Here is a 111,138-nt window from a genome sequence, read left to right on the forward strand (position 1 = left end):
CATGAGCAGGCCGTTCGCGAAGGCCTCCTGGCAGACCTGGCCCGCGTGCGCCGGGTCCTCGAAGGCCATGCCGCGCGCGAGGCCGCGCCCGCGCGTGGAGACGCCGAGTTCGGCGTGGCTGGCGGCGATGTCGGTCAGCTCGGCGTCGAGCCAGGCGGCGTCGCGGTCGACGCCGGCGGTGAACTCGTCGTCGCGCCAGAACGTCTCGAGCGCGGCGGTGGCCGTGACGAACGCGGGCGCGAACCCGCGGAAGGTCCCGTTGTGCTCCCCCGGCTCCCACACGTCCAGGTGCGGCTTCATGAGGGTGAGCGCGAACGGCAGGCCCATGCCGGACAGGGACTTCGAGAGGGTCACGATGTCCGGGTAGATCCCGGACCGCTCGAACGAGAAGAACGGTCCCGTTCGGCCGCAGCCCATCTGGATGTCGTCGACGATGAACAGCATGTCGTGCTCGCGGCACAGGTCCTGGAGCCCGCGCAGCCAGGCGTCGGAGGCGACGTTGATGCCGCCCTCGCCCTGCACGGTCTCCACGATCACGGCCGCGGGCTGGTCGAGCCCGGACCCGGAGTCCTCCAGGAGGCTGCGCAGCCACAGGAAGTCGGGGGTCTGGCCGTCCATGTAGTTGTCGTAAGGCATGGTCGCGGCGTTGTTGAGCGGTACGCCCGCGCCGCCGCGCTTCATCGAGTTCCCGGTGACCGCGAGGGCTCCGAGGGTCATGCCGTGGAAGCCGTTCGTGAAGGACACGACGGTCTCGCGGCCGGTGTACTTGCGCACCAGCTTGAGCGCGGCCTCGACGGCGTTGTTCCCCGCGGGGCCGGGGAACTGGACCTTGTAGTCGAGGTTCCTGGGGGCGAGCACGACGTCGCGGAACGTCTCCAGGAAGGTGCGCTTGGCGCTGGAATAGGCGTCGAGGGTGTGGACGACGTTGTCCTCGGCGAGGTAGCCCAGGAGGGCTTCCTTGAGAACGGGGTGGTTGTGCCCGTAGTTGAGCGAGCCCGCACCGGCGAAGAAGTCGATGTACGACCTTCCCCGCTCGTCGTCGATGCGGCTGCCCTTGGCGGTGGTGAACACCGTGGGCCAGTTGCGGCAGTAGGAGCGGACTTCTGATTCGACCTGTTCGAAAACCTGCATGATCTCTCTGGGTCGGCCTGGTTGAGCTGTCCTCCGCTTCCCGGCGCCCGCTGCTTGGGTTCGGACGCCGGGCGCATACCCGGGCCGGCACATGTCGGTGCCCGGGTAGGGCCGGGCTCAGTCCGGCAGCGCGCCTTCGAGCGTCCGCGCCGGGCCTGCGAACGGCCCGATGCGGTGGAGCACTTCCGGCTCGTGGCCGGAGCCGAGCTCTTGCTCAGAGAACAGCACGTCGCGCGTCAGGTCCGCACCGTTCGCCTGGGCGAACGACTCGAACAGGCGCATCGACGCTTTGTTGTCCGGAGTCACCGTCGTCTCGACGTAGCGGACTCCGTTGGAGCGCATGCGAAGGACCGCGTGGTCCAGCATGCGCCGCGCCAGTCCCCGGCGGCGGAAGCCGGGCGCGACCGCGACCTGCCAGACGAAGTACACGTCCGGCGCGTCGGGCCTGCGGTAGCCGGTGATGAATCCCGCGATCACGCCGAGCGGATCGCGGGCGACGACGCTGGTGGCCGCGAAGTCGCGGCACCACAGCACGTATCCGTACCTGCTGTTGACGTCGAGGTTCCCCGTCTCGCGGGCGAGGTTCCAGAGTTCGGCCCCTTCGGTCGGGGTCGGCGAGCCGAAGCTCAGGTCCCCGTCGGGATCGATGTAGTCCTTGACCTGGGTGGCCGGGCCTTTGGGGCCTATGTCACTTGCGTCACCGGATGGCATGCGATCGACCGTAGCAAAGAAAGCCACGATTGTTAAGTCCACGGGAACGATATTGTGAAGTACCGAATAAATGATCTAGCGTTCGATGTCCTCCGCGACGTGCCCGAGCGGGTCGAGGCGCTCGAGCCCCGCCCGTTCGGTGATCGCCTTGCGAAGCGCCAGTTCAGGGTCCACTCCCGCGGCCCGCGCCGCAGCGACGGCGGCGAGCAGGAAGTCCCCCACCTCGTCGGCTTCGAGCTTGATGTCGGCCGGGAACTCGGGCAGTTCCAACGGCTCGCCCTGGTCGTGGAACCGCTCGATGACCTTGGCGGCCAACGACAATGAAGGCAGCTGCCGTGAGACGCCGTCGGCCGGGTGGTCCCGGTGCGGCTTCTCGGCGGCCTTCGCCTCGTTCCAGTGCTGGTAGAGGTCGTCCGGGTCGGCGTCGCCCCACACGTGCGGGTGGCGGCGGATGATCTTCTCGACCAGGTCGCCCGCCACATCGTCGATGTCGAAGTCCTCGGCGAGCGAGGCGTGCAGGAGCGGCTGGAACAGCAGGTCGCCGAGTTCCTCGCGCAGCTCGTCCGGGTCGCCGCCGCTGATCGCGTCCAGGACCTCGTACGACTCCTCGAGCAGGTACGGGCCGAGCGTCTCGTGCGTCTGCTCCTTGTGCCACGGGCAGCCGTCCTCCTCGGCGTGCAGCCGCGCCACGGCCTCGACCAGGTCGAGCAGGCGCGCGCCGGGCGGATCCCAAGAGCCGTAGACGACTTCGAGCTCGACCTCCCCGCCCGCCACGTACTCGGCGAGCGCTTCGCGCAGCTCCTCGTCGCCCTCCTCGCCGACGATCCACACCCCGCCGGTCTCGATGAACTCGGCGGCGTCCTCCACGAGCTCGACGTCGATCCCCGCGTCGCGCACGGCCTCGACGGTCGGGCTCTCGAAGAACGCGGCCACCGCCTCGGCGTCCTGCAGGGCGTCCCACGCCTCGACGGTGAGCAGCCCGGCGGGAATGCGCGGGGAGGTCAGAAGCCAGGTGATCTCGCTCAACGCTGCGGCACCTCGACCTTGAACACGCCGATCAGCGGGCTGATGTCGATCGCGCCGTAGCGCGGGTTCACGGACACGTCGTACTCGGCGATGTACCCGTTCAGGTCGTCGGCGAGCCCGGCCTGCTGCTCGCCCCAGGCGCGCACGACCTCCTCGATCACCGTCGGGTCGGACTGCGCGGCCATGGTGAACTCCGTGAACTCCTCCTGGGTGAGCCCTTCGGAGGTCGCCCATTCCTCGACCACGCGCTGCAGCAGGTTCTGGTCGGGCATCACGGTCGCCATGAGCACGTCGTCTTCAGTCTCGGTCAGCTCTCGGGGCTCGGCCGCCTCGGTGAGCTCGTCGTAATACTTCCCGGCCTCGATGAGCTGGGCCTCGAGCTCGTTCGCCGCGCCATGCGTGTCCGGGGCCTCCAGCCCGATGGCCCGGCCGAGCTCGGCCACGAGCACGATGGCAGCGGCCTGGGTCCGGCTGTCCCCGTAGCTGATGTCGGCGAGGGTCGCCCCCTGCTCGAGGTACGCGTCGATCTCGCCGTCCACATAACCGTCGAGTGTGGCCTCCGTGACGCGCTGGTCGCCGACGAACATCGCGGCCCCCTGCTGACTGCCGCAGGCCCCCAAGGCCAACAGCCCGATCGACGCCACCGCGACAAGCCTGAGTTTGCGCACTGCAATTCCCTTCCACTCGACTGCCCCTGTGACCTTAGCCTCACCAAAGATTCCTCCACAATCCCCCCACCCCGCCCGATCCAGGAGACCTGTCCGAATTCCGACATGAGGGTTCACGAGATGAGTTGGTTTCGCTACTTTTCGCAGTCATGTCGAGAAAGAAGCAATCGTTCCTCGTGAAGAACTGGGGCTACCTGCTCCTAGTGCTCGCGATCGTCTTCTGGGCGAGCCGAGACATCGGTCCCGGGCTGGCGCTCATCGCGTTCTTGTTGACGGGAGTCTGGACGCTGACCTTGGCCCCACTCTGGTGCGGTGCGGAAACCCGCTCCGGCGACAGCTGCCGCAAGAACTCCTACGGCCTCCTGATGGGGTGCAGTCTCCGCCAGCACCGCTGGCAGAAGCTGCAGGACCTGTTCAACGTCAAGCGGATCCGCGAAGCGTTCGCCGGATGGTTCACCGGACCGCAGAACCGCATCGCCGTCTGTGGGCTCGCCTTGTCCGTGCTCGGAACCTTCGTCACTCCGACGCAGTTCCTCATGGCCTTGAAGTAGGAAGAGGACGGGCCGACCGGTCCCCACCAGATCGGTCGGCCCTGCAAGGGGCGCTCGCGACGGCTCGGGCCTGGGGCCGGGCCGGGGCGCTCCTCTTTTTCAGTGGTGCTTCTTGACGACCTTGCGGGTCTCGGCGACGATCCAGGGGCACCAGCGGTCGCGGTTCCAAGCCCCGTGCCAGTACGGCGATTCGCCGACGCCCTCCTCGAAGGTCGCGGCCGGATTCGGGCCGCCGCCGTTGTCGTGGCAGTCGACGCGGATCACGTTCGGGTCCTTGGCGGTCTGGTACACCGTGAAAGTGGCGGGGCCGCGCTGGAACTTGCCGAGGTACTTGTCTCCGGTCTCAGCCATTGCACACCCGCACATTCCCGGACGCCGGCGGCCGGCCGTTGTAGAAGACCATGAACGCCTGGTCCTTGCACCAGGACTTCCATTCGGCGCCGGCCGAGCGCCAGCCGTCTCCCCATGTGGCCCTGAGGTTCCAGGACGCCAGGCCCGAGACGATCACCACGATGTCCGCCGGGTCCCCGCCCGAGTACACCTGGAACGAGTCGGGCACATCGGCACTCGACGCGCGGACCGTGAATTGGCGTTGCCCGTCACTGAATCGACCCCGAGTCAGCGGGTCCTGCGCGCCCTGCCGCGCACTCAGTTCTTCTCGCATCACTCGATCTCCTCCCATCCGCATCAGCGGTGTTGAGTCGAGAGTAGGGAGCAAGGAGGATTGTCTCAAGGCGAAAGGCCAGGTAGGACTGTTGGCAATCCGACAGTGAAATACATTGGGACACAAGCATGTGGCAGTATGGTCTGCCAAACTGCCATTCGGAACGCGCGACTGCTTGAGGTTGCACAATCCGTTGTGGTTGCGATACTGAGTTGATGTCGACGGCATCTGAACTTCGCAGGCAGGTCGGTCGCGAGCTTGCGGCGCAACGGGAACTCGCGGGAATCAAGGTCACCGACAAGGAAGCGGCCGCGATCGTGGGATCGACCCGGACGCTCAAACGGATTGAGGCGGGCATCAAGGTGCGGGTGACCTTCGTGGTCATCGGCCGGCTCGCCGAGTACTACGGGGCGCCGAGGCAGACGCGATTCGAGCTGGAACGCATCTGGCGGTTCGTTGACGATGAGATCTGGGCTCAGCCGAGCCACGCGGTCGAGAACTCGGGGTGGGACGTCTACCTGGAGTTCGAGCGCCTGTCGGTCGGCCTGGACAAGTTCGAGACCATGCACGTGCCGGGTCTGGCACAAACAAGGGCTTACATGCAAAGAAGATTCGAGCGCGGCGACATCGCCCGCGAAGGGCACCGTGAGTTGATCGAGGACCGATTGGCTCGACAGGACGACTTCATGAACCGGCTCGAATCGACCCGAAGGCGGTTCCTCTTGTACGAGGGGGTCCTCCACGGAGGCTGCGACCAGGAGCAACTGGAGAAGATGATCGAGCTCGACGAGCACCCGAACGTGACGATCAAGTACCTGCCCCTGGCAGACGGGCCATATCTGAAGTTGGATGTGCCCTTCTCCGTACTATCCTTCAGGAACATCGAGGAGCCCAGCATCGTGTATCTGGAGAGCCCCTACGAGCACCGGTTCTATGAGAACAGCGACGCCGTAGGCACTTACCACCGGATTTTCGAGGGAGGGCTCCGACAGGCCAAGTCTCTGAAGGAGTTCAACCGATGAGCCAAGATGGGTGGCGAAAGTCGAGTCGGAGCCAGGGCGAGAACGGCAACTGCGTTGAGCTGCGAGTTACCCCGTGGCGCAAGTCGAGCCGAAGCCAAGGCACCGCGAATAGCGATTGCGTCGAGGCTCGCTCGGCCGGCACCGGCTTCCAGGTCCGTGACAGCAAGCTTGGCGACGACTCCCCGATCTTCGACCTGAAGACCGCCGATTTCACCGCGCTGCTCCAGCGAGCCGACCGGTAGCCCGACAGACAACCCCGAACGGCCCAGCCAGATCGGCGGGGCCGTTCGCTCGTCTACAGCATGGCGTCAGTGACCACGATCGACCGATACGGGTCGATGTCGGCCTCGTCGATCCGCCACTCCGAGATCTGGTGCCCGTCCTCGGTGACCGTCTCCCGCTCCTCGGCGAGCGTGCTCGGATCGTCGAGAGTCCAGCCGGCAGGGAGCTCATCGACGAAGAACAGCCCGTCCTGGAGGTAGAAGAACCCGTCGCCCGGGTTGTAGATCGTCCAGCCTCGGAAGAAGTTCGCGGACGCAGGGTCCTGCACGTTGGTCAGCAGCACCCCGACCGCGCCGCCGCTCGACACCTTGGCGAGCTGCGCCCGCCAGCTTTCGGTGTACTGCTGGAGGTCCCAGTGGTCCAGGGAGGCCTGGAAGTACTCGACATCGCCGTTCGGGAAGGCAAGGCTTCCGGCGAAGTACTGGTTCGCGTCCGCTGCGTGCGTAGAAGCGGTGACGGTGAACATTGGCTGCCTGGCTCCCTAGTCCTTGAGGCGGTTCAGATCGGAATCGTACGTGCCGATGCGGCGGCCCTTCCGGTCGAACATCTTCCAGCCGTCCGAGGTGTTGTGCCCGTCGATGTCGCGGGAGATGTACGTCTTGGTCTTCGGGTTGTAGTAGACCGTCTGGCCGTGGCTGTCGAACTCCGCCTTCTGCGCCGGGATCCGCCGGGTGTACCCGAGCTCCGCGGCCCGTTCCGTGTCGGACTTGGGCGTCGTGGAGTCGTCGTCCTTCGGATCGTCCGAGTCCTTGGGGTCCTTCGGGTCGTCGGCGCCCTTCGGACGGGCTTTGTCGCTCTCGGCGTCCTGCTTGTTCTGATCCATCTGGCCGCCCACCGGCGGCTTCGGTGGTCTCCGGTTCTTGTTCTTCCGCGCATGGAGACCGGTGAGCGCCAGGAGCACCGCGAACATGATCGCAGCTCGGAAGGCTCCAGGGGTGCGTCGCTGCATGAGCGGCCTTTCAGACGTCGAGGAGAGCACGGAGGGATTGGATCGAGGTGATCAGGCCCATGAGCCAGCCGAAGATCCTGCCGACCCACTTGACCACTGCTGCGGCGAGCTGAGCCGCAACGATCGGCGCGGCCGCGCCGGCGGTGAACACGACCTCCGCGAGCCAGACCACCACCTTCGCTATGCAGTCGGCGACGAATCCGCGGACGAACTCGCGCACCATCGACACGAGATTCCCCGCGCCCCGCACCGCTTCGCCCATGCCGAGCGCGGTCGCGCCGAAGGCCCCCACGAGGTCGACGTTGAAGTCGGCCATATCGCGGTAGGCCTCGGCGGCGTCGTCCTGCCACGTCGGGATCTCCGAGTCGACTGCGGCTTCGAACTCCTCGCCGATGGCGAACAGCTCGTTGGCGATGTTGTCCCAGGTCATCGCTACCGTTTCGATGGTCTCCGGGTCGCCGGCGAGCCAGTCGAGGGCTTCCTTCAACGGCTCGACCTGCTCGATCGCCCATTCGATGCCCATGGACAGCAGCGTGCTGAACGGGTCGATGAGCGTGGACCCGACGTTCAGGGCCGCGCCGAGGCCGGCGATGGACCCGTCGATCCAGCTGCCCTCCTTGATCGCGTCGCGGATGCCGGTGTAATCCTCGTAGAAGCCGAATCCGGTTCCGGCGTCACGGTAGCCGGCCTGGCCTTCCTTGATCTGGTCCGAGGTGGCGATGAGGTCGTTCATATGCGGGTCACTCCAAGGGGTTCGAGTGTCAGATCTCGGATTCGAGTCGGGTGAAGTCGTCGGCCGACTGGGTGTCCGCGTCCTCGTATGCGGCTGCGCACTCCTCGATGGCCTGTGCGAGGAGGACGAAGTTCTCGGCCATCGAGGCCATGCCCGAGTCCTGGTCCTGGTGCCGCTGCTCCATAAGCGGCGGCAGCATCGCGCAGAGCTTGCCGTAGGCATCGTCTGACATCGCGATGTGCGAGCTGGCCTCCTTGATCGCGGCGAATCGCTCATTGAGCGCGCGCAGGTGCGAGGCGTGGGACCGCAGCTCCTCGGGATCGACTTCCTTGGCGGCCACGGCTACCGGTCCTCTTGGGCGCTGGTCTTGAAGCCCGCCATGAGGGCTCGTCCGGTCGGAGAGTCGTCGCCGACCGTCTCGCGCACGACGGCCGCCGCCGCTTCGGCCAGTTGGCGCTTCGCGTTCTGGTACGCCTGGAGCATCGCCCTCGCTGTGTATTCGGCAGGCTGGCGGGTGATGCGGTCCTTCGCCTGGACGTCGAGCAGATCGCCGCTGTGGCTGATCGTCACAGTGATCATGCCGTTGTCGTCGGACGCCGTGACTCGGAGCGCCTGGAGGCCTTCTGCGGCGGCCTGGGTGTCGGCGGCGCGCTGCTCTGCTCGGGCCTTCCATGCCTCCAGGCGTTCCCTGGCGCCTTCGACGTCGAGGAGGGGGTTGTCCATGATCGAGCTCCGTTCCGGTTGGGGCCGTTGAGGGGTACAGGTCAACGGCCGTCGCCCGATGAGCACTATAGGTGACGCCCGCTCTAGGGCTTGGCGCTACGAGTTCGCGGGACCCCGTTGGTGGTGGCCGGTTCATACACTGTGGGTGTTTCTTCGTCAGTGCCCGGCAAGAGAGCGGACATCCCCATCATGAAGCTCAGAGCAGCGCTGTGCTGTCTGGCCGCCTCAGGACTGTTCCTGAGCGCGTGCAGCAAAGACGACGCGACCATCGATGAACCGACCAAGGAGGCCGTGACCTCTGAAGCGGCCGAAGAGGAAGTGAGCGCCGAGGCGTTCGACCCGCCGATGCAGTTCGACACCGGGGCGGGTGTACCGCTGCCCGAGGAGGCCGGCGCGGGGAACATCAACATGGCCGGGAGCGCCGTCAAGCCGCTCCCGGTGGTCCTGTCGGGGACCAAGGCGTTCATCGCCGTGGCGAACGAGCTGCAGATCGTGGACACCAGCACCGCCGAGGTGCTGCCCGCGATCGCCCCGCAGTCCGGCACGCCCATGGACCCGGCGCTGACCGTGTTCGCGGGCGACAACCCGATCCAGGCCCCGATCGTCGTTGACGTGGGCGGCAAGGAGCTCGTGGTGGTGCCGTTCCTGACCACCGGCGAGGCCGCGGGCACTGCCGTTGCGCGCCAGAGCCTCGAAGTGATCGCGGTGGACCCGGCGTCCGGTGAGCAGGCGTTCAGCGTGGTGCACGAACTGCCGCTCGCGGAGGACGGCTCCACGTACGAGAACGCCGTCGCCAAGGGCGCGACCGATGGCGTGGTCGTGGTCGACCTCGACATCTACACCGGTTACACGGTCGCCGTTGATCTGAACAAGCAGTCCGTGGCTTGGGAAGCGGTCTTCTCGACCTCGGCGGTCGCGGGTGACACCGTGGTCGGCAACCCCGGCGAGCGGGAGCTGAACCGGCATTTCGGCGGTCTGTCGATCGTGGACGGCTCCGTGAAGTGGGACGACCCGGACTTCGGTTACGAGACCGTGGGTCCGGCCGGGTCGAAGTACGTCTACGGCTTCGGCGGCTGGGACCACATCGACGGTGGACTGTACTTGGTGGAGGCCGCGACCGGGAAGGTCACGAGCCTCAAGGCCGAGGAGCAGGATTCGGGCTCCTGCCGGTTCGACGGGCAGACCACGCTGGTCTGCAACGACACCTGGGGCTGGCTCGGAGCGGTGAACACCGAGACCGGGCAGTTCGTGTGGGAGCAGGAACCTTCGGCCGAGCGCGCGAGCGTGGGGATCACCGCCGTGTTCCACGGCGCGATCTACGGCAGCACGGAGAACGGTCCGGTGGTGCTCGACGCGCTCACCGGTGCCGACGCCGAGACGGCTCCGGGCGTCGCCCCGTGGGTCGTGAACGAGTACGCGGCGCTCGCGGCGGACCCGAACGGCGGCGTTTCCGCATACCCCGCCATTGCGTGACAGGGGGTCCGTGCTGCGGCCCGGACCCTTTCGGGCGCTCTGTCTCCGTTAGCCCGGTCGGTTTTCGACGACCGTGGCGAGGCGGGACAGGGCGCCTTTTACTTTCGCCAGTGAGAGTCCCTGGGCGCGTTGGTGTTTGAAGACCTCGGGAGCGAGCGGAGCGAGGAGGGTGTCAGCGAGCGCTTCGGGCGCGGGGATCCGGGCTTCGCGGAGGAGCGAGAGGACGTGGGCGCGCCAGAAGCCGTAGGCACCGATCTCGAAGCGGCGGCCGCCGATCTCGGTGGCGAGGGCGAGGTCGCCGTGGGCTTCGAGGAGGTCGGCCATGGCGGTGTAGAAGGCGGCGAGGCGTTCGGCGGGCGGGGCGCCGGGGCCGAGGGGCGGGGGGCCGGCGAGGAGGCCGCGCTGGAGGGCGGCCTCGTGTTCGTCGAGGAGGGCGACGGCGATGGAGGCGACGTCGGGGTAGCGGCGGTAGAGGGTGCCGCGGCCGACGCCGGCGGCTTTCGCGATGTCGTCCATGGTGACCGCGCGCGGGTCCTTGGCGGCGAAGACCTCGGCGGCGGCGGCGAGGACCTTGGCCCGGTTGCGGGCGGCGTCGGCGCGCTCTTCCTTCATGGTGGCGATTCTAACAGTAACTGGACACGGTGACCGGTTATGGGCGATCCTTAAATGGACATCGTGTCCGCTTATTCGAGGAGGGCTCATGCTCCTGCATCTCGACGCCAGCGCCCGTCGCAACTCGTTCAGTCGCGAGATCGGCGACACCTTCGCCGCCGCGTGGCGGGCGGCCCGTCCCGCCGCCGCGTACGTGCACCGGGATCTCGCGGCCGATCCGCCGCCGCCGATCGGCGAGGCCTGGACCGAGCTGTGCGATTACGTGCTGGAGCACCAGATCACCGATCCCGCGCGGTACGCGGAGGCGGTGCGCACCCCGGAGCACGCGGAGGCCTGGGCCGTGGTGGAGCCGCTGCTGGCCGAGCTGGTGGCGGCCGAGACGGTGCTGATCGCGGCGCCGATGTACAACTTCTCGGTCCCGGCGGCGTTGAAGGCGTGGATCGACCAGGTGACGTTCCCGCGGATGTCATTGGCGGGCAAGAAGTTCGTGGTCGCGTATGCGCGCGGCGGGGCGTACGGGCCGGGCAAGCCGCGCGAGCCGTTCGACCATCACGAGCGGTATCTCAGGGATTTCTTCGCGGGGCATTTCGCGGTGGAGGACGCGGTGTTCGTGGGCTCGGAGATGGTGAACGCGCTGGTCGATCCGGCTTTGGCCGGGCGGCGGGACGAGCACGAGCGGTCGCGGGCGGCCGCGTTGGAGGCGGCGCGGTCGATCGGGGGCGGGCGGTGAGCTGGTGGTGGCTGCTCGCGGCGGGGGTAGTGGAGATCGCCTGGGCGATGAGCATCAAGCCGACCGAGGGGTTCACGCGGTTGTGGCCGACGGTGCTGTCGGTGGCGCTGATGGGGCTCGCGGCGTTCCTGCTGTCGGTCGCGGTGAGGGACTTGCCGACCGGGACCGCGTATGCGGTGTTCACGGGGATCGGCACGGTGGGCGCGGTGGTGCTGGGGATCGTCGTCAACCGGGACCCGGTGACCGCGGGGCGCATCGCGGCGCTCGTGCTGATCTCAAGCGGGGTGGTGCTGGCGCGGGTCGCGAGTCCCGAGTAGGTCAGTCGGCGTCGGCCTGGTTGGGATCGTGGGCGACCCGGGTGCGGCGGCGGCGCCGGGGGCGCGGTCGGGGGCGGCGGAGGCCTTGGATCTGGTCGATCTCGTACCGCACGTACCAGGGTTCCCAGCCGCCTTGGCGGAACCATTGGCGGGCGCTGCGGGCGGCGAGGCCGCCGAGCACGCAGAGGGCGATGACGATCCACAGTGGCAAGACGATCAGGGCGAAGACCTCGCCGTAGGTGCGCACGACGCCGGTGATGCCCACGATGACGTTGATCGGGACGATGAGGAGCGCGAAGGCCCTGGCCCACTGGCGGCCCATCCCGAGGGCGAGCACGGCCCACACGTACGGGACGGTGTAGACCACGAGGGCGGGGACCACGACGCCGAGCGGGTAGCTCGTGCCGACGTCGATGGCCGCTTCGATGTCGGAGAGGAGCGGCACGTCCTCGGTCTCGCCTTTGAACCAGTTGAAGAGCCGCGGGCCGATGCCGACGCTCACGCTGACGACCATGAAGAACTGGAAGACCATCATGACCTGGGCGAGGTCGACCGAGTGCGGCTTGTCGTAGAGGGCTTCCGGGTCGGTGGGTGTGCTCATCACGGGCTCCAAGGGGTGCCGGGGCCTCGGCCCGCTTCGAGGTGGCGCCGAAGTGCCAACTGGCCGTTGCCCTTCCAATGATAGGGGTTCTGCGGCCCGGGCGATACGGGTGAAGACCGGCCGCTCGGCGGAGCCCGGGGCGCGAGGGTCCGTTAGGGTCGGTGACCAGTGGACACCTTGCGACCTTCCGATCTCGCCCGCGAGCACGGGCTCTCGACCCAGGCGGTGCGCAACTACGAGCGCGACGGGTTCATTCCGGCGGCGCGGCGGACCGGGAGCGGGTACCGGGTCTACACGGAGGAGCACGCGGCGGCGCTGCGGGCGTTCCTGGCGCTGATCCGGGCGTACGGCCACGCGGCGGCGGGCCGGATCATGAACGCGCTCAATGCAGGTGAGCGGGAAGCGGCTTTGGAGCTGATCGACCGCGGGCACCTGCGGCTGCTGCGGGACCGGGAGACGCTGGAAGCGGTGCGTGGCGCGATCGGGCACCTCACGGCCGAGCCCGCGCCGGCGCGGTTCACCGGTCCCCCGCTCACCGTGGGCGAGCTGGCGCGGCGGCTCGACGTCACGGCGGCGACGATCCGGAACTGGGAGCAGGCCGGGATCCTCACGCCCGAAAGGGAACCGGGCACCGGGTACCGGATGTTCCAGGACGAGGACGTGCGCGACGCCGAGCTCGCGCACCTGCTGCGGCGCGGCGACTACCCGCTGGAGCGCATCGCGACGGTGGTGCGGCAGGTGCGGACCGCGGGCGGCACGGAGGAGCTGGCGCTCGCGCTCGAGGGCTGGGGCCGCAGGCTGACCGAGCGCGGGATGGCGATGCTGGAGGCGGCGGCGCTGGTGAGCCGGTACCTCCAGGTCAAGGGCTGAACGCCGATCCGGGAATTGACAAGCCTTGATATCGCACTTACCATTGCAGCGTCCATCTCCGAAAGTTTCATGGAAACTCCGAAACTTTCGGGCGATCGTTTCCCCTCCTCCGCAACGGAAGTCGCTGAACCATGGAACACCACCCCCGCGCGCGGCGCAGCCGCCTACGCGCCATCGCCGCCGGAGCCGGAGCGCTGGTCCTTCCCGCCGCGCTCGCCTTCGGCCAGCCCGCAGCCGCCCAAGACGAGGGCACCGTCGTCTACAGCGCGAACTTCGACGACGGCAGCGTCGGCGACTGGACCCCGCGCGGCCCGGTCACCCTCGCCGTCCAAGACGGCGCGCTCCTGACCACCGGCCGCACCGCCGACTGGAACGGGCCCGCCCTCGACCTCACCGGGATCATCGCCCCCGGCGGCACCTACGAGATCTCGCTCGACGTACGCCTCGCCGACGGCAGCGCCGGAAACCAGGTCAGCGCCACCGTCCAGCGCGAAGCCGGCGGCACCACCTCTTACGACAGCGTCGTCTACCAGGCCGCCGCGAGCACCGCGTGGACCACGCTCACCGGCCAGTACTCGATCGGCTCGGCCGCCGACGCCCTCACGTTCTACGTGGAGTCGCCGACCCCCGAAGCCTCGTACCTCATCGACGACGTGCAGATCACCGAGCTCACCCCGCCCGGTGTCGACCCGAACATCCCGTCGCTCAAGGACGTCGTCGCCGCCGACTTCCGCTTCGGCGCGGCCGTCGACCCCCGCGACCTCTCCGGCCCCAACGCCGAGCTGCTGAACAAGCACTTCAACCAGATCACCGCCGAGAACCACATGAAGGTCGAGGCGATCCAGCCGACCGAGGGCACCTTCACCTTCAACGCGGCCGACGAACTCCTGTCGTACGCCGAGGCCAACGGCATGGAGACCTACGGCCACACCATCCTCTGGCACAGCCAGACCCCCGACTGGTGGTTCACCTACCCGGCCGGGCACCCCAAGGCCGGCGAGCCGCTGGGCAGCACCGCTGAAGACCAGCAGATCATGCTCGACCGCCTCGAAGCGCACGCCGCCGCCCTCGCCGGGCACTTCGGCGACCGCATCTGGGCCTGGGACGTCGTCAACGAGGTCATCAGCGACAACGCCGCCGAGGTCTACCGCAACAGCCGCTGGTACCAGATCTTCCAAGGCCCCGAGTACATCTCGCACGCCTTCCGCATCGCCCGCGAGCAGTTCGACGCCGTCGGCGCGACCGAGGTGAAGCTCTTCATCAACGACTACGGCACCGACAACCCCGCCAAGCGCGACAACCTCTACAACCTCGTCTCCGGCATGCTCGCGAACGGCGTCCCGGTCGACGGCGTGGGCCACCAGACCCACATCAGCCTCAACACCCCGCTCACCAACATCGAGACGAGCATCGACAAGTTCGCCGGACTCGGCGTCCTCCAAGCGGTCACCGAACTCGACGTCGCCATCGGCGCCCCCGTCGAAGGCGTGGAGTTCCCCGAACTCCAGGCCCGCATCGTCGAGCAGGGCCACTACTACCGCGACCTGTTCGCCATGCTCCGCACCAAGGACCTCGAGTCCGTCACCGTCTGGGGCCTGCACGACGGCCGCTCCTGGCTGCGCGGCTTCAACGGCACCCGCCCGCTCGAGTCCCCGCTGCCCTTCGACGACAACCTCCAGGCCAAGTGGGCGTACTGGGGCATCGTCGACCCGACCCGCCTCCCCGAGATCCCCGAGGAGCCCGAACCCGAGTACGCCCGCGTCCAAGTGCCGTTCGCCAAGAACGCCCCCGTCATCGACGGCGTGAAGGACAAGGCCTGGAAGAAGGCCGCCACGGTCGCCACGGGCGTCACCGTCGCGGGCAGCGCCGAGGGCGCCAAGGCCGACGTCAAGCTCATGTGGGACGACGACGCGATCTACGCCCTCTTCGAGGTCACCGACCCGACCCTTGACGAGACCAGCGCCAACCCCTGGGAGGAGGACTCCGTCGAGGTGTTCCTCAACCCCGGCAACACCAAGGAGGGCGGCTACGGCGAGGCCGACGGCCAGTACCGCGTCAGCTTCAACAACGTGGTCACCCTGGGCGGCAACGGACCGAGCGCGGGCGCGATCACCAGCGCCGCCAAGGTCACGAGCACCGGCTACACCGTCGAGATCGCGATCGCGCTGGCCGACGGCGAGGGCGTGATCGGGGCCGAGCACGGCCTCGAACTCCAGGTCAACGACGCCACCGACGGTGTCCGCACCTCTGCGCACACCTGGTACGACCCGACCGGCCAGTCCTGGAGCACCAACGAGATGTGGGGCATCGCCGAGCTGGTCAAGAAGGTCAAGCCCGCCACCGAACCCCTGCCCGAACCGGTCTAATCGCCCGGTGAGCGCATAGAGGGCGGGACCGCGTTCGCGGTCCCGCCCTTCTTGCGCATTCGGCGCGGTGTCGTACCGGCGTGCCACCATTGAGGCATGTGTCGCAGTGTGAAAACCCTGTTCAACTTCGATCCGCCCGCCACGAGCGAAGAGGTCCACGCCGCCGCGCTGCAGTACGTGCGCAAGATCAGCGGCTCGACCCATCCCTCGCACGCCAACCAGGAGGCCTTCGACGCGGCCGTCGCCGCGATCGCCGCCGCCACCCAGGAACTGCTGGACAACCTGGTGACGACCGCGCCGCCCAAGGACCGCGAGGTCGAGGCCGCCAAGGCCAAGGCCCGCGCGGCCCAGCGCTTCGGCGCCGCCGAGGACTGAGACCGGTCGGCTCGAAGGCGGCTCAGAGCCGGTCGAGCGCGGCGCGGAGGAAGGCGTCCCGGCGCGCGTTCAATTCCTTCGCGCTCAAGTCGGTTCGACCCTGGTCGTGGACGGCCGGCACGAACTCCGCCATGTCTCCGGGCAGGTTGAGGGCGGCGACGGCGTCCCAGTAGGCGACGTCTTCGGCCTCGCCGCCGAAGCGCTCCTCCCAGCCCTCCAGCACCGGTCCGGCCGCGTCCGGTCCGAACGTCAGCGCCGCGTCCAGCCGGAGCGAGGACAGGTCGATCCCGTAGTGGCCCACTCCGGCCATGTCCCAGTCGAGCAGGCCCGTCAGGCGGTCGCCGTCCCACATCGTGTTGCCCTGCCAGAGGTCACCGTGGACCAGGACGGGCGCGCCGTCCGGGGCCGGCAGACCGTTGACCCGCTCGTCAGCGGCGTCCAGCAACGGCGTCGAGGACTCCCTGCCCTCGCGGCGGTCGCGGGCGAAATCGCTGGCCGAGATCGGACGGGTCCGCTGCGGCAGCACAGGTGAGGGCTCGGTCGTGACCGCGTTCAGAGCGGCCGCCGCAGCCCCGAGGCCGCGCAGTCGTTCCGGGGTGGCGACGAGCGGGATGCGGCTGCGGCCGCGCAGCGCGGTCTCCAGGACGGCCCGCGTCCCAGCGGCTTCGCCGTCGGCGTCGACCGCGAGGATGCGCGGCGCCGGCACGCCTGCCCGGTTGGCCAGAAGCAATGCGGCGACCTCGGTCGCCATCCCCTCACCGCCGTCAAGAGCGGCGGTCTTCAGCACAACCTCGGTGGTCCGGCCGTCGTGCTCGATCCGCAGCATCCAGGGGTTGCCGCCCTCCCGCAGCCCGGTAGCCGACACCACCCTCGCAGCGTCGCCGACCCTCCCTGCGGCCCAGCGAAGCGCATCGGCTTGGGGGCCTTCCTCAGTCGTCACTCCGGCAGCATACGTCCACAGCGCCCCCGAAATCGCCGAGAGGGCGACCGGCGTCGGATGCGCCGACAGGGACTAGGACCGTCCGAGGATTCCATCGCGAGGACACCGGTGGGAAGCTGAGACTCTCACATATGGGAGGTCGCTCATGCGGTTCCAGGGGTATCGGGTGGTCGTGACCGGCGCCGGTCGCGGGTTCGGGCGGAGCCTGGCGGTGGCGCTGGGCCGGGACGGCGCGGAGCTGTTCCTCGGCGCCCGCGACTTCCAAGCGGCCGAAGCGGTCGCAGAGGAGGTGCGTCACGTCGGCGGGCGCGCTCACGCCTTCGAATGCGACCTCGCCGACCCCGGGTCGGTGCGGGACTTCGCCGAGACCCTGGGCGAGGTCGCCGACCGGATCGACGTGCTCGTCAACAACGGCGCCCCGTACCTGGACACGGGCGGGTTCCTCGAGGCCGGCGACGCGCAGGTCGCCGCGACCATCGCGGCCGGAGCGACCGGGACCGTGCTGGTCACCAAGGCACTGCTTCCGCTGCTGCTGCGCAGCGACCGGCCCGACATCGTCACGATGATCTCCGGCTGCGGCGAGTACGGCAACCACCGGTCCGAGGCGCACGAGGCGTTCTACGCGGCGAAGTCCGCCCAGGCGGGGTTCACCGAGGTGCTGTCGAAGCGGCTGCGCCCCAAGGGCGTGCGCGTCATCTCGCTCTACCCGCCCGACTTCGACAACCCCGACCCGCTGAGCCCCGAATGGGACGCCGAGCGCGGCCCTGAGGACGCCCTCTCCGCGAGATCCGTGGTCGACTGCGTCAAGTTCGCGATCGGGCAGCCGCGCGACTGCTTCATCAAGTCGTTCTACTTCGAGCAGGCGTGAGGCGCGGGGGGTTCACGTGCGGTGCAGGTGCAGTGCGACCGCGCGGCTGATGTCGCTCGAGGTGACGATGCCGACGAGGCGGCCCGCGCTGAACACCAGGACGCGGCGGTCGGGGCTCGCCGCCAGGCGCGGGATCAGGCCCGTCACCGGCTCGTCCGGATCGGCGAGCGGGACCTCAGGGAGCGGGCAGGCGGCCTCCCGCAGCGCGGTGGAAGCGCGCCGGGCGTGCGGCACGGCGATCATCCGGTTGAAGGTGATGAGTCCTTCGACGCGTCCTAGATCGTCGACCAGCGGAAAAGCGGAGTGGCGGCGCGAGGCGGCGTACTCGCCGAGGAACGCCTCGACGCTCACGCCTCCGGAGGCGGTCTCGGGGTCCGGCGTCATCAACTCCCGCACCCGCACCCCCGCCAAGGCGGCCCCGGTGCGGGCTTGGCGCTCTTCGGCACCGGCCATGACCAGTATGAACAAGCCGAGCAGCAGCCACCACAGCCCGAATCCGAATCCGAACAGGAACTCCAGGCCGCCGAGGAGCACCAGGACCATGCCGAAGCCGCGCCCCATGCGCGCGGCCCAGACGGCCGCGCTCGCGCGGTCGCCGCGGATCGCCCAGAGCACCGCCTGGAGGACGCGCCCGCCGTCGAGCGGCGCCGCCGGCACGAGGTTGAAGGCCGCGAGCAGGACATTGATGACCGCCAAGTAGGAGGCGACCGCGACCCAGAGCTGACCGACGCCCACTGCCGCCAGCGCCCAGGCGACGAGGGCGAACACGACGGCGGAGGCGAGGCTGGCCGCGGGTCCGACGATGGCGATGGCGAACTCCGCGCGCGGGCGGGCCGCCTCGCCGCGGATGGTGGAGACGCCGCCGAGGAGCCAGAGTGTGATGCCCTCGACCTCGAGCCCTTGGCGTTTGGCGACCACCGCGTGGGCGATCTCGTGCGCGAAGAGCGAGGCCGCGAACAGCACTGCGGCGAGCAGGCCGGCCGCGACTCGGGCGGCGGCCGGCTGCTCGGGATAGGCGTGGGAGAAGCCGGAGGTGGCGACGGCGAACAGGAGCGCGACGGTGCCGAGCGCGCTCCAGTGCGCGCCGATCGCGACGCCGGTGACGGTGCCGAGTTTCAGGGTCGCCCCCATGTTCGGAACGTACCTCGGAATCGGCCCTCGCGAGCCGCTTCCGGACCGTCCGACCGGGCGCACGCGAGGGCCGGGGTCCGGCCCCGCCGTCCTCGCCCGAGCCGCCACCGGCATTCGGGCGGTTCCCCGCCGAAGAGGCGCGGCCCCTCGCCCAGGAAGACCGGGAAGCGCGTCAGCGCGAGGCGGCCGCCTCGGGGATGACGTCCTTGATGAGGTCGGCGCACCACTGGAGCAGCGCCAGGCCCTCGAGCGGCTTGCCGCCGATCTTCGAGGTCGTCGGGCGCGGGACGCTGATGAGGCCGGCCGGCTGCTTGTAGTGCGCATCCGGGTAGTGGCGGCTCAGGCGCAGCTGCTTCGAGTCCGGCAGCTCGATGGTGGAGAACCGGAGGTTCTTGCCCTGCAACGCGACGTCGGTCAGGCCGTGGTTGCGGGCGAGGAGCCGGAAGCGCGCCAGATGGAACAGCGTCTGCACCTGGTCGGGCGCGGGGCCGTACCGGTCCTCCATCTCCTCGCGCACCTCGTCCAGCTCGGCCTCGCTGTGGACCTCGGAGATCTTGCGGTACATCTCCAGGCGCAGCCGCTCGACCTCCACGTAGTCGAACGGGATGTTCGCGTCCAGCGGCAGCTCGACCTTGACCGGCGCGGGCGGCTCCTCGGCGCCGCCCTTGAACGACGCCACCGCCTCGCCGACCATGCGCAGGTACAGGTCGAAGCCGACATCGGCGATGTGCCCGGACTGCTCGGCGCCGAGCAGGTTGCCCGCGCCGCGGATCTCCAAGTCCTTCATGGCGACGTACATGCCCGCGCCGAGCTCGGAGTGCTGCGCGATCGTCGCGAGCCGCTCGTGAGCGGTCTCCGAGAGCGGCTGCTCCGGCGGGTACAGGAAGTACGCATAGGCGCGTTCGCGGCTGCGCCCGACCCGGCCGCGGATCTGGTGCAGCTGCGAGAGGCCGAGGAGGTCGGCGCGCTCGACGATGAGGGTGTTCGCGTTCGGGATGTCGATGCCCGACTCGATGATCGTGGTCGAGACGAGCACGTCGTACTCGCCCTCCCAGAAGCCCTGCATGATCTGCTCGAGCTGCGACTCCGTCATCTTGCCGTGGGCGACCGCGACGCGGGCCTCGGGGATGAGCTCGCGCAGGCGCTGCGCGGCCTTGTCGATCGACTCGACCCGGTTGTGCAGGTAGAACGCCTGGCCGTCGCGCAGCAGCTCGCGGCGGATCGCGGCGGCGACCTGCTTGCCCTCCCACGCGCCCACATACGTCAGGACGGGGTGCCGCTCCTCGGGCGGGGTCTGGATCTGCGACATCTCGCGGATGCCCGTCACCGCCATCTCGAGCGTGCGCGGGATCGGGGTCGCGGACATGGTGAGCACGTCCACGGCGGTGCGCAGCGCCTTCAGCTTCTCCTTGTGCTCCACGCCGAACCGCTGCTCTTCGTCCACGATGATGAGACCGAGGTCCTTGAAGCGGGTCTCGGCCTGGAGGAGCCGGTGCGTGCCCACGAGGATGTCGACCTCGCCGGCCGCGATGCCCTTCTGGATCTCGGCCGCCTCGCGCGCCGACTGGAACCGCGAGAGCTGCTTGATCTTCACCGGGAACTGGCCCATGCGCTCGACGAACGTGCCGTAGTGCTGGCTCGCCAGCAGCGTGGTCGGCACCAGGACCGCCACCTGCTTGCCGTCCTGCACCGCCTTGAACGCCGCGCGCACCGCGACCTCGGTCTTGCCGTAGCCCACGTCGCCCATGACGAGGCGGTCCATCGGGACGCGCGCCTCCATGTCCGCCTTGGTGTCCATGATGGCCGACATCTGGTCGGGGGTCTCGATGTACGGGAACGCGTCCTCGAGCTCGCGCTGCCACGGCGTGTCCGGGCTGAACGCGTGCCCTTGCGCCGCTTGGCGGGCCGCGTACAGCTGGATGAGCTCGGCGGCGATCTCGCGCACGGCCTTGCGGGCGCGGCGCTTCGTCTTCTGCCAGTCCGCGCCGCCGAGCTTGTGCACGGTGGGCTGCTCGCCGCCGACGTACCGGGTGAGCTGGTCGAGCGAGTCGGTGGGCACGAACAGCCGGTCGCCGGGCTGGCCGCGCTTCGAGGCGGCGTACTCGATCACCAGGTACTCGCGCTCGGCCCCGCCGATCGCGCGGCGCACCAGTTCCACGTACTTGCCGACGCCGTGCGCGTCGTGGACCACGAAGTCCCCGGGGGAGAGTTCGAGTGGGTTGACGACGCCGCGGCGCTTGGCGGCCTTGCCCTTCCGGGGCTTCTGGGCCGCGAGGGCCTTGCCGCCGGCGATGTCGGCGGCCGTGACGACCACGAGACCCGAAGCGGCGTCGGCGAACCCGAGCGCGAGCGTGCCGGTGCAGGCGACGACCTCGCCCGCGCGGAACGCCGCCGGGGCGGGCTCCAGGTGCGCGCCGATCCCCTCGGCCTTGAGCTGCTCGGCGGCGCGCTCGGCCCCGCCGAGGGCCGGGTAGACCACGGCGACGGCGCGGCCCTCGCGGGTCCAGGCCTGCATGTCGGCCACGAGCTGCGGCGTGTTGCCGTGGTAGCGCGGGGTCTCGGTGATGCCGAGGTCCACGGTGACCGCGTCGTCGGCCGAGACCTCTCCATAGTGGAGCGGTTCGCCGGTGATGGCCGCGAGCTCCGCGGCGATCGCGTCCTCCTCGGGGGCGACGGCGAACGGCGAGATCGTCCACCAGCGCTGGCCCTTGGCGAGCGCGGCGGTGCGGGCTTCGGCGAGGTCGTGGAAGGTGCCGGCACTCAACAGATTTACGGCGTCGCGAGCTCCGCCGTGGCGCAGGTCGACGGGCGCTTCGGCCCCGGCCGCGGCGGCGGCCCAGGAGGCTTCGAGGAACTCGTTCGAGGTGGCGACGAGGTCGAGCGCGCGGGTGCGGATGCGCTCGGGCTCGATCGCGACGACGAGCGCGTTCCGGGGCAGGACCTCCTGGAACAGCTGCAGCTCTTCGGGTCCGGCGAGCGCGGGCAGCAGGGACTCCATGCCTTCGACCGGGATGCCCTGGGCGAGTTTGGCGCACATCTCGGCGAGCCCGGGGTAGGCGTCGCCGAGGGCGGCGGCGCGGTCGCGGACCTCGTCGGTGAGGAGGAGTTCGCGGCAGGCGACGGCGCGCAGCTCGGGGGCTTCGTCGAGGGAGCGCTGGTCGGCGACGGAGAACTCGCGGATGGAGTCGACCTCGTCACCGAAGAACTCGAGGCGCAGCGGGTGCTGGGCGGTGGGCGGGAACACGTCGAGGATGCCGCCGCGCACGGCGAACTCGCCGCGCTTCTCGACCAGGTCGACGCGCTCGTACGCGAGGTCCACGAGGTGGGCGGCGAGGTCGGTGAGGTCGGTCTCGTCGCCGCGTCGCAGCTGCACGGGTTCACGTTCGCCGAGGCCTTTGAGCTGGGGCTGGAGGGCGCCGCGCACGGGGGTGACGATGACGCGGGGGAGGTTCCCGGCGTGGATGCGGTGGAGGAGTTCGAGGCGGGCGCCGACGGTGTCGGAGCGCGGGGAGAGGCGCTCGTGGGGCAGGGTCTCCCAGGCGGGGTAGAGGGCGATGTCCTCTTCGGCGATGAAGGAGGCGAGGGATTCGGCCAGCTCTTCGGCTTCGCGGGAGGTCGCGGTGACGGCGAGCACGGGCCCGCCGGCGTGGGCGGCGGCCTGGGCGAGGGCGAGGGGGCGCGCGCCGGGCACGGCGACGACGTCCACCGGGCGGTCGGACGAGGACGCGAGCTCGGCGATGCGGGCCAGCTTGGGCGCCTTGGCGGCGGCCGTGAGCAGGCTCGCGAGTTTCGGAACGGATCGGCCTTCGGACATGCGGACTCCTGCGAGGTTCCGGGCTTGGCTGTGCTCGAGGCACGACGATTGGCCGGAATCCAGGCCCGCATGGGGTCCGATTCCGGCAACCGGTCGAGTCTACCTCGCGCCGACAGCGCTAATTTACGGCTCGCAAGCGTCGCCGAGGGTGCTAATTTACGGCTCGCAAGCGTCGCCGAGGGCGGGCCGACCGAGATTATTCGGAGGCGCCCTGGCCCGTGCTCGTGTCGAAGAGCAGGTGCTGCACCTCGGGCACGTTGTAGAGCATGCCGATCACGACGAGGACGGTGAGCACGGGCAGGAGGATGCGGTTCTCCTCCTTGCCGCCCGCGCGGAGGGCGACCTTGTTGGGCAGGCCGATGTCGCGCCAGCGGCGGCCCTGGATCGGGATCGGGAAGAACAGGGGCGAGCCCATCTTCGTGATCATGTCCCCGAGGATGTGGATGAAGCAGCCGATGCCCATCGCGAGCCCCAGCACCCAGTAGTCGCGGCCCTCGGGCAGGAACCGGTACATGCCGTAGGAGGCGACGAGCGCGACGCCGGTGGTGACGAGCCAGCCCTTCTTCTCCACGGTCTCGGCGAGCAGGCCGCGCACCGCCAGACCGGTGAGCACGAACAGGATCGCGATCACCGCCGGCTTGCCGAACTGGTAGGCCAGGAACCCGGTGCCGGTGCCCACGAGTGCGGCGTGGACGGCGGTGTGGGTGAAGGTGCGGTGGCCGTTCTTCCGCTTCTTGTCCTTCTTCGATTTCGTGAGGAGGTAGAACCAGTAGCAGAGGCGTTCCACGATCTCGGCGACGAACAGGGAGACCACGCCGAACGACCGGGCCACAGTGGACCCGCCCTTGTTCTCGGTGACCTTGCCGGCGCAGTCGATGTCGGGATAGAGGGCGGCACCGGAGGCGACGATCGTGCCGACGATGAGCTCGGCGGAGGACTGGTCGATGCCGAACGCGATGTCGGCGACCGCCGAGCCCGCGAGCCACAGGGCGGCGCCGGACATGGCGTGGGTCGGGCCCATGACCATAGTGGGGACTCCTTCAAGGGCAGTGTGGGAGCAGTGGTGTTCGGAAGCAGAGCCTGCTTGCAAGCTGTGGAGACTATCCCACACGCGCACGACAACTGCGGTCCCAGGCGCGGCAGACCTCCAGCCCCGCAACATCATTCCCGTATCGGTACGATCACGACGCCTACCTGCGGGGGCGTCCCGCGCTATCGTCGAGGGGTGTTCGACTCCTCGCAGCTCGCGGCTTATCTCAAGCGCGTCGGGATCACCGCCCCGCGGCGCCCCACGCTCCACGCGCTGCGGCGCATCCACCGCGCGCACGTCGGCGCCATCCCGTACGAGAACCTCGACATCCAGCTCGGCCGGCCCATCCGGCTCGACACCGACTCGCTGTTCGCCAAGCTCGTCGACGGCGGCCGCGGCGGCTACTGCTACGAGCACAACGGCACGCTCGCCCACGCCCTGGAGGCCATGGGCTTCGACGTGCGCCGCGTCCTCGGCGGCGTCGCCCGCGAGACCGAGGGCGAGGGCAACTGGTGGAACCACATGCCGCTCGTGGTGCGCTTCCCGAACGGCGAGGAGTACCTGGCCGATGCGGGCATCGGCACCGGCTTCCGCGACCCGCTCCCGATCCGCAGCGGCAGCTACCGGGTCGGCCCCTTCAACTTCGGCGTCTGGAACCTCGGCGGCGACGAGTGGCGCTGCTCGATCGACCCCCGGGTCACCAATCTGACCTTCGACTTCACCCTCGCCGCCCGCGAAGTGGCCGAGTTCGAGGCGAAGTGCACCGAGCTCTCGACCTCCCCCGACTCGCCGTTCGTGAAGACCTTGACCGTGCAGAACCCCGGCGAGCACGACATCTGGGTCCTGCGCGCCCGGACCCTCACTGTCTACGACCCGAAGCTCCCCGACGGCAAGTCCGTCAAGGTGATCGAGGACCCGTCCGAGTTCGCCGCGCACCTGCGCGGCCGCTTCAACCTCACGCTCGCCCACGCCGAGGTCGAGGCACTGTGGGCGAAGGCGGTCGAGCAGCACGAACGCAAGCTCGCCGAGGACGCGGCCGCCGCGAGCAAGACCTCCGCTTGAGCTAGCCCGCGCTGCGCTGGCGGGCGGCCTCGTAGAGCGCCACCGAACCCGCGTTCGCCGCGTTCAGCGACGAGGCGGCCTTGGGCGACATGGGGATGCGCGCCGTGGCGTCGGCGAGTTCGAACCAGGACTTCGCCATGCCCGCGGTCTCGTTGCCGATCACGAGCAGGGTCGGGCCGCGGAGGTCGTGTTCGAACAGTGCCCGCTCGCCGGCCTCGTCGGTGCCGATGACGATCGGCGCGTGGTCCTGCTTGCGCGCCCACTCGACCACCTCGTGCGCGGAAGCGGCGCTCACCACCGGCATCGCGAACAGGCTCCCGGTGGAAGCGCGGACCGCCTTGGGGTCGTACGGGTCCGCGGCGTTGCGGCCGGTGATGACCACGGCGTCGGCTCCGAACGCGTCCGCCGAGCGGATCAGCGAGCCGACGTTGCCGGGACTCGTGGGCCGGTCGATGACGATGCCCAGCCAGTCGGGCCGGGTCGCGATGTCGGCGAGCTTCTGCTGCGGGATCTTGACCTGGGCGATGAGTTCGGGCGCCTGCTCGTCCTTCTCCCCCAGTTCGGCGAGGAGCACGCCGGACACGGCCGCCTGCTCGATGTGCGGACGCTCGAGGAGGCCGCGCGCCCAGTCGGAGAGCTTCGAGCGGTCGGCGTCGTAGAGCAGGGCCTCGATCGTCCAGCCGTGCTCGACCGCGAGCGAGATCGGCCGCACCCCCTGCACGAGGAACGACCCGGCCCGGTGGCGCTTGGTGCGGTTGCGCAGCAAGGTCTCCCACTGCTGGTACTTGGCGTTGCGCACACTGACCCGCAGGGTTCTCGACATGGTCTCCGGCTTTCAGGTGGTCGGGGAGGAACGTGTGGCAGAACCTACCATCAGCGGCCGTCCTCCTCCGCCGCCAAGCGCTCGAGGGTGTCCGACAGCTCCCGCAGCAGGCGGTGGACGGCGGCGGCGCGGTCGTCACCCAGCGCCTCGCAGAGTCGGTCCGCGTAAGCGGCGTGGGCGGGCCCGATGCGCCGCACCGCTTCCCGTCCCTGCACGGTCGCCGTGACGAGCTTGGCGCGCCGGTGGGCGGGATTGGGAAGGTACTCGACCATGCCGCTCTCGGCCAGGAGGTCGGCGATGCGCTGCACGGCCTGGCGGGTGATGCCCATCTCGCGCGCGATGCCCGCGACCGGCAGCGGCGTTCGCGTGACCGCCCCGAGGACCTGCCAGTGCGCCGCGGTCAGGCCGACCGGCCTGGCCAGTCCCTCCGCGACGTGGAGGAACTGGCCGTTGAGCTTGAACACCGTGACCGCCATGCCCGACAGCAGCTCCTGCCGGTCGCTCATGCCGCCTCGCCGACCAGTTCGAAGTACCCGGCCGGGTCGCCGAGGCCGTAGAGCTTGTACCAGGAGGCCAGCACCTCGGGCGTGTACAGGTCGAGGACGGCGAGCACTTCGCGGGCGAAGTCCACCGGCTTCGTGCCCGAGGCGGTGGTGAGCCCGCGGTCGGTGACCGCCGGGACGTCGCAGTAGAGGTCGGCGCCCTTGGACCCGAAGGCCTGCACGAATTCGGGCGCGTTGCTGGTGTGCCGCCGGTCGTCGAGCAGGCCTTCGGCGGCGAGCCCGCCGGTCGCCCCGCAGATGGCCGCGACCGGGACGCCGGCGTCGAGGAACCGCCGGGCCTGCTTGGCGAAGGCCGCGTTGCCGCCGGTGAGCCAGGTGTCCGCGCCGGGCAGGAGCAGCATCGCGCTGTCCTCGACGCGGAGTCCGTCCAGCGCGAGGTCGGGCGTGATCGCCATGCCGCCCTTGGTCCTGACGGGTGCGAGCGTCTCTCCGACGGTGCGGATCTCGTACCGGCCGGGCTCGCGCTGCCAGTCGGCGCCGTTGATGTGGGCCGTCGCGTAGCCGACCTCCCAGTCGGCCAGGGTGTCGTAGACGGCCATGTGCACGTACTGCGTCATCGCGGTGCTTCCCTTCGTTCGTTTGACAACAGCTTGTCATATTGACAATGTGTTGTCAAGTTTGAGGAGGGCGCAGACAAAAAACGGCCGCAGCGGCAAAGCCGCTGCGGCCGTTCCCGAGTCCGGATCAGCCCGTGTTGCGCAGGCCCGCGGCGATGCCGTTGACCGTGATCAGCAGGGCGCGCTTGAGCTGCGGGTCGACGTCGCCGTCGGCCCCGCCCTCGGATCGGTAGCGCTTGAGCAGCGAGATCTGCAGGTGGTGGAGCGGCGCGAGGTAGCGGTCGCGGACCTCGAGGGTGCGCGACAGCTGCGGGTTCGCGTCGAGCAGCTTCTCGCCGCCGGTGAGGGCCAGGACCTCGGCCACGGTCCGCGCGTGCTCGGCCTTGATCACGTCGAAGATCGGCTGCAGCTCGGCGGGGACCAGCGTCGAGACGTACTGGCCCGCGATCGACAGGTCGGTTTTCGCGAGGGTCATCTCCACATTGGAGACGAAGTTGCGGAAGAAGTGCCACTTCTCGTACATCTCGGCGATGTCGTCGCCCAGGCCCGCCTCGCGGGCGGCCGCGAGCCCTGAGCCCACGCCGTACCAGCCCGGCACGATCTGGCGCGACTGCGTCCAGCCGAACACCCACGGGATCGCGCGCAGGCCGCCGAGGCCCGCGTCCGTGTTCGGGCGCTTCGACGGGCGCGAACCGATGTTCAACGCGCCCAAGAGCTCCGTGGGGCTCACGGCCCAGAAGTAGTCGGCCAGGCCCGGCTGCCCGGTCAGCTCCCGGTACACCGACTTCGAGGCCTCCGAGGTCTGGTCCATCACGCCGAACCAGCGGCCCAGCACGTCCGGCTGGTGGCGCGGCTCGGTGTGCAGCAGCGTCGCCTTCAGCGACGCCGCCACCGTGAGCTCGAGGTTCTCGCGGGCCAGCGCCGGCAGCGTGTACTTGTCCGAGAGCACCTCGCCCTGCTCGGTGATCTTGATGGCCCCGTCGAGCGTGCCCGACGGCTGGGCCAGGATCGCCTCGTGGGTGGGGCCGCCGCCGCGGCCGATGGTGCCGCCGCGGCCGTGGAAGAGGCGCAGGCGCACGCCGTGCTTGTGGGCGACGTCGCGCAACTGCCGCTGGGCGCTCTGGATGTTCCACTGGCTGGCGGTGATGCCGGCGTCCTTGTTGGAGTCGGAGTAGCCGAGCATGACCTCCTGGACGTCGCCGCGGGCGGCGACGATCGCGCGGTAGGCGGGGAGGCTGAGGAGCCGGTCGAGGAGGGTGTCGGCCCCCGCGAGGTCTTCGACCTCCTCCATGAGCGGGACGAAGCCGATGTCGGCGCGGCCGCGGGCGACGTCGATGAGGCCGGCGTCGCGGGCCAGGATCGCGGGGGCGAGGACGTCGGCCGGGTCGTGGGTCATCGAGATGATGTAGGACTCGACGATGGCCTGGCCGAACTGGACCTGGGCGTCGCGGATCGCGTGGAAGACGTTGAAGGTCTTGCGGTTGCGCTCGGCGAGTTCTACGTTCGCGGGCGCGAGGGGGCGCTGCCCCGAGAGCTCCTTCTCCAGGAGCGCGTCGCGCTCGGCGGCGGTGAGGTCGGCGTACGGCTTGTCGAGTTCGCCTGTGGCGTCGTAGAGCTCGCCGAGGACGGCGTGGTGGGCCTCGGAGTGCTCGCGCACGTCCATGGTGGCGAGCTGGAGGCCGAAGGCCCCGACGGTGCGGATGACGCGGTCGAGGACGCCCTTGGCGGGGAGCTGGCCGCGCTGGCGGGCGAGGGAGTCGCGCATGACCTGGAGGTCGGCGAGGAGTTCGCGGCCGTCGGCGTAGTCGAAGCCGGCGCGGTGCGGGAGGCCTTCGGCGTGGCGGGCGCGGGTGTTGCCGAGCTTGGCCTCGATGGCGCGGGCCTTGAGCCGGTAGGGCTCTTCGGCGTAGATGCGCTTGTACCGCTCGGGGATGTTGTCGAGGACCTTGAAGTCGGCGGCGACCGAGTCGAGGAGTTCCTGCGAGGCGGGGCGCACGGTCTGGGAGACGGAGAGCTCGTTGATGAGCCCGGCGACCGCGCCTTCGGCGGCGGCGATGCCGTGCTCGTGCTGCATGAGGAGGACCTGCTTGGTCACTTCGGGGGTGACGAAGGGGTTGCCGTCGCGGTCGCCGCCGATCCAGGTGCCGAACTTGAGGGGCGCGGAGCCGGGGCGGGGGGAGCCGCCGAGGTCGGTGAGGGTGGCGTTGAGGTCGGTGAGGACCCGCGCGGCCGCGTCCCGGTAGAGGTCGGTGAGGTAGTAGATGGCGTTGCGGGCCTCGTCGGTGGGCTCGGGCTTCTCGACGCGGAGTTCGTCGGTCTGCCAGAGGAGGTCGATGATCTCGGCGAGGCGGGAGTTGACGGCGTCGACGTCGGCGGAGCCGAGGACGGCGCGCTCGGCGGTCTCGGCGTCGAGGAGGTCGGCGATGCCGCGGAGTTTCATGAGGATGGAGCGGCGCGCGGCCTCGGTGGGGTGGGCGGTGAAGACGGGGCGCACTTCGAGGCGTTCGGCGGCGGCCGCGATCTGGTCGGCCGGGACGTCCTCGGCGGTGATCTCGGCGCGGGCCTGGGCGAGCCAGCCGCCGTTCTCGGCGCGGGAGCGCCGCATGTCGCGGGCGCGGTGGACCTGCTCGGTGATGTTGGCGAGGTGGAAGTAGGTGGCGAACGCGCGGGCGAGGTCGACCTCTTCGTTCACGTCGAGCTTGGCGAGGCGGGAGGCGACGGCCTCGGGCTGGTGGCGCACCAGGCCGCGGACCTCTTCGACGAGCTCGAGCAGCTGGGGACCCTCTTGGCGGACGAGTGCCTGGCCGAGGAGGTTGCCGAGCCGGCGGATGTCGCGGCGGAGCTGCTTGTCGTCGGTTCCGCTGGAGGAGTCGAAGTAGTCCATGGAGGTCTCCACTGGTGGTCTGGGCAAACCCAAGGGGTTGGCCGCGCCGACGTCCTTGTCCGCGGTCCTGCACTAGTGCTCCTAGACGCTGCTGCAGGGTCTAGGTAAAGCGCTGTCAGCGTAACTTACCGGTAATGGCCGCGCCACTTTCTCAGTCCGCCATGCGGGACGATCCGGTTCATAAGCGCCTGGCGCGGGTGAGCAGAGTGACGGCCTCGTGGCTTACGCTGGTGCGACCGAATCCGATGCCGCCCCTGCCCGTAGCACTGCGAAGGGATCCCGACCGCCGATGTCTGACTGGGTACTGCCCGATGAGATCCTCGCCGAGGCGCCGAGCCACACCCCCTTGCCGCACGAACTCGCCGACCTTGAACTGCTGCTGTACGGCGCTTATGCGCCGCTGCGCGGGTTCATGGGCGACGCGGAGGCGCGGGCGGTGACGCGGACCGGGGTGCTCCCGGACGGGACGGCGTGGCCGGTCCCGGTGACGCTGGACGTGCCGATCGCGACCGCGCAGCTCCTCGACAACCCCGACCCGAAGCGGCGTGTGCTTCGCATCACTGACCCGGAGGGGGCGCCGGTCGCCGCGGTCGAGTGCCACAGCCTGGACGCGCTCGGGCCGGACATGGTGCGCGTGGGCGGGCCGGTGCGGCGCATCGCCGACGCCGCGCACGGGGTGTTCACGGGCCTGCGGGCGACGCCCGAGCAGGCGAAGACGACCTACACGAAGCCGCGGGTGCTCGCGCTCGTGGCGGACCAGCCGCTGCACCGCCCGCAGCTGGCGCAGCTGGCGCGCGCGGCGCACAACCTGGCCGCACACGTGCTCGTCATGATCCCCACCGGCGACGAGACCAACGGCGGCCGGGAGCTGCGGCTGCCCACGGCGGCGCTGGTGCGCTCGGTGCTGGCCGCGAAGGACCGGCTGCCGACGGCCACGGTGCTGACCGTGCCGCTGTCGAAGCGCGGCGACAAGCTCCGCGACGGCCTGCTGACCGCGAAGGTCGCGGCCGCGTACGGCGCGACCCACATCATGACCGGCCGGGACGGGCTCGGCGGCGGCGACGGCGTGCGGTCGATGGTCCCGCGCGAGCTGGCGTACGACACGCGCGACGGCCAGTGGCGGCCCATCGAGGACATCGAGCCGCCCTTCCGGCGCAACGCCTTGAGCGACGCCGAGATCGCCGACATGCTCGACCGCGGGTTCGGGCTCCCCGAATGGCACACGCCGCCGAGCGTCGCCGCCGAACTGCGCAAGGCGCGGCCGCCGCGCCGCCAGCGCGGTCTCGTCCTGTTCTTCACGGGCCTTTCGGGTTCGGGCAAGTCCACGATCTCGCGGGGCGTCTACGAGGCGCTGCTGGAGGACGGGACGCGCACGGTGTCGCTGTTCGACGGCGACGTGGTGCGCCGGCTGCTGTCGAGCGGGCTCGGGTTCTCGCGCGCGGACCGGTCGGTGAACATCCGCCGCATCGGGTTCGTGGCGGCCGAGGTGGCGCGACACGGCGGGATCGGCATGGCCGCCCCGATCGCGCCGTACGAGGCGGACCGGGCCGAGGCGCGGCGCATGGCCGAGGCGGCGGGCGCGGACTTCGTGCTCGTCCACGTCGCCACGCCGCTCGAGGTGTGCGAGGCGCGGGACCGCAAGGGGCTGTACGCGAAGGCGCGCTCGGGCCAGATCCCGGAGTTCACGGGCATCTCGGACCCGTACGAGGAGCCGCCCGCCGCGGAGCTGACGATCGACACGAGCGAGATCACCGTCGGGGAAGGCGTGGAGCAGGTGCTCGAGTACCTCTCCGAGGGCGGCTGGCTGGAGCCGACCGGGCTGCGGCTGGGTTAAAGACGGAAGCAGGCCCCGGGCTTCCGCCCGGGGCCTTTCCCATTGCCTAGAACAGGGTCGACCAGTAGTCCCAGAAGCCGGTGCCGACGATCATGATCACGGCGGCGTACAGGAGGGTCAGGCCGATCCAGTGGTAGCGGAGCAGGTCGTCGACGGCGTCGCGCCAGTCCTCGCCGACCGGGATCGCGCCGGTGCGCAGGTTGCGCACCGTGGTGAACCAGAAGATCGGCAGGACCACGGCCCACACCGCCATGCACCAGGGGCAGAGCACCCCGATCCGGTACACCGACTGGTAGATCAGCCACGACACGAACACGAGCCCGCCGAGCGTACCGACGTTGAACGCCAGCGCGATCCAGCGCGGCAGCGAGACCTTCGACAGCCACAGCGCGCCCATGAAGACCACGAACGGGAACGCGACGAGCCCGATCATCGGGTTCGGGAATCCGAACACCGAGGCCTGCCAGGTGTTCATCACGGTGCCGCACGACAGCACCGGGTTGAAGTCGCAGGAGATGGCGTGCCCGGGGTCGATGAGCGAGGCTATGCGCTCGTAGGTGAGGTCGAACGCGGCGGCCAGTCCGACCAGGCCGCCCAGGAGCAGGACGAGCCCGGTGACGGCGCGACCCCGGGCCTCGCGGCCGCTCTCGCCGAAAGCCTCGTCCATCCGCGCTTCCTCCGTACCGGCCGTCCGGACCGCCGTTGCCGCAATCGTGTTCACGCAAGGGTAACGACCGCGGCCCGCGCAGGTTGCGGACGATCGGCCGTCATGTGATGGTTCAGGCGCGCAGGGATTTGCCGCCGTCGACCACGAGCGTCTGCCCGGTGATGTACGAAGCCGAAGGCGCGCAGAAGAACACGGCCGCGGCCGCGACCTCCTCGGGGGTGCCGGGGCGGCCCATCGGGCCGTCGAGGCCCTTCTGGAGCTCGGGCACGGTCGAGGAGCCGGTGCGGATGAGGCCCGGCGCGATCGCGTTCACCGTGACGCCGTCCGCGACGACCTCGGTCGCGAGCGCCTTGGTGAGGCCGGTGACGCCGGCTTTCGCTGCGGCGTAGGCGGCCTCGGCCGGAACGGCGTTCACGACGCCGGTGGTGGCCGCGACGTTCACGATCCGGCCCCAGCCGCGCTCGGCCATCGACTGCACGAACGCGCGCGAGACCAGGAACGCCGTGTCGAGGTTGCGGGTCAGCTCCGTCTGCCAGTCCGCATAGGACAGCTGCGCGACCGGCTTCACCACGGCCGGATCGGTCTTCGAGGTCAGGCCCGCGTTGTTGACGAGGATGTCGACCTCCCCGATCGCCTCGGCGACCGCGTCGGCGAGACCGCCCACCTCCGCCTCGTCGGCGAGGTCGGCGACGAACCCGATCGCGCCGATCTCCTCGGCGCGTTCGTGAATCCGCTTGGTGGTGGAGACGATCGCGACCGCCGCGCCCGCCAGGCGCAGCCGCGTCGCGATGGCGAACCCGATGCCGTCCGCCGCGCCCGCCCCGGTGACCAGCGCGATCTTCCCGGCGAGCGAGTCGAGTTCCTGCAGCCGCCCGCGTGACGCCTGCGTCACCTGCCCCCCGCCCGTCGACGGGAGGTCGATCACGTCGGCGAGGCCGCCCCGGTCGACCGTGGCGTAGGCATCGTCGGTGTCGAAGGAGGAATCGAATGCGTCGGCGCTCGTGCGCGGTTCACTCATGCCCCGCAGTCTCTCACGGCACCGTTATCAAACAGATGACCGGCAGGCCGAACCATGCCGAACCGGCACGCTCGCGGAGGCTCCGCCATCAGGCCGTCCACAAGCCCCCACCCACCACGAGAGGGGAAGATACAGCCCACCCTCGCACCCGGGTCCGACAAGACACGGCCCCCGCCGCCCCCGTGTCACCCGAACGTGTCAGCGCCGCGGGCGGCCCGTGGCACCATCGAGGGATGGACCCGCACCCCGAGTCCGGCCTCGGTCCGGTGCTGACCGCGCTGGCGCGCAGCGCGGTCGCGACCTCGTTCGCGCGCAGGCCGCCCGGGACCGCCACCCTCATCGGCGCCGAACCGAAGGCTCCGGCACATGCCGCCGCGCTCGCGAAGCGCGAGGCGACCTTCGTGACCCTCGAACGGGACGGCCGCCTGCGCGGCTGCATCGGGACCTTGACGGCCTTGCGGCCCTTGGGCATCGACGTGGTGCGCAACGCTCGGCTCGCCGCCCGCGACCCGCGCCTGCCGCCCGTCGAGGAAGCCGAAGTCGAATCCCTTCAGGTCACCGTCACGGTCCTGTCCCCGTCCGAGCCGATCGCCGTGCGCGCCTTCACCTCCCTGCTCGACCACCTCCGGCCCGGCCAGGACGGCCTGACCCTCAAGGACAAAGGGGGCCGGCGCGCCACGTTCCTGCCGTCGGTGTGGGGGAGCCTGCCCGAACCCGACCGGTTCGTGGCCGCGCTGCTGCGCAAGGGCCGCTGGCCGCGCCACCTGTGGACGACCGAGCTGCGTTCGGCCGCCTGGCCCGATGGCCTTGCGGCCGAACGCTACGGCGCCCGCGAATTCTCCGGTTAGGGCAGCGTGACGAGGGTGCCCTCGGCGGTCTTCACGGCCGCGCCAGCGACCGAGACCGAGACGGCCGCACCGTTCTCGACCACGACCTCGCCGTGCAGCGTCGAGGGGCGCCCGATCTCGGCGCCCTGTGCGATCTCGTACGCGTGCACGCCGTCGCCGCTGATGAGCCCCTGGTCGACCAGGTGCACGCCGAGCGCCACGGCCGCCGAACCGGTCGCCGGGTCCTCGCCGACGCCGCGGTGGAAGAGGCGCGCGTGCACCGCGTTCGAGTCCTCGTCGAAGCTGAAGAGGTAGACCTTCTCCAGGTGCCCGGGCACATCGGCGGCCGCGGGCACGTCCTCGTCGGCGAGGCGCACGAAGTTGTGGTCGAGGCCGGCGCTGGCGTTCTTGGGGGTGCCGATGATCTTGGCGGGGTCGAGGCCGATCGCGGCGGCGGCCGTCACGGGGTCGAGTTCGAGGCCGACGCTGATCGCGGTGGAGGTGAGCTTCGCGGTGCCGCCGTCGACGGCGACGGTCATGAGCCCCGCGCCGCACTCCTGGACCATTGTGCCGCCGTCCGGCTCCACGCGGCCGGAGGCGACGGCGGCGATGGCCGCCCCGATCGTGGGGTGCCCGGCGAACGGCAGTTCCTCCGCAGGGGTGAAGATCCGCGCGAGATAGTCCGCGCCGGGGGCGGCGGCCGGGAGCACGAACACGGTCTCGGAGAAGTTGAACTCGAGGGCGATCGCCTGCATCTGCGCGGTGGTGAGGGCCTGGCCGTCGAAGACGACGGCGAGCTGGTTGCCCGCGTAGGCGCGGTCGGAGAACACGTCGTAGATCGCGAAAGGAAGCATGGGCCAGTTATAGCGCGGCACGCCGCAAGGAGCGGCCGGTGCGATCGCGGGCTCCGGGCGGTAAGGCGACGCTCACATTGCCGCAGCGAATCGCGTCGTTACGATTGAGTCATGTCTGACAACGCTGCCGTCGTCGAGGCCGTGCACGAAGCGCTCTCGCACGTCAACGACCCCGAGATCCGCCGCCCGATCACCGAGCTGGGCATGGTCGACACCGTCGAGGTCGACGGCGGTCGCCTGTCCCTCAAAATCCTCCTCACCGTCGCGGGCTGCCCGATGCGCGACACGCTCCAGCGCGACATCGCCGGCGCCGTCGACGGCGTCGAAGGCGTCACCGAACTCGAGCTCGAGTTCGGCGTCATGAGCGAGCAGCAGCGCGCCGACCTGCAGACGAAACTGCGCGGCGGCCGCGCGGGCACCGAGCCGGTGATCCCGTTCAACCTGCCCGAGTCGCGCACGCGCGTGTTCGCCATCGCCTCCGGCAAAGGCGGCGTCGGCAAGTCGTCGATGACCGTGAACCTCGCCGCTGCCCTGGCACAGAAGGGCCTCTCGGTCGGCATCGCCGACGCGGACATCTACGGGCACTCGATCCCGCGGATGCTCGGCGTCGAGGGCGCGCCCACGCAGGTCGAGGACATGATCATGCCGCCGCAGGCGCACGGGATGAAGGTCATCTCCATCGGGATGTTCACCCCCGGCAACACGGCCGTGGTGTGGCGCGGGCCCATGCTCCACCGCGCGCTCCAGCAGTTCCTCGCCGACGTGTACTGGGGCGAGCTCGACGTGCTCCTGCTCGACCTGCCGCCCGGGACGGGCGACATCGCGATCTCGGTCGCGCAGCTGCTCCCGACCGCGGAGCTCGTCGTCGTGACCACGCCGCAGCAGGCGGCGGCCGAGGTCGCCGAGCGGGCGGGCGCGATCGTCACGCAGACCCACCAGAAGCTCGCCGGTGTGGTGGAGAACATGTCGTGGATGGAGCTGCCCGACGGGTCGCACATCGAGCCGTTCGGCTCCGGCGGCGGCAAGACCGTCGCGGAGGCGCTGACCCGGGACGTGGGCGCGGACGTGCCGCTGCTCGGCCAGATCCCGCTCGACCCGAAGCTGCGCGAAGGCGGCGACGCCGGCGTGCCGCTGGTGATCTCCGACCCCGACTGCGAGGCGTCGCGGGCGATCCGCGCGATCGCCGACCAGCTGGCGGTGCGGAAGGTGTCGCTGGCGGGCAAGCAGCTGGGGCTGAGCCCGGTCTAGGCGCTGAGCCTGGATTCGGAAACGAGAGTCTTCCGGCGCTAGCCTTCAAAACGGGCATTCGCAGCGCCCCGACAACAAACCTGACACAGGGGTATGACACGGAGTTTTTGAGCGACGGCCCCCGGGTGTTGAGGGCCGCCGCTCTTATTTCCCCAGTTTCCGGATCAAAGCTTGCGGACGGTGACGGCGGTGCCGTAGGCGCACACTTCGGTTCCCATGTCGCGGGCATCGGAGACGTCGAAGCGCATCATCACGACCCCGTTGGCGCCCAGGGCCTTCGCCTGGTCGACCATGCGCGTGAGGGCTTCCTCGCGCGACGCGGCGAGGGCCTTGGTCAGCCCCTTCAGCTCGCCTCCGAGCAGCGACTTGACGCCCGAGCCGAAGTCGGAGATGAAGTTCCGGGACCGCACCGTGAGGCCGAATACCTCGCCGTGGGTGTCGAGCACCTCGTAGCCCGGCGCCTTCTCGGTCGTCACGACCACGAACCCCGACGTAGTGGGATTGGCGCCGCCGAACTCTCCAACTCTGTCCATGTGGACCAGGCTATGCAAGGAACCGGGGGCGCACCTCGCTCTTCGGGATGAACCTGGGAAAGGCGTGTAGCACTCGGGTACTACACCCTGGGAATACAAGAGGCCCCGGCCGGAGCCGGGGCCTTCGCGCTGACGGGTCTACTGGGCGCTGTGCAGGGCTGCGTTCAGCTCGCCCCAGGTGCCGGTGCGCGGGCGCACCTCGAGTTTGCCGGTCTGCGTGTTCGTCCAGAACTGCAGGTTGTCCTTGCCCGAGAGGGTCGCGGCCTTGACCACGTCGCCGTCCGGGGTGGTGACCTTCGACCCGGCGGTCACGTAGCAGCCGGCGGCCACGACGCAATTGTCGCCCAAGGAGATCCCGATGCCGGCGTTCGCGCCGAGGAGGCAGCGCTCGCCGATCGAGATGACCTCCTTGCCGCCGCCCGAGAGCGTCCCCATGATCGAGGAGCCGCCGCCGATGTCCGAGCCGTCGCCCACGAGCACGCCCGCGGAGATGCGGCCCTCGACCATCGAGTTGCCGAGGGTCCCGGCGTTGAAGTTCACGAAGCCCTCGTGCATGACCGTGGTGCCCTCGGCGAGGTGCGCGCCGAGGCGCACACGGGAGGCGTCGGCGATGCGCACGCCCGACGGCGTCACGTAGTCGGCCATCGGCGGGAACTTGTCGAGGGACTTGACCTCGAGCTGCTGGCCCTGGCCGCGCAGCTCGAGGCGGGCGGCGTTGACCGCGTCGGCCGGGACGGGGCCGAAGTTCGTCCACGCGTTGTTCGGCAGCAGGCCGAAGATGCCCTCGAGGTTGATCGAGTGCGGGATGACGAAGCGGTGCGAGAGCAGGTGCAGCCGCAGGTACACGTCAGCCGTGTCCTCCGGGGCCTCCGCGAGGGACTTGACGGTGATCGACACGCCCTTCGAGGTCGTGCCGGTCGGGTTGGCCCGCTCGAGGTCCGGCGTCCCGATCCCCGTGGGGGCCTCGCCGAGGCCGAGGCGGGTGAACCACACGTCGAGGACCGTGCCGTCAGCGGCGACCGTGGCCACCCCGACGCCCCATGCACCTTCAGTCAGGAAATCACTCATGCGAAAAGCCTATCGACGCGGCGAGTAAGGTCTGCGGATGTGACAGTTTTGAGTGAGGCAGTCCTCGCCGACCCGGTCGCGCTGACCAGGGCCCTGTGCGACATCCCGTCCGTGTCCTGGAACGAGGCGGAGATCTGCGACGAGGTCGAGGCGGCCCTCAAGCGCTTGGGACACTTGACGGTCGAGCGGGTCGGGAACACGCTCGTGGCCCGCACCGAACTGGGCCGGGGGCGGCGCGTCATGCTCGCGGGGCACCTCGACACGGTCCCGGTCAACGACAACTTCCCCACCCGCCTCGACGGCGACGTGCTGTGGGGCCTGGGCACCTCCGACATGAAGTCGGGCACGGCGCTCGCCCTGTGGATCGCGGCCACCGTGCCGAACCCGAAGTTCGACCTGAGCTTCGCGTTCTACGACCGCGAAGAGGTCGAGGCCGAGCACAACGGGCTCAACAAGCTCTCCCAGACCCGCCCCGAACTCCTCGCCGCCGACTTCGCGATCCTCCTCGAGCCCACGTACGGGCTCGTCGAGGCCGGCTGCCAGGGCACCATGCGGGTGCGGGTGAAGACCAGCGGGAAGCGGGCGCACTCGGCGCGGTCGTGGAAGGGCGAGAACGCGATCCACAAGATCGCGCCCGTCCTGGAGCGGCTGAACGCATACGAGGCGCGCGAGGTCGAGGTCGACGGCTGCACCTACCGGGAGGGCCTGAACGCGGTCTTCATCGGCGGCGGCGTCGCCGGGAACGTGATCCCCGACGAGGCCTGGGTCGACGTGAACTTCCGGTTCGCCCCCGACCGCGACGAGGCCGCCGCCGAAGCCCACGTCCGCGAGGTCTTCTCCGGATTCGACGTGCACGTCTCCGACACCGCCCCCTCCTGCCGCCCCGGGCTCGACAGGCCCGAGGCCGCCGAGTTCGTCGCCGCCGCCGGAGGCGAGTTCCGTGCGAAACTCGGCTGGACCGACGTGGCCCGCTTCGCGACACTGGGCATCCCCGCCGTGAACTACGGGCCGGGCGATCCCAACCTCGCCCACAAGCAGGACGAACGCGTCGAGATCCCGCGCATCCGCGCCTGCGCGGATGCCCTGCGAGCCTATGTGGAGGAATCATGACCGCCGACCGCCGAGTGACCGCCGACGAGAAGGTCCTCGACGACGCACACCGCGAGGAGTGGAAGCAGCGCGCCGCCTGGCGGGTCATGAAGTTCCAAGCCGAGTTCGTCGAAGGCTTCGAGGCGATGGAGGCCGCCGACCTCGGCGAAGCGATCTGCGTCTACGGCTCGGCCCGCACCCCGGTCGACTCCGAGGAGTACAAGCTCGGCGTCGACCTGGGGCGCAAGCTCGGCGAGGCCGGCTTCTCCGTCATCACCGGGGGCGGCCCCGGCGCGATGGAGGCCGCGAACCGCGGCGCCGTCGAGGCGGGCGTGAAATCGGTCGGGCTCGGCATCGAGCTGCCGTTCGAGCAGGGCATCAACGAGTTCGTGCACATCGAGCTCGAGTTCAAGTACTTCTTCGTCCGCAAGGTCATGTTCCTCAAGTACTCGTCCGGGTTCTGCGCGCTCCCGGGCGGCTTCGGGACCATGGACGAGCTGTTCGAGGCGTTGACGCTGGTGCAGACCGGGAAGGTCGGCAAGTTCCCGATCGCGCTCATCGGCTCGCGCTACTGGGGCGGGCTCTACGACTGGATCCGCGAATCGATGCTCAACGAGGGCAAGATCAGTCCGGCCGACGTGGACCTGCTCATGATGACCGACGACCTCGACGAGGCCGTCGACCACATGCGGCGCAGCCGCTAGCCGCCGTCACAGGCTGCGGTGCGGGGCCTTCGGCGGCTTGTCGCCCTTGATGGCGGCGACCATGTCGAGGACCTCCCGCGTCGCGGCCACATCATGGGCACGGAAGACGCGCGCGCCGTTCCACGCCGAGATCGCCGTCGCCGCGAGGGTCCCGTTCAGCCGCCGATCCACCGGCAGGTCCAGGGTCTCCCCGACGAAGTCCTTGCGGGACAAGGCCACCAACACCGGCCAGCCGGTCGCCGCGAGCTCGTCGAGGCGGCGGGTGAGGTCGAGCGAGTGGTACGTGGTCTTGCCGAAGTCGTGCGTCGGGTCGATGAGGATGCCGTCCGCGCGCACCCCGGCCGCCACCGCCGCCTCGGCTCGCGCCACGAGCTCGGCGCGGACCTCGGCGACCACGTCCTCGTAGACCGCCTTCGCGGCCACCGTGCGCGGCTCCAGGCCGCCGGTGTGCGAGACGACGAATCCCGCGCCGGTGTCCGCGGCGACCTCGATCACGCTCGGGTCCCAGCCCGCCCACGTGTCGTTGATGAGCTCCGCCCCGGCCGCGACCGCCTCCCGGGCCACCTCGCCGCGCCACGTGTCCACGGAGATGACCAGGTCGGGGTGCCTGTCGTGGACCGCCGCGATGAACGGCACCACACGCTCGATCTCCTCGGCCGCTGACACCTCGGGGCCGTCGCCGGCCTTCACTCCGCCGATGTCGACGATGTCGGCCCCGTGCGCGACCGCGTTGTCCACCGCGGCCACCGCCGCCTCGAACGCGAAGGTCGCCCCCGAGTCGTAGAAGGAGTCAGGCGTGCGGTTGACGATCGCCATCACCGCGTAGTCGCCCTCATCGAACACCCGTCGGCCCAGTTTCAACGCTCGCATCCGTCTATGCTGACAGCCGCCACGGCCACCCGCCACCAGAAGGAGCCACCCGATGCCCCGCTTCGACCGGTCGCACACCGACGACCTCGCCGCGTACATCAAAGCCAGCCCCACCCCGTACCACGCGTGCGCCGAGGCGGGCCGCAGGCTCGAGGCGGCCGGGTTCGAACGACTGGACGAGACCGGCGAATGGCAGCTGGAAGTGGGCGGCTACTACACCGTGCGCGACGGCTCGATCATCGCGTGGCGCGTGAACGACCCCGACATCGACGGCTTCCGAATCTTCGGCGCCCACACTGACACCCCCGCCTTCAAGGTCAAGCCCCGCCCCGACACCGGCAGCGCCGGCTGGAAGCAGATCGCCGTCGAGGTCTACGGCGGCGTGCCCCACCAGACCTGGCTCGACCGCGACCTCTCCGTCGCCGGGCGCCTCGTCATGCGCGACGGCCGCGAAGTCCTCGTCCACGTCGACCGCCCGCTCCTGCGGGTGCCGCGCCTCGCCATCCACCTCGACCGGGGCGTGAACGAGGGCCAGAAGCTCAACGCCCAATCGCAGCTCACCCCCATCTGGGGCCTCGGGCAGCCCCGCGACGGCGAGTTCCTCGAGTTCATCGCCGCCGAAGCCGGAGTGGACGCGAACGACGTCTTCGGCCACGACCTCTTCACCGTCGCGCTCGACGAACCCGCCTACCTCGGCAAGGACGAGGAGCTGTTCGCGGCCTGGCGGCTCGACAACCTCACCAGCACGCACGCCGGGATCGCGGCCCTCATCGCCGCCGAGGACACCGGCGCGAACGTCCCGGTCCTCGCCTCGTTCAATTACGAGGAGGTCGGCTCCATGACCTACTCGGGCGCGCAGAGCCCGTTCCTGGAAACCGTGCTCCGCCGGCTCCTGGCCGACGACTTCGAGGCTTACGCCCGCACGATCGCCGCCAGCGCCATGATGTCCTCCGACACCGGCAACGCGGTGCACCCGAACTACCCCGAGAAGCACGAGCCGGGCCACCGGCCGATCCCCGGCGGCGGTCCGATGATCAAGGTGAGCGCGAACCAGCGGTATGCGAGCGGCGCGGAGGAGCAGGCGCTGTTCCGGCGCTCGGCCGAGAAGGCCGGGATTCCGTGGCAGACGTACGTGAACCGCAACGACATCCCGGGCGGGACGACGATCGGCCCGATCTCGGGCACGCAGCTGGGCATCCTGACCGTGGACGTGGGCTTGCCGATCCTGTCGATGCACTCGGCGCGTGAGCTGTGCGGGGCCGAGGACCCGGGTCTGCTCGCGGATCTGGCGCTGGGGCTGTTCACCCACTAGAACACGCCTCCCCGGTATGGTGAGACCGTTGCTACACCCCGGGAGGCGCTTTGACTTGGCGGACCGAATTGGAGCGGGCGGCCGCGCGTCTGCGCGACGCCGCCGGCGCCGCCGACCAGGCCGAGGATCTGCTTCGGCAGGATGCTTCGCGTTTGGCCGCAACGGGAGTCGAGGCGCGGCGCGCAGAGCTCGCAGAGCGGCTGCGCGGGGTCGCCGCGACCGCGGCGACGGGCTGGCTCGGGGACGAGCTGGCCGCGATCGCGCCGGGCACGCCGTTGTGGACGGACGCGCCGTCCACTGAGGCGGTGCGGATCGGCACGGCCGAGATCGACGACGCGCCCGCGTTCCCGGCGCTCGCCGGGCTGCTCGGCAAGGGCCACTTGGTGTGCGACGGGGACGCCGCCGACCCGCGCGTGGCCGGCATGCTGCAGTCGCTGCTGCTGCGGAACGTCGCCGCGCACCCGAACCTCGAGTTGAGCCTGGTCGACGGCGTGACCCTCGGGCAGGTGTTCGCGCCCGCCACGGCGCTCGTGGACGCGGGGATCGCCGGTCCGGTGGCCACGGACCACCTCGCGCTCGCGCGGGTCCTCACGGCCGCGGAGAAGCGGCTCACGGAGCTGCGCGACATCGCCGCGCGGGGCCAGTCGATCGCGGACCGGCCGTTCCATCTGATCGTGATCGCGGGGCTGCCGCCCGAGGTGGGCAATTCGGTCCGGGAGCGGCTGGCGGCGCTCGCGCATGCGGGGCCTTCGGCGCGTTGCCATCTGGTGCTGTGCGGGTGGCGGCAGTTGCCGCATCGGGAGGCGCTGCCCGCGATCGAGCACGCGACGTACTTGTCCTGCAAGGAGAGCGGTGTGCGGTTGGGGAGCCTGCCGCTGCCGGTGCGGTTGGACGCGGCGCCGTCGCCGGCGCTGACTCGCGCGGTGTACGGGTCGCGGGCGCAGCAGCGCAAGGAGGCCGGGGAGCTCAGTGTGGGCGATCTGGTGCCGGAGGTGCTGTGGTCGGCTTCGAGCAGGGACGGCTTGTCGACGGTGATCGGCCGGGACCAGGCGGGGTCGTCGACGGGCGGGGATGTGGAGGTCGCGTTCGACGACGCGACGCCGCACTGGCTCATCGGCGGTCGCACCGGCGGCGGCAAGACGGTGTTCCTGCTGGACGTGCTGTACGGGCTCGCGACGCGGTACTCCCCCGCCGAGCTGGAGCTGTACCTGCTGGACTTCAAGGAGGGCGTCTCGTTCACCGAGTTCACGCCCTCGCATCTGGACCCGTCGTGGATTCCGCATGTGCGGGCGGTCGGGGTCGAGTCCGACCGCGAGTACGGGGTGGCGGTGCTGGGGGCGCTGCGGGCGGAGTTGTCGCGGCGCGCGGGGCTGATGAAGCGCGCGGGGGCGACGCGGCTGGCGCGGCTGCGGGAGCTGCGGCCGGATCTGCCGCTGCCGCGGATCGTGGCGGTGGTGGACGAGTTCCACGTGCTGTTCGCCGGGAACGACCGGCTCGCCGGTGAAGCGGTGGCGCACTTGGAGGAGTTGGCGCGCAAGGGCCGCTCGTACGGGGTGCACCTGGTGCTGGCGTCGCAGACGATCTCGGGGATCGAGGCGCTGTACTCGAAGAAGGACTCGATTTTCGGGCAGTTCCCGCTGCGGGTGGCGCTGCCGGGCGCGAAGCACCTGCTGGACGAGGGCAATGACGCGGCGGACGGGATCAGCGTCGGCCAGGCGGTGATCAACGACGCCGGAGGCATCAAGGGCCGCAACCGGACCTGCCGGTTCCCGGACGCGTCGAGCGCGGAGGAGCTGCTGACGGGGTTGCGGCGGCAGCTGTGGGAGCGGCGGGACTCGGACGTGGAGCCGGTGGTGTTCCGCGGGTTCGACGAGCAGCATCTGGAGGACGATCCGCGGTTCGCGGCGCTCGCGCCGACGCATGCGCCGGTGGCGCTGCTGGGGCGGGCGGTGGACGTGCACATGTCGTCGGTGGGCTACCAGTTCGACCGCAGCCCGGGGCGGCACCTGGCGGTGCTGGGCACGTCGGCGGTGGCCGCGGACATGGTCGCGGCGGCCGCGATTTCGCTTGGGCGCCAGCATGAGCCGGGGAGTGTCGCGTTCGAGGTCGTGGCGACGGCCGTGGGCGTCGAGGACACGGCGCGGCAGGTGCTGGCCGAGCTCGAGGCGGGCGGGCACGAGTGCCGGCAGCTCGCACCGGGGTCGATCCTGAGCGGGAAGCGCGGCGAGCCGACGTACCTGGTGTGGTTCGGCGCGGACGGCGCCGACGGGCAGCCCGCGGCGCTGCGGGACCTGCTGCTGCACGGCCCGGCCGAGGGCGTGCACGTGATCGGCTGGTGGCGGGGCGCGCGGCGGTTCCTGGACGACATCGGCGGCTCGGCGGGGCGCGAGCACTGCGCCGGGGTCGTGGCGCTCAACATCGCCGGGAACGACCTGGCGGCGATCACGGGCGGATACGAGCGCACCTGGGAGGCGCGCACGAACCGGTGCCTGGTGATCGACCGGCACGCGGGCACCGAGACGCTCGCGGTGCCGTACGTGCGGCCCGGCCGGCTCGACGGCCTGCCGGTCCAGGACATCCCCGGGAAGGTGGAGTCGCGATGAGCCTCAGCGCATACGAGGACCTGGTGCACGAGCTGGCGCGGCTCGACGCGGACACGACCGCGAGCACCGCGCAGGCGACGCGGGCGCTGGAGCGACGCCGCGAGGCCCTGCGGGAGGTGCGGTCGGGGATCGACGAGGAGATGGTCGACCTCGCGCAGCTGTGCGCGCGGTTGCGGCACAGTACGCCGGACTTCACGGCGCGGCAAGTCGACGACACTGCGGGCGAGTTGCCTGGGCGGCAAGGCGAGCCCGATGCGGACCTCGTGCTGGAGCGGGCGAAGACGGCGCTGCGGGAGGCCGAGGCGGCCCGGACGGCGACGACGCGGGCCGCGCAGCGGCCGACGCTGCTGCCGAAGTCCCACCATGTGGTGCGGGAACTGCTGGTGTACGGCTCGTGCATGGTCGCGTGCCTCGCAGTGCAGTTCGTGTACCTGGCCGCGTCGGGCGGCGGGGGCGAGTCCGCGCTGTGGGTCGCGTTCCTGCTGCCGGTGATCGCCACGCTCGTCGGATATGTGCTGGTGGGGATGGCCAACCGGCCGCGCCTGCCCATGCTGGACCGGACCGGCAAGCCCATCAAGGCGGTCGTCCCCCACAACCCGCGTCTGGGAGTGACCCTCGCGGTCTGCACAATGGCGCTGTTCGCCTATTTCGCGTTCTTCGCTTAGAACCGCTTGGAGGAGCCCCGTGGGTAGCTTGCTTATGGAGTTCGCGCTGCCGCTGGTCGTCGCCGCCATCGGCGTGTGGATCGCCTTCGCGATCGTCGTGTGGGCCACCGGCCGCGACTCGCTTCTGGACATCGCCCCGGCGGTGCCCCCGCTCGGCCTCGGCGAGGGCGAGCCGGTCACCGAGGCGGCGGTCGCCTCCGTCAGGTTCGACACCGGCATGCGCGGCTACCGCACCGACCAGGTGGACGCGGCGCTGAACCGGCTCGCGTGGGAGATCGGCCGCCGCGACGAGCTGCTCGCCGAGATGCGGACGCGGCTCGACGGGACCGCGGACACCGGGGAGCTGTTCTCCCCCGAGGAGGACGACGCGCTCCGGATCGCCAACGAGGGCACGACGGGCGACCTCGGCACTGACGCTCTCGACAGCGCCGTCCCCGAGGGTGCCGCCTCCGACAGTGAGGCAGGGCGCGAGGAGCCTGGGGAGACGGCGACGCGCAGCGAGGCGTGATGGGATATGCCCATGCGTTATTGGCTGCTGGCGTTGAACGAAGACGAGTACACCGAGCAACAGGCCTACGAGGTCGAAGCGGTCGAGCCCTCAGCGCGCGCCGAGGGCACCGCGGACGGCGACGAGGTGGCCCTGGCCGGGCCGGAGGGCGTGTTCGCGCTCGGCGAGGTGAAGGGCGCGGCGATCGTGTACCGCCGCCGCCTCGAAGCGCCCGCCAAGACGGTCGAGACCGAGCAGATCTACGGCTCCGCGAGCTCCGCCGAGGCCGACGCCGAGGAGGGCTGGACCGAGCTCAACCCGGAGGCGTGGGAGAACCTCGTCCGGGCCCTGCCGACCCCCGAGCGCCGCAGCGACTGGCTCGTGACCCTCTCGATGCCCATCGAGGCGGTCGACAAGGCCGAGGCCGTGCGCCAGTTCTGGTCGTACATCCGCTCGCTCGGCCCGAAGGAGCTGCCGACCTTCGTTTCGCCGTACGGAAGGGAACTTGAGGGCACTTCGTTCCTTTTGGGCGTCGAGCACGAGCAGGACCCTGAGGAGTAAGTGACTCAGGTCACACTCCGTTAAGAAAAATCACGCAAGTCGCAAAAGGCACTTTTCAGCTGATTTCTACGCAACTTTGTCACATACTCGGAGGGGCGAGTTGGCCGTCGGCCTGCTCATCAGGGAAACTTGATCTAGCAACGTCGAGTCGCAACCTGCGGCCTTGGATCGAGGGGAGACCAAAATGGCGGCCATGAAGCCGCGGACCGGTGACGGACCGCTTGAAGTCGCACAAGAGGGCCGGGGCATCATCCTGCGGATGCCACTCGAAGGCGGCGGTCGGCTGGTCGTGGAGATGAGCCCCGAGGAAGCCCAAACCCTGCAGAAGGAGCTCGAAGGAGCCCTCGAGTAATCGAGACTCCCAACCACCCCCGGCGACCGACCCCACCGCCAAACGGTCTGCGAGCCCGCCTCGAACGCTCTCGGGGCGGGCTCTTCCCGTGCGCTCCGCACGCCACCGCGCGGCATCCGGACGGACCATCCGTCATCGGGCGGAATGCCGGGGCAGGTGAACGAGCGGCATATCCGGCATAGACTTTCAGTCATGACTTCCGGCACCCAGCCGCCCCAGGCAGATCCGGGCAATCCGCACCACCCCGAGGCAAACGCGAGCCCGCCGCACGAGACCGCGCCGCGACCCGACATGCAGCCCCCGGTGCCGGCAGCACCGGCCGCGCCCGCCTCCGCGCAGGACTCGGCCGCGCCGCAAACCGCTTACCCGGCCGCGCAGGATCCGGCCGCTTCGCAAGCCGCCTACCCTCAGGACCCGGCGTCCGCGTACGGGACCGCGCCCGAGATGCAGCCGCCCGCGCCGAACCCGGAGTACCGCCCCGCGTACGCCGCCCCGCAGGCGAACCAGTCCGCGTGGTGGAACCCCGCCGCCGCGTCCGACCCGTGGCGCGACCCCGGCAGCCGCGCCGTCATCGAGACCCGGCCGGTCCCCCACTCGCCCGCACCCGAACCGCTCCCGGCCCGCACACCGCGCACCAGGCCCGCGCTGGGCCTCGTCATCGCCGTCTCCGCCGTCACCGCGCTCATCGCCGGCATCCTCGGCGCGGCCATCGGCATCTGGGCCACCCGCTCCGACTCCGGCGACGGCAGCTTCCTCGGCGCCGAACCGCAGGTCGAACGCGACGTCGACTCCGTCGCCGGCGTCGTCGAGCAGATCATGCCCTCCGTCGTCACGGTGCTCACCGCCGACGGCGGCAACGGCTCGGGCTTCATCGTCTCCGACGACGGCTACGTCCTCACCAACCACCACGTGGTCGTCGGCGGCGGCACCGAGGCCGCCGAGACCCTCCAGGTGCTCTTCAGCGACGGCAACGTCACCACCGCCGAAGTCATCGGCTCCGACCCCGACTCCGACGTCGCCGTGCTCCGCATCGAAGGCGACGAGCACCCCGCGATGGTCCTCGCCGACTCCGACCAGGTCGCCGTCGGCGACCCCGTGCTCGCCGTCGGCGCGCCCCTCGGGCTCTCCTCCACCGTCACCGAAGGCATCGTCTCCGCGATCGACCGGCCGGTCCTCACCGAGAACAACAACGGCGAGGTCGAGTCCGTGATGGCCGCGATCCAGACCGACGCCGCCATCAACCCCGGCAACTCCGGCGGGCCGCTCACCGACATCGCCGGCCAGGTCATCGGCATCAACACCGCCATCGCCTCCACCGCCGCCGAAGGCGAGGCCGGCAACATCGGCATCGGCTTCGCCATCCCGATCAACCAGGCCAAGCGCATCGCCGACGAGATCATCGCGACCGGCACCGCCAGCCACACCGTGCTCGGCGCCGAGCTCGGAGAATCCGATTTGGGGATCGGGGTGACCCTCAGCAAGGTCCTCGAAGGCTCCCCCGCCGCCGACGCCGGACTCAAGGACGGCGACGTCCTGACCAGCTTCAACGGCAACATGGTGGCCGAGAACACCGAACTGATCGCCCTCATCCGCAAGCTCGCGCCGGGCACCGTTGTGACCGTCGTCTACGAGCGGAATGGCGAGGAGCACAGTGCGCAGGTCACGCTGGAAGCGGCCACCGACTGACGTGGGAGTACTCTAGGCGGAGGTTTCTCAGGTATCAGCAGGTACAACAGTCGGGCAGTAGGAGGATCAGCGTGTTCGGAGGCTTTGGCGGAACCGAGTTCCTGGTCATCATCCTCATCGCCATCTTCCTGTGGGGTCCCGACAAGCTGCCCAAGGCGCTGGCGAACCTCCGCCGGTTCATCTCGAAGGCCCGCAACATGGCGTCGAACGCCGCCGCGGACCTCAGCCGCGAGATCGGCACCGACATCCGGCCCGAGGACCTGAACCCCAAGACCTTCGTCCGCAAGCACATCCTGACCGAAGAGGACCAGGAGATGCTGACGAGCCCCCTCAAGTCCACGATGCGCGACCTCCAGGACGGCACCAGGCCGCTCAAGGAGGGCCTGACGGACGCCACGCGCGACATCGAGAGCACCCGCCGCGAGGTCAACCGCGGCAGCCTCACCCGCAAGACCCACGGCACCAACGGTTCCGCGGTCAACGGGTCCGACGCCGCGGCCGAGCCGGCCGCCGAGCCCGCGCGCGACCGCGCCGCCAGCTTCGACGACGTGACCTGAGCCGGTAGCGCCTGTCGGTCCCCCGTGCGACACTGCGGGGATGATCGGCACATGGCACGGCCTCATCATCGACTGCCCCGACCCGCACGCGCTCTCCGCGTTCTACCGGCAGGTCCTGGGCATGGTCGAAGTCCAGAACGACGGCGACTGGGTGGTCATCGGCACCGCCCCCGACCAGCCCGGGATCGCCTTCCAGCAGGCCGAGGTGTACACGCCCTCGACCTGGCCCGACCCTTCGATCCCGCAGCAGATGCACCTCGACATCAAGGTCGGCTCGCTCGACGAGGGCGAGCAGCAGGTGCTCGAGCTCGGGGCGCGGCGGCTGGAGGGCGGCGGCGAGACCTTCCGGGTCTACGCCGACCCGGCCGGGCACCCGTTCTGCCTCGTCACCATGTGAACCGCTGAAACGACGAAGCGGCGCGGGCCGGAGCCCGCGCCGCCGCAAGTGCGTGTGCCTAGTAGGTCGTGGCCGCGCCCGTGCCGAACGTGGCGAGGATCGAGCCGACCGCGATGAGGATGATGACCGCGATCGCGCAGACGACGATGCCCAGCACGAGGCCGGTGATCGCCTGGCCCTTGCCGGCCGCCAGGCCCGCGTTGATCTTCTTGAGCGAGATGCCGCCGAGGATCGCGGCGATGATGCCGCAGACGATGGAGGCGAAGCTGCCGACGTAGGGGATGCACAGGCCCGCGACGGCGATGATGCCGAGCACCATCGAAGCGATCGCCTGCCCCTTGGGCAACTGCGGGCCGTAGCCCGGCGCGCCGTACGCCGGCGGGTAGCCCGGCGCCTGCGGCGGCAGCTGCGGCGCGGGGCCGTAGCCGGGCTGCTGGGGCGGGTAGCCGGGCTGCTGCGGCTGCGAGGGGTTCTGGGGCTGGGAACCGGGCTGGCTGCCGTACGGGTCGTACTGGAAGCCGCCCTGACCGGACTGGTCCGGAGGAGGCGGAGGATAAGTCATCGCTGTAACTCTCTGCTCGGGCGGAAACGGCGCGGGGACGTTCACGATAGCCGACAGTCGCCACGCGCGGGGACACGGCCGGATCGGGAAAGCCGCAAAAGCCGCAGGTCAGGCGTTTTACTTGGGCGCCTTGAGGAGTCGGCCGCGCAGGACGATGGCCGCGGGCTCGCGGGCGGCCGCGATGTCGGCCCGCGGGTCGCGCTCGTAGACGACGAGGTCGCCCAGATCCGTTGGGATGCCGAGCCATTCGCGGGCGCGCCAGGAGGAGGCCGCGACGACGTCCGCGGCCGGGATGCCGGCCTTCTCGTGCAGCAACTGCATCTCCTCGGCGGCGAGGCCGTGGTCGATGCCGCCGCCCGCGTCGGTGCCGAGGTAGACGGACACGCCCGCTTCCCAGGCGGCGCGCACGACCTCGGGGAAGCCCTGCTTGAGGCGGCGCATGTGGTCGGCGTAGCGGGGGAACTTGACGTCGGCGCCGGCGGCGATGTCGTCGAACGTCTCGATGTTGATCATGGTGGGCACCAAGGCGATCCCGCGCTCGGCCATGCGGTCGAGGAGGTCGGGCGCGAGCCCGGTGCCGTGCTCGACGGAGTCGACGCCCGCTTCGACGACGCAGGCGACGGCCTCCTCCGAGAAGGTGTGCACGGCGACTTTGGCGCCCTCGGCCTGGGCGGCATGGATTGCGGCCGTGAGGATCTCGGGCTCGAACGAGGGGGCGAGGTCGCCCTTGCCTCGGTCGATCCAGTCGCCGACGAGCTTGACCCAGCCGTCGCCTAGCTTCGCCTGGCGCGCGAGGGCGGCGACGGCCTCGTGCGGCTCGCATTCGAGGCCGATGCCGCGCAGGTAGCGGCGGGAGGCGGCGATGTGGTGCCCGGCCCGGATGAGGCGCGGGAGGTCCTCCTCGCCCACGAGTTCCGGGTACGGGTAGGGCGACCCGGCGTCGCGGATGGCGAGCACCCCGGTGTCGCGATCGGTGCGCGCCAGCTCGCGGGCTTCGTCGAGGCTCTCGATCGGGACGGGGCCGCGGCGGATCCCGATGTGGCAGTGGGCGTCCACGAGCCCGGGCAGCGCGAACCCGGCGGTGGCGACGGTGCGCGCGCCGGGCACGGGCTCGAACCCGAGCCGGTCGCCGTCGACGTACACGTCGCGCACGGTGTCGTCGGGCAGCCAGACGACCCGGAAGTGCAAAGGCTCGAGCGGCGCGGGCGAAAGCGGTGCAAGTGCGTTCATCGCCTCGCAGTATCGCCCGGACGGTTCCGCAGGTGCAACGGGGGCGCGCAGACCGGCGACGCCGTCCAATGCCCCGCATTCACCGTGTCCGAGAACACGCGAGGCCGGATCGCGCGTTGCGCGATCCGGCCTCAGCGGATGTTCGTCGGTCGCCTCACCGGCGCACCGGGAACGAGTGCTCCCGGTGCACTAGAACGGCTTCTACTTGTCCTTCTTCTGTTCCTTGAGGAACTTCTCGAAGTCGATGTTCGGCAGGTCCCCCGGGTTGAGCTGCGAGAGGTCGGGCATGCCCGGGGGCAGCTGCATGCCGGCGGGGAGCTGCGGCGTCGCGTTCTGCGCGGGGCGGCCGCCGCGGGCGACGGGCTTCTTCTTGCCCTTCTTGCCCTTGCGCTTGTTGTACGGCGACTTGGTGGCCTTCGTGCCGCCGCCGAGGCCCATCGCGCCGGTCATGCCGCGCATCATCTTCTGCGCTTCCTTGAACCGCGTCAGGAGCTGGTTGACCTCGGAGACGGTCACACCCGAGCCGTTCGCGATGCGCAGGCGGCGCGAGCCGTTGATGAGCGACGAGTCGCGGCGCTCGGCCGGGGTCATCGAGCGGATGATCGCCGAGGTGCGGTCGATCTGCTTGTCGTCGATGGAGTCGATCTGCTGGCGCATCTGGCCCATGCCCGGCATCATCTTGAGCACGTTGCCGATCGGGCCCATCTTGCGGATGGCCTGCATCTGCTCCAGGAAGTCCTCGAGCGTGAAGTCCTCGCCCTTGAGGAGCTTCTGGGTCATCTCCTCCTTCTGGTCCTCCTCGAACACGGCCTCGGCCTGCTCGATGAGGGTCAGCATGTCGCCCATGCCGAGGATGCGGGAGGCCATCCGGTCCGGGTGGAAGACGTCGAAGTCCTCGAGCTTCTCGCCGGTGGACGCGAACATGATCGGCTGCCCGGTCACGTGCCGCACCGAGAGCGCGGCACCGCCGCGGGCGTCGCCGTCGAGCTTCGAGAGGACCACGCCGGTGATGCCCACGCCGTCGCGGAAGGCCTCGGCGGTGTTGACCGCGTCCTGGCCGATCATGGCGTCGATGACGAACAGGACTTCGTCGGGGTTGACGGCGGCCCGGATGTCGCGGGCCTGCTGCATCATCTCCTCGTCGATGCCGAGGCGGCCGGCGGTGTCGACGATGACCACGTCGTGGCCCTTGCGGCGGGCCTCCTCGATCGAGTCGGTCGCGACCTTGACCGGGTCGCCGACGCCGGAGCCCGGCTCGGGCGCGTAGACGGCCACGCCGGCGCGCTCGGCGAGCACCTGGAGCTGCCCGACCGCGTTGGGGCGCTGGAGGTCGGCGGCGACGAGGAGCGGCGAGTGGTCGTCGCCCTTGAGCCACTTGGCGAGCTTCCCGGCCAGCGTGGTCTTGCCGGCGCCCTGGAGGCCCGCGAGCATGATGACCGTGGGGGCCTGCTTCGCGTAGTTCAGGCGCCGCGTCTCGCCGCCGAGGATGGCGATGAGCTCCTCGTTGACGATCTTGATGATCTGCTGGGCCGGGTTGAGGGCCTTGGAGACCTCGGCGCCCTTGCACCGCTCCTTGATCTCGTTGATGAAGGTCTTGACCACCGGGAGGGCGACGTCGGCTTCGAGCAGGGCGAGGCGGATCTCGCGGGCGGTGGCGTCGATGTCGGCATCGGTCAGGCGGCCTTTGCCGCGGATCGACTCGAAGATCCCGGACAGTCGATCTGACAGAGCGTCGAACACGGGCGAACCTCTCGATGGTGCAGTACGGATTTGCAGCTGGCCCCGTGGGGCGCGGCTCCAGCGGGCGCCGGGCGCGCTGGACTCCTACGAGCTTAACGGGGATGGCGGCGGGCCTGCCGCCCGGTGATGCCCGGATCGGGCGTGACCTGAACCCGGGAACGCGGAACGGCCGCCCCGGGGGGAGGCGGCCGTTCCCAATTGATTTATGGCTCGCACGCATCGCCAAGAGGGCGGTGACGTGAAGTCGGTTGTTACGCGTTGAGCTTCTCGACGGCCTCGGCGTTGGTCTCGGGCAGACCCGTGCCGGTGTTGCCGTTGAGGGGCAGGTCGTAGCCGGCCTCGCCGTGCTGGGCGGCGTCGATGCCCGCCAGCTCCTCTTCCTCGCTGATCCGCACCCCGACGGTGAACTTCAGGATGAAGGCGATGATGAGGGAGGCGATGAAGGAGAACGCGACCACGGCCAGGACCGCGGCGGCCTGCTTGCCCAGGAAGGAGGCGTCGCCGCCGTAGAGGAGGCCGTCCACGCCTTCGTCGTAGACCCCGGCGATCACGGTGACCTCGGAGACCGCGAACAGGCCCACGGAGATCGAGCCCCAGATGCCCGCGACCATGTGCAGGCCGACCACGTCGAGCGCGTCGTCGTAGCCGAGCTTGTGCTTCAGGCCGATGGCGAAGGGGCAGATGATGCCGGCGACGGCGCCGATGGCGATCGCGCCGACCGGGGCGACGTAACCGGCGGCCGGGGTGATGGCCACGAGGCCCGCGATGACGCCGGAGCAGGCGCCGAGCACGGAGGGCTTGATGCCGCGGATGCGGTCGACGATGAGCCAGGCGAGGATCGCGGCGGCGGTGGCGACCTGCGTGTTCAGCAGAGCCAGGCCGGCGGTGCCGTTGGAGGCGAAGGCGGAGCCGGCGTTGAAGCCGAACCAGCCGAACCACAGCAGGCCGGTGCCGATGACGACGAGCGGCAGGTTGTGCGGCGCGAAGTTGCCGTCCTTCCAGCCGATGCGGCGGCCGACGACCAGCGCGAGGGCGAGGCCCGCGGCACCGGCGTTGGCGTGGACCGCGGAACCGCCGGCGAAGTCGAGCACGCCCCAGTCCTCGATCCAGCCGCCGCCCCAGACCCAGAAGGCCACGGGAGCGTAGACCACGACCACCCAGACGGTGGCGAAGATGACCCAGGAGAAGAACTTCATGCGGTCGGCGACGGCGCCGGCGATGAGGGCGACCGTGATGATCGCGAACATCATGCCGAAGGCCGAGAGGGCGCCGTTCGAGACGCCCGCGGTGACGCCGGCGAGGTCGGTCAGGTAGTCGAGGCCGAACGAGCTGCTGAGGTCGCCGAAGAAGGAGTTGGTGACCGCGGAGCCGGTTTCGGGGTCGGTGTTGCCGATCGCGATCGACTCGCCGACGAGGACCCAGGCGATGGAGACGACGCCGATGGCGACGAGGCACTTCATCATCATGTTGAGGACGCTCGAGGCCCGGGTGAGACCGCCGTAGAACAGGGCCAGACCGGGGGTCATGAGCAGAACAAGGGCGGCGGAGGTCAAGATCCAGGCATTGCTGCCGGTGTCGAGCTCGGGCATGGCCGCCTCCTCTCTCCAGAGATAGGTAGTACGTACTGCGGGCTTCAGGGCTTTCCGGCGTGAGGGGAGCGACGGTGCTCGGCGTAGGCGTGTGTCACGCGCCGACCGACGAGCGGCCGGCGCGTGATGCTCCTACCTACCGGAGTGAAGCCAGCTTCACCAAGACGTGTTACGCGACCCGGGCCTGCGTGTTAAGAAGTTGTCGCCAAAGATTTCGAGTGTGTGAACTCGGCCTCACAAGCTTGCCGGAGGCCGCTACCGGAGGAACTGAAGCGGCGGTTGTGCCGTTTGGGGCGTTTGCGGGGGCCTTTGAAACCGTGACCTCGACATGACCACTCCGTTACAGAACTGTGTTGTACTGTTCTTGACGCATAACTCGAGTGATCGTTAACATCACTCGGCGTATCGTCGTATGGGACAACGGCCACACTGGTACCGGGACGGCCCGGACCCCTGGGACGGCCTGCGACGGACAAGAAAGAGAACCTGCAGCGATGGCGCAACCGAAGAAGGCAGCCAGTATCTGGGACGTGGCGCGGCTGGCCGGGGTCTCCCACCAGACCGTCTCCCGCGTCGTGAACGGCTCGCCGCGGGTCGCGGCGGCCACCCGGGACAAGGTCCTGGACGCCATCGCCGAACTGGGCTACCGGCCCAACCGGCTGGCCCGCAGCCTCGCGGGCGGCGCGGTCGAGTCCGTCACCGTCCTCGCAGCGGACACCTCCCTCTACGGACCGGAGGCCGCCCTGCGCGGCATCGAGAAGGCGGCCAGGTCGCTCGACTGGAGCGTCCAGATCTCCGTGCTCGACCCCGCCGACACCCACTCGGACGCCGACATCATCGCGCGCCTGCCGCGCGCCGGCGAACCGACGATCATCATGGCCCACGACGAGCCGGGCATGAGGGCCAAGCAGGTCCTGCTCGACACGCAGCCGCAGGCGATGGTCGCGATCGGCCCGTACACGGCCGAAGAGCTGGCCGCCTCGCCGTGGCTGGTGGGCATGGACGACGGCAAGGCGGCCGCCGAGGCCACCAAGTACCTTCTCGACCTGGGGCATGAGACGGTGCACCACCTGGCGATCCCGACCTCGACGGGGACGTTCGGCGGCGGCAAGGCGCACCGCGCCGAGGGCTGGTCCCGGACCCTGCGCGAGGCCGGACGCGAGGTGCCGGACCCGGTGCCCTCCGGGTGGACGTTCGCCGAGGCGTTCAAGGCGGTCCAGCCGCTCGTCGCCGACCCTTCGGTGACCGCGATCCTCTGCGGCAACGACCACCTCGCGCTCGCGACGCTGCGCGCCGCGCACCTCGCCGGGCGCAGCGTCCCCGGCGACCTCTCGATCGTCGGCTTCGACAACACGCCGTTCACCGCCTACACGACGCCCGCTCTGACCACCGTGAACCAGGACTTCGAGAGCGTGGGCCGCGGCGCGTTCGAGCTGCTGCGCCACCGCATCGACGGCTCGAACCCGCGGCCGAAGCCGAGCTGGCCCGAACCGGAGCTCATCGTCCGCGAGACCTCGGGCCCGCCCCGCCCCCGATCCTGACGCGAAAGGCCCGGCCATGGCCCTCACCCCCCTCCCCCAGGGGGCGGCCCGCCTCACCGCGGACTTCGCCGCCCCGACCGGTCCGGTGCTGCACGGCGCGGCCGGGTCGCTGTACGGCCTCTCGGAGGACGGCGTGCCCGGCGACGAGCTGCTGGACGCGCTCGACATCACCACGCTCGGGGTGAAGCCGGACGGCGGCGCGCAGCATCCCGGCGGCGACGCCTCGAGCGTGGTGAACGCCTTGCGCCGCAACGGGGACGGCCTCGCGTTCGTGTACCTGCAGGACCTGTTCGCGAAATGGCCGTACGAGGACGCGGGGATAGACGTCTACCACGAGCGGCTGTGCGCGGTCGTCCCGCCGATGCTCACGCCCGAGAACGCCGGGCGGCTGGTGTGGGTGCCGTTCAACGAGCCCGACTGGATCTGGTACTCGCTCAAGGAGAACGCGCCCGCCAAGTACGACCGGTTCCTCGCCGACTGGATCACCACCGTGCAGCTGCTGCGCGGGCTCGCGCCGGGCGTGCCGATCGCCGGCCCGAACGAGGCCTACTACCACCCCGAGTTCCTGCCGCACTTCCTCAGGCGCGCCAGGGACACCGGGACGCTCCCGGAGTGGATGACCTGGCACGAGCTCTCGCCGCGCTCTCTCGCCGAGTTCCGCGGCCACTACGCCGCCTACCGCGGCCTGGAGCGCTCGCTCGGGATCGCGCCGCGGCGCGTCAACATCGACGAGTACGGCAACAACCGCGACCTCTCGGTGCCCGGCCAGCTCGTGCAGTGGGCGGCGATGTTCGAGGAGGCGAAGGTCCACGCCGACATGGCGTACTGGACCGCCGCCGGCGGCTACTCGGGCGCGGCCCCGCAGCCGAACCTGCCCAACGGCGCGTGGTGGTTCCTCAAGGCGTACTCGGGGATGACCGGCCAGACCGTGCGCGTCGTCCCGCCCCATCCGAACACTGTGGACACACTGCAGGGGCTCGCGAGCCTCGACGCCGAGCGGGGCACCGCGCAGATCCTCGTCGGCGGCACCGTCGAGGACTTCACCGTCGCCGCCACCGGGCTCGACCCCGAGCTGTGGGGCGACCGCGTCACCGCCACCGTGCACCGCATCGACTGGACCGGCTACGAAGGCGCCTCCGGCCCGCCGCAACCCATCGCGCAGGTCGTCGCCGACCCCGCCGACCTCGAGATCCCCGTCTACGGCCCCGACCGCATGGCCGCCTACTGGATCACCCTCACCCCCGGCGAGGCCGCCGTGATCGGCCCCCCGCCGTGGAAGGGCCAGTGGGACGCCGAAGCCGCCGACATCACCTCCGGCGAGATCACCCGGCACGGCCACGCCGACGACGGCAACGCCTTCGCCGCCTCCGGCGAGCACGACGTGTGCGGCCTCAACAAGACCGACTCCGCCGTGGTCTTCCAGGTCGTCGTCCCCAAAGCCGGCGAATACGACCTCGCCGTCTTCTACTCCCACATGTACGGGCGCGGCGCCGAGGCCACCGAACCCCAACCGGCGCAGCAGGTCCTCACCGTCAACGGCGCCGAACGCCTCCTCGACTACCCCAGCACCATGAACTGGGGCCACCGCTCCATCGCCCGCGTCCCCCTCACCCTGCGGGCCGGCTCCAACACCGTCGAACTGTCCAAATCGGGCGCCATCGGCACCGCCAACGGCGAAGTCGCCCTCGACAAGCTCGAACTCACCGAACGCCGCGGCGGCCGCGTCTGCTACGACGCCGCCTTCGCCCGCCTCCACGGCGACGGCCTCGTCTTCGACCTCTACGCGGCCGAAGCCGGCTACCACCGCATCGAAGGCGCCGACACCGCGATCCTCGCCGGACCCCAGAACCAGGACGTCCTCGTCGACCTCGCCCGGCCCGTGTTCCTCCACGCCGGCATCAACCGCCTCCGCACCGAGGCGATCGACGGCTCCCTCCTCGTCGCCCCCGCGACCGGCCCCGAGCCGATCGAGGTCGACGCCGCCGAAGTCGCCCGCGCCGGCGGCTCCTGCCTCGTCGTCAACGACTTCGCCCACCGCGGCCACGTCATCGGCTGGAACGGCCGCGGCGCCACCGCTGCCATCGAGGTCGACACCGCCGAAGGCCCCCACGCGCTCCTCATCAGCTACGCCAACGACGAGCGCACCGACGGCCACGAGTACAACGTCGACATCGTCACCCGCCACTGCGCCGTCGCCGTCAACGGCAAAGAGGCCGGCCGCTACCCCATGCGCGGCACCTGGACCTGGAACGACTTCTGGACCTACCCGGTCATCGTCGACCTGCGCGAAGGCCGCAACACCATCGTCTTCGCCAACCCCGACGGCCCCACCGCCGAATTCGAGCGGTTCCGCATCGCCCCGATCAACCCCTAAGGGACGCAAAAGGACCCGCGCTGGGCGCGGGTCCTCCATACAGCGGTTACGCCGAAGCGAGCGCGTTCAAGGCCTCGAACTGGGCGTCCGTGAGCTCGAGCTCGCGCGCCCCCACGTTCTCCTCCAGGTGCGCGATCGAGCTCGTGCCCGGGATCGGCACGATGTTGTCCGAGCGGCGCAGCAGCCACGCCAGCGCGGTCTGCGCCGGGGTCGCGCCGATCTCGGCGGCGATCTTGCCGACCGGCCCGTCGGGGCCGGCGTGCTCGCCCGCGGCGATCGGGAACCACGGGATGAACGCGATGCCCTGCTCGGCGGTGTAGTCGAGCACGGCCTCGCTCTGGCGGTTGATGAGGTTGTAGAGGTTCTGGACGCTCGCGATCGGGGCGACCGCCTGGGCCTCCTTGAGCTGGTCCACGGTGACCTCGGAGAGGCCGATGTGGCGGATCTTGCCCTGGCGCTGCAGCTCGGCGACCGTCTCGATCTGCTCGGCGATCGGCAGGCCCAGGTCGAGGCGGTGGATCTGGTAGAGGTCGATGGTCTCGACGCCGAGGCGGCGCAGGCTGAGTTCGACCTGCTGGCGGATGTAGGCGGGGTTGCCGACCGCGACCCACTCCTCGGGCGAGGGGCGGGTGTTGCCGCCCTTGGTGGCGATGACGACGCCGTCCGCGTACGGGCGCAGGGCTTCGGCGATCAGCTTCTCGTTGTCGCCCAAGGCGTAGGCGTCGGCGGTGTCGATGAAGTTCACGCCGAGTTCGACGGCGCGGCGCAGGACCGCGACGGCGGCCGCGCGGTCCTTCGGCGGGGTGAAGATGCCGGGGTCGCCGGTCAGGCGCATGGCGCCGTAGCCGAGCCGGTTCACCTGGAGGTCGCCGCCGATCACGATGTCGCTCATGGGGAGTGCCTTTCAAGCCGTGCTTCAGGGTTGGCGGCCGGGAGTCGAGTCCGGCCCACGTTTCGGTGCAACCACTTGACCGGCCGCATTGTTCCGTGCGAGTGATGTCGCGTGCGCCACGTCGACACAGGGTTTCTCGGCGGCGGACCGGGTCGGGGCGGATGCGAGACTCTTCGCATGATCAAAGGTTTCAAGGATTTTCTGATGCGCGGCAACGTGGTGGAGCTCGCCGTCGCGGTGGTCATGGGTGCGGCGATGACGGCGCTGGTGGCCTCCTTCGGTGACGCGTTCCTCAACCCGCTCATCACGCTGGTCACGGGCGGGGCCGAGGTCGGCGGCGAGTTCACGGTGAACGGCGTGGTGTTCCCGTACGGGCTGTTCCTGAACGGCCTGCTGGTGTTCTTCCTGACGGCGCTGGCGGTGTACTTCGTGGTCGTGCTGCCGATGAACAAGCTGCGCGAGCGGTTCGCGCCGGTGGCCGAGGAGGTCGACGAGGTGCACGCCGAGGCGGAGATCGAAGTGCTGCGGGAGATCCGGGATCTGCTGCGGCAGCAGAACGGCAACCGGGCCTAGGCGTTCCGGGTCGGCCCGCCGGTGCGCTGCGCCGGCGGGCCGCGGCGTTTCCGGGGCCGGGAGGTCGGGTAACCGGCTGGTCCGGCCGCACTAGGGGTCTTGCCCGCGTCGTACCCCCGTGGGACGGTGAGTGCAGCCGATCCGACTGTGGAGGAAGCCGAATGCCTACCAAGATTCCGCTCGGGGCCCCGATCTGGGCCGATGCGAACACGCCCGATCTGGTTCGGGACCTGGACTTCTATACGCGCCTGTTCCGGTGGTCGACGTTCGGCACCGGGGAGGAGTTCGGGCACTACACGGAGTTGTGCCTGGGTTCGACGGTGTCGGTGGCGAGGGCGGTGGGCGGCCTGGCGCCGAACCCGCCTGGGGATCCTGACGCGTTGTCGGCGTGGGGGGTCGCGTTCCATGTGGCCGACTGCTTCCGGGCGGCGGCCGACGCGGAGAAGCTGGGCGCCCACGTCGTCAGCCATCCGGTGCGGGTGGGAGACGATCTTGTGTACGCGGCGTTCAAGGACCCTGACGGCGGGGCGTTCGGCCTGTTCGAGCCGATGAGCGACCATGTCGGGTTCACGGCGTACGGGGAGCCGGGCGCGGCGGTGTGGTTCGAGTACGTGTACGACGGGGCGCCGGTGGAGGCGATGCAGTTCTATTCGGAGCTGCTGAACTGGTCGGTGCGGGTGCCGGGCGAGGACGAGCCGTCGCATGACGCGCCGTATGTGGGGCTGTGGACGCACGAGCATCTGACGGAGCGTTCGGTGGAGTTCGGCGGGGCGCGGATGGCGCTGGGGCCGGAGGTGCGGATGAAGCCGCACTGGCTGGTGTGCTTCGGCACGGACTCGGTGGACTTGACGGCCGCGAAGGCGGTCGATTTGGGCGGACGGGTCGCGGTGGCGCCCGTCGACGATCCGGGCGGGCGCATGGCGGTGCTGGTGTCGCCGACGGGCGCGCACTTCACGATCATGTCGAGCAAGCAGATGGACTGAGCGCCGGGCGCTACTCCCAAGGGCGCGGGGACATGATGCCCGCGATGGTGCCGCTGGGGGCGGCGATGCCGGCGATGCGCAGGCCGGGCACGTCCATGGGCTGGCCCGCGATGGAGCCGCCGAGTTCGACGGCGCGTTCGCACACGTCGTCGGCGTCCTCGACGCCGAGCATGACGGTCCACTGGGCGGGGAGTCCGAGTTCGAAGCCTTCGGAGGCGTGGCAGCCGCCGAATTCGCGCTCGTCGCCGACGGCGCTCAAGGCCGCGTAGGGCTTGTCGTTCGCGTTGTCCTCCCACGGCGGTGTGGTGATCTTCCAGCCGAGGAGGTCGGTGTAGAACCGCATGGCTTCGGCGGGCACGCCGTCGAGCCGGTATTCGATCCAGCCGACGCTGTTGGGTTCGCCCCACACGCCGAAGCCGCTGCCGGCCTCGCGCATCTCGACGAGCCCGAATTCCGCGCCCTGCGGGTCTTTGAGCATGGAGAAGCGGAGCCGCCCGCCCATGTCCTCGGGTTCGATCATGACGTCCGCGCCGAGTGCGCGGGCGCGGGCGGTGACCGCGTCGCAGTCCTCGACGCTGAAGTGCACGTTCCACACATGGCTCGGCTGCGCGTCCGGCGGGCACGGCATGATGCCCATGACCGCGCGGCCGCCTTCGGTCCCGTCGGGGATACCGAAGGTCGTGTAGTGGCCGAACTCCTCCCCCGCGTCGACGGACTTCCATCCGAACAGGGACTCGTAGAAGGCGACGTCGGCGGCGAGGTCGGCGGTCAGGGAGTCGGACCAGACGGGCGCACCCACCGGGATCGAGGTCATGGCGCTGCTCCTTCGCATGCGGGATCGAACCCACTCACGTTCCCACGGCCCGCCGACGGCTCGCAGGAGTTTGGCGGTGGCGCGGCATCGAGACGGCGGCCATCACGGCGAGCGTGAGGGCGACCATCGCGGCGGCCGGGGCGAGGACGGCGAGGGGCGCGCGTTCGAGGTACGGGAGCGAGCGGGCGAGGCTCGCGCCCCATTCGGGGCTGTCGGGGGCGGCGCCGAGGCCGAGGAATCCGAGCGACGCGACGCCGAGGGCCATGCCGGGCAGGCGCAGACCGGCATGCGCCGCAAGGGGTCCGGCGACCAGGGGCAGGGTGTGCCTGCGGAGGATCCACCACCGGCCGGCACCGAGGGCGAGGCGCGCTTCGAGGTGCCCGGCGCCTCGGGCCTGGGCGACGAGTTCGGCGGCGTGCGCGGCGAGCGGCGGCCAGGAGACGGCCGCGACTGCGAGGACCGCCCCGAACTGGCCGCGGCCGAGGACCACGACGACGATCATCCCGGCGATCGCGATGGGGAACGAGTTGAACGCCTCGGCCAGCGGATGCGCCAGGCGCGGCGCGAACCCGAGGGCGAGCGCGAGCAGATAGGCGAGGCCGCACGCGAGGAGCGCGGCCCCGGCGGTCCAGAGCGCGCCATGCCCGAGGCGGGCGAGCACGTCCCGCCCGAGCTCGTCGGTGCCGAGCCAAGCCGCGGCGGAGGGCCCGTCGAGACGCGGACCGGTGGCGATCTCGCCGGAGCGCAAGGCGCCGTATACGACTGCGAGGAGGACGGGCAGTGCGGCGGCGGCGATCCACACGTAGTGGCGGCCGCGTCCGCCGGAGACGGGCGGGGCGACCGGGGCCGCCGCTTCGGCGGCAGGCCCGTCGAGCGCGCGGACGGCGAGACGGGCGATCAGTCCGGCCGCGAAACCGAAGGCGATGAGCAGGGCGGTGCAGGCCTGCAGCACCGGGAGGTCCTGCGCGTCGGCGGCGGCGAGGGCGGCGCGGCCGAGGCCCGGGACGGCGAAGATCGTCTCGACGGCGACGGCCGCGCCGGTGATCGAGACGGCGATGATCGCGAACTGCGGCAGCACGGGCGGCAGCGCCCGGCGCAGGAGGCCGCGCGCGATGCGCCTCCGCGGGTATCCGGCGGCGCGCCACTGGCGGACCCAGTCTTCGGCGGCGACGCGGCCGATGGCGTCGCGCCCGAGCCGGGCGAGGACCCCGCCGCCGGGCAGGCCCATCGCGAGGGCCGGAAGCACCAGATGGGCCGGGCCGCTGAATCCGTACGCCGGAAGCACGCCGGCCCAGGTCGCGAACACCGCCACGCCCAATGTCGCGATGAGGAAGTCGGGCAGTGCCGCGAACGACGCGACCGCGACACCGCTCGCTCCGATCGGCCGCCCCTGAGCGGCCCGCCGCAGCGCGGGCGCACAGGCAAGGGCCGCGACAGCGAACGTGACAACGAAGGCAGCGGTCATCACCGTCAACGAGGTCCCCAATGCCGGCAGCACCGTTTCGGCGACGGCTTCCCCGCTGGTCCAAGAGGTCCCGAGGTCGCCTCGCGCCAGTCCCGAGAGCCAGTCCCGCAGGATCGCGGCAGGCCCGGCGGCGAGCCCGAGTTCGGTCCGGATCGCATCGAGCGCGCCGCCGGTGGCTTCGCGGCCCGGGTAGCGGGCGCGGAGGACGGTGAGGGCGGGGTCGCGGTCGGCGAGCCACGGCAGCAGGCCGATGGCGGCGAGCACGGCGAGGAGGACCGCGGCCCGGGTCAGGGTTGCCCGCAGGAGCGCCACTGGCTACTCCATAGTGGTTGCGGCCGTGATGATCTCGCGTTCGCGCGGGTCGCTGGTGACGTTCGCGGCGCCGCCCGCGACACCGGTGACCAGGCGTTCGTGGGCGATCGGGATGACGGCGACGGTGGCGAGCACGACGGCCTCGGCGTCGAGGACGGCGCTCTGGCGCGCCGCCGCGGCGTCCTCGGGGGCCATGCCGGGCTCCGCTGCGGCGGCGATCGAGGCGACGGCGACGTCCACGGCGGGGTCGGCGAGGAGGGCGGCGTTGAAGCCGCCGTCGCTGGTGAAGTCGGAGTCGAGGTACGTGTAGGCGTCGCCGGAGTCCTGGACGACCGAGCGCGACATGAGGAACGCGTCGAAGTCCCCGGCGAGCATGTCGGGCTCGATGTCGTTGTATTCGCGCACTTCGGTTTCCACCTGGAATCCGGCGGCCTCGAGCTGGGCGGCGAGGACGGTGAGCGTTTCGGGGAGCTCGGCGCGGTTGGAGTAGGTGGCGAGGGTCAGGGCCTCGCCGTTCGGGGTGCCGGCCGCGGGGAGCGTGTAGCCGCGGTGGTCGGCGGCCCAGGCGAGGGCGGGGCCGAAGAGGCCTTCGGGCGCGTCGGCGCGGCCCTCGTAGATGTCGTCGACGATCGGCGCGGTGTCGATCGCGGCGGCGACGGCGGCCCGCAGCGCGGGGTCGGCGAGGGGGCCGTTCGCGGTGTTGAGGTAGAGGCTGACGGTGCGGCCGGTCGGGGCGTCCTGGAGCTGCGAGGGGTCGAGGTTCGCGATCTGCGCGTAGGGGACCGCCTCGATGACATGGGCTTCGCCGGAGCGCAGGGCGGCGACCCGGGTGGCGGCGTCGGGCACGTAGTCGGCGCGGAAGCCGGCCATCTTGGCGGGCTCGCCCCAGTAGTCGTCGTTGCGTTCGAGCACGACCCCGGTGGTCGTAGATTCGGTGATGGCGAACGGCCCGGTGGCGTGCCCGACCGGGTCGACGGGGTCGCTCGCGTAGGCGCCCATGGAGAGGATCGCGAGGTAAGGGCTCGAGAGTCGTTGCGGCAGCACCGGGTCGGGCAGATCAGTGGTGAGACGGAGGGTGTGTTCGCCGGTGTCGTCGACAGAGAGGCCGATGCCGTCGATGACGCGGGGCACGCTCGCGGACTGCGCGGCCGAGTTGAGGGCCACGGCGACGGTGAAGGCGTCGAGCGGCGAGCCGTCGTGGAAGACGACGTCTTCGCGAAGCGTCAGGTCCCACGCGGTGGGCTCGGTCTGGACCCAGTCGAGGGCGAGTCTCGGGACCGGGAGGCCGTTGTCGTCGAGGCCGAGCAGGGTTTCGGCGACGGCCCAGCGGGCCAGGAGGAACGCGTCCTCGGAATGCGGCGAGAGCCCGGCCGCGGAGGTGAGCGCGGTGGCGAAGACGAGAGTGCCGGATTCGCTTGCGCCAGAGGAGAAGCAGCCCGAAGTGGCGAGCGCGCCGCCGAGGCCGAGGGGTGCGGCTGCGGTGATGAGGGAGCGCCGGGAGAGCGGCATGGCGTGAGCCTCGTCTCTTATCGCTAGGGGTTTCCTATTGCAAATCGAATGCAATAATGGCACACATGTCAGATATCGCTGTGACGCGTGAAGCCCGAGGTGTAGACGGTTACGTTCTCCGGCAGGCCGAACCCGGGGACCTCCCCGGCGCGCGATCGGTGATGCTCGACACCGTCTACCGGGATTTCGGGCACGGCTACCTGCCGCAATGGCATTCCGACATCATCGACATCGACTCGTACTACCTTGCGCCCGAGGACAACACGCTCTTCGTCGCAGCCCAGGACGGCGTCGTGGCCGCCACCGCGGGAGTGCGCGGCCAGACCCCGGTCTCACCGCCGCACCCGCCCGAGGTGACCAACCGCTTCGAGGAGGGCCGCACCGCGACCCTCTACCGCGTCTACGTGCGCCCCGAGCACCGCCGCCGCGGCCTGGCCGCCGCCCTCGTCGACGCCTGCCTGGACTTCATCGCCGGCCGCGACCGCTACACCGCCGTCTACCTCCACACCGACGCCCGCACCCCCGGAGCCGTGGAATTCTGGTCCAAGCGCGGCACCATCCTCTTCGACGAGCGCATCGCCATCAACGAAATGCGCCCCGAAACCCCCGAGGCACCCTTCCAAACAGTCCACTTCGAACTGCAAATCCCCCGCTGACCCCATCCGCGAACCACCCTCACATGTCACACCCCATGAGACCGTGGTCTTTTTCGGTTGGTCGGAAGGCGGATGCGGGTGGGAAGGGGCACGCCCTACGCGCCCAGCGCGGCCGCGCCGCGCGCGGCGCGGCGAGGCGAGGCCGCAAGACGCCACGCGGCGGGTCCGGGAAACGCCGAGGGACCGCCCCGGCGGCAGGGCGGCCCCTCTTTCTCTGTGCGAATCCTGGGTCGGCCCCGGGCTAGCAGTCGCGCGCGGCGATCGCCAGGTCCGGGAAGTCGCTGAAGACCGCGTCCACGCCCAGGTCGTAGAACAGCTCGAACTCGGCCTCGTAATCGCCCCACGCGGCCGGGTCGGAGCCCTCGCGCAGATTCGCCGGGAGGAACGAGTTCTCGGCCCGGAACGTCCAGACGTGCACGTCCAGCCCCCGCTCGTGCGCGCGCTCGACGATGTCGGTCGGCTCCGAGATCGAGCCGTCCGCCCCGCGCGGGAAGATCCGGTTCTTGTTGAGGCTCACCGTGTCCAGCGTCTCGGCGTACTCGTCGAGCGTCGCGTCCGGGATCGCGCCCTGGCCGTCGATGTTCAGCCCGATCCGGTTGTCGACGCGCTCATCGATGTTGAGCAGGCTCTCGTACTCGAACGACTGGATCCACACCGGCGACCGCTTCTTGTCGAGCTTGCGCTCCTCGAGCAGGTCGGCCAGCGCGTCCTCGATGCTCATGCCCTTGTCCCCGTAGTAGGACGGGTGCTTCATCTCCGGGTAGGTGATGACCTTGCGGTCGAGGGTCGCCACATAGTCGAGGACTTCGTCGTACGTGACCAGCTCGAACTCGCCGTCGTGCTCGGCGCTGCCCGGGCGCAGGGCCGGCAGGCGCTCCTCGGCGCGGAGGGTCTTGAGCTCGGCGAGGGTGAAGTCGTCGGCGAAGAAGCCGGTGACGGGCTTGCCGTCGATGAGCTTGGTGGTCTTGCGGTCGGCGAACTCGGGGTGCGCGGCGACGTCGGTGGTCTCGTCGAGGACCGGCTCGTGGCGGGCGAGCAGTTCGCCGTCCTTGGTGAGCACGAGGTCGGGTTCGATGACGTCGGCGCCCATCTCGACGGCGAGCGCGTAGGCCTCGAGCGTGTGCTCGGGCAGGTAGCCGCTGGCGCCGCGGTGCGCGATGACGAGGGGTTCGTCGTGGTGGGGCTTGGCGGCGGCCGGGGCGGCGGCGAGGCCGGCGAGGGCTCCGGCGGCGGTCAGCACGGCCGCGCCGCGCAGGAGCACGCTCTTGAGGGACATGAAGGTCCTTTCGTGGGGACGGCGCGGCCTTTCGGCGCGGTTTCCATCGGGGATGGGCCTTCAGTCAAGCGGCCGCGGTCGTCACCCGTTCGGCGCGAACATGAACGGTGCCTGAACGATGTCAGAAATCCGGCGCGCGGCGGTGGCGGACACGCAAAGCGGCACGACGATGAACGGCCGTGCGGGAGGCCGTCGCCTCGGCGGTGGTGGCCACCCCGGCATGCACCACCCTGACCATCGGTACGGTCACCGAGGCGACGGCCTCCCGTTCGGTCCCCTCCCGGCCGGTCCGATCGCGGCAGGGATGCCGCGATCCGATGCCCGAGGTCGCGAGCCGCAGGTATCGGTTTCTAGATCGGCGCTCCGGAAGGGAAGCCGGGGAGGCTGGACCTCCCCGAAACGATCCATATATTGATAGGAACCGTTTTCTAAGACATCTTGGCCCATCCGCGCCCGCACGTCAAGCATCGAAGCGCTCGAATGTCCCCGGTTGCGCCGAGACGGGCGCCAGGTTGCGCGCAGATTGCCTGCGGCGGAACAACAGAAGTGGCCTCTTCCAGCACTTCCGCACGCCGCCCCGGTCCTGCACACTGGACATTTTCGCGCCCGCAACCGGAACGGAGCCCCCCATGGAGCCGACCTATTCGCTGATCGGCTGCTGCGTCAGCCGCGACGCCGCCGACCTCGGCCGCGACCCGCTGCCTCCGCCCGTGCACTTCGTCTCGCGCACCCGCATCCAGAGCCTCGTGTCGACGCCCAGCCCCATCGATCCCGACGACATCAAGCTCGACTCGGCCTTCCAGCGGCGCACGATCGTGGAGGACCACCAGAAGACGGCGCTCAACCCGCTCGCCGGCATCGACCACCCGATCGTCATCGACCTCATCGACGAGCGCTGGCAGCTCATCGACACCGGCTCCGGGCTGGTGACCTCGACGATCTACTTCCGCAACGCGGGCCTGGAAGAGCGGCCCGGCAACACGCTCGTGCCCAACGACACCGAGCTCGCCGACGACGGCCCGTTCGCCACGGCCACAAGGGAGTTCGTGAAGCGGCTCCCCGCCCGGCCGGTGCTCATCCACCGCGCTTTCTGGGCCGCCCTCGACACGGCGGGCAAGCCGGTCAGCGACCTGCGCCGGACCCGCCGGAACAACGCCTGGCTCGAGCGCGCCTACGATCTCCTCGAAGCGGCCCTCGACGACCGTGCCCTGCCGCCGGTCGAAGTCGACGCCTCGCTGCGTGTCGCCGACCCCGGCCACCGCTGGGGCATCGGCCCGTACCACTACGTCGACGAGTACTACACCGAGCTCGCCGGCCTGGTCCGCAAGGCGCTCGCCAACGCCCCCAGCCGAAGCTGAGTCAGCGCCCCCAGGCACGCCCGCGAGGTGCCGTTTCGCTCGGCAATCGCGCGCGGCGAAACTGCACCAGCGCCGTAGGAGGTGGCCGTCTCGCCTAACGACCGCGAGGCGAAGCTGAACCAGCGCCGCAGGCACGCCCGCCCAGGCTCCGTCTAACGCATCGGCGATGACCGCACGGCCATCGCATCGCCCTGCGGCGCTCCGCTACTCGGCGCCGGACCCCGGCCGGGGTCCGGCGCTCGTCAGCGCTTTTCCTAAACGGCCGTGAGCAGCTGCGAAGCGGCCAGGTCGCGGTACAGCTCGTCCTTCTCCACCAGCTCCGCGTGCGTGCCGACGGCCCGCACGAGCCCGGCGTCGAAGACCACGATCTGGTCGGCGCTGGTCACCGTCGAGAGCCGGTGGGCCACAACGAGAACGTTGGTGCGCTCCGCCGCGTCGAGCATCACCTGCTTGAGTGCGGCCTCGTTCGCGGCGTCGAGCTGCGAGGTGGCCTCGTCGAGCAGCAGCAGGCGCGGCTTGCGCAGCAGTGCCCGCGCGATCGCGACGCGCTGGCGCTCGCCGCCCGAGAGGGTGGTGCCCCGGTAGCCGATGCGCGAGTCGAGCCCGTCCGGCAGCTTGGCGACCAGTTCGGTGAGCCGCGCGACCTCCACGACCTCGTCCAGGTCCGCATCGCTCGCATCGGGCGAGGCCATCACGAGGTTCTCGCGGAGCGTGCCGTCCAGGACGGGCGCGTCCTGCTCGACGTAGCCGATCAGGCCGCGCAGTTCCTCGAGCGGCCAGTCCGCGACGTCGACGCCGTCGACCTTCACCGAGCCGGTGGTGGCCGGGTAGAACCGCTCGATCAGCGAGAACACCGTCGTCTTGCCGGCGCCCGAAGGGCCGACGAGCGCGGTCAGCCCGCGTCCGCTCGACGTGAACGAGACGCCGTGGTGGACGTACGGCAGGTCGTCGGCGTACCGGAAGGTGACGTCCTCGAATACCACCTGCGCGGGACCGGAGCTCACCGGGATGCGCACGGCCTCGGGCAGGTTGCCCTCGGAGGAGGAGTCCTCGGCGTCGAGATTCGCGACCTCCTCGACGCGGTGGATCGCGGCCAGGCCGGTCTGCAGCTGCGAGAGCGACGCGACGAGGCCGTTGATCGGCCCCATCAGGTAGAACAGCAGCAGCAGGAAGCCGATGAGGGTGCCGACCTCCATGGCCCCGGAGGCGACGCGCGCGCCGCCGACGCCCAGGACCATGAGGAACGCGATGTTCACCGGCAGGAACGCGACCACGCCCGCGAGCGCCTCCCAGAAGGACGCCTTCACGCCCGTGTCGCGGGCGACGGTGGCGGCGCCGTTGAGCCGCTCGATCTCGCGGGACTCCGCGCTGGAGGCCTTGACGGTGCGGAACGCGCTGAAGATCCGCTCCAGCAGGGACCCCATGTCGCCCAGGGCCTTCTGCGAGGCGACGGTCGCGTTCTGGATGCGCGGCATGATGAACAGCATCATGACGGTGACGAACACGACCATGGCCATGGTGGTGCCGAACAGGGCCAGGTCGAGCCAGGCCATGAGGGCGATGCCGCCGATGATCATGAAGGAGTCGGTGACGCCGCCGATCACGGTGGTGCTGGCGACGGTGCGCAGGAGGTTGGTGTCGGAGCTGAGCCGGGAGACGAGGTCGCCGGGTTTGAGGCGGTCGACTTCGGCGACTTCCAGGCGCACGAGCCGGTCGATGAGCTGCTTGCGCACGGTCAGGACGACGTCCTGCCCGGCGATCTGCATGAGGTACGGGCCGAGGGCGCCGAGCGCGCCGCCGACGAGGACGACCGCGCCGAGGTAGAGCAGCGGTCTGGTCAGCGATTCGTTCGCCGCGAGGGTGTCGATGACGTCCATGGCGATGAGCGGCTGGACGAGGCCGACGAGGCCTCCGGCGAAGGAGAGCGCGCCGCCGATGATGAGCAGGCGCAGGTGCTGGCGGGCGTAGGCCCACAATCGGGTGATCGGGGCCCGCGCGGGCGGCGCTTCGGCCGCGTCGGGGGCGGGTGTGGTGGTGTCGGTCATTTCCTGTTTCCTCCGCTGGGTGCTGCGGTCTCCATCGAAGTTACCTGCGGCCCCTGACACCGGCATCGGCCGAAGGTCACAAGCGTCCTACGACCATGGTCGTACGCCGGTCGGGTGACGGTGACCGTCCGCGACGAGAGCCGCTCCCCGACCGGCGCGACCGGTTCAGTCCTCGGCGAGGACGATGACTTTGTCGCCCGGCTGCAGCATGAACTGCACGCCCTTGTCCGGGTTGAGGTGCACGCCGTAGTCGGGGGCCTGCTTGGCGAGGGCGGCCACGCGGTAGCCGATGGCGGTCTCGCCGCGGCGGCGCGCGGACTCGGCGACGGTGTAGAAGTTGACCGGCACTCCCGGGCGCACGTAGTGCTCGGCGGGCTTGAGGTAGATCTCGGAGCCGTCCGGGCTGAACAGCTGCCCGAAGACCTGCGAGAGGTGCGGGTTCTCGGCCGTCTGGGTGAGCAGGAGGCTGATGAGCTTGTCGCTGACGATGAAGTCGTCGGCCTGCGTGACCTGGGCGAGCGTCCGGTTGCGGTCGTCGGCCATCTCCGAGACGACCTTGAAGCGGCTGTTGCTGCGCTGGGCCATGTCGCGCAGGTGCAGCAGGGTCACGAGGGTCTTGGAGTCGGCGAGCTGCGGGGCCACGTCGTCCGAGCACAGGGCGATGATGTGGTTGTACGAGCCGGGGTTGAGCGATTCGAGGAGGACCCGGTCGGTGGTGTCGTCCTCCTTGAAGTTGAGGCCCTGGACGCGCATGGTGGGGCCGATCTTGCGGATCGCGTCGGGCGCGTCGGGGTGGTCGGAGACGACGTCGGTGACCGAACCGGGCGCCACATACTGGTCGAGCTGTTCGAGGATCATGCGCGACATGGCGTTCCAGCCGAGGATGAGGGTGCGCTCGGGCCGGTTTCCGTGGTCGGCGCGGGCGACGATGGCGCTCTCGTCGATGACGGGCCGGGAGCCGTCGAGTTGAATCGCGGAGTCGTCGGCGGCGATGAGGATGAGCTTGTCGCCGGGCTGGAGCGAGGCCGAGGACGGCGGGTTGATGATGCAGCGGCCCTCCTTGGTGAGCACGCCGATGAACGACGACGTGCGGTAGGAGTGCAGGGCCTGGCTGAGCGGGCGGCCGAAGAGGCCGGGCTCTTCGACCATGTAGATCTCGTCGCCGCCGAAGTCGAGCAGGTCGGTGTAGACGACGGAGAGGCCGGACTGGCGGCAGGTCTGCACCATCAGGCGGGCCATGAGGTCGTTGGCGTCGACGATGTGGGCCGCGCGGCCGCCGGCGAGGCGGGCCGCGGGGAGGTTCCGGCCTTCGACGACCGCGCCCACGACGTGGCACTTGATGCCGTTGCCGCCCTGGGTGACGGCGAGGAGCGAGCGCACGAGCTGCGCGTCGGGGTCGTCCTCGGCGGAGGTCAGGATGATGACGCTCTTGGCCTGCGAGGCGTTGACGAGGGCGATGCTGTCGGGGTCGGCGGGGTCGCCGGTGCGGCAGACGACGTGTGTGGACTTGAGGTTCGGGATCTTCGTGCGGATCTCGTCCTCCATCTCCACTTTGTCGCGGTCGGCGAGGATGGCGATGACGGCGCGCTTCTCGCTTTCGTTGGCCTCCACCAATTCCGAGATGACGATGAAGACCTGATCGGACCATCCGAGAATGACGGTGTGATCCTTCTCAACGACGAGCGAGCGGCCTTTCCGGAGGTCCTCGAGTTTCGCGTCGAGACCGGTGGTCAGCACACCGACGAGTGACGACAGGATCACCAGGCCGCCGATGGTGGTGACGAACATGACGACCATCGCGGGGCCGCCGTCCTCGTCGCCGGTAATGGTCCCGGCGTCAAGGATGTGGATGAACGACTTCCACAATGTACCGCCGAAGCCGTCGGCCCCTCCTGCGATCGCGAGGAATAGCGCGCCTATCGCGGTGAGCGCCAAGGTGATTACGGTCAGCCAACCAATGAGCGCTTTCGTGCCCTTCGACATGGTGTTGTCGAACCAATAGCGTGCCCGCTGCTTGAACGTCGGCTCGGACATGGGGCGTCCTTTCTGGGAACGGCTTTCGACCGGCCGACTCGGGGCGGAGGCGAGTGGGGCCGGGAGTATTTCCGGGGCGTCAGCCACTATTACTGCATTGCATCCACTGCGACCGGTCGCAGTGATGTCGCTACACGGGGTCGCCCGGTCCAGAGGAGGCGCCAGGGGGTGGACGCGGCGAGAGTCGGGCGACGACGCCTTCCCACCCTAGTTCGAACCGTAAGGCAGGGAACGGGAGGGTTGCGGACGGCCGCTCAGATCGGTTCGCACGCAATGCGCGGGCAACGCCCCCAGCCGCCAATCCCGAAGCGGCCGTTGGGGTCTCGTCCACTACTCGAAGCCGTTCCCTTCGAAGGCCACTTCGATCGCGAGGCGGGTGTGCCGCTTCGGGACGGTGAAGCGCGGCTCGACCTCCGGGCCGGTGCCCTTGCGGTAGGCGGTGATCTGGAGGCTCACGCCGTCGCGGCATTCGCGGTCCCACACGCGCACCTCCTCGGCGACGCGCGCGGCGAGCGCCGGGCCGTGCGGCCCGTGGCCGCGCACCCCGATCTCGATGCCGCCGCCGGTCCTGCGGCACACCAGGTACGCGAAGTCCTCGCCCTCCACCACGGCCGGGTTGGCCCAGCGCAGCAGCAGCCGCTGCAGGCCGTGGTCGCCGAAGGGCGCGCTCATGCGCCCGTATCCGGCGAACGCGCAGGCCAGCCACAGCGAGAGCTGCGTGGCATCGTCGTTCACCTTGAGCTGCACCGGGGTCCATACGGTCGTGCCCCGCCCGTCGAGCACGCCGCGCACGCCGTCGGCCTCGACTTCGTGCTCCACATGGAAGGTCATGATGCGGCCCTCGGAGAGTTCGACGGCCTGGCCCTCCTGGCTGCCGAGGCCGCGCATGGGCATGAAGCCGCAGCTCACGATCGAGCGGCTGCGCATCGCGCCGTCCGAGTAGTCGAACGCGACCGAATGCTCGCACCCGCGGATACTCAGGGGCGCAACGAGTCTGCCGCCCTCTGCGAGCTGGTCCCACCAGGCCGGGGGCAGGTCCCAGGTGCCCACGGTGGCGATGATGCGGTCGTACGGCGCGTCGTCGACGAACCCGAGTTCGCCGTCGCCCTGCACCACCCGCACGCGCCCGGAGCCGACCTCTTCGAGCGCCCTGCGCGCCCGCCCGGCCGTCTCAGCATCGATGTCCACAGTGGTCACTGCGCCTTCGGGGCCGACGAGCGCGTCGAGCAGGGCGGCGTTGTAGCCGGTACCGGCCCCGATTTCGAGCACGCGGTGGCCGGGCCGCACGTCGAGCTGCTCCAGCATCTCGGCCACGATCGCGGGCTGCGAGGCGGAGCTGACGGGCTCGCCGTCGCTGTTCCGCTTGGTGACGTAGACGTCGTCGGCGTAGGCGATGCGCAGCGGCGCCTCGGACACGAACCGGTGGCGCGGCACGGCCAGCATCGCCGTCTCCACCGCCCCGCTCCGGATCACCCCGCGCGACCGCAGGCTCCCCACGAGGCGGGTGCGCAGCTGGTGCGCCTCGTTACCGGAAGTATCGGTGTGATCACCCACATCTTCCAGCGTACGTCCGATGTGCCACGTCCGCCTCCCCCAGTTCCAGCGATTGGAACGCTTCCACCGCTCACTCCCGCTCGGCGCAGCGGGCGTCTAGCATCGCCCACAGCGCCTCGCGCCGGTCCTCCTGCACGTCGATCGGGGTGGCGACCGGTTCGCCGCCGTCGATCACGATCCACGCGGTGAACCCGAACGGGTGCTTCGCGTCGCCCACCACGTGCCCGTCGCAGCGGTGCGCGTCGAACATCAGCGGCACGGAGACGCCGCCGCCCTCGAGGGGCTCCGACGCTTCCGCGCGGATCTCGAACAGAACGCTTCCGCGCACCTCGGACACGTCCAGCGCCGCCTCTCCCAGCGGCGTCACCTTCAGCCTCCCTTCGAGGGTGCCATCCGCGGCCGCGGCCAGCTCCCCCAGCTCGATGCGGGCGCTCGCGGCCACCGCCTTCGCCGCGCACGCCTCCCGGATCAATCGGTCAAGTGTGCCGTTCGGGTGCGACAATTCCAGGGTCACGGTGTGAACCGCCTGGTCCTGGGTCTCGACTTCGAGGATCACCGAGGCGGGGTCGGCTATCGAGGCGGTGCCGTCGGGGCAGCGGGCGTCGCCGTACTGGACGAAGAGGTCTCGGGCGGCGGCGTAGGGCGGGACCTCGGTGTCGAATTCCTGGACGCCCAAGGGCGCGAAAGAATCCGTGACGACCTCGGCGCTGAGGACGCGCACGGACGCGTCGCCGCCGTTGGTCACCGCGACCGCGAACTGGCCGGGCTTCATGAACATGCGGCGGATCTCGGCCGTCGCGGAGAGCACGGGCGGGTCGGAGACGGCGGCGGGCTCGGCGCCGCGCGGGCTCGCGAGGGTCCCGGCCAGCGCGGCCGAGGCGGCGGCCAGCGCGAAGACGCCCACGATGGCGATCCGAACCCAGCGCATGAGGCCTCCCGGCGAGCCGATCCAAAGGCCCGCAGGGGGTACGCGAGCCCGACCGATCTCAGTCTGGCACTGGGGAACGACCGTGTGAAGAGGTCTCGCCCAGCGCCCTGAGGTCGGGTGTGTCGAGTCGCAGCGCCCCCGATCATCAAGGGTGCCTCGCGGGTGCGACGTTGTTCGCGGGCGGCAAACGCCGCTGGCACCCCCGAGGTCGGGTGTGTCGGAACGCGACGCCCCGGTCTTCAGGGTGCCTCAGGGGTACGACACTGCGCGGCCCGCAGGGCCGGCCGGCTGCCGTCAGGCGTTGGGGACCAGGCGTTCCGACTCGTCGAGGCACCAGGCGAGGGCCGAGGGCCAGCGTCCGTAGCCGTCGTCGGGGGTGATGTGTCCGCCGCCGGGGATCACGTCCACCTCGCAGCCGAGGGGCCGGCCGTAGTGCTCGGCGGCGCCTTCGGTGCAGTACGGGTCGGCGTCGGAGCAGGCCAGCCGCACCGACTTCGATGCGAGCCGGAGCGCGGCCAGGTCGAGGCCGACGGTGGTGAAGCCGGCGATCACGTCCCAGTCGTAGGCCGCGGGGCCGGGCGGGCTCACGAGCAGGACCCGGTCGGCCGCAAGTGGATTGGCCGAGGCGGCGTCGGCGGCCGCGAGGTGCATCCAAGCGGCGCAGGCGAGGCTGTGGGCGATGACGACCTTCTCGCCGCGCATGAGCGCCAGCTCGGAGCGGATCGCGTCGGTCCAGTCCGCGAGGCTCGGCCGGTCGGTGTCGGGGAGTTGCGGGTAGAAGACCTGCTCGCCGCGCTCGCGCAGGTCCATGGCGAGCTCGCGCTCCCAGTGGCCTTCGGGGCGGCGGTTCTCCACGCCGTGGAGGATGAGAAAGCTGCGGTCCCACATGCACTGGACGTTAGCGGCAACCGGTAACGGCCGCGTAAACCTTCTCAGATCCCGGCCCGCCGGCCAGACGGGGCCGGCGGGCGACAGGGCTCAGACGTTCGCGACGGTCAGCAGGTGGTTGCTCGCCCCGAGCAGCGAGGACTCGGCTTCGATCACCCGCAGGCCGTCCATGAGGTGCTTGCCAGCCTCGGGCTCGTCGATGAGCCGCTCGAGTTCGGGGAGGTACCCGGGGAAGCCCTGCACGGCGTACTGCGCCGCGCCGGGGAGGCCGGCGTCGGCGAACTCGGAGGCGACCTCGCCGGGGTGCGAGAGGTACGCGGTGGTGAACATGTCCTGCTCGTAGAAGCGCAGGTCGCCTTCGCGGAGGATGCGGAGGCTGTCCTCGGCGCTGATCTTGCGGTCGATGTCGTTGGACTGGAACAGAAGCCAGTCGCACCAGCCGGAGCTGCGGTTGATGGTCGCGGCCGCGACGACGCCGCCGGGGCGGGTGCAGCGGGCGGCTTCGGCGATGGCCTGGACGCGGTGCTCGCGGTCGGTGAGGTGATAGAGCGGGCCCATGAGCAGCACGGCGTCGAAACTCGCGTCGTCCCAGGGCAGTTCGCGGGCGTCGCCGACGACGGCGGTGACGCCGGGCAGTTCCGCGGCCACCGCGACCTGGCTCGCGACGGGGTCGATGAGGGTGACGCGGTGCCCGTCCCGGGCGAGCCATTCGGCGTGGATGCCGGTCGCGCCGCCCACGTCGAGCACGTCGAGCGCCTCGCCGGGGAGCTTGCGACGCAGCAGGTCCTGCATGCGGGCGAACTCCAGGCGTCCGCGCGCGCTGCGCGTCAGGCGCTCGCGCTCGCCGCCGCGTTCGTAGTACGCCTCGATCTCGGTCTCAAGTTCCCAAGTGCTCATGGCGATCATTCTGCATGAGCTGCAGAGAAATCGCTATCTGGTTCCGGGCGCGGAAACGGCGGCCGGTCTGCCGTCCCGTCGCGCTCCCGCAAGCCCGAAGGGTCGGTCGGCTGGCCGCCGCGCTGTTATCTCACCTCATGCCCGACCGCCGCCGCCGCGCGGGGCCGCGGTTCAGTTGGCGGCCACCCGCAGTCCGAGCGCGACCATGACCGCCCCGGTGACGCCGTTGAGCCAGGCGCGCACGCGGGGGCGTTCGAGCACGGCGCGGAACAGTCCGATCAGGTTGGCGAGTCCGATGTAGAACAGCCCGCAGACGGCCATTCCGACCGCCGCGAGCTCGCCGATGAGCACGGCCTGCGATCCGCCGCCGCCGAGGAACTGCGGCATCAGCGCCGTGAACAGCACGACCGCCTTCGGGTTGAGCAGGTTGCACATCAGGCCGGAGCGGAACGCGGCCCAGTGGCTCATCGGCCGGTCGAGTTCGATCTCGGCGACCGGCCGCCGCCGCTCTCTGATCGCCGCCCGGATCGATTTCAGGCCCAGGTAGACCAGGTAGACCGCGCCCGCGAGCTTGACGGCCGTGAAGGCCAGCGCCGAGGCGGCGAGGAGCGCGGCGAGCCCGATCGAGGTGGCGACGACCCACACGACGATGCCGAGACCGATCCCGACGGCGGTCCACATCCCGCTCACGCGCCCGGAGAGCACGGTGTTGCGCACGACCATCGCGAAGTCGGGTCCCGGGACGATGGCGGCGAGCAGGATCGCCAGGCCGAAGAGCAGCAGCGTGGTCATGGACTCCCCCTTGTGCAGTGCGTCGACCACCATGCTCCGCGTTTCGGGCGGTGGCCGCATCAGCACGGTGACGGGGTTCGGTGACCGGGTTCAGGCCGGGTCGGCGAGCCGCCAGTACTGCTTCTTGTCCTTGTCGTGGACGACGACGCCGAGTCCGTCGAGTTCGTCGAGGAGTTCCCGCAGGTCGTCGCCGTTGGACTTCTCGAGGGCGTGCTGGCGAGCCTTGAGCACGGCGTTCGCGCCCTGCGGGAGGCCGTCGGCGCCGGGGACCCAGCGCCGGTATTCGGCGGCGTACGGGTCGCCGTCGGGCAGCCAGGCGTAGCCGTGCCTGCGGAGGGCGGCGGCGAGCTTGTCGCGGTCGAGGTCGAATTCGACGTTGGCGAGTTCTTGGCGGCGGTGGCCGAGCACGACGACCCGCTTGTCCTGCACGAAGACGCCGCGCACGTCGGCGCGGTCGGCTCCGCGCTCGTAGTCGCCGCGTTTGAGGTCGATGCGGTCGCGCCCGACGGTGATGGTGAGCATCTCGTGGATCACGAAGAAGGCGAGCACGAGTCCGGCGATGAGACCGACGCCGATGCCGACGATGAGCTGGAGGGTCGGGGAGAGGTCGGTGAACCGTTCGATTAGGCCTTGGAACGGGAACCATGCGAGGCCGGTGATCCATTCGGCGATGAACGTCAGCCCCCATCCGAGCCCGGCGCCGAGGAGCGGCAGGCCGGTGAGGAAGGCCGGGCCGATCCAGGGGGCGTCGGCCACGGTGGCGGTGTCGCCGGTGCGGGTGCTGTCGGTGGGCATTGGGCTCGCCTTTCCGTCGATCTCGAACGACCGTATCCACGCTGCTTGAGCTGCGCAAACGATCCGGTTGAGAACGAGCCCAAGGAAGGAGCGGTTTCGCGCGGGTCGATACCGAAGGCGCGCGGGACGCCGCCGGGCCGATACGAAAGTATCGCCGCCCGTACTCGCAAACCGTTGAAAATGCCGCATACGGGATGCGGCTCGGCTAGCGTCCGAAATGTTCGATCCGGAACGCGGCCATGGAGATGCGCCGCGCGCGAGAAAGGCCCGGACCGTGTCGGGAACAGTTCACCGCCGCCCTACCGCCTTCGCCGCCGCTGCGGCGCTCCTGCTCTGCACCACCGTCGCCGCTTCCGCCGCGGCGTCCGGCGAGACCGCCGACTACGTCGACATCGTGCTGGCCGAGGGCGACGGCAGGTGCGCGGTCGAGCGCGTCCAGGTCGACGCCGCACCGCCGGCGACCGTCGCGATCGACACCGACAAGATCGACTTCGACTGCAGCGGCAGCACCCGGTTCGACTTCGCCGCCGACACCGCGTTCGCGTTCGACGACGCGGCGGGCACCGCGACGGCCGAGAAGGTGCGCATCGCCGCCACGAAGTTCGGCGTGACCTGCACGTACGAGGCCGCCCGGGTGACCCTGGAGCGAGACGGCGTGTCTCGCTCCTACGGCGGCGGCCCGGTCGGTGCGAAGAAGGTCAAGGGCTCGTTCCTGTGCCCCGGTTCGGTGAATCTCGACAGGGCCGAGGTCGTGTTCCACCAGTGAAAAGGGCCGGGCGAAACCGCCCGGCCCTCTCTTTCACAGCACCGGCGGCGTCCGGTCAACCAAGGTCCCCTGCCGCGCCGCGGCGACGGCGTCCCGCCACGGCTGCGCGGCGGCCGGTTCGACGCCTTCGGGCACGCGTTCCTCGAGCAGGTCGAGTTCCAACTGCTGCAGGCGTTCCTGGGCCACCCGGACCGGCCCGAAGCTGCGCAGGAACCGCCGCCGCGAGCGCCGCCGCGACAGCGTCTCGGCCTCGATCGGAGCGAGGCTCCCGGCCTGGACCTCCTCGGCCGAGACCTCGGCCCAGCGGGTGCGGAAGTGGCGGCGCACCACGAGGTACACGATCACCAGGATCGCGAAGTTCGCCAGGGGCTTGCCGATCGCGCCCGCGATCCCGCCGAACAGCGGGCTGTCGAACAGCCAGTGCATGCCCATCGCCAGCGCGAGGCACCCAACCGCGACCCACACGCGCCGCGAGAGCGTGCGGCCGGAGGCGCTGACCAGGTATCCGATCCCGGCGCCCGCGACGGCGCTCATCGCCCAGTGCGAGCCGATCCCGGTGAGCAGGATGCGGATCCACAGCACCTGCCCGGTCGCGCCGACCGGGTCCACGCCGCCTGACATGCCGATCGCGTTGAGTCCGTATGTGAAGTTCTCCATCATCTGGAAGCCGAAGCCGATGAGCGCGCCGTAGACGAAGCCGTCGGCGGCGCTGCGCACGAGCCGGGTCGAGACGCACGCCAGGAGCAGCACGCCGGCGGTCTTCACCAGTTCCTCATTGACCGGGGCGGTCATCGCCGCGGCCCAGTCGGCGGCGGTCTGGAGTCCCAGTGCCTCGGTCCAGGCTGTGAGGAGCAGCCCGTTGAGCAGCAGGGCCATGCCGCATGCGGCGAAGGCACCCCACATGAGCGCGAGCCAGGTGCCCGCCCACGGCGGGGCCTGCACGGGACGCAGGAACCGGCGCGCCACCCAGAGGGCGACCGCGAGGCTGAAGGCCAGCACCACGATGTCGAGCACGGCGCTCCCGGGGAAGGCCAGCACGACCGGCAGGAAGTCCTTGTTCAGCGTCCACAGCCCGAAGGCGGACAAACCGATCAGGGTCCAGAATCCGACGGTCCGGCCGCTGACGGTCACCGGGCGCGGCATGACGACATGGTTGTAGACGGTCATGACTCCTCCTCGAACGCGATCGAGTCGACGAGGGCGGTCGCGGCGGCACGAGAGTCCTCTTCTGATTGGGCGGGCGCGAGGACCTGCACTTGCACGGCCCGCACCCCTTCGCCGTCGGGGAGCACGAAGGCCTGTCCGGCCCGGTCCCCGATCTGGATGTCGCCTTGCACCCCGGTGAGGCCCGCGGCGTTGCGGTACTCGGCGGCTTCGGAGAGCCGCACCTGGATGCCTTGGTGCCGTTCGATGTCCAGGAGCCGGTCGAGGCCGGTCCACATCTCGTCCGGCGTGGTCCCGTCCGGGTAGGTCACGCTGGTGAGTTCGACCATCACGTCTCCGTGCACGAGCACGAGCCGGGAGTTGAGGTCGCTCAGGGCGTTGTCGACGGCCCAGCCGTCCCCGACCTGGACCGAGGCGTCCCGGTCCGCGCCGAACTCGATCACCGTGTCGGGCACCAGCTGCACCGCGTCGGGCTGCGACCGCTCGAAGGCGGTCTCGGCGCCGATGAGCGCGAGCAGCACTGCGACCACCGCGAGCGGCACCCATATCCGGCTCTTGCCGCGCACCGCGTTCCCCGCGGCCCCTATGTCGTCCATGAGTTCAACATAGCCAGAATCGGGCCGCGTTAACCTGGGAAAACTCTCATATTCGCCGGTTCTTGGAGAACTCCCATCGATCCTTTTAGGGCGCGCCGTGGACGGCGGCCCCGTTGAGGAAGGTCTGCTGGACGTTCCACACGTCCGGGTTGAGGGCCATCCGCGCCGAGTACCACACCCGGTAGCCGGGCTTGCCGAACTCGGTGTCCGCGTACATGGTCGCCCGGTACAGGTGGTCGTGCATCGCCGGTTTGAGCCTCGGCACGGCCGAGAAGCGCTGGCTCGCGAAGCTCGTCGGCGTCGTTCCGTAGAGGAACAGCAGGTCGCCGTTGCGGCCGGTGGAGGCGATGTCGGTGTCGTTCAGCAGACCGATGTACGAGTCGCCGTTCTTGGCGACGTCCAGGTGCCACGGCTCCTTGCCGTTCTGCATGGCCCCCAGGCTCACCGTCTGCATGGCGCCCCAGTTGGCCTTGGCGGGGGTCGCTCCGCCTTCGAAGTAGACCATGCGGTTCGGCGACCGGTTGATCTCGATCGCCCACATGACCCAGCGGCCGTTCTCGTAGATGAGGGCGGGCGACAGCGGGCGGCGCTCGGGCATGGAGCTCCGCATGACCTCCGTCGGCGCCGACCAGTTGACGCCGTCGGTCGAGGTCGAGTACTTGATCCGCTCCTGTGCCGCGTCCGGGATCACGACGCGCCAGAACACGTACAGCGTGTTATTCGGGCCCATCTCCAGGTCGGTGTCGGAGTTGTAGGGGCCGGGCAGGCCCGGCTGGTCGTCGATCGGGTTGGTGAGGCCCGGGGGCACGACCCAGTTGACGCCGTCGTTGGACACGGCGATGTTCGGGTCCTCCCAGGCCGAGTTGCTTCCGGGATAAGGGGTGTGCGCCATCCAGTACTCGTAGCCGTTCCAGCCGCCGGGCACCCGGATGACGGCCGGGTGGGTGGTCTGTCCGCCGCCGAGATCCTGCTGGGTCGGGATCGTTCGCTTCCCGCCGTAGGGCCCCCAGACCCTGTCGGGGATCTCGGCCTGCTCCGGGACGACCGGTGCGCATTCCTCCAGATCGGCCTCGCCCTGCACCACGATCGTCTCGAGGCGGCTCCCGTCCGCGGCGATGCGGTCGATCTCCGCTTTCAGGACGACGTGGGCGGTGTCCCCGGGGACGATCGTCATTCCCGAGAGCGCGCCCTCGCCGGTCGGCGGCACCTCGGCGCCGGGTTGGAGGGTGCCCTGGAGATCGCCTTCCCGCCAGGGGCTCGTTTCGGGGCCGGTCTGGACGTCGGTGCCGGCGACGGTATAGCGGTACTCCGGGTGGGCGGGGGCGTCGATGTCATCGGCGAGCAGGAACTCCACCTCAAGGTCGCCCGCACCGCCGCAGGTCGCCGTGGCGAATTCGAGGACCGGTGCAGGGCTCCGCTGGGCTTGGGAGGGGAGGCCGACCATCATGGCGGCGAGCAGTCCGGAGGCACTCACGAGAAGCCGTCCGCGTGCTGCGAAGCGCATGTCGTTTCCTCTCTCCCTAGTGGAATGGTCGTTCAGCCGGGGTGGGTGATGGTCAGCTCGAATTCGGTGATGATGCCGATCGGTTCGGAGCCGGTGACGCCTTCCTGACCTTCCCAGAGCAGTGCCAGGCTCGGTATGGCGAAGGTCTGCTCCACCGGAGGGAACGGCGGGTCCGCGACGGGTTGGGTCGGCAGCATTCTGATCGGCTGGGTGTAGAGGAAGTCCGTGCCGCTGGTAAGACCCGGGACCAGGTCCACTTTGAATTCGATGCCGGGGTTGAAGATGATCGACTGGGTCGACGTGTCGTACTGGAAATCCACCGGGATGCCGGGGCGCATCGCGAGGTAGACCTGGCCGAAGTCTGCGAGTTCGTCCGACGAGCCCACGAGGTTCGCGGCCACCATTGCCTGGTCCCCCTCAGGTCTCGCGAGGTCGACCTCGCCGGTGATCCCTCCGGTGGTGAACGTTTCGGTCTGCCCGAGGATCTCGATCGTCGCCCCCGGACTCGACAGCGAGACGCGCCGGTAGTTCGGACTTTCGTCCACGGTCTGCTCGGGCTCCCCCAGCATTGATTGCCAGGTAGAGGGAGGCGCCGCTGCGGTCAAGGTGGCGGCGAGCAAGATGACGATCGGCGCCGCGATCGCGACTACGGACAGCCGGCGCCCGCGCAGGACGGAGCGTTCGCGTCCGGTGCGCCGTTCGGCCGATGCAGGTGCCATGAGGCCGCTCCTGTTCCTCTTGGAGCTCGGTCAGGTCGTTCCTTACCGGACGATAGCGACAACGTTCCGGGGGCAGGCCGATTCAGCGGAAACTCTTGAACATGGGCGTCGCTCATCCTTTCAGGAATCAGGACCGAATCCACTATGTCTAGTTGAATGAGAATCGCCTGTACAGGCATTCGAAGTGGGCTTCGGCCCCGATCACGAAGGAAGCAGCATGGAAGACAGCACCATCCGCGGGCGCCTCGCCGGGTTCCGGCGCAGGCTCCTCGTCTGGAGCACAGGTATCGTCAGCGTTGCGGTCCTCATCGTCCCGAACGCGGCGTTCGCCCGATCCGACGACGGCGCCGAAGCGGCCTCGCCCCAGCAGGTCCCCTCCGGGGCCTACGACTACAACGGGGACGGGCTCGCCGACATCGTGGCGCGCAGAAACTCGACCGGGGCGTTGGAAGTCTGGCCGGGCAACGGCAACAGCGGCTTCGGCACCCGCTACACCGTCGGCTTCGGCTGGAACGCCATGAACCTCATCGAGACCGCGGGCGACCTCAACGGGGACGGCCTGGCCGACCTCATCGCCAGGGAGGCGAGCACCGGGCGGCTGTACTTCTACCCCGGCAACGGCAGCACCTTCTCGCCGTTCCAGTCGATCGGCCGCGGGTGGGAGGTCATGAGCGCCATCGTCTCCGGGCACGACTACACCGCTGACGGCAACGTCGACATCATCGCCGTGGAAGCCGGCACCGGCACCCTGTGGCTCTACCCGGGCACCGGCACGGGGGTCACATTCGCCCCGCGGCTCAACATCGGATCGAGCTGGAACCAGCTGCACGAGCTGACCGCAGTCGGGGACACCAACGAGGACGGCCACCCGGACGTCGTCGCGGTTCGCAACGTCGCCGATTGCATGTACTTCTACGCGGGACCGGGCAGCGAGAAATTCAAGCCCGGAGTCCTGTTCGACTGCGGCTGGGACGTGCTGGAGGGGGCCGCCGCCGTCGGCGACTTCACCGGCGACGGCCACCTCGACTGGGTCGGCAAGGACCCTGACCACAACCATCTCTACCTGTTCCACGGAGACGGCACGGGCAGCTTCTTCAGCTCGCCCGTGATCGACTACGGCTGGAACTCGATGACGATCGCCTGACGGCGCTCACCCGATGGCACACCGGCCGCCGCAGCCAGCGGCAGCCGGTCCATGAGGGCCTTCGCCGAGAACCGGTCGGCCAAGTGCGCCCAGGCCACGGCCTGCTGCGCCGCGTACGCGGCGGCGTCTCCGGCCAGCCGCTCAGCGACGGCCGCGACCTCCCCCGGCTCGCAGTAGACCGCGGCCGGTCCGAACGCCGGCGCGAATCGCCGGTCCATGATCACCGGCACCCCTGCCGCCATCGCCTCGAGCGGCGCCCTGTCGCACGCGCCCATGGCATCGGCCTCGGTGAAGCAGACCATCACGTCGATCGCCGCCAGGAACTCCCTGGTGCCCAACATATCCGGTGCGGGCATATGCACGGCCCAGTTCTCCGGCAGTCCGCCGAGCAGCCGCGCCGGCGCTTCCGCACCGCCCAGGACGTGGATCTCGAACGGCTCCCGGTCGGGATAGCACTCCAGCAGCACCTCTCGCTCCTCCGGCCACTTGAGACCGTGGTCGGCGGCGGCGCGGCCGATGCGGACGCTGCCGTCCGGGACGCGGCGGCCGTCCAGCCGCCACTGGTCGACCTCGACGACCTCGCCCCACGGCTCGGCCGCCAGGTCGAGGTCGGCGAACGCCTCCGCGTGGTGCTCCCGCAGCACCGCCTGGACGAGCGGCCCGCCCGCGTACCAGGTGTGCTCCCCCAGCCAGTCCGTCACATGCCGTGCGACCGCCTCGACGCTCCAGACCTGGTCGCGCGGTCCCGTCTCGCCGTAGCGCTTGAACGGCGTCCGGTCGGCGACGACCGCGGTGCGCCCGGCCGCGATCCGCGGGCGCCGCTCGAGCGGGTGCATCAGCGCGAGCGGCGACCGCACGACCGCGAGCGCGCATTCGACCTCGTCGTCAAGGCCGATGCGGCGCACCGATCCCCCGTCGACGAGCGCCTGGATGCGGCGGGGCAGCGGAGGGTTCGGGTGCGCGCGGTACACCGGGTGGTGCAGCACCCCGACGCTGAGGCCGAGGTCCCGGCAGACGGCGATCTGGGCCGCGCTCGCGGCCGCACCGCCCGGTTCGCCGCCGACGATGAAGACGACGTCGAAGGCCGAGCGCTCCGGCTCGGACCGCCGCGTCCTCTCATGCTCGGTCTGCCACGCGGCGACCGCCTGCAGCACCGCGTACCGGTCGCCGATCGGGATGCGCGTGTTGCGGGCGACGGCCCGCACCTCGCGTATCGCCGACTGCGGGAACCCGCCGTTCAGCGCCTCGAAGATGCGCCGCAGCCGCGGGTCGGCGTCGTCGAGCGGACGCACCCGCTCGGCGGCGGTCCGCTTGGCCGCGATGTCGCGGCGCAGCAGCCGGATGCGCAGCACCGTGCCCCAATTGAGTCCGATCAGGACGATCAATACCAGGCCCGCGGCGAGAGCCGCGTACAGCGGGTCGAGCATGAGCAGCGGCAGCGTCGCGGCGGCCGCCGCGAAGGCGACGGCGGTGCGGCGGTCCACACGACGCGCAATGGCAGCGGCTTTCATCGGGCGCCTCCCAGGCTCGGTCGAACAGCGGATTCGGATTCGGTCGCAGCGACGGCCCCCGCCACCGCCCCGGCGCCCGCCCCGTCAACAGTCGCGGGCTTCGCGTCGACCTTGACGCCCAGCCCCTTCACCCTGCGCAGCAAGGCGTCCGGCGAGAACCGCTCCTCCACGACCCGCAGGCCCGCCGCGGCGCGCTCGGCGTAGTACGCGCGGTCCGCGCCCAGCTCGCGCACGCGGGCCTCGACCTCGCCGGGCTCGCAGTAGATCGCGCCGTCGCCGAACAGCTCGGCGAAGTCCGGCGAGAGGAGGCACGGCACCCCCGCCGCCATGGCCTCCAGCGGCGCCCGCCCGAAGGCTTCGAGCAGGTTCTCGTCGATGAAGTACGCGTACACGTCGACCTCGCCGAGAAAGTCGACGGCGGACATCGAACCGAACGGGTGCGACGTCCAGCGCTCCGGGATCGTGCCCAGGATGCGTTGCAGCGCATCATGGGCGCCGAGCATGTGGACCTCGATGCCCTCGGCGTCCGGGTAGGCGGCGCGGAGGCGCTTGGCCATGTTCGGGAACTTGGTCACATGGTCGCGGCTGTGCCGCCCGAGCCGGATCGGCTCGCCCTCGGCCCGGTGTCGGCGCTGGCGCGGCGTCCAGTCGGCGATGTCGATGGTCTCGTACCAGAAGTCCTCGGCGAGGTCGATGTCGGCCATCTCCTCGGCGTGGTGGGTGCGCAGCACGTCGCGCACGGCCGGGCCGATCGCGTACCAGGTGTGCGGGCCGACCCAGTCGGTGACGTTGCGGTGCACCGCACCGATGCTCCACGCGGTGCCGTAGCCGCCGGTCGGGCCGTACTCCTCGAAGGGCGTCTGGTTGACCAGGAGCACGGTCCGCGCCGCCTTGATCTCGGGCCGGTCCTCCATGATGTCCTCGAAGGCCACCGGGAAGCGCATGATCGCGAGATCGCAGTGGACGGTGTCGTCGGGGCCGATCTCGAAGACGCCCTCGTCGTCGAAGAGCGCGCGGATCTTCGGGTCGACGGGCCGACCCGCGGCGCGCTCCTTCACCGGGTGGTTGACGAGCCCGACGGTGAGCCCGGCCGACCGGTAGGCGAGGACTTCGGCCTCGTTGGCGGAGGTGGTGCCGCCCTTGAGGTTCAGCGTCGAGACGATGACGATGTCGACGTGCAGCGTGCGGGCCGGACGCCGGACGCGGGCGCGGTACGCGCAGAGCGCGGCGAGCGCGTGCATCTGGGTCTCGGTATGGCCCCGCGCGGAGCCGCGCGCGAACTTCTCGAGGCGGGCCTTGGCGGAGGTGGACCAGCCGTGGTTCAGCTTGACCTCCCAGGGCTCCACCAGGGCGAGCTTCTTGGCGGAGACGGTCGCGATGTCGGCGGCGTTGACCGACTCGGGTCCGGCCGCGTCGGCGCGGCCGCGGTCGAGCAGGCCGACCAGGCGCGACTGCATGCCGGCGGCGAGGAAGCACAGGACCGTGAGCGCGATGCCGGCCGGGAGCCACGACTGCGGCGCCAGGACCCCGAGCAGGGGGAGCAGCGGCGCGATGGCCGCCGTCGTCCACAGCGGCCGTTTCTCGAGGCCTCTTGCGACCTTCCGGAGGAGGCTGCGCTTGCCGCTCCGCGGCTGAGGCACGATCGGCTTCGGGCGCGGCGGGGCGCTCGGCGGCCAGCCCGCCACGGCGGGGAGGATGACGGCCCGCCACGCGGCCAGCGCGAGCAGCGACCCGGCCCAGACCGCGAGGCCCGCCGCCACGACCCAGGTCAGGGCGGCGGGTTCGATCGCCTTCGCGACCAACGCGGAGGCGGCGGCCGACGCGAGCCCGCCGGTGATGAGCAGCACGTCGCCGCGACGCACATCGCGGAACGAGCTCAGGCGGCGATCCTGCCGGCGGTCTTCCGCCTCGGGCTGCGCCCGTCGAAGCAGTGGACGTCCGGATGCGGGGTCGGCCGCGGTGGCCGAGACAGTCGAGGCACCCGCCACGCCCACCGCGAACTCGGCACTTGCGGCGGTCGCGGCCGCCAGGGCGACGGCGGCTGTCGCGTCGGATGCGGCTCCGGCAGCGCCGGACGCGGATACGGCGTCGGCCGCGGATGCGGCGGCGGGGTATAGGGCATGTCCCTTCCCACCCGCATCCACCTCCGACCTACCGAAGAAATGGGATGACTGTCTCACAGGGATCCGACATTCGTCCGGATTCGAGACAGCGTCGCGTTCCTTGGCGGCGTCGGACAGGGCCGAGGCCGAGGCGACTGGACCGGCATCGTCTTGCGCGTTCGCGGGGCTCGCCGAGTCGCCCTCCTCTGCGGCTCTGGTCGCGGAGCGCGTGTTCGGCGCGCTCGCCGTGCACTCGGGCATGATCTCGATGCGGCGGGCGTCGAGGACGGGGTGTTCGAAGCAGAGCAGTTCGGCGTACTCCGCGGTCGGGACGACCACGGGCGCCTTGTGGCGCGCCTCCATCTCCACGAAGTCGAGGCCATGCGCGGCGGCGACCTTCAGGACCGTCCGGTCCATCAGCGCCTGCTCGGCGCACACCCCGACCCAGTCGGGGCAGTGCAGCAGCCCGACCGCGACGCCCTCGTCCGCCCGGTTCGCCGCCTCGTCGAGCATCATGCGCCGCTTCGCGTCGAGCGCGCTCCAGTCCGCCGCATAGATGCGGCCGTACACGATCGCGCGGTTCTCCGCGTTCGACCGCGTGATGTCGTTCGCGATCGGGAACGGCCGCGGCCGCGGCATCGACGCCATGAACGGCGACGCCTGCCCCCGCCCGATCGCGCGGTGCCACCGCGAGAACCCCGAGTGGTACGCGAACCGGCTCGGCAGCATCCAGTGCCGCGACACCTCGCCCGCCGACAGCGTGGACCCGTTGTACCGCACCGCGGTCAGCGGCCCGCCGCCCATCCGCAGCGCCGCCTGGTCCCCGAACGCCGCCTTGACGCGGAACCGGTACTCAGAGTCGGCGGTCTTGCGCACTTCGTCGTAGAAGCCGACCTTCTTCAGGACCGCCTCCGCCCGGATCATGATCGGCGTCGACCGCGCCGCGATGAGCGCGATCTGCGGATCGATCATCAGCGACAGGTCCTCCGCGACAGCGATGCACCGCGACTCGACCATCACGAGCCCGTCGTTCGACAGCATCGGACGCACCTGCTTCGCCAGCCGCGTCGGGTGCGACCAGTCGTCCGAGTCGAGCCCGGTGATGAACTTCCCCTTGGCGACGGCCATCGCCCGGTTGCGCGCCTGGTACGTGCCGGCGTTCTCCGGCTGGATGAGCAGCTTCACCCGCGGGTCGAGCGCGGCGGCCTCCAGCAGGATCGGCTCGTACTCGGGGCCGGAGCCGTCGTCGACCAGCAGCAGCTCCCAGTTCTGCCATGTCTGCGCCACGACCGACCGCACCGCGGTCAGCAGCCCCTCCCCGGGCTGGAAGCAGGTCATGACGACCGAGATCATCGGCCCCTTCTCGATCGGCTTCAGCGGCGCGGTCCGCAACCCGTCGAAGTGCAGGGGCGCACCGCGTTCAGGCGCTTTGAGTTCGGTCCAGTCGGTGAACCGCCTGAACTTCCGCAGGTACGCCCGCACGCTGCCGCCGAGGCGGGGGTGGGCGTTCTGGCAGTCGATCGAGTCGATCAGCATGGCGCTGATCCCGCTGTAGGACTGCAGCAGCCGCCGCACCAGCCGCTTGCGGCCGTGCAGGTGCGCGGTCGTCACATGCAGCTCACGGTACTCGCGGGGCATCTGCGCGCCGAGCCTGCGGTAGGCGAGGTCGAACAGGGCGAGCGCGTGCGTGCGCTGGTCGTCGGTCGTGGCCTTCATCGCGACGGATGCGGCGAGCGCGCACAGCGCTTCCAGGTTGAGCGCGGCCTTCGCGAGTCGCGGAACGCGCTCGCGAAGCGTGAGAAGCGCATCGGGATCATCGGGGAAAGCGAGTTGTGCCAGAACCCGCAACGCGAGTCGCGAATTGTGGTACTGGCCCCACTCGTGGATGTCCTTGCAGCGCGCCGAACCCAGCGAATCGAGCGCCCGCTCGATCAGGGCATCGACGTTCGTTTGGCGCACCGCTTGCCTTGCATCGTCGTGGTCGGCAATTTCGCTCTGTCTGGTTCCGGGCACAGACTGGCGGCTTTTGATTTCGGGCAAACCGGTCATGGGCAGCTACTTTACGAGTCTTTCGGCCCCGATGCGGCGAATCATGCGGCGTGTTGCATCGATCGGAATCGCGTCAGGCGTGGCGGGAACGCTACCAATCGAGAGAACCGGTCGGCCCCCACCAAGGCCGACCGGTCGCTATTCGGCGATGAGTTCCTTGGCGCGCTTCATGAGCCACGGGCACCACGGATCGCCGTTCCATGTGCCGTGCCATCGCGGCGCGAAATCCGCGCCGTCGAACCGGCAGACCTCGTGCGGACCCACGCCGTCGTCGCAGTCGATCAGGTACTCGCAGGGGCCGTTCGGGTACCGGGTCTGGTCCGGGCCGAGGCGGTAGACCGAGAACAGCGCATGGCCCCTAGCGAAGTCCCCGAGGAAGCCGAGCGTCGCGAGCCCGCCGTCCGACCGGCGGCCGCACCGCGAGCGCGGATCCGGAGCCGCCGCCGCGGCGACAGCGGTGTCAGCCATCGCAGAACCTCACCGACGCCGGGTTCCGCTCGATCATGTGCCGCCCCATCGGCGACGGACGCGCCGGCCGCGCCCGCTCCCCCAGCCGGTCCCCGACGTGCGCGCCCACGATCACGAGACTGAAGGCGCACTCCTCCACCCACACCTTCCAGTCCTCTTCCGCCCCACGCCAACCCGGGCCCCAAGTCGCTTTCAGGTTGCCGGAGTTGATCCCGGAGACGATGAGGACGATGTCTTCGCTCTGCCCCGTGTACACCTGGAACGAGTCCGGTGCTTCATTACTTGACACGCGAACCCGATAAGTGCGCAAGCTATCCCGGAACTCACCCCGCTCCAGACCGTTGCCTTGAATGGCCAATGCCCTACCTCTCTTTCGAGCTGTCGCATTCCCGACAGAATCGGGAACCTCGCGGCGCTTCCTGATGCATTGAATCTAGGCCTCGACCATGGGTTTTCGAAAGAACACCCTGGTGGCACTACCTGCCCCGCAGGGGCACTCCGGCAGAAACCGACCGGAAAGTTTTGCACCCCAATCCTTTCCTTATCGGACTCCGCATTGCATCACACAATCGCGCGAGGGTACCGTCTCATTACAGTGCGTTTCCACCGACGAACTTCGGGAGGCATGAATGCCGCTGTCACACCTCGCCGACTGGTATGTCCCAGCGGAACTCCAAGCGCTCTATACCGAGTCCGGACTCACCTACGGACAGATTGGCACCAAGCTCGGCGTGAGCGTCAGGACCATCGGGAACTACCTGACCGGCGAGACCCGACCGAAACTCGCGATGGCAGCGAAGTTCGCCGAGGTCTGCGGCGCCAGCGAGAAACGAGCCGACTTCCTAATCCATGTCATCAGCCAGATGGATCGCGGCAGAATCGTGTCCGATCTGGAGGAGCGAAACATCTTCATCGTCGAGCGGGCCGAGGCGACCTCGGGAGAGTTCTGGAAGTTCGATCCCTGGTACATCCCCGGGCCGCTCCAACTCGAGCAGTACCACATGGAACTGCAGCCGGATAAGACTCCGCGACTCGCCGCAAACTGGCAGCGCAAGAAGCGCCGCCACCTCAGGATCTTCAACCGCAAGCCCGCACCCTCCATGAAATACCTGATCAGCACCAACGCGTTGCGCCCGCTGATCGGCTGGGAGTGGGGTGCGGAAGCATGGCGACACCTGCTTGATCTCGACCAGCGACCCGGGTGCGAAATCCGCCTCCTGGAGGGGCTGCACCCGGGGGTCGAGCACGCATTCGATATCTACCTGCCCGGCGGATTGAAAGACGCGCCGCCGCCTTTCATCTATGTCGAGGCCATGGATCAGAGCCGCCACATCGAGGAGTCGGAGAAGGTCGAGTTGTACCATGGCGGGGTCAAAGACATGTGGTCTTTTGGATCGCGAATCGGAGGTCGCCTGGATGACTGGGTTCACTAACTGGCGCAAGAGCTCTCGGAGCGGCAGCGGCGACGACAGCAACTGCGTGGAATGCCGCGTGACCTGGCGGAAGAGTTCTCGCAGTGGCGGCGGTGACAACAGCAGCTGCCTCGAGGCACGCTCACAAACCGGCGGCTTCCAGGTCCGGGACTCGAAGCTCGGGCATGGCTCCCCGGTCTTCGACCTCGCGGCCGTCGACTTCAAGGCACTCCTTGCGGCAGCCGAATGATGGACGTCGAAGAGAAGAAGAAGAGCTTCCCCGGCTCGGCCGCGTACTGGGAGAACCGCTACGCCAAGGGTGGGAACTCCGGTGCGGGTTCTCGTGGCGAACACGCCGAGTTCAAGGCCGAGGTGCTGAACCGCTTCGTGGAGGCGAACGGCGTCGAATCGGTCATCGAGTTCGGCTGCGGCGACGGGGTACAGCTGGCAATCGCCAAGTACCCTCGCTACCTGGGTCTCGATGTGTCCTCCACGCAGTTGCGGCGGACCATGGAGCGATTCGCGGACGACCCGTCGAAGAGCTTCGTGCATTACAACCCCGAAGGATTCTCGGACCAGGCCGGATTCCTCAAGGCCGATCTGTCACTCTCGCTCGACGTGATCTTCCATCTCACCGAGGACGATGTCTACCGGTCGCACATGGAACACGTCTTCGGGGCATCTCACAAGTACGTGGTCCTGTACACCAGCGACGCCGATGATCCCGGGATGGATGGGGAGTTCGCTCCTCACATCCGTCATCACCCGGTGCTTCGAGATGTGGAGCAGTACTTTCCTGAGTGGCGGCTCACCTCCCGTATCGAGAACCCGCGCCCCTGGTCTCCTGAGAACCTGGAGGGCTCGATCTCCGACTTCTTCATCTACGAGCGCACCAAGCCGGCGGCAAAGACCAGCTGACCCAGCGCACCAATGCAATGAGCCAACGGGGCCGTCGCCGCGAATCCGCGGCGGCGGCCCCTCCCGCATTCCGCCCCGCGCAGCGGAGTCCCGCTCCAGGCTCGAGCACTGAAGGAGAAGCATGCTGTACGCGATCGAACTGTTTCTTGACGACCGTGCCGACCGCCAGGTCCGTCGGATCTGGGCCGCGCTCGACGCGGGAGGGGTTCCGTCGCTCGCCAGTGCAGCGGGTGCCGACTCTCGACCGCATGTCAGCTTGTCGGTGTTCGATTGCGAGGACGTCCGCGAAGTCGCCGCACAGATCGGGCCGGTGCTCGCTACGGCTTCGGGCGTGTCGCTTCCCTTGGCGTCGTTGGGGTTCTTCGTCTCGGATGAGTCTCCGATGTTTCTCGGAGTAATCCCCTCGCCTCGCCTGCTTGAGCTGCACAGGGCGGTTCATGAGGCAGTGGAACCGCTGGTCGAAGAGGTCTGGCCGTATTACCGACCTGGCTCGCTCATGCCGCATTGCACGCTTGCGATGCGAGTCGCGGACAGGGCGCGGGCGCATGAGATCGCCGCGCGCTTCCCTGTTCCAATCACGGCACACGCCGCCAGCGCCCGGATCGTCGCAATCCCGGGCGGGCGGATCGTCTCCGCCGAATAGCCGGCAAGGGCATCGGGCAGGAACGAAGCAGGAGCGCCCTCGTCGACCTACAACACACCACCCGCTCACCGGTTCCGCCCAGAGGTCGGGCCGTCGGGACTCGGTAGGGTCGGTCGATGACCACCTCGGATGCCCTTGCCCGCCTGCCCAAAGCCGACTTGCACGTCCATCAGGAAGCGACCCGTTACCTCGACATCATCCTCGCCGAGCGGGAGGGCCGGGACCCGTACGACTGGGCGGCCTGGCGCCGGCGGCTAGCGGCCGAGGTCCCTCCCGGCAAGGAACGCCTGCAGCAGATCGGCTCGATGCAGCCGGTCTCGATCGACCACGACTCCGACGACGAGTTGTTCATCGGGCGGTTCGCGGCCCTGATGCGCGACCACGCCGCGGCCGGGGCGTGCTACGTCGAGATCCGCTGCGGCGGTGAGATCGCCACCCGCGACGGGTTCATGTCGATGTTCCGGCAGGCCGAGCGACAGGTGCGCGCCGAGTATCCGCGATTCCACGCCGAGGCGATGGCGATCGTCATCGGAGCCGGGCAGGACCGCGAACGCGCCGACGTGTTCGCCGATGCCTGCATCCGCGCCGCCCACGAAGGTCTTACCGGGATCGACTTCCTCTACTCCCCTTATGACTCCGAGGCGGACTGGGCGCCCATGTACCGGCTGGCGGAGCGGTTCGCCGCCGCCGGGTTGGGGATCACCGCGCACGCGGGCGAGCTGTCCACGGCCAACATCGCCGCCGCCGCGAACATGCCGGGGCTGACCAGGATCGGGCACGGCGTCCATGCCGCGTCCGACCCGGAGCTGCTGAAGCTGCTGGTCGACCGCGGCGTGACGCTGGAGTGCGCGTTGACGTGCAATGAGTACTTCGGCGTGCTGCCCGAACTCGAGGAACATCCGTTGCTGCGGCTGGTCGAGGCCGGGGTCGCGGTCACGCTGGGGACGGACAATCCGATCCAGCTCGGCACGACCATCGAGCAGGAGTACACCCGCGCGGCCGAACTCGGTCTGAGCTTGGATCAGCTCACGGGCTTTACCCGCAATGCGATCGAGGCGGCGTTCACCTCGGACGGGCGCAAGGCCACGATGCTCGGATACCTCCCCGGCAACTGAACCGCTGGAGCCGCCACCGAATCGCGAGGTCTGCGGCGAGCGCCAGTTCGCCGCAATCTCAGGGCGGGCGGCCTTCCTCAGGCGTTCCGGTGGATCTGGTGCCCGCCCTGTTCAGTCCACCGGTCGCGGACCAGGCAGAAGGGGTGGCCGGCGGGGTCGGCGTAGACGTGCCAGCCTTGCTGGTCGTCCAGCAGCACAGCGCCGTTGGCGATGACTTCCGCTTGGGCCTCATCGAGGTCGGGGACCGCGAAGTCGAGGTGGAACTGCTGCGGGTATGCGGGGTCGGGCCATTGCTAGGCGCGGGGTTCCGGGAGCGAGCGGGAGCCTTCTCGGCGCCTAGCCGGCCGGGCGCATGAGGAGGAGGTCGTCGCCCCACTCGTCGAGGGTCTTTTCGTGGCCTGCGTTGCGGGCCAAGGGTTCCACTTGGGCGAAGACTTGGCGCTGCAGGGTCGTGTCGCCGGTGGCGGTGATGCGGCTGATGGCGTCGAGGAGCGCGGCCGAGTCCCAGTCCCGCAGCGGGTGGCGCTCGAGCTCCCATACGAGGGCTTTGTTGTAGGGGCGCGGCCGCAGTTCCAAGGTGAAGAGGAGGTTGAGCAGGTAGCCGACGCTCTCGGCCGCTTCGAGGCGGGACGCCAGGGCGCGCCCGTCGCGGTGGTTCTTGACCGAGCGGTACAGCATGTTCTGGTAGGCGTCGAGGTGCTCGGCGGCGTCGGCGAAGGCCTTGCGCTCGTCGAGCCGGCCCTTGGCCGCGAGGAACTCGGTGATGGCGCCTCCGGTGCGGTCCAGGACCACTCGGCTGCGGGCGAGCGCATAGCGCGTGTACTCGGGGAGGACATCGCCGAGGAGGTCGTTGAGCGGCACCACGTTCAGGTCGAGCGTGGAGCTGCGCATGCCGTGGAGCCGCGCGAGTTCGGCTTCCTCGCCTTCGGCGGTGATCACGAACAGGTCGTGGTCGGAGTGCTCGGTCGGCAGGCCCTCCATGGACTGGGAGCCGATGAGGAAGAGCCCGACCACGGCGGGGTCGGCTTCGGCGATGCGGACGGCGTCCTCGTATGCGAGCGGCTGTGTTTCGGTCATCTCCGTTGTCTAGCAGCCCTTGCGCGGCAAGGGAAGCGGTTTACCTGGCGGTCAGCCGACGAGGTCGCGTTTGGGGCGGACGACGCAGAACTCGTTGCCCTCCGGGTCGGCCAGGACCGTCCAGGTCTCGTCGCCGGTCTGTCCGATGTCGACGCGGGTGGCGCCGAGTTCGATGATGCGCTCGATCTCCGCGAGCCGGTCCTCCGCGCTGTCGGCGTTGAGGTCGAAGTGCAGGCGGTTCTTGATCCGCTTGGGCTCGGTGACCGGCATGAAGCACAGCCCCCAGGCGGCGTCCCGGTCCGGGCCGACGATGACCTCGCGCTCGCGTTCGGAGACGACCTGCCAGCCCAGGACCGCGGCCCAGAAACGGGCGAGACCGGGCAGGTCGTGCGCGTCGATGACGATGTGGTGGATAGCAACTGCCATCGCCGCAGTATGCGCCGCCCCGATGCACGCAGCGGCGCGCGGGTTCGGTTGCGGCAAAACAGGCGCGAGGGAGCCTCGCGATCCCTAGACTGCGGGAATGGCGATTCGATGGACCACCGCGTTCTGGGACTACCCCGATGAAGGTTTCGAGAGCGGCACCGCGTTCTGGCTCAAGGTGACCGACTCGACCCTGTCGGAGCGGCGCGGCCCGGACGGCGAGTTCGCGACCCTCATTCCGGCCGAGGGCGACCCGTACCTGCGGGTGCAGCGCATCCGGGAGGGCAAGGGCGGCAGCCACCTCGACCTGCATGTGGACGACGTCGAAGCCGAGGCCGAGCGCGCGATCGAGCTCGGCGCGAGCGTGGTCCACCGCGAGCCGGGGCTCGTCGTGCTCAACTCTCCGGCCGGGTTCGTGTTCTGCCTGGTCAGGCATCATGGCGAGACGGCGGTGCCGCCGTCGCTCGCCTGGCCGGGCGGGCAGCGCAGCCGCACCGACCAGATCTGCGTCGACATCCCGCCGCAGGCGTTCGACCACGAGCTGGCGTTCTGGCAGATGTTCACCACCTGGCGGGGAACCCTCACCGATACCAGGGAGTTCCGGCGGCTCCTGCCGCCGCCGGAGCTTCCGCTGCAGTTCTTGCTGCAGCGCTTGGACTTCGCCGAGCGGGGCCAGAGCGCGACCGCGCACATGGACCTCGCCTGCTCGGATATCGACGCCGAGACCGAGCGGCACGTCGGGCTCGGGGCCGAGGCGGTGCGCCGCCACCACTGGTGGCAGGTGATGCGCGACCCCGGCGGCCTCGAGTACTGCATCACCAGCCGCGATCCCGAGGTCGACCTGCACCCGATCGCTTGAGCGCGAGCGCCTCCCGCCGGCGGCGGGAGGCGTCGGCGCGTCTCAGGATTCGGGGAGGCGCTTCCCGAGGACGGGGATGAGGATCGCCGCGACGATCAGGTGGAGGACCGCGAGGAACGCCTTCGTGCCCCAGGTGGCGTCGGTGAGAATCACCGGGAACCACTCGAGCACGAAGACCGCGCCCGCGCCGATGCGCCAGACCAGGACCGCGCGGCGCTTCGCGAAGCGGTCGAGGACCGCGCGGGCCAGCCAGCCCAGGCCCCCGAAGAGCAGCACGGAGGCGGCGACGTTGACGACGCCGATCGGCACCGCGTCCATGCCCGGCTGGCTCGCGGTGAGCTCGACCCCCGCGAGGTACGCGACGACCCATGCGAGCGAGGTCGCGACCAGTGCGGCGCCGAGGGCGAGCAGGCGGGTGCGCCAGACCGGGGCGGCGACCTTCACGGGCGCTTGTTCATCCAATTTGGACATATGTCGACTCCACTGCCTTGAGTTACGTTTCGGGGGAACGCTTTCGAAGGTAGGGCGGGGAGCCGGTGCCGCCCATCATCGAGCGTCCCTGGTTCATACGCGATCGTCCTCGGCCCTCCCGCACGGCGTCCCCGCTGGCTAGGGTTGCGGCATGGATGTGCTCAGCGACGTACTGGCGGTGCTGCGGACCGGTCGGCCCTTCGCCGCCCGGTTCTCGCTCAACGCGCCCTTCGCCGACCACCGGCGCAGCCACCCCCACGGCTTCGGCGTCCAGGTCATGGTCCGCGGCGACGCGTTCGTGACCACCGAGGACGGCGAGGTGATCGAGGTGCGGGAAGGCGACGTGCTCGTGACGCCCCGCGGCAGCGCCCACACCGTCGTCTCCGATTCGCTTGGCGCGCAACCCGTCGCCGAATGCGAAGGCGAGACTCCCGCCGGGCTCATCCTCCGCTCCGCCGACGACCCGGACGCCTCGCATGTGATGGTGTGCCTCGCCTACGAGCTCGCGCCCGGCCGCGCCCACCCGCTGCTCGGGGCCATGCCCGACTTCACGCGCCTCCCCGCCGACCCGGCCGCGCGGCCCGGACTCGCGGACGCGATCGCCATGCTCGAGACCGAGCTGCGCGCCGAGCGCGGCGGCGGCGACACCCTCGTGCCCGCCCTGCTCGACGCGGTCCTGATGTACCTGCTGCGCGCCGTCCTCGAAGGGAACGACCGCCACTGCGGCTTCGACGGCTGGGCCGCCGCGGTCACCGACCGCTCCATCGGCGCGGCCGTCCAGGCCATCCACGCCGAACCGGCCCGGCAGTGGACGGTCAGTTCGCTCGGCGAGGTCGCCGGGCTCTCCCGGTCGGCGTTCTCGCGCCGGTTCACCGAGCTCGTGGGCCAGCCTCCGTTGAGCTACTTGACGTTCTGGCGGCTCACCCTCGCCGCGCGGCTCCTCGCCGACACCGACGCGCCGCTCGCCGCCGTCGCCCGGCAGGTCGGGTACGCCTCCGAGTTCGCGTTCGCGGCCGCGTTCAAACGCGACTTCGGGCAGCCGCCCGGCCGCTTCCGCAAGGGAGCACCCACATGCGACCCGGCGGTGCCGGCGTTCCAGCGCGAAGCCGTGCCAGTCTGACGCGTTCGGCCCGGCCGCGACAGCGCGGCGTTCCGGGTCCTGCACCTCGATGCGCTGCTGGGCATCGCGATCACCGGGCTCGTGTACGTGACCGTGCTGCTCCCGCTGGTCGAACTCGACTTCGCGCCGCTGGCGACCGTGCTCGGCCGGATCCTCGTCGGGCCGCGTGGGCGGACCGGAAGCTGCGGCGCTTAGGCCTTGGCGCGCTTGCGGGCCTGGACCGCGATCAGGACGACCGGGACGAGCAGCAGCGCGCCTATCCACAGCACGCCGCTCGGGGCGGTCGCGTCCACGACATAGCCGCCCGCGAACGAGCCGACCGCGATCGACAGGTTGAACATGACCGTGTTCAGCGAGGTCGCGATCTCGACCTCGCCGGGCTCGACCGAGTTCATGTACCAGGTCTGCAGGACCGGGGAGACCAGGCCGTAGCCGATGCCCCAGAGCACGAGCACGGCCGTCGCGGAGAACAGGTCGCCGACCGCGAACGCCATGAGCGCCATGCCCGCCGCCATCGCAACGCCCAGCGCGGCGAGCGTGCCGCGCAGGCGGGTGCCGATGAGCGAGCCGGACGCGACCGTCGCGACGAGCGCGGCCGCGCCGAACGCGAGGAGCAGGCCGCTGACCTGGCCGGCGGCGATGCCGTTGGCCTGGAGGATCGGGCTGACGAACGTGTAGGCGATGAAGTGGCCGGTGACGATGAAAAAGGTCAGCGCCAGGCCGATGCGCACGCCCTTGTTGGCGCGCACCAGCTTCGGGAGGGAGGCGAAGGAGACCGTCGTGTGCGACGGGAGCTTCGGCACGAGCAGCGCGATCGCGACCATGGCGACGATCGCGAGGCCCGCGAGCGCCCACATGGCGGCGCGCCAGCCGAAGTGGTCGCCGATGAGGGTGCCGGCCGGGACGCCGAGCACGGTCGCGGCGCCGATGCCGCCGTAGACGGCGGCGGTCGCGCGCGGCACGTCCCGCGCGGGCACCAGGCGCAGCGCGATGCCGCCCGCGACGGCCCAGAACGCGCCGATCGAGAGGCCCACGAGGACGCGGGCCGCGAGCAGCAGTTCGAAGCCCGAGGCGAGGGCGGCGCCCACGTTCGCGCCGGCGACGAGCACGGCCAGGCCGATGAGCACGAGGCGGCGGTCGACGCGGCGGGTGAAGACGATGCTCAGCGGCGCGGCGATCGCGGCGACGAGGCCGGGGACGGTGACCATGAGGCCCGCGGTGCCGGCGGTGACGCCGAGCTCGGAGCCGATCGGGGTGAGGAGGCCGACCGGGAGGACCTCGGAGGTCATGACGACGAAGACGCCGAGGGCGACCGCGGCGACGGCGAGCCACTGCTTGACGGTGGCGCGCTCGGGCGCGGCGGTGCCGATCGCGGTGGGAAGAGAGGTCTGGCGTTCGTCGAGGGTGGTCACGGCTGTGGCTCCAAGCGGTTTCGGTTCGGGTCGGAGTCCTGAGACTCGTTGCCGGAACCGGTCCACCACTCGGTCCGCGCTCGGTGACACGGGTTTCGGCGCGTACAGGGGCTGTGGGCCTCGCGAGGAGGCGTTCGGCCGGGAGCGGAGGCTCCCTTGGCGGTGTACGTGCGTTTACCCTGGCCAGAAGCTCGATGTACTTCTGGGGCGTCGCCTGTCATCTAGGGTAGCGCCGCCGCGGCCGAACCGGAATGGTGAAGTTCGCCTCATCCGCCGCCCGTGCACCTGGCGGGAAGCCGCGGCCTCGTCGCGTCGGGAGTGGCGGGGCCATGACAGACTCCTTTCTGCGTGTCACGCACACATACGGAAGGAATGGCGAGCAGATGTCAGCAGAAGGCGGCACCAAGGCGATCGTCGCGGCCCTATTGGCCAACACCGGGATCGCGGTCAGCAAGTTCGTCGCGGCGGGGATCACGGGTTCGGCGTCGATGCTGGCCGAGGGCGTCCACTCGGTGGCCGACGCGTCCAACCAGGTCCTCCTGCTCATCGGCGGCAAGGCCTCGCGGAAGGCCGCGAGCCCGGCCCACCCGTTCGGTTACGGGCGCGAACGGTACATCTACGCGTTCATCGTCTCGATCGTCCTGTTCTCCATCGGCGGCGTGTACGCGCTGTACGAGGGCTACCACAAATGGCACGAGCGCGACCACGGCGGCGAGCTGGAGTGGCCGCAGGTCGCGGTCGCCGTGCTGGTCGTGGCGATCATCCTGGAGTCGTTCTCGCTGCGCACGGCCGTGAAGGAGTCGAACGCTGTCCGCGGGAAGCAGACGTGGCCGCAGTTCATCAAGGGCTCCCGCTCGCCCGAGCTGCCCGTGATCCTCCTGGAGGACATCGGCGCGCTCGTCGGCCTCATCCTGGCCCTGATCGGCGTCGGCCTCTCGTGGATCACCGGGGACATCCTCTTCGACGCGCTCGGCACCTTCAGCATCGGCGTGCTGCTGGTGCTCATCGCCATCGTGCTCGCGATCGAGATCCGCTCGATGCTCATCGGCGAGTCCGCGACCCTCGAGGACATCGCGGCGATCGAGAACGCCATCAACGACGGCGAGGGCGACACCCTCATCCACCTCAAGACGCTCCACGTGGGCCCGGACGAGCTGCTGGTGGCCGCGAAGGTCGGCATCGCGACGGCGGCGACCGGCGAGCAGGTGGCCTCGCAGATCGACGCGGCCGAGGCGCGCATCCGCGCGGCCGTGCCGAAGGCGAAGATCATCTACATCGAGCCGGACATCCCGCGCACGGGCGCTTAGGCTCGGACCATGGCCAAACTGGTGCTGGACCTGCACGACATCTTCAACAAGGGCGACCAGATCGAGAAGGCGCTGCGCGACGTCATCGACGAGGCGGTCGCCAAGAAGATCGACCTCGTGGAGATCATCCCGGGCAAGGGCTCGGGGCAGTTGAAGAAGAAGGTGCTGCGGTTCCTCGACCAGAAGGAGATCAAGGCCCTGTACCACCGGGTGGACAAGGACTCGAAGAACTTCGGTCGGCTCTTCGTCCACTTCCAGCACAAGGACAAGCGCAAGAAGCGATAGGGCTTGCAGAACGGCGGCGCGGCTTCCCTCCCCCGAGGCGCGCCGCCGTTTCGCGTGCGGTTCCTAGTTGATCAGCACCCGGTCGCGCTCATTCGCCGAATCGGGGGCGCCGAGCAGTTCCAGCAGCCGCAGCACCGGCACCCGGTAGCTGTGGCCGATCCGGAGGACTTGGACGGGGAACTGCCCCTCCTTCGCCAGCCGGTAGGCGACCGTCCTGCCGATCCCGAGGATCTGCGCGGCCGTCTCGACATTCGTCATCACCCCGAGCGACTTGACTCGCTCGACGGTCCAGATCTCGTCGATGACGACATCCGAAGGCCCCACCTTCGCATTCGGTGTCATGTTGGTCCTCTCTGGCGCGCCGGGCCGACACGGGGTGCATCGGCCGGGTGACGCCTAGGACCAGTCGACCCCACCCGGCACCGCCAAGTCCAGAGTGCCGCGCCGGAATTCACTCTTACGCGTGGTATCCGATTCCTCACTTGGAGGAGATCATTTGGGCGCGAATGGGACTCATTGCCCATAACGCATCGTGCGCACCAGGGATCGTGTTCCCCCGCGCGGATCCCGGCGGGCCTCGCCTGCGTCCTGGCCCCCTACTTCATCTGGCTCCTGTGGAGGACCAGGACGAGGACGTGAAGTAGCCGCGCAGCCGTTCGGCGTACACCTGCCGGTCAGCTGGATCGGCCCAGCCCGACAGCGGCGAGGTCTTGTAGAGGCGGTCGCCCTCGTAACGCGGGAAGACATGGACGTGCAGATGCCAGACGTCCTGGTTCCCGGCGGGCTCATTGTGCTGGCGTGTGGAGACGCCGTCGCAACCGTAGGTCGCGCGGATCGCCACGGCGACCTCCCGGACCAGGTCGCCGACGGCCGCGTAGGCATCGGCGGGGATCGAATACAGGTTCTCGTGGTGCCCGGTCGGCACCACGATTACGTTCGGCCACCTATTCGCTCGGCAGCGGCGCGGCGCTCGAGCGGACCTTCCACGCCGCCACCGGCGTGAAGCACACCGTGACCAGCAGCGCCCAGGCCCACAGCTTCGAGAGGTGCACCGGCTCCCAGCCGTCCGCCTGGTGCGGGTACACCCACGCGCCGAAATACGTCCCGATGTTCTCCGCGATCCACAGGAACACCGCGATGAGCGTGAACGACAGCGCGAGCGGCATCCGGTACTCCGCGTCGCCCACCGTGAAATGCACCCACGTGCCCAGCGTGATGAACAGCAGCAGCACCGTGAGCGCCAGCCGGATGTCGAACAGCCAGCCGCTCGACAGGAAGTTCAGGTAGATCAGCAGGCTCACCGCCGTGGTCGCCCACAGCCGGTACCCCTCGATCCGCAGCCGCAGCAGCCGCCACGACCGGCACACGAAACTGCCCACGGCCGCGTACATGAACCCGCTGTACAGCGGCACCCCGCCGACCGCGAGCACCCCCAGATCCGGATACGTCCACGAGCCGAGCGCCACCTTCACCAGCTCGAACCCGAGGCCGAGCGCGTGAAAGCCCGTGACGAGCAGCAGCTCCTTCCACGTGTCCGAGCTGAACAGCAGGAAGAACAGGGTCATGCCCATCCCGTAGACGAACAGCGCGTCGCCGCGCTCCATCGGCAGCGGCACGACCGCCGAGGCCGCCAGGCCGAGGAAGATCGCCACCGCGAAGACGCACGCGCGCGCCTCCAGCAGCCCGAATCGCCACAATTGCCCAATCAAGCGGCCCAGGGTGAACGGGTTCCGCTCGCGGCCCGGCCGCATCCTCCAGAAGAACGACACCGTCCTATCGTGACGGACCCTCGCGTCCCTGCCAAGCCCCGGGGGCCGCCCTACTTCGGCTTGCGCGCCACGATCAGGTCGCGGTTGATGGCCTGATCGACGCGGTGCTCGAAGTCGAGGAACGGCGCCGCGTCCATCACCTCCAGGCCCGCATCCTCAAGGATCGCAACGAGATCGGGGCGGCTCGTCGTGTACCGGTTCCACGAGATCCCCATCGCCCCGCCCCGGCGCAGCAGCTCCGCCCACACCGGCACCGCCGCCTCCAGCACCTCCGTCGGCTTGCGCGTCAGCGCCCGCGTATCCTTCACCGCCGCGTGCTGCACCCCGTACGGCGCATCCGTCACCACCAGGTCGAACGCGCCGCGCTTGAACACCTCGCCCGACCGCACCGTGTCCGCGTTGACGATCTCCAGCACCTGCAGGTCCCCCGCGCGGTGGCGCTCCTTCGTCGCCGCGAACTCCACCCGGGTGCGCTGGCCGACCCCGCGGCCCTCGCGCTTGACCCGGCTCGACACCGCAGTGTGCTTGAGCCGCTTGTCCTTCAGCCATCGCTGCACGAACGCGCCGTACGCCTCGAAGTCGCGCTTGTCGACCTCCACGCCGAACGCGTCCCAGCCGTACATCGCGGCCTGGTTGAGCGTCGTGCCCCGGCCGCACATCGGGTCGAAGACCTTCACCGGCCCGCCGAGGAGCCGGTCGGGCTCGAGCGCCACCGCGGCGGTCACGTTGAGCAGCAGCTTCGTGAACTGCTCGTTCGTCTTCCCCACATATTTGAGGATCGAGATGAGGTCGTCGTCGTAGCGGTCGAGCCGCTCCACCGCGATCGGCTCGAGCAGCTCCCCGCGCACCGCGAACAGCGCGAACAGGGACGAGAGGTTCGCCAGCAGCCGCAGGTCGCGCCCGCTCAGCGAGTCGGAGCGGAAGGTCAGGTACGGGACGCCGCCGATGAGCGCCTCCTCGACCTCGGCGATGTCGCCGTCGAGCGCGTGGGCGCTGAAGACGCGGATCTCGTTCGCCGCCATGCGGGCGGCGGTGCGCGCGTAGACGCGGTTGGCGGAGGGCGATATCAACATCGCGTACTGCTGCATCGGCTGGCGAACCTTCACGGACTCTCGGACACGGAGAAGGCCCCGGCCTGCCGGCAGGGGCCTTGATCAGCGTGACCTTAGCAAACACCAGGGGAGGGGTCGGCCCGATCCCGCTATGAACCGTTCAAGACGGGCCAGCCCGCCGAGTTCCACTCGATCTGCTCGATGTCGAGCGCGAAGCCGCCGTTCGATCCGTACGCGTGGTACGAGATGAATCCTCTATGGATCGACTGGCCGCCCGCGGCGACGTTGCTCCCATAAGCGCCGAGGAGCACCGTGCCGCCGCCGTTGCGCATGTCCACGCCCGCGGCGTCCACGAACGGCCCGGTCGGCGAGGTCGAGCGGCCCACCGTGATCTTGTAGGTCGAGTTCGCCCCGGCGCAGCAGGTGCCGATCGAGGTGAACAGGTAGTAGTAGCCGTTGCGGTAGGTCATCGACGGCCCCTCGATGCCGCCGCCCTTGGTGGCCAGGCGGATCGGGGTCGCGCCCGCGGCCGGTTTCCCGGAGGGCCAGTCGAGCTGCAGGATGTGGATGCCCTGCCACCAGGAGCCGAACACCATCCAGTGCCGGCCGGAGGCGTCGACGATGATGTTCGGGTCGATCGCGTTGTACGCGTTGCCCTCGTACGACTGGAAGACCACTCCCTTGTCCGTCCAGCCGTAACCGGACGCGCCCGGGTCGAGGGTCCGGCTTGTGGCCAGGCCGATCGCCGAGCGCTGCGAGCCGAACGTCGAAACCGAGTAGTACAGGTAGTACAGGCCCTGCGTGGCGTCGTAGTGGATCTCGGGCGCCCACAGGTTGTCGACGCCGGGGATCTGCTGGGTCGTCCACGCGGGCTTGGCGTTCCACATGGTGCCGACGTTCTGCCAGGTCTGGCCGCCGTTGGTGGAGCGGAAGACAGGGGGCGTGCCGCCGCCGAAACGGCCGTCGCCGGTCGCGTAGACGAACCAGGGCTGCCCGGTGCATCCGGCCCACAGCGCGGGGTCGTGCGCGCCGAGGCTGCCGCCGATGGAGGCGGGCTGGGTCGGTCCGCTCGCGCAGTCGTTGGGCGGCGGCTGCTGCGTGCCGCCGATCGGCGAGAGGCTCCACTGCTGGTTCGTGCCGCCAGTGACGGTGTACTGCGAGATGCGCCCGCCCGCCGCCGTCGACCACTCCCACACGTCGAGCGCCTTGCCCGACAGGCGGTTCACGAAGCTCGCGTACCCGCCTGATTCGGTCACGGTCCACTGCTGGTCGGTCGCGTTGGTGCTGGTCTCCTGCGCGACGGTCGCGCCGTCGGCGGTGTTCTGGTTCTGCAGGCCGAGGACTTTGCCGCTGTGCCGGGATTGAATGCGGTAGTAGCCCCCGCCCGCGTCGACGAACCGGAACTGCTGGTTCGTCGCGTCGGTGCGGTTCCATTGGATGAGACCGGCGCCGTCGGCGGTCGAGGCGGCGTCGAGGTCGAGAGCCAGACCGGAGTGGCGGCTGGTGAGGACGTAGTTCGCATCGGTGTCGATGGCGGCGCTGGCGGCGGTCGGCGCGATCAACGCCAGGCCCGCAGCGGCGAGGACGGCGGCCGCGAGCCCGGCGAGCCAGGATCTGCGCTTGCGCCGCAAGGGAGTCGTGTGCATTCGGGTACCCATCTCTAGATAGTGAGGAATAGAGATGGTTCGATATTATCGATATATTTAACGTTGTACAAGCAGTCGCGGCGGGAGGCGGCCGACCGGCCGCCTCCCGACCCCGTTCTATGCGTAGAAGTCCGGTCGCTCCGGCAGCTCGATCGGCACGATCTCGCCCGAGTGCAGCGAGCGCACCGCCGCGTCCACGACCACCGTGGCCGCGAACCCGTCCCACGAACTCGGGCCGGTTGGCTCCTCGTCCGCGAGCAGGTGGTCGATCCAGTCCTGGAGCTCGACGTCGAAGGCGTCGGCGAACCGGTCGCCGAACTCCTGCAGCACCTCGGTGCTCGCCTTGGCGGCCTTGCGGACCACCGGCGCGGCCGGGTCCGGCAGGCGCACCGCGCCCTCCTCCCCCACGATCTCGCACTGGATGTCGTAGCCGTACTGGCAGTTCACGAACGCCTCGACGTCCACGCGGGCACCCGAAGCGGTCTCGAACAGGAAGATCTGCGGGTCCTGCAGGTGCGGGAACCGCTTGGAGGTCTTGCGCGGCAGCACGGTCTGCACCGACGCGAACTCCTCGCCCAGCAGCCAGCGCAGCGCGTCCACCTCGTGCACGGCGGTGTCCTTGGCGGCCATCTCGGTCGTGTAGGCCTCGCGCACATAGGGGTTGCGGTGCACGCAGTGCGCCATCAGCGGCTCGCCGATCTCCCCGGCGTCCAGCACCCGCTTCATCTGCCGGTACCCGGCGTCGTAACGGCGCATGAACCCGACCTGCACGAGGCGGCGTCCGGCCTCCTGCTCGGCCTTGAGGATCCGCAGGCCGTCCGTGATCTCGGTGATGAGCGGCTTCTCGCAGAACACCGGCTTGCCTGCCGCGATCGAGGCCAGCACCTGCTCGGCGTGCGCAGGGCCCCATGAGGTCACGACCACCGCCTCGACCTCCGGGTCCGTGATCAGGCGGTCGGCGGAGTCGACGACGCGCGCGCCGACCGACGCCGCGACCCGCTGCGCCGACGCCGGGTCGATGTCCGAGACCGCGACAACCCGCGCCCCGGCCACGGCGTTCGCCAGGCGGTGCACGTGCTGCTCGCCGATCCAGCCGGTGCCGATCAGGCCGATGCCGATGCTCATGGTGCTCCTCTTCGTTCGGGTTGGCTTAGGACTGCTGGCGGCTCGCGCCGAGCCCGCAGCCGTTGAGGTACTTGCGGGTGCGCACCGCGATCGGGAAGGGCACGTCAGGCTCGCACGGGTAGAGGTCCTGCTCGACGATCACGAACAGCTCGGCGTCCAACTTGGACAGTTCGGTGACGATGTCGGCCGGGTTCGGCACGCCCGCGGGCGGTTCGACGCACACGCCGCGCTTGACGGCCTCGCCGAAGCCCAGGCCCTCGTCGGCCACCTGCCGCAGGATCTCGGGGTCCATCTGCTTGATGTGGACGTAGCCGATGCGCTCGCCGTAGCGGCGGATCAGGTCCACGTTGTCGCCGCCGCCGTACGCGACGTGGCCCGTGTCCAGGCACAGCGAGACGAAATCGGCGTCGGTGCCGTCCAGGAACGTCTCGATCTGCGGCTGGGTCATGATCTGGCAGTCCGCGTGCGGGTGCAGCGCGATCGTGACCCCGTACTCCTCGAACATCTGCTTGCCGATGCGGTTCGCCGTGGCGTGCACGGTCTTCCACTGGGTCGCGTCCCATTCGGTGACGTCGTTGATCGCGTCGGTCTTCTCGTCGCGGAACAGCGGCGGGATGAACACGACGTGCTTCGCGCCCTGCGAGGCCGTCAGCTTCGCGACCTTCGAGACGATGCCGATGGTCTCGTCGAACTTCTCGGGCCGGTGCAGGTTCCCGAACACGGTGCCGCCGGAGACCTTGAGGCCGCGCTTGCCCACCTCGTCGGCGAGCACGTCCGGGTCGGTCGGCAGGTACCCGTACGGGCCGAGCTCGAGCCACTCGTAGCCGGCGCCCTGCAGTTCGTCCAGGAACTGCTCGTACGGCAGCTGCCGATCGTCCTCGGGGAACCACACGCCCCACGAGTCGGGGGCCGAGCCGAGTCGGAGATTCGGGGCTTGAGTCGACATTGACGTGCTCCTTAGCTGGAGGTGGGGAAGTTGAGCTGCGCGGCCTGCGACTCGGTGTGCTTGGGCCAGCGCGAGGTCACGACCTTCGCGCGGGTGTAGAAGCGCACGCCCTCGTGGCCGTGGATGTGGCTGGAGCCGAACAGGGAGTCCTTCCAGCCGCCGAACGAGTAGTGCGCGGTCGGCACCGGGATCGGGACGTTCACGCCGACCATGCCCACGTTCACGTCGCGCTCGAAGGTGCGCACCGCGCCGCCGTCGAAGGTGAAGATCGCGGTGCCGTTGCCGTACGGGTTGGCGTTGATGAGGTCGATGGCCTCCTCGAGGGTGTCGACGCGCACGACCGCGAGGAGCGGCCCGAAGACCTCGTCCTTGTACACGTCCATGTCGGGCGTGACCTTGTCGAGGACGCTGGGGCCGACGAAGAACCCGCCGAGGTGCCCCTCGATCTGGAGGCCGCGGCCGTCCACGACGGGCTCGGCGCCTTGGGCCACACCGGATTCGATGTAGGAGACCACGCGCTCGCAGGAGGCTTCGGTGACCACGGGACCCATCTCGGCCTCGGGGTCGTCCCCGGCGCCGACGACGACCGCTTCGGCCTTCTCCTTGAGGAGGCCCACGAGTTCGTCGGCGGCGTCGCCGACGGCGACCGCGACGGAGATGGCCATGCAGCGCTGGCCGGCCGAGCCGAACGCGGCGGCGGTGAGCTGGTTCGCGGCCCAGTCCATGTTGGCGTCGGGCATGACCACGGCGTGGTTCTTCGCGCCGCCGAGGGCCTGGACCCGCTTGCCGGCCGCCTGGCCGCGCTCGTGGATGTACTTGGCGATCGGGGTCGAGCCGACGAACGAGACGGCGGCGACGTCGTCATGGTCGAGGAGCGCGTCGACGGCGGTCTTGTCGCCGTTGACGACGTTGAACACGCCGTCCGGGAGCCCGGCGTCGGCGTAGAGCTGGGCGATGAAGAGGCTGGCGGAGGGGTCGCGTTCACTGGGCTTGAGCACGAAGGTGTTGCCGGTGGCGATGGCGATGGGGTGCATCCACATCGGGACCATGACCGGGAAGTTGAACGGCGTGATGCCGGCGCAGACCCCGATGGGCTGGCGGAAGTCGTAGGAGTCGACGCCGCGCGAGATGTCGTTCGAGAAGCCGCCCTTGAGCGCCGAGGTGATGCCGCAGGCGAACTCGATGACCTCGCGGCCGCGCACGATCTCGCCGCGCGCGTCGTCGATGACCTTGCCGTGCTCGGCGGCGACGATCTTGGCCAGTTCCAGCTCGTGCCGCTCGACCAGGTCGCGGAGGCGGAACATGACGCGCGAGCGGTTGGAGAGCGACTGCTGGCCCCAGGACGCGAAGGCGGTCTTCGCGGCCTGCACTGCTGCATCCACATCGGACACGGTGGCGAGGCGGACCTGCGCCTGCTCCTCGCCGGTCGCGGGGTTCCAGACGGGCGCGAGGCGGTCCGATTCGCCGGCGGTCGGCTTGCCGCCGATCCAGTGCTCGATGATCTGCATTGCGGTGGTTCCTTAGAGGTAGTGGCGCTGGTCGCGCTTGTGGTCGGTGTAGGCGGCGTAGGCCGCGCGGGTGGAGTCGAGTTCGGACACTTCGCTGACCGGCACTTCCCACCAGGCCGAACCGGGCGGGTTCGGGCCGGTCAGGTCGGTCTCGACATGGACGACCGTGGTGCGGTCGTTGGCCTTCGCCTTGGCGATGGCGTCGCGGAAGGTGGCCACGCTGTCGGCCTTGATGACCTCGGCGCCGAAGCTGGCGGCGTTCGCGGCCAGGTCGACGGGGAGCACGTCGCCGTCGAGGAGGCCGGACTTCTCGTCGCGGTAGCGGTACTTGGTGCCGAACCGCTGGGAGCCCAGGGATTCGGAGAGGGAGCCGATCGAGGCGAACCCGTGGTTCTGGACGATCACGATGATGACCTTGAGGCCTTCGGAGACCATGGTCGCGATCTCGGAGGCGAGCATGAGGTACGAGCCGTCGCCGACGAGGACGACCACTTCGCGCTCGGGCGCGGCCATCTTGGTGCCGACCCCGGCCGCGATCTCGTAGCCCATGCACGAGAAGGCGTACTCGACGTTGTAGGCCTTCGGGTCCCTTGCGCGCCAGAGCATCTGGAGGTCGCCGGGCATGGAGCCGGCGGCGTTGATGACCACGTCCGAGTCGTCCAGGGCCGCGTTGAGCGCGCCGAGGATCTCGGTCTGCGCGGGCAGCGGGCCGTGCCCGAGGTCGAAGCACGCGTCGGCCTTGGCCTGCCACTCCTCGGCGAGGCGGCGGGTCTCGGCGCGGTACTCGTCGGCGACACTCCAGCCGTCGAGGGCCTTCGCGAGTGCGGCGATGCCGGTCTTGGCATCGGCGAGCAGCATCTCCGCGGAGTGCTTCGCCGCGTCGAGGCGGGCGACGTTGAGGTTCGCGAAGGTGACGTCGGGATTGCCGAACACGGTGTGCGAGGCGGTGGTGAAGTCCGAGTACCGGGTGCCGATACCGAGCACGACATCCGCTTCGGCCGCAAGGGCGTTCGCGGCGGAGGTGCCGGTCGAGCCGAGTCCGCCGACCGCGGCGGGGTGGTCCCACGGGACCGCGCCCTTCCCGGCGTGCGTGTCCGCCACGGGGATCCCGGTCGCTTCGGCGAAGGCGCGCAGCTCGGCCTCGGCCTCGCCGTAGACCACGCCGCCGCCGGCGACGATGAGCGGTTTCTCGGCACTGCGCAGCAGTGCCGAGACCCGCTCCACAGCGGCGGGTTCCGGCGCGACCCGGCCGACGCGCCACACCCGCCTGCGGAAGAATTCGCGAGGCCAGTCGAAGGCCTCGGCCTGCACGTCCTGCGGCAGGCACAACGTGACCGCTCCGGTCTCGACCGGGTCGGTGAGCACCCGCATCGCGGCCAGCGCGGCGGGGATCAACTGCTCCGGGCGGCTGACGCGGTCGAAGTACTTGGAGACGGGCCGGAACGCGTCGTTCACGCTGACGTCTCCGGCGCGCGTGTCCTCGAGCTGCTGCAGCACCGGGTCGGGCACGCGCGAGGCGAACATGTCGGAGGGCAGGAGCAGCACCGGGAGCCGGTTCGTGGTCGCCAGCGCCGCGCCGGTGATCATGTTCGTGGAGCCGGGGCCGGTCGAGGCGGTGCACGCGAAGGCCTGGAGCCGGTTCTTCATCTTGGCGTACGCGGCGGCGGCGTGGACCATGGCCTGCTCGTTGCGCGCCAGGTAGTACGGGAGATCGGCTTCGCCGGTCTGCGCCGCTTGGAGGAGCGCCTGCCCGAGCCCGGCGACGTTCCCGTGCCCGAAGATGCCCCACACGCCGGGGATGAGCCGCTGCTCGTTCCCGTCGCGCTCGGAGTGCTGGGCGGCGAGGAACCGCACCAGCGCTTGGGCGGTGGTGAGGCGTACGGTCTCAGCGGGCATCGGTGCCCTCCTTCTCCACGGTCGAGGACAGGGGCAGGCGCGGATCGAGATCCTCAGGGGCCCAGGTGGACCGGACCCAGCCGTGGGCGGGGTCGTCGCTGATGAGCCAGGCGCGGTCCTGGCCGGGACCGGCCATCACGTTGAGGTAGTAGAGGTCGTAGCCGGGGGCGGCGGCGCTGGGGCCGTGCCAGCCGTGCGGGATGACGACCACATCGCCCGAGCGCACCTCTTCGCTGACCTCGATGGGCCGGTCGGGGGTGCCGTAGACGCGCTGCCAGGCGAACCCGGCGGGGTCGCTGACCTCGAAGTAGTAGATCTCCTCGAGTTCGGCTTCGCCTTCCTTCTCCTCGTCGTGCTTGTGGGGCGGGAAGGAGGACCAGTTGCCGCCGGGGGTGATGACCTCGCAGGCGATGAGCTTGTCGGCCTCGAAGGTCTCGGGGGTGCAGAAGTTGTTGACCTGGCGGGAGGCCTGGCCGGAGCCGCGCAGCTCGACCGGCACCGCTTCCGCGGGGCCGT

At 70.0% G+C, this 111,138-nt stretch carries 108 protein-coding genes and 1 pseudogene (2 of these 109 cut by a window edge); 42 read left to right on the forward strand and 67 right to left on the reverse strand.

The window, feature by feature from the left end; genetic code table 11:
• The 4 genes from ectB to J5V16_RS24280 form a co-directional block, all read right to left on the reverse strand.
• On the reverse strand, positions 1-1,131 hold the 5' portion of the coding sequence (gene ectB / locus J5V16_RS07350) for a diaminobutyrate--2-oxoglutarate transaminase (RefSeq protein ID WP_208495419.1). Its footprint begins 144 nt before the window's first position; 1,131 of the gene's 1,275 nt are visible here — the first part of the coding sequence; the start codon lies at positions 1,129-1,131; the stop codon falls past the left edge of the window.
• Between the two features lie 117 nt (positions 1,132-1,248).
• Entirely contained in the window at positions 1,249-1,842 is a 594-nt protein-coding gene (gene ectA, locus J5V16_RS07355; RefSeq protein WP_208495420.1) for a diaminobutyrate acetyltransferase, read from the reverse strand.
• 75 nt (positions 1,843-1,917) lie between these two features.
• Positions 1,918-2,868 carry a MazG family protein gene (locus J5V16_RS07360; protein WP_243900879.1) on the reverse strand — a complete coding sequence of 317 codons (951 nt, stop codon included), beginning with the start codon at positions 2,866-2,868 and terminating at the stop codon, positions 1,918-1,920.
• Positions 2,865-3,536 carry a hypothetical protein gene (locus tag J5V16_RS24280; protein ID WP_243900880.1) on the reverse strand — a complete coding sequence of 224 codons (672 nt, stop codon included), beginning with the start codon at positions 3,534-3,536 and terminating at the stop codon, positions 2,865-2,867. Before J5V16_RS24280 ends, J5V16_RS07360 begins: the two co-directional genes overlap by 4 nt.
• A 149-nt stretch (positions 3,537-3,685) precedes the next feature.
• On the opposite strand from J5V16_RS24280, the gene J5V16_RS07365 reads away from it, so the two are divergent.
• Entirely contained in the window at positions 3,686-4,087 is a 402-nt protein-coding gene (locus J5V16_RS07365; protein WP_208495422.1) for a hypothetical protein, read from the forward strand.
• Positions 4,088-4,186: 99 nt separating this feature from the next.
• Here the strand turns inward: J5V16_RS07365 and J5V16_RS07370 are convergent, their stop codons facing one another.
• Together J5V16_RS07370 and J5V16_RS07375 are read right to left on the reverse strand one after the other, a co-directional pair.
• Positions 4,187-4,438 (reverse strand): hypothetical protein, encoded by a 252-nt coding sequence (locus J5V16_RS07370; RefSeq protein WP_208495423.1) that lies wholly within the window; start codon positions 4,436-4,438, stop codon positions 4,187-4,189.
• Positions 4,431-4,646, reverse strand: a complete 216-nt coding sequence (locus J5V16_RS07375; RefSeq protein WP_208495424.1) for a hypothetical protein — start codon at positions 4,644-4,646, stop codon at positions 4,431-4,433. The genes J5V16_RS07370 and J5V16_RS07375 overlap by 8 nt, the downstream gene beginning before the upstream one ends.
• A 320-nt stretch (positions 4,647-4,966) precedes the next feature.
• Here J5V16_RS07375 and J5V16_RS07380 point away from each other — a divergent pair, with 320 nt between their 5' ends.
• Positions 4,967-5,773: a Scr1 family TA system antitoxin-like transcriptional regulator gene (locus tag J5V16_RS07380; RefSeq protein ID WP_208495425.1), complete on the forward strand. Its 807-nt coding sequence runs from the start codon at positions 4,967-4,969 to the stop codon at positions 5,771-5,773.
• Complete coding sequence (locus J5V16_RS07385; RefSeq protein WP_208495426.1) at positions 5,770-6,015, forward strand: DUF397 domain-containing protein; 246 nt, start codon at positions 5,770-5,772, stop codon at positions 6,013-6,015. Before J5V16_RS07380 ends, J5V16_RS07385 begins: the two co-directional genes overlap by 4 nt.
• Before the next feature lie 53 nt (positions 6,016-6,068).
• Here the strand turns inward: J5V16_RS07385 and J5V16_RS07390 are convergent, their stop codons facing one another.
• Genes J5V16_RS07390 through J5V16_RS07410 form a run of 5 tightly spaced genes read right to left on the reverse strand, consistent with a single transcriptional unit; the run spans position 6,069 to position 8,460 of the window.
• On the reverse strand, positions 6,069-6,521 hold the full coding sequence (locus tag J5V16_RS07390; protein ID WP_208495427.1) for a hypothetical protein: 453 nt from the start codon (positions 6,519-6,521) through the stop codon (positions 6,069-6,071).
• Between the two features lie 15 nt (positions 6,522-6,536).
• Positions 6,537-7,004 (reverse strand): toxin C-terminal domain-containing protein, encoded by a 468-nt coding sequence (locus J5V16_RS07395; RefSeq protein WP_208495428.1) that lies wholly within the window; start codon positions 7,002-7,004, stop codon positions 6,537-6,539.
• A gap of 10 nt (positions 7,005-7,014) precedes the next feature.
• Positions 7,015-7,737 carry a WXG100 family type VII secretion target gene (locus J5V16_RS07400; protein ID WP_208495429.1) on the reverse strand — a complete coding sequence of 241 codons (723 nt, stop codon included), beginning with the start codon at positions 7,735-7,737 and terminating at the stop codon, positions 7,015-7,017.
• A 28-nt stretch (positions 7,738-7,765) separates the two neighbouring features.
• Positions 7,766-8,077 carry a type VII secretion target gene (locus J5V16_RS07405; protein WP_208495430.1) on the reverse strand — a complete coding sequence of 104 codons (312 nt, stop codon included), beginning with the start codon at positions 8,075-8,077 and terminating at the stop codon, positions 7,766-7,768.
• Positions 8,078-8,079: 2 nt separating this feature from the next.
• Positions 8,080-8,460, reverse strand: coding sequence for a YbaB/EbfC family nucleoid-associated protein (locus J5V16_RS07410; protein WP_208495432.1), 381 nt, complete (start codon positions 8,458-8,460; stop codon positions 8,080-8,082).
• 189 nt (positions 8,461-8,649) lie between these two features.
• On the opposite strand from J5V16_RS07410, the gene J5V16_RS07415 reads away from it, so the two are divergent.
• Positions 8,650-9,933, forward strand: a complete 1,284-nt coding sequence (locus tag J5V16_RS07415) for a PQQ-binding-like beta-propeller repeat protein (RefSeq protein ID WP_208495434.1) — start codon at positions 8,650-8,652, stop codon at positions 9,931-9,933.
• A gap of 48 nt (positions 9,934-9,981) precedes the next feature.
• Here the strand turns inward: J5V16_RS07415 and J5V16_RS07420 are convergent, their stop codons facing one another.
• Entirely contained in the window at positions 9,982-10,545 is a 564-nt protein-coding gene (locus J5V16_RS07420; RefSeq protein ID WP_208495435.1) for a TetR/AcrR family transcriptional regulator, read from the reverse strand.
• Positions 10,546-10,633: 88 nt separating this feature from the next.
• Between J5V16_RS07420 and J5V16_RS07425 the strand changes: the two genes are divergently transcribed.
• Together J5V16_RS07425 and J5V16_RS07430 are read left to right on the forward strand one after the other, a co-directional pair.
• The gene (locus J5V16_RS07425; protein ID WP_208495436.1) at positions 10,634-11,275 is read left to right on the forward strand and encodes an FMN-dependent NADH-azoreductase; all 642 of its coding nucleotides are present in this window, start codon (positions 10,634-10,636) and stop codon (positions 11,273-11,275) included.
• A complete protein-coding gene (locus tag J5V16_RS07430) occupies positions 11,272-11,592 on the forward strand; it encodes a DMT family transporter (RefSeq protein ID WP_208495437.1) in 321 nt (106 codons plus the stop codon). The genes J5V16_RS07425 and J5V16_RS07430 overlap by 4 nt, the downstream gene beginning before the upstream one ends.
• A gap of 1 nt (position 11,593) precedes the next feature.
• Here the strand turns inward: J5V16_RS07430 and J5V16_RS07435 are convergent, their stop codons facing one another.
• Positions 11,594-12,193 (reverse strand): hypothetical protein, encoded by a 600-nt coding sequence (locus tag J5V16_RS07435; RefSeq protein ID WP_208495438.1) that lies wholly within the window; start codon positions 12,191-12,193, stop codon positions 11,594-11,596.
• 177 nt (positions 12,194-12,370) lie between these two features.
• Between J5V16_RS07435 and J5V16_RS07440 the strand changes: the two genes are divergently transcribed.
• The 3 genes from J5V16_RS07440 (at position 12,371) to J5V16_RS07450 (ending at position 15,804) form a co-directional block, all read left to right on the forward strand.
• On the forward strand, positions 12,371-13,063 hold the full coding sequence (locus J5V16_RS07440; protein ID WP_208495439.1) for a TioE family transcriptional regulator: 693 nt from the start codon (positions 12,371-12,373) through the stop codon (positions 13,061-13,063).
• A gap of 131 nt (positions 13,064-13,194) precedes the next feature.
• A complete protein-coding gene (locus J5V16_RS07445; protein ID WP_208495440.1) occupies positions 13,195-15,429 on the forward strand; it encodes an endo-1,4-beta-xylanase in 2,235 nt (744 codons plus the stop codon).
• 96 nt (positions 15,430-15,525) lie between these two features.
• A complete protein-coding gene (locus J5V16_RS07450; protein ID WP_208495441.1) occupies positions 15,526-15,804 on the forward strand; it encodes a DUF2277 domain-containing protein in 279 nt (92 codons plus the stop codon).
• A 22-nt stretch (positions 15,805-15,826) separates the two neighbouring features.
• On the opposite strand, the gene J5V16_RS07455 is transcribed toward J5V16_RS07450, so the two are convergent.
• On the reverse strand, positions 15,827-16,744 hold the full coding sequence (locus J5V16_RS07455) for a phosphotransferase family protein (protein WP_208495442.1): 918 nt from the start codon (positions 16,742-16,744) through the stop codon (positions 15,827-15,829).
• Between the two features lie 145 nt (positions 16,745-16,889).
• Here J5V16_RS07455 and J5V16_RS07460 point away from each other — a divergent pair, with 145 nt between their 5' ends.
• The gene (locus J5V16_RS07460) at positions 16,890-17,612 is read left to right on the forward strand and encodes an SDR family oxidoreductase (protein ID WP_208495443.1); all 723 of its coding nucleotides are present in this window, start codon (positions 16,890-16,892) and stop codon (positions 17,610-17,612) included.
• Positions 17,613-17,624: 12 nt separating this feature from the next.
• Here J5V16_RS07460 and J5V16_RS07465 read toward each other — a convergent pair whose 3' ends face one another.
• From J5V16_RS07465 to J5V16_RS07475, 3 genes are all read right to left on the reverse strand, one after another.
• Positions 17,625-18,743 (reverse strand): site-2 protease family protein, encoded by a 1,119-nt coding sequence (locus tag J5V16_RS07465; RefSeq protein WP_208495444.1) that lies wholly within the window; start codon positions 18,741-18,743, stop codon positions 17,625-17,627.
• Between the two features lie 172 nt (positions 18,744-18,915).
• Positions 18,916-22,557 carry a transcription-repair coupling factor gene (gene mfd, locus J5V16_RS07470; RefSeq protein ID WP_208495445.1) on the reverse strand — a complete coding sequence of 1,214 codons (3,642 nt, stop codon included), beginning with the start codon at positions 22,555-22,557 and terminating at the stop codon, positions 18,916-18,918.
• 196 nt (positions 22,558-22,753) lie between these two features.
• Positions 22,754-23,584, reverse strand: a complete 831-nt coding sequence (locus J5V16_RS07475) for a metal-dependent hydrolase (RefSeq protein WP_208495446.1) — start codon at positions 23,582-23,584, stop codon at positions 22,754-22,756.
• 198 nt (positions 23,585-23,782) lie between these two features.
• On the opposite strand from J5V16_RS07475, the gene J5V16_RS07480 reads away from it, so the two are divergent.
• The gene (locus J5V16_RS07480) at positions 23,783-24,649 is read left to right on the forward strand and encodes an arylamine N-acetyltransferase family protein (RefSeq protein ID WP_208495447.1); all 867 of its coding nucleotides are present in this window, start codon (positions 23,783-23,785) and stop codon (positions 24,647-24,649) included.
• A gap of 1 nt (position 24,650) precedes the next feature.
• Here the strand turns inward: J5V16_RS07480 and J5V16_RS07485 are convergent, their stop codons facing one another.
• From J5V16_RS07485 to ppc, 4 genes are all read right to left on the reverse strand, one after another.
• On the reverse strand, positions 24,651-25,472 hold the full coding sequence (locus J5V16_RS07485; protein WP_208495448.1) for a TrmH family RNA methyltransferase: 822 nt from the start codon (positions 25,470-25,472) through the stop codon (positions 24,651-24,653).
• Positions 25,473-25,522: 50 nt separating this feature from the next.
• Complete coding sequence (locus J5V16_RS07490; protein ID WP_208495449.1) at positions 25,523-25,978, reverse strand: MarR family winged helix-turn-helix transcriptional regulator; 456 nt, start codon at positions 25,976-25,978, stop codon at positions 25,523-25,525.
• The gene (locus J5V16_RS07495; protein WP_208495450.1) at positions 25,975-26,592 is read right to left on the reverse strand and encodes a DJ-1/PfpI family protein; all 618 of its coding nucleotides are present in this window, start codon (positions 26,590-26,592) and stop codon (positions 25,975-25,977) included. The genes J5V16_RS07490 and J5V16_RS07495 overlap by 4 nt, the downstream gene beginning before the upstream one ends.
• A gap of 127 nt (positions 26,593-26,719) precedes the next feature.
• Positions 26,720-29,476: a phosphoenolpyruvate carboxylase gene (ppc, locus tag J5V16_RS07500; protein WP_208495451.1), complete on the reverse strand. Its 2,757-nt coding sequence runs from the start codon at positions 29,474-29,476 to the stop codon at positions 26,720-26,722.
• A 289-nt stretch (positions 29,477-29,765) separates the two neighbouring features.
• Here ppc and cysC point away from each other — a divergent pair, with 289 nt between their 5' ends.
• Complete coding sequence (gene cysC / locus J5V16_RS07505) at positions 29,766-31,310, forward strand: adenylyl-sulfate kinase (RefSeq protein ID WP_208495452.1); 1,545 nt, start codon at positions 29,766-29,768, stop codon at positions 31,308-31,310.
• Positions 31,311-31,356: 46 nt separating this feature from the next.
• Here the strand turns inward: cysC and J5V16_RS07510 are convergent, their stop codons facing one another.
• Positions 31,357-31,977, reverse strand: a complete 621-nt coding sequence (locus tag J5V16_RS07510) for a vitamin K epoxide reductase family protein (RefSeq protein ID WP_208495453.1) — start codon at positions 31,975-31,977, stop codon at positions 31,357-31,359.
• 112 nt (positions 31,978-32,089) lie between these two features.
• Positions 32,090-32,995 (reverse strand): SDR family NAD(P)-dependent oxidoreductase, encoded by a 906-nt coding sequence (locus J5V16_RS07515; RefSeq protein WP_208495454.1) that lies wholly within the window; start codon positions 32,993-32,995, stop codon positions 32,090-32,092.
• A gap of 233 nt (positions 32,996-33,228) precedes the next feature.
• Between J5V16_RS07515 and amrA the strand changes: the two genes are divergently transcribed.
• Entirely contained in the window at positions 33,229-33,843 is a 615-nt protein-coding gene (gene amrA, locus J5V16_RS07520) for an AmmeMemoRadiSam system protein A (RefSeq protein ID WP_208495455.1), read from the forward strand.
• Here the strand turns inward: amrA and J5V16_RS07525 are convergent.
• Positions 33,840-34,676 (reverse strand): PhzF family phenazine biosynthesis protein, encoded by an 837-nt coding sequence (locus J5V16_RS07525; protein WP_208495456.1) that lies wholly within the window; start codon positions 34,674-34,676, stop codon positions 33,840-33,842. The two genes, amrA and J5V16_RS07525, sit on opposite strands and share 4 nt — an antisense overlap.
• A gap of 111 nt (positions 34,677-34,787) precedes the next feature.
• On the opposite strand from J5V16_RS07525, the gene J5V16_RS07530 reads away from it, so the two are divergent.
• Entirely contained in the window at positions 34,788-35,924 is a 1,137-nt protein-coding gene (locus J5V16_RS07530) for an Mrp/NBP35 family ATP-binding protein (RefSeq protein WP_208495457.1), read from the forward strand.
• A gap of 164 nt (positions 35,925-36,088) precedes the next feature.
• Here J5V16_RS07530 and J5V16_RS07535 read toward each other — a convergent pair whose 3' ends face one another.
• Together J5V16_RS07535 and J5V16_RS07540 are read right to left on the reverse strand one after the other, a co-directional pair.
• Positions 36,089-36,457 (reverse strand): YbjQ family protein, encoded by a 369-nt coding sequence (locus J5V16_RS07535; RefSeq protein WP_208495458.1) that lies wholly within the window; start codon positions 36,455-36,457, stop codon positions 36,089-36,091.
• Between the two features lie 138 nt (positions 36,458-36,595).
• On the reverse strand, positions 36,596-37,525 hold the full coding sequence (locus tag J5V16_RS07540) for a DapH/DapD/GlmU-related protein (RefSeq protein ID WP_208495459.1): 930 nt from the start codon (positions 37,523-37,525) through the stop codon (positions 36,596-36,598).
• A gap of 39 nt (positions 37,526-37,564) precedes the next feature.
• Here J5V16_RS07540 and dapE point away from each other — a divergent pair, with 39 nt between their 5' ends.
• Positions 37,565-38,635 carry a succinyl-diaminopimelate desuccinylase gene (gene dapE / locus J5V16_RS07545; protein WP_208495460.1) on the forward strand — a complete coding sequence of 357 codons (1,071 nt, stop codon included), beginning with the start codon at positions 37,565-37,567 and terminating at the stop codon, positions 38,633-38,635.
• A complete protein-coding gene (locus J5V16_RS07550) occupies positions 38,632-39,318 on the forward strand; it encodes an LOG family protein (RefSeq protein WP_208495461.1) in 687 nt (228 codons plus the stop codon). Before dapE ends, J5V16_RS07550 begins: the two co-directional genes overlap by 4 nt.
• Positions 39,319-39,324: 6 nt before the next feature.
• On the opposite strand, the gene folP is transcribed toward J5V16_RS07550, so the two are convergent.
• Complete coding sequence (gene folP, locus J5V16_RS07555; RefSeq protein WP_208495462.1) at positions 39,325-40,188, reverse strand: dihydropteroate synthase; 864 nt, start codon at positions 40,186-40,188, stop codon at positions 39,325-39,327.
• A gap of 52 nt (positions 40,189-40,240) precedes the next feature.
• On the opposite strand from folP, the gene J5V16_RS07560 reads away from it, so the two are divergent.
• The 9 genes from J5V16_RS07560 to J5V16_RS07600 all read left to right on the forward strand — a co-directional run bounded on the left by J5V16_RS07560 (position 40,241) and on the right by J5V16_RS07600 (position 48,808).
• On the forward strand, positions 40,241-41,500 hold the full coding sequence (locus J5V16_RS07560) for a M18 family aminopeptidase (RefSeq protein WP_208495463.1): 1,260 nt from the start codon (positions 40,241-40,243) through the stop codon (positions 41,498-41,500).
• A gap of 152 nt (positions 41,501-41,652) precedes the next feature.
• Positions 41,653-44,103 (forward strand): FtsK/SpoIIIE domain-containing protein, encoded by a 2,451-nt coding sequence (locus J5V16_RS07565; protein WP_208495464.1) that lies wholly within the window; start codon positions 41,653-41,655, stop codon positions 44,101-44,103.
• Positions 44,100-44,768, forward strand: coding sequence for a hypothetical protein (locus J5V16_RS07570; protein ID WP_208495465.1), 669 nt, complete (start codon positions 44,100-44,102; stop codon positions 44,766-44,768). Before J5V16_RS07565 ends, J5V16_RS07570 begins: the two co-directional genes overlap by 4 nt.
• Before the next feature lie 19 nt (positions 44,769-44,787).
• Positions 44,788-45,276 carry a DivIVA domain-containing protein gene (locus J5V16_RS07575; RefSeq protein WP_208495466.1) on the forward strand — a complete coding sequence of 163 codons (489 nt, stop codon included), beginning with the start codon at positions 44,788-44,790 and terminating at the stop codon, positions 45,274-45,276.
• 12 nt (positions 45,277-45,288) lie between these two features.
• Positions 45,289-45,816: a hypothetical protein gene (locus tag J5V16_RS07580; RefSeq protein WP_208495666.1), complete on the forward strand. Its 528-nt coding sequence runs from the start codon at positions 45,289-45,291 to the stop codon at positions 45,814-45,816.
• A gap of 184 nt (positions 45,817-46,000) precedes the next feature.
• Entirely contained in the window at positions 46,001-46,168 is a 168-nt protein-coding gene (locus J5V16_RS07585) for a DUF3117 domain-containing protein (protein WP_208495467.1), read from the forward strand.
• 192 nt (positions 46,169-46,360) lie between these two features.
• On the forward strand, positions 46,361-47,854 hold the full coding sequence (locus tag J5V16_RS07590) for a S1C family serine protease (protein WP_208495468.1): 1,494 nt from the start codon (positions 46,361-46,363) through the stop codon (positions 47,852-47,854).
• A 71-nt stretch (positions 47,855-47,925) separates the two neighbouring features.
• Positions 47,926-48,411, forward strand: a complete 486-nt coding sequence (locus J5V16_RS07595; RefSeq protein ID WP_208495469.1) for a Sec-independent protein translocase family protein — start codon at positions 47,926-47,928, stop codon at positions 48,409-48,411.
• 40 nt (positions 48,412-48,451) lie between these two features.
• Positions 48,452-48,808: a VOC family protein gene (locus J5V16_RS07600; protein ID WP_208495470.1), complete on the forward strand. Its 357-nt coding sequence runs from the start codon at positions 48,452-48,454 to the stop codon at positions 48,806-48,808.
• Positions 48,809-48,866: 58 nt separating this feature from the next.
• Here the strand turns inward: J5V16_RS07600 and J5V16_RS07605 are convergent, their stop codons facing one another.
• From J5V16_RS07605 to J5V16_RS07620, 4 genes are all read right to left on the reverse strand, one after another.
• Positions 48,867-49,370, reverse strand: coding sequence for a DUF4190 domain-containing protein (locus J5V16_RS07605; protein WP_208495471.1), 504 nt, complete (start codon positions 49,368-49,370; stop codon positions 48,867-48,869).
• 117 nt (positions 49,371-49,487) lie between these two features.
• The gene (locus J5V16_RS07610) at positions 49,488-50,600 is read right to left on the reverse strand and encodes an amidohydrolase family protein (protein WP_208495472.1); all 1,113 of its coding nucleotides are present in this window, start codon (positions 50,598-50,600) and stop codon (positions 49,488-49,490) included.
• A 201-nt stretch (positions 50,601-50,801) separates the two neighbouring features.
• Complete coding sequence (gene ffh / locus J5V16_RS07615; RefSeq protein WP_208495473.1) at positions 50,802-52,340, reverse strand: signal recognition particle protein; 1,539 nt, start codon at positions 52,338-52,340, stop codon at positions 50,802-50,804.
• A gap of 251 nt (positions 52,341-52,591) precedes the next feature.
• Entirely contained in the window at positions 52,592-53,929 is a 1,338-nt protein-coding gene (locus J5V16_RS07620) for an ammonium transporter (RefSeq protein ID WP_208495474.1), read from the reverse strand.
• 494 nt (positions 53,930-54,423) lie between these two features.
• Here J5V16_RS07620 and J5V16_RS07625 point away from each other — a divergent pair, with 494 nt between their 5' ends.
• Positions 54,424-55,470, forward strand: a complete 1,047-nt coding sequence (locus J5V16_RS07625) for a LacI family DNA-binding transcriptional regulator (protein ID WP_208495475.1) — start codon at positions 54,424-54,426, stop codon at positions 55,468-55,470.
• A gap of 16 nt (positions 55,471-55,486) precedes the next feature.
• Positions 55,487-57,844 carry a carbohydrate-binding protein gene (locus J5V16_RS07630; protein WP_208495476.1) on the forward strand — a complete coding sequence of 786 codons (2,358 nt, stop codon included), beginning with the start codon at positions 55,487-55,489 and terminating at the stop codon, positions 57,842-57,844.
• Positions 57,845-57,890: 46 nt separating this feature from the next.
• Here J5V16_RS07630 and J5V16_RS07635 read toward each other — a convergent pair whose 3' ends face one another.
• The gene (locus J5V16_RS07635; RefSeq protein ID WP_208495477.1) at positions 57,891-58,736 is read right to left on the reverse strand and encodes an aldo/keto reductase; all 846 of its coding nucleotides are present in this window, start codon (positions 58,734-58,736) and stop codon (positions 57,891-57,893) included.
• Positions 58,737-58,913: 177 nt separating this feature from the next.
• Here J5V16_RS07635 and mscL point away from each other — a divergent pair, with 177 nt between their 5' ends.
• Positions 58,914-59,309 (forward strand): large conductance mechanosensitive channel protein MscL, encoded by a 396-nt coding sequence (mscL, locus tag J5V16_RS07640; RefSeq protein WP_208495478.1) that lies wholly within the window; start codon positions 58,914-58,916, stop codon positions 59,307-59,309.
• A 161-nt stretch (positions 59,310-59,470) separates the two neighbouring features.
• Positions 59,471-60,292 (forward strand): VOC family protein, encoded by an 822-nt coding sequence (locus tag J5V16_RS07645; protein WP_208495479.1) that lies wholly within the window; start codon positions 59,471-59,473, stop codon positions 60,290-60,292.
• A gap of 10 nt (positions 60,293-60,302) precedes the next feature.
• On the opposite strand, the gene J5V16_RS07650 is transcribed toward J5V16_RS07645, so the two are convergent.
• From J5V16_RS07650 to J5V16_RS07660, 3 genes are read right to left on the reverse strand one after another with little or no spacing between them, the layout of a single operon-like run.
• On the reverse strand, positions 60,303-61,106 hold the full coding sequence (locus tag J5V16_RS07650) for a VOC family protein (RefSeq protein WP_208495480.1): 804 nt from the start codon (positions 61,104-61,106) through the stop codon (positions 60,303-60,305).
• 34 nt (positions 61,107-61,140) lie between these two features.
• A complete protein-coding gene (locus J5V16_RS07655; RefSeq protein ID WP_208495481.1) occupies positions 61,141-62,883 on the reverse strand; it encodes an ABC transporter permease subunit in 1,743 nt (580 codons plus the stop codon).
• A 3-nt stretch (positions 62,884-62,886) separates the two neighbouring features.
• Positions 62,887-64,392: an ABC transporter substrate-binding protein gene (locus J5V16_RS07660; RefSeq protein WP_208495482.1), complete on the reverse strand. Its 1,506-nt coding sequence runs from the start codon at positions 64,390-64,392 to the stop codon at positions 62,887-62,889.
• Positions 64,393-64,457: 65 nt separating this feature from the next.
• Here J5V16_RS07660 and J5V16_RS07665 point away from each other — a divergent pair, with 65 nt between their 5' ends.
• A complete protein-coding gene (locus J5V16_RS07665; RefSeq protein ID WP_208495483.1) occupies positions 64,458-65,048 on the forward strand; it encodes a GNAT family N-acetyltransferase in 591 nt (196 codons plus the stop codon).
• Between the two features lie 241 nt (positions 65,049-65,289).
• On the opposite strand, the gene J5V16_RS07670 is transcribed toward J5V16_RS07665, so the two are convergent.
• Positions 65,290-66,324 (reverse strand): glycerophosphodiester phosphodiesterase family protein, encoded by a 1,035-nt coding sequence (locus J5V16_RS07670; RefSeq protein WP_243900883.1) that lies wholly within the window; start codon positions 66,322-66,324, stop codon positions 65,290-65,292.
• A gap of 629 nt (positions 66,325-66,953) precedes the next feature.
• Between J5V16_RS07670 and J5V16_RS07675 the strand changes: the two genes are divergently transcribed.
• Positions 66,954-67,682 (forward strand): DUF6270 domain-containing protein, encoded by a 729-nt coding sequence (locus J5V16_RS07675; protein WP_208495484.1) that lies wholly within the window; start codon positions 66,954-66,956, stop codon positions 67,680-67,682.
• A 254-nt stretch (positions 67,683-67,936) separates the two neighbouring features.
• Here J5V16_RS07675 and J5V16_RS07680 read toward each other — a convergent pair whose 3' ends face one another.
• The 8 genes from J5V16_RS07680 to J5V16_RS07715 all read right to left on the reverse strand — a co-directional run bounded on the left by J5V16_RS07680 (position 67,937) and on the right by J5V16_RS07715 (position 77,615).
• On the reverse strand, positions 67,937-69,727 hold the full coding sequence (locus tag J5V16_RS07680) for an ABC transporter ATP-binding protein (protein WP_208495485.1): 1,791 nt from the start codon (positions 69,725-69,727) through the stop codon (positions 67,937-67,939).
• 165 nt (positions 69,728-69,892) lie between these two features.
• Positions 69,893-71,761, reverse strand: coding sequence for a CASTOR/POLLUX-related putative ion channel (locus J5V16_RS07685; protein ID WP_208495486.1), 1,869 nt, complete (start codon positions 71,759-71,761; stop codon positions 69,893-69,895).
• Positions 71,762-72,091: 330 nt separating this feature from the next.
• A complete protein-coding gene (gene fxlM, locus J5V16_RS07690; protein ID WP_208495487.1) occupies positions 72,092-73,315 on the reverse strand; it encodes a methyltransferase, FxLD system in 1,224 nt (407 codons plus the stop codon).
• Between the two features lie 70 nt (positions 73,316-73,385).
• Positions 73,386-74,243, reverse strand: a complete 858-nt coding sequence (locus J5V16_RS07695; RefSeq protein WP_208495488.1) for a hypothetical protein — start codon at positions 74,241-74,243, stop codon at positions 73,386-73,388.
• Positions 74,244-74,537: 294 nt separating this feature from the next.
• On the reverse strand, positions 74,538-75,131 hold the full coding sequence (locus J5V16_RS07700; RefSeq protein ID WP_208495489.1) for an RBBP9/YdeN family alpha/beta hydrolase: 594 nt from the start codon (positions 75,129-75,131) through the stop codon (positions 74,538-74,540).
• Between the two features lie 90 nt (positions 75,132-75,221).
• Entirely contained in the window at positions 75,222-76,028 is an 807-nt protein-coding gene (locus J5V16_RS07705) for a class I SAM-dependent methyltransferase (RefSeq protein WP_208495490.1), read from the reverse strand.
• 171 nt (positions 76,029-76,199) lie between these two features.
• A complete protein-coding gene (locus J5V16_RS07710) occupies positions 76,200-76,820 on the reverse strand; it encodes a LysE family translocator (RefSeq protein WP_208495491.1) in 621 nt (206 codons plus the stop codon).
• A 90-nt stretch (positions 76,821-76,910) separates the two neighbouring features.
• Entirely contained in the window at positions 76,911-77,615 is a 705-nt protein-coding gene (locus J5V16_RS07715) for a YqeB family protein (RefSeq protein WP_208495492.1), read from the reverse strand.
• 274 nt (positions 77,616-77,889) lie between these two features.
• Between J5V16_RS07715 and J5V16_RS07720 the strand changes: the two genes are divergently transcribed.
• A complete protein-coding gene (locus J5V16_RS07720) occupies positions 77,890-78,381 on the forward strand; it encodes a hypothetical protein (protein WP_208495493.1) in 492 nt (163 codons plus the stop codon).
• A gap of 33 nt (positions 78,382-78,414) precedes the next feature.
• On the opposite strand, the gene J5V16_RS07725 is transcribed toward J5V16_RS07720, so the two are convergent.
• The 4 genes from J5V16_RS07725 to J5V16_RS07740 form a co-directional block, all read right to left on the reverse strand.
• Entirely contained in the window at positions 78,415-79,548 is a 1,134-nt protein-coding gene (locus tag J5V16_RS07725) for a PrsW family intramembrane metalloprotease (protein ID WP_208495494.1), read from the reverse strand.
• Entirely contained in the window at positions 79,545-80,141 is a 597-nt protein-coding gene (locus J5V16_RS07730; RefSeq protein WP_208495495.1) for a hypothetical protein, read from the reverse strand. Before J5V16_RS07730 ends, J5V16_RS07725 begins: the two co-directional genes overlap by 4 nt.
• Before the next feature lie 85 nt (positions 80,142-80,226).
• Positions 80,227-81,645 (reverse strand): hypothetical protein, encoded by a 1,419-nt coding sequence (locus tag J5V16_RS07735; RefSeq protein ID WP_208495496.1) that lies wholly within the window; start codon positions 81,643-81,645, stop codon positions 80,227-80,229.
• A gap of 32 nt (positions 81,646-81,677) precedes the next feature.
• Complete coding sequence (locus tag J5V16_RS07740; RefSeq protein WP_208495497.1) at positions 81,678-82,364, reverse strand: hypothetical protein; 687 nt, start codon at positions 82,362-82,364, stop codon at positions 81,678-81,680.
• 217 nt (positions 82,365-82,581) lie between these two features.
• On the opposite strand from J5V16_RS07740, the gene J5V16_RS07745 reads away from it, so the two are divergent.
• Positions 82,582-83,508, forward strand: coding sequence for an FG-GAP repeat domain-containing protein (locus J5V16_RS07745; protein WP_208495498.1), 927 nt, complete (start codon positions 82,582-82,584; stop codon positions 83,506-83,508).
• Here J5V16_RS07745 and J5V16_RS07750 read toward each other — a convergent pair.
• The 4 genes from J5V16_RS07750 to J5V16_RS07765 form a co-directional block, all read right to left on the reverse strand.
• Positions 83,478-85,019, reverse strand: a complete 1,542-nt coding sequence (locus J5V16_RS07750; RefSeq protein ID WP_208495499.1) for a glycosyltransferase — start codon at positions 85,017-85,019, stop codon at positions 83,478-83,480. The genes J5V16_RS07745 and J5V16_RS07750 overlap by 31 nt on opposite strands.
• Positions 85,016-89,080, reverse strand: coding sequence for a glycosyltransferase (locus J5V16_RS07755; RefSeq protein ID WP_208495500.1), 4,065 nt, complete (start codon positions 89,078-89,080; stop codon positions 85,016-85,018). The genes J5V16_RS07750 and J5V16_RS07755 overlap by 4 nt, the downstream gene beginning before the upstream one ends.
• 228 nt (positions 89,081-89,308) lie before the next feature.
• Positions 89,309-89,638, reverse strand: a complete 330-nt coding sequence (locus tag J5V16_RS07760; protein WP_208495501.1) for a hypothetical protein — start codon at positions 89,636-89,638, stop codon at positions 89,309-89,311.
• The gene (locus tag J5V16_RS07765; protein ID WP_208495502.1) at positions 89,631-89,996 is read right to left on the reverse strand and encodes a hypothetical protein; all 366 of its coding nucleotides are present in this window, start codon (positions 89,994-89,996) and stop codon (positions 89,631-89,633) included. The genes J5V16_RS07760 and J5V16_RS07765 overlap by 8 nt, the downstream gene beginning before the upstream one ends.
• Positions 89,997-90,267: 271 nt before the next feature.
• On the opposite strand from J5V16_RS07765, the gene J5V16_RS07770 reads away from it, so the two are divergent.
• From J5V16_RS07770 to J5V16_RS07790, 5 genes are all read left to right on the forward strand, one after another.
• Positions 90,268-91,071, forward strand: a complete 804-nt coding sequence (locus tag J5V16_RS07770; RefSeq protein ID WP_208495503.1) for a Scr1 family TA system antitoxin-like transcriptional regulator — start codon at positions 90,268-90,270, stop codon at positions 91,069-91,071.
• On the forward strand, positions 91,055-91,300 hold the full coding sequence (locus J5V16_RS07775; protein ID WP_208495504.1) for a DUF397 domain-containing protein: 246 nt from the start codon (positions 91,055-91,057) through the stop codon (positions 91,298-91,300). Before J5V16_RS07770 ends, J5V16_RS07775 begins: the two co-directional genes overlap by 17 nt.
• On the forward strand, positions 91,297-91,968 hold the full coding sequence (locus tag J5V16_RS07780; protein ID WP_208495505.1) for a class I SAM-dependent methyltransferase: 672 nt from the start codon (positions 91,297-91,299) through the stop codon (positions 91,966-91,968). Before J5V16_RS07775 ends, J5V16_RS07780 begins: the two co-directional genes overlap by 4 nt.
• Positions 91,969-92,089: 121 nt before the next feature.
• Positions 92,090-92,611 carry a 2'-5' RNA ligase family protein gene (locus tag J5V16_RS07785; RefSeq protein WP_208495506.1) on the forward strand — a complete coding sequence of 174 codons (522 nt, stop codon included), beginning with the start codon at positions 92,090-92,092 and terminating at the stop codon, positions 92,609-92,611.
• A gap of 116 nt (positions 92,612-92,727) precedes the next feature.
• Positions 92,728-93,726: an amidohydrolase family protein gene (locus J5V16_RS07790; RefSeq protein WP_208495507.1), complete on the forward strand. Its 999-nt coding sequence runs from the start codon at positions 92,728-92,730 to the stop codon at positions 93,724-93,726.
• Positions 93,727-93,803: 77 nt separating this feature from the next.
• Here J5V16_RS07790 and J5V16_RS07795 read toward each other — a convergent pair.
• The 3 genes and pseudogenes from J5V16_RS07795 to J5V16_RS07805 form a co-directional block, all read right to left on the reverse strand.
• A pseudogene (locus tag J5V16_RS07795) lies at positions 93,804-94,019 on the reverse strand (VOC family protein); the annotation flags it as partial.
• Between the two features lie 43 nt (positions 94,020-94,062).
• Complete coding sequence (locus J5V16_RS07800; RefSeq protein WP_208495508.1) at positions 94,063-94,803, reverse strand: hypothetical protein; 741 nt, start codon at positions 94,801-94,803, stop codon at positions 94,063-94,065.
• Between the two features lie 51 nt (positions 94,804-94,854).
• Positions 94,855-95,229 carry a VOC family protein gene (locus J5V16_RS07805; RefSeq protein ID WP_208495509.1) on the reverse strand — a complete coding sequence of 125 codons (375 nt, stop codon included), beginning with the start codon at positions 95,227-95,229 and terminating at the stop codon, positions 94,855-94,857.
• Between the two features lie 97 nt (positions 95,230-95,326).
• Here J5V16_RS07805 and J5V16_RS07810 point away from each other — a divergent pair, with 97 nt between their 5' ends.
• Entirely contained in the window at positions 95,327-96,085 is a 759-nt protein-coding gene (locus tag J5V16_RS07810) for a VOC family protein (RefSeq protein WP_208495510.1), read from the forward strand.
• 42 nt (positions 96,086-96,127) lie between these two features.
• Here the strand turns inward: J5V16_RS07810 and J5V16_RS07815 are convergent, their stop codons facing one another.
• Positions 96,128-96,556, reverse strand: coding sequence for a DUF6069 family protein (locus J5V16_RS07815; protein ID WP_208495511.1), 429 nt, complete (start codon positions 96,554-96,556; stop codon positions 96,128-96,130).
• Positions 96,557-96,707: 151 nt separating this feature from the next.
• On the opposite strand from J5V16_RS07815, the gene J5V16_RS07820 reads away from it, so the two are divergent.
• Positions 96,708-97,676: an AraC family transcriptional regulator gene (locus J5V16_RS07820; protein ID WP_208495512.1), complete on the forward strand. Its 969-nt coding sequence runs from the start codon at positions 96,708-96,710 to the stop codon at positions 97,674-97,676.
• 191 nt (positions 97,677-97,867) lie between these two features.
• Here the strand turns inward: J5V16_RS07820 and J5V16_RS07825 are convergent, their stop codons facing one another.
• On the reverse strand, positions 97,868-99,088 hold the full coding sequence (locus J5V16_RS07825) for an MFS transporter (protein ID WP_208495513.1): 1,221 nt from the start codon (positions 99,086-99,088) through the stop codon (positions 97,868-97,870).
• Between the two features lie 383 nt (positions 99,089-99,471).
• Between J5V16_RS07825 and J5V16_RS07830 the strand changes: the two genes are divergently transcribed.
• Together J5V16_RS07830 and J5V16_RS07835 are read left to right on the forward strand one after the other, a co-directional pair.
• Positions 99,472-100,395, forward strand: a complete 924-nt coding sequence (locus J5V16_RS07830) for a cation diffusion facilitator family transporter (protein ID WP_208495514.1) — start codon at positions 99,472-99,474, stop codon at positions 100,393-100,395.
• Positions 100,396-100,404: 9 nt separating this feature from the next.
• Complete coding sequence (locus tag J5V16_RS07835) at positions 100,405-100,680, forward strand: Smr/MutS family protein (RefSeq protein WP_205327976.1); 276 nt, start codon at positions 100,405-100,407, stop codon at positions 100,678-100,680.
• A gap of 63 nt (positions 100,681-100,743) precedes the next feature.
• Here J5V16_RS07835 and J5V16_RS07840 read toward each other — a convergent pair whose 3' ends face one another.
• The 10 genes from J5V16_RS07840 to iolB form a co-directional block, all read right to left on the reverse strand.
• Entirely contained in the window at positions 100,744-101,022 is a 279-nt protein-coding gene (locus J5V16_RS07840) for a helix-turn-helix domain-containing protein (protein WP_208495515.1), read from the reverse strand.
• Between the two features lie 259 nt (positions 101,023-101,281).
• Positions 101,282-101,605: an HIT family protein gene (locus tag J5V16_RS07845; protein WP_208495516.1), complete on the reverse strand. Its 324-nt coding sequence runs from the start codon at positions 101,603-101,605 to the stop codon at positions 101,282-101,284.
• 19 nt (positions 101,606-101,624) lie between these two features.
• The gene (locus J5V16_RS07850) at positions 101,625-102,449 is read right to left on the reverse strand and encodes a DUF817 domain-containing protein (protein WP_208495517.1); all 825 of its coding nucleotides are present in this window, start codon (positions 102,447-102,449) and stop codon (positions 101,625-101,627) included.
• A gap of 50 nt (positions 102,450-102,499) precedes the next feature.
• The gene (locus J5V16_RS07855) at positions 102,500-103,537 is read right to left on the reverse strand and encodes a TRM11 family SAM-dependent methyltransferase (RefSeq protein WP_208495518.1); all 1,038 of its coding nucleotides are present in this window, start codon (positions 103,535-103,537) and stop codon (positions 102,500-102,502) included.
• Positions 103,538-103,650: 113 nt separating this feature from the next.
• Entirely contained in the window at positions 103,651-105,147 is a 1,497-nt protein-coding gene (locus tag J5V16_RS07860) for a family 43 glycosylhydrolase (RefSeq protein ID WP_208495519.1), read from the reverse strand.
• 117 nt (positions 105,148-105,264) lie between these two features.
• A complete protein-coding gene (locus J5V16_RS07865; protein ID WP_208495520.1) occupies positions 105,265-106,272 on the reverse strand; it encodes a Gfo/Idh/MocA family protein in 1,008 nt (335 codons plus the stop codon).
• Positions 106,273-106,297: 25 nt separating this feature from the next.
• Positions 106,298-107,218 carry a TIM barrel protein gene (locus J5V16_RS07870; protein WP_208495521.1) on the reverse strand — a complete coding sequence of 307 codons (921 nt, stop codon included), beginning with the start codon at positions 107,216-107,218 and terminating at the stop codon, positions 106,298-106,300.
• An 11-nt stretch (positions 107,219-107,229) separates the two neighbouring features.
• On the reverse strand, positions 107,230-108,726 hold the full coding sequence (locus J5V16_RS07875; protein ID WP_208495522.1) for a CoA-acylating methylmalonate-semialdehyde dehydrogenase: 1,497 nt from the start codon (positions 108,724-108,726) through the stop codon (positions 107,230-107,232).
• A 12-nt stretch (positions 108,727-108,738) separates the two neighbouring features.
• The gene (gene iolD / locus J5V16_RS07880) at positions 108,739-110,622 is read right to left on the reverse strand and encodes a 3D-(3,5/4)-trihydroxycyclohexane-1,2-dione acylhydrolase (decyclizing) (protein WP_208495523.1); all 1,884 of its coding nucleotides are present in this window, start codon (positions 110,620-110,622) and stop codon (positions 108,739-108,741) included.
• Positions 110,612-111,138, reverse strand: the 3' portion of a protein-coding gene (gene iolB / locus J5V16_RS07885; protein WP_208495524.1) for a 5-deoxy-glucuronate isomerase. 352 nt of this gene lie beyond the right edge of the window; only the last 527 of its 879 coding nucleotides appear in the window; the start codon falls outside the window, past its right edge — the gene reads right to left on this strand; its stop codon occupies positions 110,612-110,614. The genes iolD and iolB overlap by 11 nt, the downstream gene beginning before the upstream one ends.

The sequence above is a fragment of the Glycomyces niveus genome (assembly GCF_017592475.1).
Lineage (GTDB): Bacteria > Actinomycetota > Actinomycetes > Mycobacteriales > Micromonosporaceae > Glycomyces > Glycomyces niveus.

Excerpts from the sequence above, each read along its gene's own strand:
- ectA (WP_208495420.1), bottom strand. The coding sequence starts at position 1,842 with ATGCCATCCGGTGACGCAAGTGACATAGGCCCCAAAGGCCCGGCCACC.
- J5V16_RS07365 (WP_208495422.1), top strand. The coding sequence starts at position 3,686 with ATGTCGAGAAAGAAGCAATCGTTCCTCGTGAAGAACTGGGGCTACCTG.
- J5V16_RS07370 (WP_208495423.1), bottom strand. The coding sequence starts at position 4,438 with ATGGCTGAGACCGGAGACAAGTACCTCGGCAAGTTCCAGCGCGGCCCC.
- J5V16_RS07380 (WP_208495425.1), top strand. The coding sequence starts at position 4,967 with ATGTCGACGGCATCTGAACTTCGCAGGCAGGTCGGTCGCGAGCTTGCG.
- J5V16_RS07385 (WP_208495426.1), top strand. The coding sequence starts at position 5,770 with ATGAGCCAAGATGGGTGGCGAAAGTCGAGTCGGAGCCAGGGCGAGAAC.
- J5V16_RS07390 (WP_208495427.1), bottom strand. The coding sequence starts at position 6,521 with ATGTTCACCGTCACCGCTTCTACGCACGCAGCGGACGCGAACCAGTAC.
- J5V16_RS07395 (WP_208495428.1), bottom strand. The coding sequence starts at position 7,004 with ATGCAGCGACGCACCCCTGGAGCCTTCCGAGCTGCGATCATGTTCGCG.
- J5V16_RS07400 (WP_208495429.1), bottom strand. The coding sequence starts at position 7,737 with ATGAACGACCTCATCGCCACCTCGGACCAGATCAAGGAAGGCCAGGCC.
- J5V16_RS07410 (WP_208495432.1), bottom strand. The coding sequence starts at position 8,460 with ATGGACAACCCCCTCCTCGACGTCGAAGGCGCCAGGGAACGCCTGGAG.
- J5V16_RS07415 (WP_208495434.1), top strand. The coding sequence starts at position 8,650 with ATGAAGCTCAGAGCAGCGCTGTGCTGTCTGGCCGCCTCAGGACTGTTC.
- J5V16_RS07420 (WP_208495435.1), bottom strand. The coding sequence starts at position 10,545 with ATGAAGGAAGAGCGCGCCGACGCCGCCCGCAACCGGGCCAAGGTCCTC.
- J5V16_RS07425 (WP_208495436.1), top strand. The coding sequence starts at position 10,634 with ATGCTCCTGCATCTCGACGCCAGCGCCCGTCGCAACTCGTTCAGTCGC.
- J5V16_RS07435 (WP_208495438.1), bottom strand. The coding sequence starts at position 12,193 with ATGAGCACACCCACCGACCCGGAAGCCCTCTACGACAAGCCGCACTCG.
- J5V16_RS07445 (WP_208495440.1), top strand. The coding sequence starts at position 13,195 with ATGGAACACCACCCCCGCGCGCGGCGCAGCCGCCTACGCGCCATCGCC.
- J5V16_RS07450 (WP_208495441.1), top strand. The coding sequence starts at position 15,526 with ATGTGTCGCAGTGTGAAAACCCTGTTCAACTTCGATCCGCCCGCCACG.
- J5V16_RS07460 (WP_208495443.1), top strand. The coding sequence starts at position 16,890 with ATGCGGTTCCAGGGGTATCGGGTGGTCGTGACCGGCGCCGGTCGCGGG.
- J5V16_RS07465 (WP_208495444.1), bottom strand. The coding sequence starts at position 18,743 with ATGGGGGCGACCCTGAAACTCGGCACCGTCACCGGCGTCGCGATCGGC.
- mfd (WP_208495445.1), bottom strand. The coding sequence starts at position 22,557 with ATGTCCGAAGGCCGATCCGTTCCGAAACTCGCGAGCCTGCTCACGGCC.
- J5V16_RS07475 (WP_208495446.1), bottom strand. The coding sequence starts at position 23,584 with ATGGTCATGGGCCCGACCCACGCCATGTCCGGCGCCGCCCTGTGGCTC.
- J5V16_RS07485 (WP_208495448.1), bottom strand. The coding sequence starts at position 25,472 with ATGTCGAGAACCCTGCGGGTCAGTGTGCGCAACGCCAAGTACCAGCAG.
- J5V16_RS07490 (WP_208495449.1), bottom strand. The coding sequence starts at position 25,978 with ATGAGCGACCGGCAGGAGCTGCTGTCGGGCATGGCGGTCACGGTGTTC.
- J5V16_RS07495 (WP_208495450.1), bottom strand. The coding sequence starts at position 26,592 with ATGACGCAGTACGTGCACATGGCCGTCTACGACACCCTGGCCGACTGG.
- ppc (WP_208495451.1), bottom strand. The coding sequence starts at position 29,476 with ATGGACTACTTCGACTCCTCCAGCGGAACCGACGACAAGCAGCTCCGC.
- cysC (WP_208495452.1), top strand. The coding sequence starts at position 29,766 with ATGTCTGACTGGGTACTGCCCGATGAGATCCTCGCCGAGGCGCCGAGC.
- J5V16_RS07510 (WP_208495453.1), bottom strand. The coding sequence starts at position 31,977 with ATGGACGAGGCTTTCGGCGAGAGCGGCCGCGAGGCCCGGGGTCGCGCC.
- J5V16_RS07515 (WP_208495454.1), bottom strand. The coding sequence starts at position 32,995 with ATGAGTGAACCGCGCACGAGCGCCGACGCATTCGATTCCTCCTTCGAC.
- amrA (WP_208495455.1), top strand. The coding sequence starts at position 33,229 with ATGGACCCGCACCCCGAGTCCGGCCTCGGTCCGGTGCTGACCGCGCTG.
- J5V16_RS07525 (WP_208495456.1), bottom strand. The coding sequence starts at position 34,676 with ATGCTTCCTTTCGCGATCTACGACGTGTTCTCCGACCGCGCCTACGCG.
- J5V16_RS07530 (WP_208495457.1), top strand. The coding sequence starts at position 34,788 with ATGTCTGACAACGCTGCCGTCGTCGAGGCCGTGCACGAAGCGCTCTCG.
- J5V16_RS07535 (WP_208495458.1), bottom strand. The coding sequence starts at position 36,457 with ATGGACAGAGTTGGAGAGTTCGGCGGCGCCAATCCCACTACGTCGGGG.
- J5V16_RS07540 (WP_208495459.1), bottom strand. The coding sequence starts at position 37,525 with ATGAGTGATTTCCTGACTGAAGGTGCATGGGGCGTCGGGGTGGCCACG.
- J5V16_RS07550 (WP_208495461.1), top strand. The coding sequence starts at position 38,632 with ATGACCGCCGACCGCCGAGTGACCGCCGACGAGAAGGTCCTCGACGAC.
- folP (WP_208495462.1), bottom strand. The coding sequence starts at position 40,188 with ATGCGAGCGTTGAAACTGGGCCGACGGGTGTTCGATGAGGGCGACTAC.
- J5V16_RS07560 (WP_208495463.1), top strand. The coding sequence starts at position 40,241 with ATGCCCCGCTTCGACCGGTCGCACACCGACGACCTCGCCGCGTACATC.
- J5V16_RS07570 (WP_208495465.1), top strand. The coding sequence starts at position 44,100 with ATGAGCCTCAGCGCATACGAGGACCTGGTGCACGAGCTGGCGCGGCTC.
- J5V16_RS07580 (WP_208495666.1), top strand. The coding sequence starts at position 45,289 with ATGCGTTATTGGCTGCTGGCGTTGAACGAAGACGAGTACACCGAGCAA.
- J5V16_RS07585 (WP_208495467.1), top strand. The coding sequence starts at position 46,001 with ATGGCGGCCATGAAGCCGCGGACCGGTGACGGACCGCTTGAAGTCGCA.
- J5V16_RS07590 (WP_208495468.1), top strand. The coding sequence starts at position 46,361 with ATGACTTCCGGCACCCAGCCGCCCCAGGCAGATCCGGGCAATCCGCAC.
- J5V16_RS07600 (WP_208495470.1), top strand. The coding sequence starts at position 48,452 with ATGATCGGCACATGGCACGGCCTCATCATCGACTGCCCCGACCCGCAC.
- J5V16_RS07605 (WP_208495471.1), bottom strand. The coding sequence starts at position 49,370 with ATGACTTATCCTCCGCCTCCTCCGGACCAGTCCGGTCAGGGCGGCTTC.
- J5V16_RS07610 (WP_208495472.1), bottom strand. The coding sequence starts at position 50,600 with ATGAACGCACTTGCACCGCTTTCGCCCGCGCCGCTCGAGCCTTTGCAC.
- J5V16_RS07620 (WP_208495474.1), bottom strand. The coding sequence starts at position 53,929 with ATGCCCGAGCTCGACACCGGCAGCAATGCCTGGATCTTGACCTCCGCC.
- J5V16_RS07625 (WP_208495475.1), top strand. The coding sequence starts at position 54,424 with ATGGCGCAACCGAAGAAGGCAGCCAGTATCTGGGACGTGGCGCGGCTG.
- J5V16_RS07630 (WP_208495476.1), top strand. The coding sequence starts at position 55,487 with ATGGCCCTCACCCCCCTCCCCCAGGGGGCGGCCCGCCTCACCGCGGAC.
- J5V16_RS07635 (WP_208495477.1), bottom strand. The coding sequence starts at position 58,736 with ATGAGCGACATCGTGATCGGCGGCGACCTCCAGGTGAACCGGCTCGGC.
- mscL (WP_208495478.1), top strand. The coding sequence starts at position 58,914 with ATGATCAAAGGTTTCAAGGATTTTCTGATGCGCGGCAACGTGGTGGAG.
- J5V16_RS07645 (WP_208495479.1), top strand. The coding sequence starts at position 59,471 with ATGCCTACCAAGATTCCGCTCGGGGCCCCGATCTGGGCCGATGCGAAC.
- J5V16_RS07650 (WP_208495480.1), bottom strand. The coding sequence starts at position 61,106 with ATGACCTCGATCCCGGTGGGTGCGCCCGTCTGGTCCGACTCCCTGACC.
- J5V16_RS07660 (WP_208495482.1), bottom strand. The coding sequence starts at position 64,392 with ATGCCGCTCTCCCGGCGCTCCCTCATCACCGCAGCCGCACCCCTCGGC.
- J5V16_RS07665 (WP_208495483.1), top strand. The coding sequence starts at position 64,458 with ATGTCAGATATCGCTGTGACGCGTGAAGCCCGAGGTGTAGACGGTTAC.
- J5V16_RS07670 (WP_243900883.1), bottom strand. The coding sequence starts at position 66,324 with ATGTCCCTCAAGAGCGTGCTCCTGCGCGGCGCGGCCGTGCTGACCGCC.
- J5V16_RS07675 (WP_208495484.1), top strand. The coding sequence starts at position 66,954 with ATGGAGCCGACCTATTCGCTGATCGGCTGCTGCGTCAGCCGCGACGCC.
- J5V16_RS07680 (WP_208495485.1), bottom strand. The coding sequence starts at position 69,727 with ATGACCGACACCACCACACCCGCCCCCGACGCGGCCGAAGCGCCGCCC.
- J5V16_RS07685 (WP_208495486.1), bottom strand. The coding sequence starts at position 71,761 with ATGTCCGAGCCGACGTTCAAGCAGCGGGCACGCTATTGGTTCGACAAC.
- J5V16_RS07695 (WP_208495488.1), bottom strand. The coding sequence starts at position 74,243 with ATGCGCTGGGTTCGGATCGCCATCGTGGGCGTCTTCGCGCTGGCCGCC.
- J5V16_RS07700 (WP_208495489.1), bottom strand. The coding sequence starts at position 75,131 with ATGTGGGACCGCAGCTTTCTCATCCTCCACGGCGTGGAGAACCGCCGC.
- J5V16_RS07705 (WP_208495490.1), bottom strand. The coding sequence starts at position 76,028 with ATGAGCACTTGGGAACTTGAGACCGAGATCGAGGCGTACTACGAACGC.
- J5V16_RS07710 (WP_208495491.1), bottom strand. The coding sequence starts at position 76,820 with ATGACCACGCTGCTGCTCTTCGGCCTGGCGATCCTGCTCGCCGCCATC.
- J5V16_RS07715 (WP_208495492.1), bottom strand. The coding sequence starts at position 77,615 with ATGCCCACCGACAGCACCCGCACCGGCGACACCGCCACCGTGGCCGAC.
- J5V16_RS07725 (WP_208495494.1), bottom strand. The coding sequence starts at position 79,548 with ATGACCGTCTACAACCATGTCGTCATGCCGCGCCCGGTGACCGTCAGC.
- J5V16_RS07730 (WP_208495495.1), bottom strand. The coding sequence starts at position 80,141 with ATGGACGACATAGGGGCCGCGGGGAACGCGGTGCGCGGCAAGAGCCGG.
- J5V16_RS07735 (WP_208495496.1), bottom strand. The coding sequence starts at position 81,645 with ATGCGCTTCGCAGCACGCGGACGGCTTCTCGTGAGTGCCTCCGGACTG.
- J5V16_RS07740 (WP_208495497.1), bottom strand. The coding sequence starts at position 82,364 with ATGGCACCTGCATCGGCCGAACGGCGCACCGGACGCGAACGCTCCGTC.
- J5V16_RS07745 (WP_208495498.1), top strand. The coding sequence starts at position 82,582 with ATGGAAGACAGCACCATCCGCGGGCGCCTCGCCGGGTTCCGGCGCAGG.
- J5V16_RS07750 (WP_208495499.1), bottom strand. The coding sequence starts at position 85,019 with ATGAAAGCCGCTGCCATTGCGCGTCGTGTGGACCGCCGCACCGCCGTC.
- J5V16_RS07760 (WP_208495501.1), bottom strand. The coding sequence starts at position 89,638 with ATGGCTGACACCGCTGTCGCCGCGGCGGCGGCTCCGGATCCGCGCTCG.
- J5V16_RS07770 (WP_208495503.1), top strand. The coding sequence starts at position 90,268 with ATGCCGCTGTCACACCTCGCCGACTGGTATGTCCCAGCGGAACTCCAA.
- J5V16_RS07775 (WP_208495504.1), top strand. The coding sequence starts at position 91,055 with ATGACTGGGTTCACTAACTGGCGCAAGAGCTCTCGGAGCGGCAGCGGC.
- J5V16_RS07780 (WP_208495505.1), top strand. The coding sequence starts at position 91,297 with ATGATGGACGTCGAAGAGAAGAAGAAGAGCTTCCCCGGCTCGGCCGCG.
- J5V16_RS07785 (WP_208495506.1), top strand. The coding sequence starts at position 92,090 with ATGCTGTACGCGATCGAACTGTTTCTTGACGACCGTGCCGACCGCCAG.
- J5V16_RS07790 (WP_208495507.1), top strand. The coding sequence starts at position 92,728 with ATGACCACCTCGGATGCCCTTGCCCGCCTGCCCAAAGCCGACTTGCAC.
- J5V16_RS07800 (WP_208495508.1), bottom strand. The coding sequence starts at position 94,803 with ATGACCGAAACACAGCCGCTCGCATACGAGGACGCCGTCCGCATCGCC.
- J5V16_RS07805 (WP_208495509.1), bottom strand. The coding sequence starts at position 95,229 with ATGGCAGTTGCTATCCACCACATCGTCATCGACGCGCACGACCTGCCC.
- J5V16_RS07810 (WP_208495510.1), top strand. The coding sequence starts at position 95,327 with ATGGCGATTCGATGGACCACCGCGTTCTGGGACTACCCCGATGAAGGT.
- J5V16_RS07815 (WP_208495511.1), bottom strand. The coding sequence starts at position 96,556 with ATGTCCAAATTGGATGAACAAGCGCCCGTGAAGGTCGCCGCCCCGGTC.
- J5V16_RS07820 (WP_208495512.1), top strand. The coding sequence starts at position 96,708 with ATGGATGTGCTCAGCGACGTACTGGCGGTGCTGCGGACCGGTCGGCCC.
- J5V16_RS07830 (WP_208495514.1), top strand. The coding sequence starts at position 99,472 with ATGTCAGCAGAAGGCGGCACCAAGGCGATCGTCGCGGCCCTATTGGCC.
- J5V16_RS07835 (WP_205327976.1), top strand. The coding sequence starts at position 100,405 with ATGGCCAAACTGGTGCTGGACCTGCACGACATCTTCAACAAGGGCGAC.
- J5V16_RS07840 (WP_208495515.1), bottom strand. The coding sequence starts at position 101,022 with ATGACACCGAATGCGAAGGTGGGGCCTTCGGATGTCGTCATCGACGAG.
- J5V16_RS07855 (WP_208495518.1), bottom strand. The coding sequence starts at position 103,537 with ATGCAGCAGTACGCGATGTTGATATCGCCCTCCGCCAACCGCGTCTAC.
- J5V16_RS07860 (WP_208495519.1), bottom strand. The coding sequence starts at position 105,147 with ATGCACACGACTCCCTTGCGGCGCAAGCGCAGATCCTGGCTCGCCGGG.
- J5V16_RS07865 (WP_208495520.1), bottom strand. The coding sequence starts at position 106,272 with ATGAGCATCGGCATCGGCCTGATCGGCACCGGCTGGATCGGCGAGCAG.
- J5V16_RS07870 (WP_208495521.1), bottom strand. The coding sequence starts at position 107,218 with ATGTCGACTCAAGCCCCGAATCTCCGACTCGGCTCGGCCCCCGACTCG.
- J5V16_RS07875 (WP_208495522.1), bottom strand. The coding sequence starts at position 108,726 with ATGCAGATCATCGAGCACTGGATCGGCGGCAAGCCGACCGCCGGCGAA.
- iolD (WP_208495523.1), bottom strand. The coding sequence starts at position 110,622 with ATGCCCGCTGAGACCGTACGCCTCACCACCGCCCAAGCGCTGGTGCGG.